Annotated in this window: 100 protein-coding genes and 10 pseudogenes; 51 read left to right on the top strand and 59 right to left on the bottom strand. The window is 61.5% G+C overall.

Annotation, left to right across the window (positions count from 1 at the left end; genetic code table 11):
- Window positions 1-47 precede the first annotated feature (47 nt).
- Window positions 48-908: a cytochrome c biogenesis CcdA family protein gene (locus AC3WQS_RS27350; RefSeq protein ID WP_153212121.1), complete on the bottom strand. Its 861-nt coding sequence runs from the start codon at window positions 906-908 to the stop codon at window positions 48-50.
- Window positions 909-914: 6 nt separating this feature from the next.
- Window positions 915-1,619, bottom strand: coding sequence for a DsbA family protein (locus AC3WQS_RS27345; protein WP_070797354.1), 705 nt, complete (start codon window positions 1,617-1,619; stop codon window positions 915-917).
- 118 nt (window positions 1,620-1,737) lie between these two features.
- Between AC3WQS_RS27345 and AC3WQS_RS27340 the strand changes: the two genes are divergently transcribed.
- Entirely contained in the window at window positions 1,738-2,226 is a 489-nt protein-coding gene (locus AC3WQS_RS27340; RefSeq protein WP_228118038.1) for a hypothetical protein, read from the top strand.
- Here AC3WQS_RS27340 and AC3WQS_RS27335 read toward each other — a convergent pair.
- From AC3WQS_RS27335 to AC3WQS_RS27280, 12 genes and pseudogenes are all read right to left on the bottom strand, one after another.
- Entirely contained in the window at window positions 2,210-3,175 is a 966-nt protein-coding gene (locus AC3WQS_RS27335) for a M56 family metallopeptidase (protein ID WP_153212122.1), read from the bottom strand. The genes AC3WQS_RS27340 and AC3WQS_RS27335 overlap by 17 nt on opposite strands.
- A complete protein-coding gene (locus AC3WQS_RS27330) occupies window positions 3,172-3,579 on the bottom strand; it encodes a BlaI/MecI/CopY family transcriptional regulator (RefSeq protein ID WP_153212123.1) in 408 nt (135 codons plus the stop codon). The genes AC3WQS_RS27335 and AC3WQS_RS27330 overlap by 4 nt, the downstream gene beginning before the upstream one ends.
- 101 nt (window positions 3,580-3,680) lie before the next feature.
- Window positions 3,681-4,289, bottom strand: coding sequence for a histidine phosphatase family protein (locus AC3WQS_RS27325; RefSeq protein ID WP_194273601.1), 609 nt, complete (start codon window positions 4,287-4,289; stop codon window positions 3,681-3,683).
- Window positions 4,286-5,395: an ABC transporter ATP-binding protein gene (locus tag AC3WQS_RS27320; protein ID WP_492712925.1), complete on the bottom strand. Its 1,110-nt coding sequence runs from the start codon at window positions 5,393-5,395 to the stop codon at window positions 4,286-4,288. The genes AC3WQS_RS27325 and AC3WQS_RS27320 overlap by 4 nt, the downstream gene beginning before the upstream one ends.
- A gap of 41 nt (window positions 5,396-5,436) precedes the next feature.
- Window positions 5,437-7,101, bottom strand: a complete 1,665-nt coding sequence (locus AC3WQS_RS27315; protein WP_153212126.1) for an ABC transporter permease — start codon at window positions 7,099-7,101, stop codon at window positions 5,437-5,439.
- On the bottom strand, window positions 7,085-8,128 hold the full coding sequence (locus AC3WQS_RS27310) for an ABC transporter substrate-binding protein (RefSeq protein ID WP_214500107.1): 1,044 nt from the start codon (window positions 8,126-8,128) through the stop codon (window positions 7,085-7,087). Before AC3WQS_RS27310 ends, AC3WQS_RS27315 begins: the two co-directional genes overlap by 17 nt.
- A 39-nt stretch (window positions 8,129-8,167) precedes the next feature.
- A complete protein-coding gene (locus tag AC3WQS_RS27305) occupies window positions 8,168-9,649 on the bottom strand; it encodes a tyrosine-protein phosphatase (RefSeq protein WP_492712926.1) in 1,482 nt (493 codons plus the stop codon).
- Between the two features lie 121 nt (window positions 9,650-9,770).
- A complete protein-coding gene (locus AC3WQS_RS27300) occupies window positions 9,771-10,352 on the bottom strand; it encodes a MurR/RpiR family transcriptional regulator (RefSeq protein WP_228118039.1) in 582 nt (193 codons plus the stop codon).
- Window positions 10,353-10,400: 48 nt separating this feature from the next.
- Window positions 10,401-10,625: pseudogene (locus AC3WQS_RS27295) on the bottom strand (MurR/RpiR family transcriptional regulator); the annotation flags it as partial.
- A gap of 1,142 nt (window positions 10,626-11,767) precedes the next feature.
- The gene (locus AC3WQS_RS27290; protein ID WP_492712927.1) at window positions 11,768-12,175 is read right to left on the bottom strand and encodes a hypothetical protein; all 408 of its coding nucleotides are present in this window, start codon (window positions 12,173-12,175) and stop codon (window positions 11,768-11,770) included.
- Window positions 12,176-13,326: 1,151 nt separating this feature from the next.
- A complete protein-coding gene (locus tag AC3WQS_RS27285) occupies window positions 13,327-13,494 on the bottom strand; it encodes a hypothetical protein (protein WP_492712928.1) in 168 nt (55 codons plus the stop codon).
- 594 nt (window positions 13,495-14,088) lie between these two features.
- Window positions 14,089-14,301 (bottom strand): hypothetical protein, encoded by a 213-nt coding sequence (locus AC3WQS_RS27280; RefSeq protein ID WP_492712929.1) that lies wholly within the window; start codon window positions 14,299-14,301, stop codon window positions 14,089-14,091.
- 1,170 nt (window positions 14,302-15,471) lie between these two features.
- Here AC3WQS_RS27280 and AC3WQS_RS27275 point away from each other — a divergent pair.
- On the top strand, window positions 15,472-16,617 hold the full coding sequence (locus tag AC3WQS_RS27275; protein WP_492712930.1) for a pyridoxal phosphate-dependent aminotransferase: 1,146 nt from the start codon (window positions 15,472-15,474) through the stop codon (window positions 16,615-16,617).
- Between the two features lie 10 nt (window positions 16,618-16,627).
- On the opposite strand, the gene AC3WQS_RS27270 is transcribed toward AC3WQS_RS27275, so the two are convergent.
- On the bottom strand, window positions 16,628-17,350 hold the full coding sequence (locus tag AC3WQS_RS27270) for a GntR family transcriptional regulator (RefSeq protein WP_400823333.1): 723 nt from the start codon (window positions 17,348-17,350) through the stop codon (window positions 16,628-16,630).
- Between the two features lie 232 nt (window positions 17,351-17,582).
- On the opposite strand from AC3WQS_RS27270, the gene AC3WQS_RS27265 reads away from it, so the two are divergent.
- From AC3WQS_RS27265 to AC3WQS_RS27240, 6 genes are all read left to right on the top strand, one after another.
- Window positions 17,583-19,685 carry a hydantoinase/oxoprolinase family protein gene (locus AC3WQS_RS27265; RefSeq protein ID WP_492712931.1) on the top strand — a complete coding sequence of 701 codons (2,103 nt, stop codon included), beginning with the start codon at window positions 17,583-17,585 and terminating at the stop codon, window positions 19,683-19,685.
- Window positions 19,682-21,418, top strand: a complete 1,737-nt coding sequence (locus tag AC3WQS_RS27260) for a hydantoinase B/oxoprolinase family protein (RefSeq protein WP_492712932.1) — start codon at window positions 19,682-19,684, stop codon at window positions 21,416-21,418. Before AC3WQS_RS27265 ends, AC3WQS_RS27260 begins: the two co-directional genes overlap by 4 nt.
- Before the next feature lie 38 nt (window positions 21,419-21,456).
- Window positions 21,457-22,839 (top strand): MFS transporter, encoded by a 1,383-nt coding sequence (locus tag AC3WQS_RS27255; protein WP_492712933.1) that lies wholly within the window; start codon window positions 21,457-21,459, stop codon window positions 22,837-22,839.
- A complete protein-coding gene (locus AC3WQS_RS27250; RefSeq protein ID WP_492712934.1) occupies window positions 22,836-23,381 on the top strand; it encodes a cysteine hydrolase family protein in 546 nt (181 codons plus the stop codon). The genes AC3WQS_RS27255 and AC3WQS_RS27250 overlap by 4 nt, the downstream gene beginning before the upstream one ends.
- A gap of 102 nt (window positions 23,382-23,483) precedes the next feature.
- Complete coding sequence (locus AC3WQS_RS27245; protein ID WP_492712935.1) at window positions 23,484-23,750, top strand: VOC family protein; 267 nt, start codon at window positions 23,484-23,486, stop codon at window positions 23,748-23,750.
- Window positions 23,747-24,058 carry a winged helix-turn-helix transcriptional regulator gene (locus AC3WQS_RS27240; RefSeq protein ID WP_492712936.1) on the top strand — a complete coding sequence of 104 codons (312 nt, stop codon included), beginning with the start codon at window positions 23,747-23,749 and terminating at the stop codon, window positions 24,056-24,058. The genes AC3WQS_RS27245 and AC3WQS_RS27240 overlap by 4 nt, the downstream gene beginning before the upstream one ends.
- Window positions 24,059-24,721: 663 nt before the next feature.
- Here AC3WQS_RS27240 and AC3WQS_RS27235 read toward each other — a convergent pair.
- Window positions 24,722-25,147 (bottom strand): hypothetical protein, encoded by a 426-nt coding sequence (locus tag AC3WQS_RS27235; protein WP_492712937.1) that lies wholly within the window; start codon window positions 25,145-25,147, stop codon window positions 24,722-24,724.
- Window positions 25,148-25,546: 399 nt separating this feature from the next.
- Here AC3WQS_RS27235 and AC3WQS_RS27230 point away from each other — a divergent pair, with 399 nt between their 5' ends.
- The gene (locus AC3WQS_RS27230) at window positions 25,547-25,948 is read left to right on the top strand and encodes a helix-turn-helix domain-containing protein (RefSeq protein ID WP_492712938.1); all 402 of its coding nucleotides are present in this window, start codon (window positions 25,547-25,549) and stop codon (window positions 25,946-25,948) included.
- Between the two features lie 504 nt (window positions 25,949-26,452).
- Here AC3WQS_RS27230 and AC3WQS_RS27225 read toward each other — a convergent pair.
- A complete protein-coding gene (locus AC3WQS_RS27225) occupies window positions 26,453-26,893 on the bottom strand; it encodes a hypothetical protein (RefSeq protein WP_492712939.1) in 441 nt (146 codons plus the stop codon).
- A gap of 201 nt (window positions 26,894-27,094) precedes the next feature.
- Window positions 27,095-27,692, bottom strand: a pseudogene (locus AC3WQS_RS27220) (hypothetical protein).
- Window positions 27,693-27,896: 204 nt separating this feature from the next.
- On the opposite strand from AC3WQS_RS27220, the gene AC3WQS_RS27215 reads away from it, so the two are divergent.
- From AC3WQS_RS27215 to fdxA, 11 genes and pseudogenes are all read left to right on the top strand, one after another.
- Window positions 27,897-28,145 carry a hypothetical protein gene (locus AC3WQS_RS27215; protein ID WP_492712940.1) on the top strand — a complete coding sequence of 83 codons (249 nt, stop codon included), beginning with the start codon at window positions 27,897-27,899 and terminating at the stop codon, window positions 28,143-28,145.
- Window positions 28,146-28,732: 587 nt separating this feature from the next.
- Window positions 28,733-28,942: pseudogene (locus AC3WQS_RS27210) on the top strand (helix-turn-helix domain-containing protein); the annotation flags it as partial.
- Between the two features lie 51 nt (window positions 28,943-28,993).
- Complete coding sequence (locus AC3WQS_RS27205) at window positions 28,994-29,332, top strand: cupin domain-containing protein (protein WP_256670335.1); 339 nt, start codon at window positions 28,994-28,996, stop codon at window positions 29,330-29,332.
- A 124-nt stretch (window positions 29,333-29,456) separates the two neighbouring features.
- Entirely contained in the window at window positions 29,457-30,758 is a 1,302-nt protein-coding gene (locus tag AC3WQS_RS27200) for an MFS transporter (RefSeq protein ID WP_492712941.1), read from the top strand.
- A gap of 9 nt (window positions 30,759-30,767) precedes the next feature.
- The gene (locus AC3WQS_RS27195) at window positions 30,768-32,132 is read left to right on the top strand and encodes an FAD-dependent oxidoreductase (protein ID WP_492712942.1); all 1,365 of its coding nucleotides are present in this window, start codon (window positions 30,768-30,770) and stop codon (window positions 32,130-32,132) included.
- Window positions 32,129-33,364, top strand: coding sequence for a CaiB/BaiF CoA transferase family protein (locus AC3WQS_RS27190; RefSeq protein WP_256520814.1), 1,236 nt, complete (start codon window positions 32,129-32,131; stop codon window positions 33,362-33,364). The genes AC3WQS_RS27195 and AC3WQS_RS27190 overlap by 4 nt, the downstream gene beginning before the upstream one ends.
- Complete coding sequence (locus tag AC3WQS_RS27185) at window positions 33,361-34,164, top strand: enoyl-CoA hydratase-related protein (RefSeq protein WP_492712943.1); 804 nt, start codon at window positions 33,361-33,363, stop codon at window positions 34,162-34,164. Before AC3WQS_RS27190 ends, AC3WQS_RS27185 begins: the two co-directional genes overlap by 4 nt.
- 83 nt (window positions 34,165-34,247) lie before the next feature.
- The gene (locus tag AC3WQS_RS27180) at window positions 34,248-35,180 is read left to right on the top strand and encodes a dihydrodipicolinate synthase family protein (protein ID WP_492712944.1); all 933 of its coding nucleotides are present in this window, start codon (window positions 34,248-34,250) and stop codon (window positions 35,178-35,180) included.
- Window positions 35,180-35,953 carry an SDR family oxidoreductase gene (locus AC3WQS_RS27175; protein ID WP_492712945.1) on the top strand — a complete coding sequence of 258 codons (774 nt, stop codon included), beginning with the start codon at window positions 35,180-35,182 and terminating at the stop codon, window positions 35,951-35,953. Before AC3WQS_RS27180 ends, AC3WQS_RS27175 begins: the two co-directional genes overlap by 1 nt.
- 24 nt (window positions 35,954-35,977) lie before the next feature.
- Complete coding sequence (locus AC3WQS_RS27170; RefSeq protein WP_492712946.1) at window positions 35,978-37,420, top strand: aldehyde dehydrogenase family protein; 1,443 nt, start codon at window positions 35,978-35,980, stop codon at window positions 37,418-37,420.
- Window positions 37,421-37,432: 12 nt separating this feature from the next.
- Window positions 37,433-37,768 carry a ferredoxin gene (gene fdxA / locus AC3WQS_RS27165; protein WP_492712947.1) on the top strand — a complete coding sequence of 112 codons (336 nt, stop codon included), beginning with the start codon at window positions 37,433-37,435 and terminating at the stop codon, window positions 37,766-37,768.
- 22 nt (window positions 37,769-37,790) lie between these two features.
- Here the strand turns inward: fdxA and AC3WQS_RS27160 are convergent, their stop codons facing one another.
- The 8 genes and pseudogenes from AC3WQS_RS27160 to AC3WQS_RS27125 all read right to left on the bottom strand — a co-directional run bounded on the left by AC3WQS_RS27160 (window position 37,791) and on the right by AC3WQS_RS27125 (window position 44,440).
- The gene (locus AC3WQS_RS27160) at window positions 37,791-37,952 is read right to left on the bottom strand and encodes a hypothetical protein (RefSeq protein WP_492712948.1); all 162 of its coding nucleotides are present in this window, start codon (window positions 37,950-37,952) and stop codon (window positions 37,791-37,793) included.
- Window positions 37,953-38,024: 72 nt separating this feature from the next.
- Window positions 38,025-38,737 (bottom strand): annotated as a pseudogene (locus tag AC3WQS_RS27155) (IS6 family transposase).
- Window positions 38,738-38,930: 193 nt separating this feature from the next.
- Window positions 38,931-39,920: an SMI1/KNR4 family protein gene (locus AC3WQS_RS27150; protein WP_492712949.1), complete on the bottom strand. Its 990-nt coding sequence runs from the start codon at window positions 39,918-39,920 to the stop codon at window positions 38,931-38,933.
- Window positions 39,921-40,629: 709 nt separating this feature from the next.
- Window positions 40,630-40,866 (bottom strand): toxin, encoded by a 237-nt coding sequence (locus tag AC3WQS_RS27145; RefSeq protein ID WP_492712950.1) that lies wholly within the window; start codon window positions 40,864-40,866, stop codon window positions 40,630-40,632.
- The gene (locus AC3WQS_RS27140) at window positions 40,863-41,123 is read right to left on the bottom strand and encodes a ribbon-helix-helix domain-containing protein (protein WP_492712951.1); all 261 of its coding nucleotides are present in this window, start codon (window positions 41,121-41,123) and stop codon (window positions 40,863-40,865) included. The genes AC3WQS_RS27145 and AC3WQS_RS27140 overlap by 4 nt, the downstream gene beginning before the upstream one ends.
- Window positions 41,124-41,335: 212 nt before the next feature.
- Entirely contained in the window at window positions 41,336-41,980 is a 645-nt protein-coding gene (locus tag AC3WQS_RS27135) for a response regulator (RefSeq protein WP_492712952.1), read from the bottom strand.
- On the bottom strand, window positions 41,977-42,960 hold the full coding sequence (locus tag AC3WQS_RS27130; RefSeq protein WP_492712953.1) for a sensor histidine kinase: 984 nt from the start codon (window positions 42,958-42,960) through the stop codon (window positions 41,977-41,979). The genes AC3WQS_RS27135 and AC3WQS_RS27130 overlap by 4 nt, the downstream gene beginning before the upstream one ends.
- A gap of 10 nt (window positions 42,961-42,970) precedes the next feature.
- Complete coding sequence (locus AC3WQS_RS27125) at window positions 42,971-44,440, bottom strand: serine hydrolase domain-containing protein (RefSeq protein ID WP_492712954.1); 1,470 nt, start codon at window positions 44,438-44,440, stop codon at window positions 42,971-42,973.
- Between the two features lie 308 nt (window positions 44,441-44,748).
- On the opposite strand from AC3WQS_RS27125, the gene AC3WQS_RS27120 reads away from it, so the two are divergent.
- Window positions 44,749-45,009 carry a hypothetical protein gene (locus AC3WQS_RS27120; protein WP_492712955.1) on the top strand — a complete coding sequence of 87 codons (261 nt, stop codon included), beginning with the start codon at window positions 44,749-44,751 and terminating at the stop codon, window positions 45,007-45,009.
- A gap of 601 nt (window positions 45,010-45,610) precedes the next feature.
- Here AC3WQS_RS27120 and AC3WQS_RS27115 read toward each other — a convergent pair.
- The 3 genes and pseudogenes from AC3WQS_RS27115 to dnaE form a co-directional block, all read right to left on the bottom strand.
- A pseudogene (locus tag AC3WQS_RS27115) lies at window positions 45,611-46,775 on the bottom strand (IS3 family transposase).
- A 78-nt stretch (window positions 46,776-46,853) separates the two neighbouring features.
- Window positions 46,854-47,006 (bottom strand): annotated as a pseudogene (locus tag AC3WQS_RS27110) (IS1380 family transposase); the annotation flags it as partial.
- Window positions 46,999-50,499 carry a DNA polymerase III subunit alpha gene (gene dnaE / locus AC3WQS_RS27105; protein ID WP_492712964.1) on the bottom strand — a complete coding sequence of 1,167 codons (3,501 nt, stop codon included), beginning with the start codon at window positions 50,497-50,499 and terminating at the stop codon, window positions 46,999-47,001. The gene dnaE and the pseudogene AC3WQS_RS27110, both read right to left, overlap by 8 nt.
- Window positions 50,500-50,683: 184 nt before the next feature.
- Here dnaE and AC3WQS_RS27100 point away from each other — a divergent pair, with 184 nt between their 5' ends.
- The 3 genes and pseudogenes from AC3WQS_RS27100 to AC3WQS_RS27090 form a co-directional block, all read left to right on the top strand.
- Window positions 50,684-51,652, top strand: coding sequence for a LysR family transcriptional regulator (locus AC3WQS_RS27100; RefSeq protein ID WP_492712956.1), 969 nt, complete (start codon window positions 50,684-50,686; stop codon window positions 51,650-51,652).
- A gap of 177 nt (window positions 51,653-51,829) precedes the next feature.
- Window positions 51,830-51,970: pseudogene (locus AC3WQS_RS27095) on the top strand (IS256 family transposase); the annotation flags it as partial.
- 3 nt (window positions 51,971-51,973) lie between these two features.
- A pseudogene (locus AC3WQS_RS27090) lies at window positions 51,974-52,069 on the top strand (transposase); the annotation flags it as partial.
- A 218-nt stretch (window positions 52,070-52,287) separates the two neighbouring features.
- On the opposite strand, the gene AC3WQS_RS27085 reads toward AC3WQS_RS27090, so the two are convergent.
- The 4 genes from AC3WQS_RS27085 to mdlC all read right to left on the bottom strand — a co-directional run bounded on the left by AC3WQS_RS27085 (window position 52,288) and on the right by mdlC (window position 58,729).
- A complete protein-coding gene (locus AC3WQS_RS27085; protein WP_492712957.1) occupies window positions 52,288-53,532 on the bottom strand; it encodes an MFS transporter in 1,245 nt (414 codons plus the stop codon).
- A gap of 717 nt (window positions 53,533-54,249) precedes the next feature.
- The gene (locus AC3WQS_RS27080; protein ID WP_492712958.1) at window positions 54,250-55,707 is read right to left on the bottom strand and encodes an aldehyde dehydrogenase family protein; all 1,458 of its coding nucleotides are present in this window, start codon (window positions 55,705-55,707) and stop codon (window positions 54,250-54,252) included.
- A 27-nt stretch (window positions 55,708-55,734) separates the two neighbouring features.
- On the bottom strand, window positions 55,735-57,105 hold the full coding sequence (locus tag AC3WQS_RS27075; protein ID WP_492712965.1) for an MFS transporter: 1,371 nt from the start codon (window positions 57,103-57,105) through the stop codon (window positions 55,735-55,737).
- Between the two features lie 37 nt (window positions 57,106-57,142).
- Complete coding sequence (gene mdlC / locus AC3WQS_RS27070) at window positions 57,143-58,729, bottom strand: benzoylformate decarboxylase (protein ID WP_492712966.1); 1,587 nt, start codon at window positions 58,727-58,729, stop codon at window positions 57,143-57,145.
- A gap of 123 nt (window positions 58,730-58,852) precedes the next feature.
- Here mdlC and AC3WQS_RS27065 point away from each other — a divergent pair, with 123 nt between their 5' ends.
- Window positions 58,853-59,767: a LysR family transcriptional regulator gene (locus AC3WQS_RS27065; RefSeq protein ID WP_492712959.1), complete on the top strand. Its 915-nt coding sequence runs from the start codon at window positions 58,853-58,855 to the stop codon at window positions 59,765-59,767.
- A gap of 615 nt (window positions 59,768-60,382) precedes the next feature.
- Here AC3WQS_RS27065 and AC3WQS_RS27060 read toward each other — a convergent pair.
- Window positions 60,383-60,520, bottom strand: a complete 138-nt coding sequence (locus AC3WQS_RS27060) for a TerD family protein (RefSeq protein ID WP_492712960.1) — start codon at window positions 60,518-60,520, stop codon at window positions 60,383-60,385.
- 623 nt (window positions 60,521-61,143) lie between these two features.
- Between AC3WQS_RS27060 and AC3WQS_RS27055 the strand changes: the two genes are divergently transcribed.
- Window positions 61,144-61,740: an HNH endonuclease gene (locus tag AC3WQS_RS27055; protein WP_492712961.1), complete on the top strand. Its 597-nt coding sequence runs from the start codon at window positions 61,144-61,146 to the stop codon at window positions 61,738-61,740.
- Between the two features lie 204 nt (window positions 61,741-61,944).
- Here the strand turns inward: AC3WQS_RS27055 and AC3WQS_RS27050 are convergent, their stop codons facing one another.
- From AC3WQS_RS27050 to AC3WQS_RS27030, 5 genes are all read right to left on the bottom strand, one after another.
- Window positions 61,945-62,244 carry a hypothetical protein gene (locus AC3WQS_RS27050; RefSeq protein ID WP_492713558.1) on the bottom strand — a complete coding sequence of 100 codons (300 nt, stop codon included), beginning with the start codon at window positions 62,242-62,244 and terminating at the stop codon, window positions 61,945-61,947.
- Between the two features lie 175 nt (window positions 62,245-62,419).
- The gene (locus tag AC3WQS_RS27045) at window positions 62,420-62,866 is read right to left on the bottom strand and encodes a hypothetical protein (RefSeq protein ID WP_492713557.1); all 447 of its coding nucleotides are present in this window, start codon (window positions 62,864-62,866) and stop codon (window positions 62,420-62,422) included.
- A 181-nt stretch (window positions 62,867-63,047) separates the two neighbouring features.
- Window positions 63,048-63,893, bottom strand: a complete 846-nt coding sequence (locus AC3WQS_RS27040) for a hypothetical protein (protein WP_492713556.1) — start codon at window positions 63,891-63,893, stop codon at window positions 63,048-63,050.
- Between the two features lie 230 nt (window positions 63,894-64,123).
- A complete protein-coding gene (locus AC3WQS_RS27035; RefSeq protein ID WP_492713555.1) occupies window positions 64,124-64,663 on the bottom strand; it encodes an SRPBCC family protein in 540 nt (179 codons plus the stop codon).
- 73 nt (window positions 64,664-64,736) lie between these two features.
- A complete protein-coding gene (locus tag AC3WQS_RS27030; RefSeq protein ID WP_492713559.1) occupies window positions 64,737-65,885 on the bottom strand; it encodes an IS30 family transposase in 1,149 nt (382 codons plus the stop codon).
- A gap of 417 nt (window positions 65,886-66,302) precedes the next feature.
- Between AC3WQS_RS27030 and AC3WQS_RS27025 the strand changes: the two genes are divergently transcribed.
- A complete protein-coding gene (locus tag AC3WQS_RS27025; RefSeq protein ID WP_492713554.1) occupies window positions 66,303-66,938 on the top strand; it encodes a restriction endonuclease in 636 nt (211 codons plus the stop codon).
- Window positions 66,939-67,119: 181 nt separating this feature from the next.
- Here the strand turns inward: AC3WQS_RS27025 and AC3WQS_RS27020 are convergent, their stop codons facing one another.
- The 5 genes from AC3WQS_RS27020 to AC3WQS_RS27000 all read right to left on the bottom strand — a co-directional run bounded on the left by AC3WQS_RS27020 (window position 67,120) and on the right by AC3WQS_RS27000 (window position 70,794).
- Window positions 67,120-68,430, bottom strand: coding sequence for a hypothetical protein (locus tag AC3WQS_RS27020; RefSeq protein ID WP_492713553.1), 1,311 nt, complete (start codon window positions 68,428-68,430; stop codon window positions 67,120-67,122).
- A 406-nt stretch (window positions 68,431-68,836) separates the two neighbouring features.
- The gene (locus AC3WQS_RS27015) at window positions 68,837-69,166 is read right to left on the bottom strand and encodes a hypothetical protein (protein WP_492713552.1); all 330 of its coding nucleotides are present in this window, start codon (window positions 69,164-69,166) and stop codon (window positions 68,837-68,839) included.
- A complete protein-coding gene (locus AC3WQS_RS27010; RefSeq protein ID WP_492741589.1) occupies window positions 69,163-69,726 on the bottom strand; it encodes a hypothetical protein in 564 nt (187 codons plus the stop codon). Before AC3WQS_RS27010 ends, AC3WQS_RS27015 begins: the two co-directional genes overlap by 4 nt.
- Window positions 69,723-70,181, bottom strand: coding sequence for a hypothetical protein (locus tag AC3WQS_RS27005; protein WP_492713399.1), 459 nt, complete (start codon window positions 70,179-70,181; stop codon window positions 69,723-69,725). Before AC3WQS_RS27005 ends, AC3WQS_RS27010 begins: the two co-directional genes overlap by 4 nt.
- A gap of 301 nt (window positions 70,182-70,482) precedes the next feature.
- On the bottom strand, window positions 70,483-70,794 hold the full coding sequence (locus tag AC3WQS_RS27000) for a hypothetical protein (RefSeq protein ID WP_492713400.1): 312 nt from the start codon (window positions 70,792-70,794) through the stop codon (window positions 70,483-70,485).
- Window positions 70,795-71,423: 629 nt separating this feature from the next.
- On the opposite strand from AC3WQS_RS27000, the gene AC3WQS_RS26995 reads away from it, so the two are divergent.
- Window positions 71,424-71,870 (top strand): helix-turn-helix domain-containing protein, encoded by a 447-nt coding sequence (locus AC3WQS_RS26995; RefSeq protein ID WP_275232928.1) that lies wholly within the window; start codon window positions 71,424-71,426, stop codon window positions 71,868-71,870.
- A 414-nt stretch (window positions 71,871-72,284) separates the two neighbouring features.
- Here the strand turns inward: AC3WQS_RS26995 and AC3WQS_RS26990 are convergent, their stop codons facing one another.
- The 10 genes from AC3WQS_RS26990 to AC3WQS_RS26945 all read right to left on the bottom strand — a co-directional run bounded on the left by AC3WQS_RS26990 (window position 72,285) and on the right by AC3WQS_RS26945 (window position 83,814).
- Window positions 72,285-73,295 carry a GAF domain-containing protein gene (locus AC3WQS_RS26990; protein WP_168798927.1) on the bottom strand — a complete coding sequence of 337 codons (1,011 nt, stop codon included), beginning with the start codon at window positions 73,293-73,295 and terminating at the stop codon, window positions 72,285-72,287.
- Between the two features lie 136 nt (window positions 73,296-73,431).
- A complete protein-coding gene (locus AC3WQS_RS26985; protein ID WP_269615147.1) occupies window positions 73,432-74,253 on the bottom strand; it encodes an SDR family NAD(P)-dependent oxidoreductase in 822 nt (273 codons plus the stop codon).
- Window positions 74,254-74,366: 113 nt separating this feature from the next.
- Window positions 74,367-74,948 (bottom strand): hypothetical protein, encoded by a 582-nt coding sequence (locus AC3WQS_RS26980; RefSeq protein ID WP_492713401.1) that lies wholly within the window; start codon window positions 74,946-74,948, stop codon window positions 74,367-74,369.
- A gap of 155 nt (window positions 74,949-75,103) precedes the next feature.
- A complete protein-coding gene (locus tag AC3WQS_RS26975; RefSeq protein ID WP_492713402.1) occupies window positions 75,104-75,691 on the bottom strand; it encodes a hypothetical protein in 588 nt (195 codons plus the stop codon).
- The gene (locus tag AC3WQS_RS26970; RefSeq protein ID WP_474338967.1) at window positions 75,688-77,259 is read right to left on the bottom strand and encodes a peptidoglycan DD-metalloendopeptidase family protein; all 1,572 of its coding nucleotides are present in this window, start codon (window positions 77,257-77,259) and stop codon (window positions 75,688-75,690) included. The genes AC3WQS_RS26975 and AC3WQS_RS26970 overlap by 4 nt, the downstream gene beginning before the upstream one ends.
- Window positions 77,256-78,089, bottom strand: coding sequence for a hypothetical protein (locus tag AC3WQS_RS26965; protein ID WP_492713403.1), 834 nt, complete (start codon window positions 78,087-78,089; stop codon window positions 77,256-77,258). The genes AC3WQS_RS26970 and AC3WQS_RS26965 overlap by 4 nt, the downstream gene beginning before the upstream one ends.
- Entirely contained in the window at window positions 78,089-79,900 is a 1,812-nt protein-coding gene (locus AC3WQS_RS26960) for a hypothetical protein (RefSeq protein WP_492713404.1), read from the bottom strand. The genes AC3WQS_RS26965 and AC3WQS_RS26960 overlap by 1 nt, the downstream gene beginning before the upstream one ends.
- A gap of 103 nt (window positions 79,901-80,003) precedes the next feature.
- Entirely contained in the window at window positions 80,004-83,051 is a 3,048-nt protein-coding gene (locus tag AC3WQS_RS26955; protein WP_492713405.1) for an ATP-binding protein, read from the bottom strand.
- The gene (locus tag AC3WQS_RS26950; RefSeq protein WP_492713406.1) at window positions 83,048-83,446 is read right to left on the bottom strand and encodes a hypothetical protein; all 399 of its coding nucleotides are present in this window, start codon (window positions 83,444-83,446) and stop codon (window positions 83,048-83,050) included. The genes AC3WQS_RS26955 and AC3WQS_RS26950 overlap by 4 nt, the downstream gene beginning before the upstream one ends.
- Before the next feature lie 41 nt (window positions 83,447-83,487).
- Window positions 83,488-83,814 (bottom strand): hypothetical protein, encoded by a 327-nt coding sequence (locus AC3WQS_RS26945; protein WP_073513654.1) that lies wholly within the window; start codon window positions 83,812-83,814, stop codon window positions 83,488-83,490.
- 1,262 nt (window positions 83,815-85,076) lie between these two features.
- On the opposite strand from AC3WQS_RS26945, the gene AC3WQS_RS26940 reads away from it, so the two are divergent.
- The 9 genes from AC3WQS_RS26940 (at window position 85,077) to AC3WQS_RS26900 (ending at window position 93,925) form a co-directional block, all read left to right on the top strand.
- Complete coding sequence (locus AC3WQS_RS26940; protein WP_492713407.1) at window positions 85,077-87,179, top strand: FtsK/SpoIIIE domain-containing protein; 2,103 nt, start codon at window positions 85,077-85,079, stop codon at window positions 87,177-87,179.
- A gap of 56 nt (window positions 87,180-87,235) precedes the next feature.
- Window positions 87,236-87,592: a hypothetical protein gene (locus AC3WQS_RS26935; protein WP_058228481.1), complete on the top strand. Its 357-nt coding sequence runs from the start codon at window positions 87,236-87,238 to the stop codon at window positions 87,590-87,592.
- Window positions 87,592-88,926: a CpaE/TadZ family protein gene (locus AC3WQS_RS26930; protein WP_492713427.1), complete on the top strand. Its 1,335-nt coding sequence runs from the start codon at window positions 87,592-87,594 to the stop codon at window positions 88,924-88,926. The genes AC3WQS_RS26935 and AC3WQS_RS26930 overlap by 1 nt, the downstream gene beginning before the upstream one ends.
- Window positions 88,927-89,000: 74 nt before the next feature.
- Complete coding sequence (locus AC3WQS_RS26925) at window positions 89,001-90,227, top strand: insoluble domain protein (protein WP_492713408.1); 1,227 nt, start codon at window positions 89,001-89,003, stop codon at window positions 90,225-90,227.
- Window positions 90,228-90,335: 108 nt separating this feature from the next.
- Window positions 90,336-90,995, top strand: a complete 660-nt coding sequence (locus AC3WQS_RS26920; protein WP_492713409.1) for a DUF8176 domain-containing protein — start codon at window positions 90,336-90,338, stop codon at window positions 90,993-90,995.
- Between the two features lie 36 nt (window positions 90,996-91,031).
- Window positions 91,032-91,829 carry an N-formylglutamate amidohydrolase gene (locus AC3WQS_RS26915; RefSeq protein ID WP_492713410.1) on the top strand — a complete coding sequence of 266 codons (798 nt, stop codon included), beginning with the start codon at window positions 91,032-91,034 and terminating at the stop codon, window positions 91,827-91,829.
- A 346-nt stretch (window positions 91,830-92,175) separates the two neighbouring features.
- Window positions 92,176-92,334 (top strand): hypothetical protein, encoded by a 159-nt coding sequence (locus AC3WQS_RS26910; protein ID WP_168798926.1) that lies wholly within the window; start codon window positions 92,176-92,178, stop codon window positions 92,332-92,334.
- A gap of 101 nt (window positions 92,335-92,435) precedes the next feature.
- A complete protein-coding gene (locus AC3WQS_RS26905; protein WP_492741600.1) occupies window positions 92,436-92,954 on the top strand; it encodes a hypothetical protein in 519 nt (172 codons plus the stop codon).
- A 359-nt stretch (window positions 92,955-93,313) separates the two neighbouring features.
- Complete coding sequence (locus AC3WQS_RS26900) at window positions 93,314-93,925, top strand: hypothetical protein (protein ID WP_492713412.1); 612 nt, start codon at window positions 93,314-93,316, stop codon at window positions 93,923-93,925.
- A gap of 292 nt (window positions 93,926-94,217) precedes the next feature.
- On the opposite strand, the gene AC3WQS_RS26895 is transcribed toward AC3WQS_RS26900, so the two are convergent.
- Window positions 94,218-94,898, bottom strand: a complete 681-nt coding sequence (locus AC3WQS_RS26895; protein WP_492713413.1) for a hypothetical protein — start codon at window positions 94,896-94,898, stop codon at window positions 94,218-94,220.
- Window positions 94,899-95,176: 278 nt separating this feature from the next.
- On the opposite strand from AC3WQS_RS26895, the gene AC3WQS_RS26890 reads away from it, so the two are divergent.
- From AC3WQS_RS26890 to AC3WQS_RS26850, 9 genes are all read left to right on the top strand, one after another.
- Window positions 95,177-95,299, top strand: a complete 123-nt coding sequence (locus AC3WQS_RS26890; protein ID WP_492713430.1) for a hypothetical protein — start codon at window positions 95,177-95,179, stop codon at window positions 95,297-95,299.
- A gap of 293 nt (window positions 95,300-95,592) precedes the next feature.
- Window positions 95,593-96,216 (top strand): hypothetical protein, encoded by a 624-nt coding sequence (locus AC3WQS_RS26885; RefSeq protein WP_492713414.1) that lies wholly within the window; start codon window positions 95,593-95,595, stop codon window positions 96,214-96,216.
- Window positions 96,216-97,052 carry a class I SAM-dependent methyltransferase gene (locus AC3WQS_RS26880; protein ID WP_492713415.1) on the top strand — a complete coding sequence of 279 codons (837 nt, stop codon included), beginning with the start codon at window positions 96,216-96,218 and terminating at the stop codon, window positions 97,050-97,052. Before AC3WQS_RS26885 ends, AC3WQS_RS26880 begins: the two co-directional genes overlap by 1 nt.
- Window positions 97,053-97,939: 887 nt before the next feature.
- Window positions 97,940-98,497 (top strand): GNAT family N-acetyltransferase, encoded by a 558-nt coding sequence (locus AC3WQS_RS26875; RefSeq protein ID WP_492713416.1) that lies wholly within the window; start codon window positions 97,940-97,942, stop codon window positions 98,495-98,497.
- A 640-nt stretch (window positions 98,498-99,137) separates the two neighbouring features.
- Window positions 99,138-99,455 carry a hypothetical protein gene (locus AC3WQS_RS26870; RefSeq protein ID WP_492713417.1) on the top strand — a complete coding sequence of 106 codons (318 nt, stop codon included), beginning with the start codon at window positions 99,138-99,140 and terminating at the stop codon, window positions 99,453-99,455.
- A gap of 196 nt (window positions 99,456-99,651) precedes the next feature.
- Complete coding sequence (locus AC3WQS_RS26865) at window positions 99,652-99,984, top strand: 5-methylcytosine restriction system specificity protein McrC (protein WP_492713428.1); 333 nt, start codon at window positions 99,652-99,654, stop codon at window positions 99,982-99,984.
- Window positions 99,920-100,393: a 5-methylcytosine restriction system specificity protein McrC gene (locus AC3WQS_RS26860; RefSeq protein WP_492741598.1), complete on the top strand. Its 474-nt coding sequence runs from the start codon at window positions 99,920-99,922 to the stop codon at window positions 100,391-100,393. Before AC3WQS_RS26865 ends, AC3WQS_RS26860 begins: the two co-directional genes overlap by 65 nt.
- A 37-nt stretch (window positions 100,394-100,430) precedes the next feature.
- Window positions 100,431-100,679: a 5-methylcytosine restriction system specificity protein McrC gene (locus AC3WQS_RS26855; protein ID WP_492713418.1), complete on the top strand. Its 249-nt coding sequence runs from the start codon at window positions 100,431-100,433 to the stop codon at window positions 100,677-100,679.
- Window positions 100,680-101,240: 561 nt separating this feature from the next.
- Window positions 101,241-102,629, top strand: coding sequence for an AlbA family DNA-binding domain-containing protein (locus AC3WQS_RS26850; protein ID WP_492713419.1), 1,389 nt, complete (start codon window positions 101,241-101,243; stop codon window positions 102,627-102,629).
- Between the two features lie 663 nt (window positions 102,630-103,292).
- Here the strand turns inward: AC3WQS_RS26850 and AC3WQS_RS26845 are convergent.
- The gene (locus tag AC3WQS_RS26845; RefSeq protein ID WP_492713420.1) at window positions 103,293-104,144 is read right to left on the bottom strand and encodes a hypothetical protein; all 852 of its coding nucleotides are present in this window, start codon (window positions 104,142-104,144) and stop codon (window positions 103,293-103,295) included.
- A 478-nt stretch (window positions 104,145-104,622) separates the two neighbouring features.
- Here AC3WQS_RS26845 and AC3WQS_RS26840 point away from each other — a divergent pair, with 478 nt between their 5' ends.
- Window positions 104,623-105,663 carry a DUF4062 domain-containing protein gene (locus AC3WQS_RS26840; protein WP_492713421.1) on the top strand — a complete coding sequence of 347 codons (1,041 nt, stop codon included), beginning with the start codon at window positions 104,623-104,625 and terminating at the stop codon, window positions 105,661-105,663.
- Window positions 105,611-106,305 (top strand): annotated as a pseudogene (locus AC3WQS_RS26835) (IS6 family transposase). Before AC3WQS_RS26840 ends, AC3WQS_RS26835 begins: the two are co-directional and overlap by 53 nt.
- A gap of 67 nt (window positions 106,306-106,372) precedes the next feature.
- On the opposite strand, the pseudogene AC3WQS_RS26830 reads toward AC3WQS_RS26835, so the two are convergent.
- Window positions 106,373-106,963, bottom strand: a pseudogene (locus tag AC3WQS_RS26830) (IS630 family transposase); the annotation flags it as partial.
- Between the two features lie 516 nt (window positions 106,964-107,479).
- Here AC3WQS_RS26830 and mblB point away from each other — a divergent pair.
- Genes mblB through AC3WQS_RS26815 form a run of 3 tightly spaced genes read left to right on the top strand, consistent with a single transcriptional unit; the run spans window position 107,480 to window position 112,343 of the window.
- Complete coding sequence (gene mblB, locus AC3WQS_RS26825; protein ID WP_492713422.1) at window positions 107,480-108,790, top strand: anti-phage 6A-MBL system MBL-fold protein; 1,311 nt, start codon at window positions 107,480-107,482, stop codon at window positions 108,788-108,790.
- Window positions 108,787-111,270, top strand: coding sequence for an anti-phage 6A-MBL system cap2_3 protein (gene cap2-3, locus AC3WQS_RS26820; protein WP_492713423.1), 2,484 nt, complete (start codon window positions 108,787-108,789; stop codon window positions 111,268-111,270). Before mblB ends, cap2-3 begins: the two co-directional genes overlap by 4 nt.
- Window positions 111,267-112,343: a patatin-like phospholipase family protein gene (locus tag AC3WQS_RS26815; RefSeq protein WP_492713424.1), complete on the top strand. Its 1,077-nt coding sequence runs from the start codon at window positions 111,267-111,269 to the stop codon at window positions 112,341-112,343. Before cap2-3 ends, AC3WQS_RS26815 begins: the two co-directional genes overlap by 4 nt.
- Before the next feature lie 358 nt (window positions 112,344-112,701).
- On the opposite strand, the gene AC3WQS_RS26810 is transcribed toward AC3WQS_RS26815, so the two are convergent.
- The gene (locus tag AC3WQS_RS26810) at window positions 112,702-113,427 is read right to left on the bottom strand and encodes a hypothetical protein (protein WP_492713425.1); all 726 of its coding nucleotides are present in this window, start codon (window positions 113,425-113,427) and stop codon (window positions 112,702-112,704) included.
- An 18-nt stretch (window positions 113,428-113,445) separates the two neighbouring features.
- Window positions 113,446-114,483 carry a ComEC/Rec2 family competence protein gene (locus AC3WQS_RS26805; protein ID WP_492713426.1) on the bottom strand — a complete coding sequence of 346 codons (1,038 nt, stop codon included), beginning with the start codon at window positions 114,481-114,483 and terminating at the stop codon, window positions 113,446-113,448.
- Window positions 114,484-115,343 lie beyond the last annotated feature (860 nt).

Below are 115,343 nucleotides of genomic sequence, written 5' to 3'. Positions count from 1 at the left end.
TTTTCTGCGTGCGCCGCGGTGTGCTTGTCTTGTGGTTAGAACTCCGACTAGAAGTCACGCATCCGATCTGATTCGATTTCACGGGCATCGACCCGAGCACGTCGGAAAAGACGAACAGTCAGCACTATGAGGGCCACGAGCACCAACGCCAAGAGAACGCCGATATCGGAGATCTTTTCTGCCACATTTCCCATGGTGATCTGAAGCGAGAACTGCTCGTCGACACCCATCAGTGCGCCGAGATTCGCAGTACCGTCGGTGAGCAGGAAGATCATGCCGATGGCAATGAACAAAACGCCTGAAACCAGCGAGGTTGTATGTGTGGTCAGCGGACCGAGCTTTATGGCCCGCCCTCGAAGCCAACTTCGCCGACTGAGATCAAAACGGTCCCACAAGAGGGCAAGTACGAACAGGGGCACCGCCATTCCGAAGGCGTACAGCGCCATCAGTATTGCGCCGTATCCTGCTGAGCCGCCAGAGACTGCGACAGTAAGAACACTGCCAAGTAGGGGGCCCGAACAGAATCCCGCGAACCCGTATACCCCACCGAGCGCAAAGACCGACACCGATCCCGAGAGCGTGATCGATTGCGCCGCGCGTTGAGCTGGGGCAAATGCGAAGCCCTTCCCCAAAACCGTCAGAACTCCGAGAAGGATCAAAACGATGCCACTGATCAGAGCTATGAGGATCCGGTGCTCGACCAGAATGGACCCCATCATCCCGAGTCCGGCACCGAGTGGCATGAGAACTGTAGCCAGTCCGGCATAAAAGAGGGCCGTTCTCAGCGCGAGGCGTCCGATGCCGTCGAACGCATAGGCGAAGAACGACGGTAGCAACAACGCTGAGCAGGGGCTCACTAGTGAGAGTAAGCCTCCGAAGAAGGCTCCGACCAATCCGATGTTCGTCATAGGGCGCTAGAGTCCTGCAGCCCGATCGATGACTCGCTCGAAGATCTTCAGTGGCTGCGCGCCGAGGACGGGAGTCCCGTTCACAATAAACGAGGGAGTGCTCGAAAGACCGGTCATCCGGGCTTCGTACATGTCTTGCGAAATGGATTCGTCAAACTTCGAACTTGCGGCATCGGCTTCGAATCGCTCGAGGTCAGGCACGCCGGCCTTTGCGGCGATGTCGTTCAGCGCTGCAATCGTGAGGTCGGGGTGCCCTCGGTCAGGTGCCTGGGAATACAAGGCTGCGTTGTACTCCCAGAACTTGCCCTGGGCGGCGGCCGCGCGACCGGCACGTGCTGCCGAGGTCGATTGTTCGCCGAAGATCGGCAAATCGCGCCATTCGATTCGCAATATCCCGGAGTTGACGTACTTCTCGATCAGTGCAGGCTCCGTGTCACGGCTGAACTTTGCACAAAAAGGACATCGATAGTCGGAATACTCCACCAACACCACTGGGGCGTCCACGGAGCCGATGGCCAGTGGGTCGCCGCTGATGCGGCGTGAGTGATCGCCTGCCGGTCCCATCTCGGCGGCAGTTGGCTGTGTCGCGGCGTCTGATGTTTCATCCTTGTTGCCGATCAGGAGGGTTGCGCCGAGCACGACTGCCACCAGCGTCAAGATTCCGATCAGCCAAAGCTCTCGTCTCCCAGCCTTTTTGCGTGTTGCTTCCACTGACGACCTCTCGACCCGACTGGTTTGCGCGAATGCTCAACTACTATCATCGATAGTAGCTATGACTACTAAGCTACTTAGTAGTCGGGGGCTGCGCCAGTCAGACGGAGAGGATGCCATGCCCGACCCAGATTCCACTGAGAACGTCAGTTCCGAACGAAAGATCCGTAAGGGGCCTCATTGGCTGCGCGGCGTTGCAGGGGGAGCGGTGACGGCACTGATCGTCGGTGTGCCCACCGATATCCTCGACACAACTCTCTTCAGCAGGGAGATTCCCGTTCGGTGGTGGGAGTACCCCGTCTTCGGTGCGACGGTGCTGCTTACTGCTTTGTGGTTCGGCATCCAGTCGCCACCTCGCGGTGAGGAGCGTTCGACCAAGACGTACGCGGGGGTCATGTTGGCTGTGTTCGCTGTCGGGTGCCCGGTATGCAACAAGCTCGTTATCGCGATCCTCGGAGTCTCTGGGGCACTTGGGGTCTGGGCGCCGATTCAGCCGATACTCGCCGTAGTATCGCTTGCCCTGCTCACGATGGCAGTAGCTTATCGGTGGCGTCGACGCGATTGCTCTGCCATCAGATGTGCGGGAAACATCACTGTAGTCGGGTAAGGCAATACAGAGCGAACGAACTGAACCCCGCTCCGATGACCAGAAGTCCCGGCAAGGCTGACAGCATCGCCCCCACGGGATAGCTGGCAGCGGACGAAACGTGCCCTCGATCCGGCATGGTGTCGAGCCAATGAATGCGATCCGACAGTGCTGTCGAAGGCCGGAATGCCTTGCTCGGTGGGTCGTTCCGACTACCTCTATCCCAGTCGGCGGCTCGAACCAGTGCAGATCGAACCGCATCGGGCCCGAATTCGCGGGCGGCGCAGTGATCTGCTGTCAATTCCGTCAGAACACGAAACCATGCGGGAGCTTGGCGGCACAACGGCACGAAAGGTAGTGCTGCACCTAAGATCTCGGCAAACAAGACCAATTGATGATGCTTGCCCCGCAAATGTGCACGCTCATGAGCGAGTACCGCCCGCTGTTGTTGCGGCGTGAGGGCAGACAACCCCTCCGTCGCAACAACGACACCGCGACCGGCGGTGATACTGTATGCCGCCGGGTGCGGGCTCTCGAGCCATATCGTCTGAGGCACTTCCTCGCTGGACTGCCTGTTACACAACATTTTCAGCATCGCCAGGTGTTGTGCGGTCTGCTGCCGATGACGTGACACCAACACTGATCCGACGAATCCGATCCGGAGTGCGAGCGCGATTGTCGCTGAGACAAGCGTCAATTCAGCGAAGGATGTCCACGGCAGTTCATCATTGTGGAGTGATTCGGCGCAGGTCAGCACGAGCGAATTCAGGCGCGGTATGTACTGTCCCGGCCGGGTGATCAGCGCGATCGGAGCCGCCGCCAGCGTGAGAACAAACAGGATCAGTGAAATCGTCCACGCTGAAAGCGCGAGGCTCGGGTTGAGTTTGGGAGACAACAAGGGGCGGAGATAACGGGGTGCGGCAACGCCGATGACCAGAGCCGCCACGCACAGGCTGGCAGCGAAAATCACGACGCCGGGTCTATCGGCTTGTTTGGCGCCGTTCTGCGCGCCGCACGCCGAAGAATCTTGGATTCTTCGGCACTGGCCGACGTTGCGAAGTGCAGCATGACCTGTTCGGCATTTCCGCTGGAGCGGAGTACTTCGCGGAGTAATTCTACGGCCTGCTCCTCCCGGGACCGCGTGGCGCGGTACCGGTATGCACGCCCGTCCAGTTCGCGGGTAACCATCTGCTTGGAATGCAGGTTGTCCAGAACCGTCATCACAGTGGTGTAGGCGAGTGGACGAGTATGCGTGAGTAGGTCCATCACGTCTCGGACTCGCAGTGCCGAGTCCGTTTCCCACATCACTTGCATGACCGCTGTCTCGAGTTCACCCAATCCGATCACAGCTTGGCACCATTTTCCGTCTCGCATTCCTTATCGAATCCATGTTATCCGGGATAGATCGGCCGCGAGTTGCTGACTCCTCTGAGTGTGAGCTTTGCAGTCGACGCGTCGCCGGGGTATTCGAAGATCTATTCAGTACTGCTCGCGGACAACGCCACCGGTCCGCCTCCTGCGCGGTGAGCGACATTGACGCTGTGTACACGCCAGGCCCCCGCTGTCAGTTCCACTGTGCTGACAGCACCGTTGGCGATGCGCGGTACAGGTTCGGAATGTAGGCCCGTCAGAACTGCGCGGATCAGGGCCCCGTGTGTCACGACAACAATGGCGGTTCCAGGGTGGTGGTGCGCAACGGCGTCGAGTGCCGCGATGCCGCGCTTCCCTAGATCGGTCAGATCTTCCTGTCCTGGATAGTCTCCTGCGGTCCATCGTCGGGCCGCGTCCTCTCGGGTGAGTCCCTCTGCCTCTCCGTACGTGCGCTCACGCAAACCTGCGAATACAGCCGGCGTTCCCATCGACAGTTCGCCAGCGATGATCGCCGCACTTTGCCGTGCCCGGATCAGCGGCGAGGTGACCACAGCCGACCAGTCTTGCGTCGCGAGGGCCCGTGCGCTCGCGCGGACTTGGCGACGGCCGATGTCGTTGAGCGGTACGTCAGAGGACCCCTGAAGCCGTCCCTGGCGATTCCATTCCGTCTGCCCATGCCGGATCAGTGCGAGAATCGTCCCTGACAGGCTCACCGGTGGGCCGAAACTGCTGACAGGACGGAGGCGGTCGCCTCGTCGTCGGTGTCGGCATCCGGGTAGAAAAGGGCTCGACGGATTCTCAGCCCGACACGATCGCCGACGGAGGGGCGCGGACCACGCACCGAACATCTGAAGTCCATCCCCTGAGAGGTCACGACGACGTCGCTGGAATCGCGCCCGAAGAGCGAGGACATCACGATGCCGTGCTCGTCGGTGTGCGCGCCGTCAACGGGTGAAATCAGTTCGATGTCGGTCGGCAACACGGCGATGGTTCCGAAACCGTTACGCGCGCCGTGTACTCGATCGGTACCGACGCAAAGCTGGTGGCCGATCGAACGGAATCGCCCGTCCTCGACGATGCCCTCAATCAGATTCGCATCCGAAAGAAAGTGCGCCACGAAGGCAGACGCGGGTTGGGTCACCACCTCTTCCGGGCTGCCGATCTGCTTGATACGGCCTCCATCGAGGATCACGACACGATCGGCGAGGGCAAGAGCTTCGGCCCGGTCGTGCGTCACATGCACCACGGTCAAGTTAGCGGCCCGAGTCAGTGTGCGCAGTTCGAGCCTCAGCCGGTCCCGTAGCGGCTCGTCCAGCGCCGACAGCGCCTCGTCGAGCAGCAGGGCCCGGGGCGACGAGGCGAGGGCGCGAGCCAGTGCAACCCGTTGGCGCTGACCGCCGGACAATGTCGCGGGATTGCGTCTTTCGAACCCGGCAAGCCCCACCATCGTCAGGACCTCGGATACTCGTGCGGCTCGCTGAGCCCGTGAAATCCCGGCCATCTCCAGCGGATAGGAGACGTTGCGTCCGACCGTGCGGTGCGGCCAGATGGCGTGCTGCTGGAACACCATGCCGAGCTCCCGGTCTTCCGGCGGAGCGCTTCGACGGCCGCCGGCCACCACGTCGGCGCCGAGGCTGACCGTTCCGGCGGTCGGATTCAGGAAGCCCGCAATGGTACGTAACAGGGTGGTCTTGCCGGATCCCGAAGGGCCCACTAAGGCAACGAATTCGCCGTCCTCGATGTCGAGGCAGATCTGCGCGAGGCCCAGTGTGCCGTCGGGATAACGTAGGTCGACTCCGGACAACGAAATTGCGGACATAGTGTGGATTCTCCGGTCGGGTTGAAGGCTGTTGTGGTGATTCAGGAGCGAGCGCGGCGGGAGGCGACGAGACCTAGTCCGGCCATTCCCACCAGAGCCACGATGAGGGAAAGCGCAGCTGCGGCGTTGTAGTCGCCGGCCTGTTGCAGGCTGAAGATCGACACTCCGAGTGTCTGGGTACCCGGGGCCACCAGCAGTACCGAGATCGTCAGTTCTCGGACGGCGGTCAGGGCTACCAGGACGCCGCCTGTCAGAGCGGCAGGGGCGGTCATCTTCCACGACACGTCGTACAGCGAGCGCCATCGGGAAGCGCCCGAGGAGCGTGCTGCCTCCTCGAGTGCGGTCGGTGTCGACGACAGTGGTGCGCGCACCGCCTGTACCACTATCGCGAGAAATGCCATGACATACGCGCAGAGGATCAGCCATCGGGTATTGAACAGGCCGGTGTATCTTCCAACGATCAACCAGCCGACGGCGATCACCAGTCCGGGGACCGCCTGCGGCAACATGGCGATCAGGTCGAGAGCGGCGTTGCTTCGCGAGCGGGTGCGCGTGGTCAGGACACCGATCGCCAATCCCACCACGGTGCAGATCACACCCGCACCGACCGCGAGCGCGAGCGAGTTCTGCACGCCCACCAGGGTTCCCGGTGCGCTGACGGCGGCAATGACACTGTCGAGCGTCAGATTGTTCCAGGTCAGTGGTACACCAGGGGCAGGGAGCAACGCTGATGCGGCGAGTGCCAGGACGGGCAGCATGGTCAGCGCGAGACCCACGGTCCAGGCGAGAATTGCGGCGGGAAACCTGTTTCGGCCCAACGGCAGTGGCTGCGAGGCGGTCACCGGCCCGTCCAGTTGCCAGCTGCTCCGCGAGAGTATGCGGTCGACGAATACGGCCAGCGCCGCAAGCACCAGCAATCCGATTCCGATGGTGGACACGAGTTCGAGAGGTGCGGCCACGGTGCCGGATTGGATGAAGCGGTAGACCATGGTCGACAAGGTGACGTAGCGCTCGGGCAATCCGACGATGGCCGGGATTCCGAAGTCGGCGAGGTTGGAGACCGCGGTCAGGGTGAACGAGGCCAGTAGCGCCGGCCGGAGTAGGGGGAGGGTGACGCTGCGCAGCGCACGCCACGGTGATGCGCCGGACGCGCGAGCGGCTTGCTCCAGATCGCCCGGGACCTTGCGCAACGCGGCCCCGATGATGAGGTAGGCCATCGGGTACGAATGCACGGTGAGCAGGAAGACAACTCCGTCGCCGCCATAGATGTTCCACAGCGGACCACCGAAATGGTCTGCCCAGTACTTGTTGATCATCCCGCTCGGGCCGAGCAGTCCGGTCCACGCGATGGCCCCAACAAACGGGGGAACCAGCAAGGGGCTGAGCAGGATCAGTCTCAGCACGCTGCGGCCGGGCAGGTCGGTACGGTCGACGAGCAATGCCATTCCGGTGGCGATCAGGACCGCGAACGCCGCGGACAGGCCCGCGGAGATGATGCTGTTGCGGGTGGCCACGACGATACCGCCGTCGATCATCTCCTGAATGTGATTGCCACCGAAGCCGAGTGAGACCACCGCTACCAGCGGGGTGGCGATCAGTGCGAGGACGAGCAGCCACACGGCAACTCGTATTGCAGTGACCGAGTCGAGCCGTCGCCCGGGCAGAGTCCGAGCGACGGAGGAGGAGAGGCTACTTGACGAGCTCATTGAACTTCTGCACGGCCTCGGCCTGGATTGCGGTGATTTGCTTCAGATCCGGTGTGAGCAGATCCAGTTCGCTGAGCGCCGGTGCACCTTCGGGGGTGCCGACGTCGGCGCGCACGGGGAGGTACTGCTGGGCCACGGCGAGTTCCTGCCCCTTCTTGCTGACCAGGAAGTCGACGAACTTCTTCGCCGCCTCGGTCTGAGCTGAGTCCTTGAAGATCCCGGCCGGTTCCGAGACGTACGGCACACCGTCGGTGGGGTACGTCAGCGCGATGGGTGAGCCCTTCTCTGCAAGCTCGCGGACGAGGTAGTCGACGACGATACCGATCGGCTGTGTTCCCGAAGCCACCGACTGACTAACCGGACCGTTGCTCTCGGCGACGATAGGCGCATTTGCTGCCAGGTCTTCGAGCCAAGATTCGCCGAGGCCGTCGGTGCTCATCCAGACCGCGGTATTGAAGGCAGCGGCACCGGAGACATCGGGATTCGGCAAGGTGATCTGTCCCGAGAACTTCGGATCTGCAAGCTCTTTCCACGACGTGGGCGGTGCCGACACCGAGGTCGTATTGTAGGCGATGACGGTCGGGATGATGCGAGTGCCGACGTAGTACCCGTCGGGATCAACGACGTTCGGATCGAGGGCGGAGACGTCGGTGGGTGTGTATTTCAATAGGAGGTCATCGGCTTTGTAGCCTTCGAAGGTCGGGGCATCGGCGGCGAGCAGCACGTCCGCGCCAACTTTGCCAGTAGCGCGTTCGGATGCGATGCGGGCATTGAGGTCACCGGTACCGGCTCGGTACACCTTGACGTCGATTCCGGGATTGTCGGCGGTGAACGATGCAACGAGTGCGTCGATCTTTGCCTGAGGCTCCGAGGTGTACACCGTCAACGTCTGATCTGCGGAGGATGATTCGGTACCGGAGCCGGTTTCGGCGGCGGGCTCGGAGCAGGCGGCGGTGCCGATCACAGCAACACCGACAGCGACGCAGGCGAGCAGTCGGCGGGATGGGGCGATACGGTGTGTGTTCATGCGGGTTTCGCTCCTGGGAATGAAATGAGTGGGGGAAGATCAGTTCATCGCGCCGACGGTGACCGTCGACGCGGTGTGGAACAGCACTTCAGGGGTGAACAACGAAATCGGAATGCAGGTGACGCCGCTGCGTCCCACCCGTACGATCGAGACGGACGGCGCATCGAGCCCGATCACGCTGGCCGAATCTGCCCCCGCGTCTTGGAGGTAGGCGAGCGATCCGCCCACCCAGACCGGAACCCCGGCAAGAGCCCCGCTCATCGGATGATGAAAATGGCCCGCGAGGATGACCGACACGCCGCTACCGGCAATCACGGCAGCCAGATCCTGGGGATTGGCGAGTTCGCGGCCGCGCAAGGTTTCGGCGACCGAAGGTACCGGCGGATGGTGCAGTGCCACGATCGTGGGAAACGGGGCGGATTCGGTCAGAACGGTTTCGAGCCAGGATAATTCGTGATCGGTCAAGCTGCCGGAACTCGAATCCAAACCGACGAGTCGGTGGCCACCCACATGGATCACGTGGCGCTCACGGAAGTGCTCGGCGAAATGTCGCAGATCATCATGATTGCCAGGAACCGTGAGAACTTGGCAGTTCAAGCGATCCTGCATGTCCGAAATAGCCTCGGCCAGAACCGGATAGGTACTCGCTTCACCGTGCTGCGCCAAGTCGCCGGTGACCACGACGGCGTCGACAGCCAGCGTGGAGTTCTCAAGATAGTCGACGACTCTGTGGAGCCGCTCGACCCCGTCGATCCTGCCGTACAGCGCATGATCGGCGGTGGCGTGTACGTCACTGATGTGCAGCACCGTGAGCTCGTCGAAGTGGGACAGTTTCCGGCGTAAGGCGGCGAGGTCAGCCTCGGTGAATCCGTGCCGGTGCAGGTAGTCCCGAACGGATCCGTGGCGGTTCCTGATGTGGGACAGCGTCTGTGCCAACGCCTCTCGGGGTGAATCCAGGTGCAGTTCGATGGACGTGGCGCGCTCGGCATCGGTAAGTGTCACGCCATCGAGAGTTCGGAGTGCGATGTGTTCGCGCTGTGGGCGCACCGACGTGCCGGAAACCTCGTAGTCGCGAAGGATCTCGACATCGGGAGCGTCTACAGCGGCCAGCGCGAGCGCGATGACGAGTCCGGTTCGGTCCTTGCCTGCCGAACAATGGACAAGAACCGGGCCCGGCGCGTACGTGATTGCGTGGAGCGCTCCGACCAATTGCACTGCGCGATCGTCGATCACGGTTCGATAGAGCTCCGTGATTTCGCCGTGCTGCGGCGGTCCAACTGCGGGATCGAAGATTGGCTCCCACCTGGTATTCCAGGGAAACGACGTAGTATCGACCCCAAGGGGGCGTTCGGAGGGATCACGCAGGTCTACAACCGTGCCGATTCCGCGGTTGCGTAGGGTCTCGACGCCTGCAGCCTCGAGACCCTCCAGTGTGGCTGCTCGATAGACGACGCCCGGCGCCGACGCTGCAGCCCCTGCATCACGCACGTTGTACGCGCCCGGAACATGAATGGAGTTCACAATCTACCCTTCGGCATTCAGCGTTCCATCTGTCATGGAACGAAGTTTCACGCAGAGGGAAGCCTGCTTCGGGAGGCTGAATGAACGGGTGAACCGGAGGAAACGGATTGCGACTACTTGGCTAACAGTCGGATTCGGTGGCGGGCCGGTCTTCGCTGAGTGCGTCGGCAACCACCTCGAGTGCCCCCCAGTCGGCGTCGCGGTGTTCTGGATGGCCGAGAATCGCCCGGTGAAGGGCGTAGAGGATTGCCGTCTGACTCACTCTGCTGGCAAACGAGTCCGCGTCGTTCTCGAGTAACCCGGCACCGGCCCACAGGACGTGGTCACTGAGTCGGGTGAGGGGCGAATGAACGAAACTCGTGACTGCGATGATCGCCGCGCCGCGATCACGCGATGCCGAACACGCCCGCAAGGTATGGATGTTGGCACCCGAGTAGCTCACGGCCAGGCAGACATCGTCCGGCGAAAGAAGGCGCGACGAGAACTGCTGCGCCAGGATGTCGAATGGGGCTTCCACACTGCGGCCCGCCGTGGTGAAGCGAAGAGCCGCATCTTGGATCGGGGGTGAGGAGAAACCATTGCCGACCAACAGCACTTTCCGCGCTCGAACGAGGAGGTCCACGGCGGTGTCAAACGCTCCTTCGTCGATGTTCGCGCGGGTCGCAGACAGTGCTTCTGCTGCTGCGGTGAATGATTCGTCCAAAGGATTTCCCGGAGTGTGCTCCGGACGTGTCGCCAACCGGGCGAGTTCGAGTCGTAAATGCTGAAACCCGCGGAAGCCTAGTCGTTGGCAAGCCCGCACCACGGTGGCTTGGGACGTTCCCGAGGCCGTGGCAAGCTCAGCTGTCGATAGTTGGGGCACTGCATGTGGTTGTGCAAGTACCGCTCTCGCAACCCGTTGTTCGCTCGGTCCGAGAGTGGCGAGTCCGGCCCTGAGCCGGGCTATGGTCGGATCGCGGTCGTGCACAGAGGGCATGGTGTTCCTGGCCTGTCTTGTCCCGGTGGGCCCTCGGGTGGTCCGAGGGAGAGTCAGATTAACCGGAATGACAATGCCGCAGCGAGTGAGGAAGCTGTTGTTCACCTGGCGGTAAAGTGGCGTACCTGTGGAATGCTCGTCCGAACCCTGTTATCTGAAAGCGTCGGCGTACAAGTATCGGGAGGATGCCTTGTCGTGGCGCGAATCCAAAGTCGGCGCGACGGTTGGCCATCGAACACGGAGACAATGTCGCACCACCGACGGATTGAGCGTGGCCCACGAGTTGATGCGCTCCTAAGGTCGCCAGAACTGTGAAGTCGCCGCGGCCAGGAGCGTCTTGATTTTCGTCGTACTCGATCACTTAACTCGCAAGGATGGGACTTGAAGATTCTCATTGACCGGTCGACTGAAATGCCTTCTTGCGCAAACTACGTCGAAAGCCTCCTCTACTTCATTGAAGGGGCCAGTCGGTAAAACTGGCCTACTTGGGGAGCTTCCCGGCGGATCAGTGTTGTGGCCGGAATGATCTGCCGGTCCTGCTATCGACACGGTCCATCCAGGTGGCGAAGGTGGGAGCTCGCGTTCCCTCACTGCCGGATTCAGCGTCGCCACCGCAGTTGGAGATTCTTCTTGCAGCATCATGGCGGCCCCTCGCCCAAATTGAACACCGCACAGTTGATGACTCACAATTGTTGGTTGCAGCCATGGCAGGGTTTGAAGCGTGCCTGCAAAGGGGGCCGACCCACGGGTCCAGACCAAGGGAATATACGAACCTCTCGTCCGGGATAAAGGTTGACGCGATTGCGGCGGGGTCGAAGTTCGCTGATACTTCGATCTTGTGCTCGTTCGCCGTGCAAACGAGATATGTCAGAGCGCGAGGGACACATCATTGCCGCACTGAAGATTCACATCAGGGACACTAAGGCGACGGTCTCAGGTATCGCGATCGCGCCTGGCGTGCAGCGAGCCGATTCGTAGCGAGGTTTACCGAGTTCGAGCGTGTCGTGAGGTTCCTCCGCGCTCCCGACCCCTCCCATTGCCATGCGATCCGGACGCTGAGAGGGGTCTTGGACCGTCGCCGAGTGGCGAGGACGAGGGCGACGTCGGTCACCAGATCCTTGTGCCAGCGACTACAGCGTGCCCTAGCAGATTCGAGTCACGGCGCCAGCGAAGCCACCCTCAACGAAGCTGCCGTCCGCGATCATCCGCTGCGACTCTTCGTCAGTCACCACTCGCGTATGGGTGCGACCCGTTTCGTCGACCGGCGGAGCCGACACGACCGGAGCGGTAGGCAGGGCGGTGGCGTCGGCAATCATCTCCTGTAGCTTCTCCGGACTGAGATCGCTGATCACCGGCTCGCAGTTTGTCGCGTCCAGGGGTTCGCCAGCTACGGCGGGTCCAAGCTCCTGAGCAGCGATGACCGGACTGTGGGGAGCAGAGTCGCTGGCCCAGGCGATTCCGGGGGCCGCGATCGCGGCTGTGGCAGCCAGTCCGGCTGCCGCGATCGCGGCGCGTTTGCGGAAGGTGTGAGTGTTGAGGGACTGACGCATGGCGATCTCCTTCGGTTGTGTCAGAGCCCTTGCGGCTTTGACATAATTTCAAACTAGAGGCGAAAAACTACGGGACCATTAGCGATTCCTTGGGGGATCATTAGGAAATAGGGATTGATAGATGCCGCAATGAAAGCGGCAGAATCCGTCCGAGTTCCATCCAATGCTGGACAATCAAGCTCAGGATCCAGCCAGCAACCCCGACAAGAATTAGATAGACAGCAATGGTCAGCGCTGCCGTTGCTACGCAACGATCCTTGACTTCATTCTCGCATTCCCCCCACTTCCACCCTGGACAGACAGTCGGCACCGACCGCACCGGCATGCCACCCGATTTCAGATGCGGGATATGTTGGTGAGCGTGGTCCGACAGCTGTTCCGTTTATGGATTGCGATCGAAACTTCACTCGCGGCATTAACTACGTCATCCAGGGCGTCGGACGAGACCCCTCGCTACGCGGCACCTCCGGCGGCGATCGTCGAAGGACTCTGCCACTGCAAGAATCCAAAAGGCCAGGGAAGTAGCACCGTTGGCCGACGATGGGGCGCAACAAAGCGCATGGTCCGGAAACCACATCATCTGCTGAGGTGTGACGGTGCGCTATCGCTAGGTCTCGAATGACGTCGATAGTAAGAATGCACCTCGACGTCGAACTGCGCTGTTTCGAAATGCTCTGCACACGGACATATCACCACTTCCAAGCTTCGCGGATCACGGTTCACGGTATTGCTATGATTCCTCCCCAGAAATGAGGAACCACAGCGCAGAGTTCGAACAACGCGATCCAACTGTTCACGCACTTTGTATGCAATGGGTGAATGGCCAATCGCCGAGACTGGCTCATCGGATGCATTGTCGCAGTGGCCGGGAGACGAGTTCGCGCCAACTGGGAACGAATCGTCCGTGTGTCGTCAGGGATTGCGGAGATCTGGACCGGCCACGGGACGCGTGGGAACGTCGAAAGGCTTGGCGATGGAGCGTTAACCATCGCGTATACCGAAGAGATGGATCGACTCGATCAATAACGACACTTGTTCTCTTCTGCAGAGGTAACAAGTGACGCGTGGCGGAGCCGTCCGATTTGAGCAACACGGGAAAGGCGCTGTGCCAGAGCAAAGGCGCTGTGCCAGAGCCGGACTGACACTGACAGTCATTTCCTCGGGGTAATCGTACGGAGGACGACCTGAAACACAATTGCAGTTCCGGATCCGATGACCAAACCGGCAACGGCATCGGTGACAAGAATTCCAACCGTCACACCGAGAACCGTGGCAGCTGAGATCGCCAACGCGAGATCAGTCGCCTGCTGACGGGTCATGATCGCGACCCCCCTTTTTTCTAGAGAGTCACGTGTCCGCACTGGACGCGACTCGGACCCAGTGTGAGAACGGAATGGATCGGTGTCGTAGGTGAGCGGGGAACGCCGAAACGAGTACTGTTTGGCGGCGAGGATAAGTTCTCGGCGGGTGCGCAGATGCAGAAACTATATCTGCGCACCCGTTCGAGAACGCCCTTTCGGCCTGTGCTCAGAATTTCAAGGTAAAGCGCAGGCCCTATTTGCTAACTTCCGAAGGAAGGAATGCCTGGACCGGACGGAATTCCGGGGTTTGGCGTTACTGGCCCATCCACGACAACTGTGTGAGCAAAATTCCCTACCTGCCGTGTGAGTTGTTCGAGTTGCAAACCTGGGATCATGTTTGTTCCTTTCCTTGTCTGATTTTTTTCTTACACTTCGAATGTTATGAACCAAAACTTCGAGCGGTGTTGCTGGATTATTAAGAAATGACCAGAGTATGGGACGAACAAAATCAGACGGTTCTGAACGCGCGGAACTCATTTCGCGCCTACGAACTTGCACGATAAGCCTAGGGGACGGCGTCTTCGTCGAAGGCATCGCCAAAGTCTTGAGTGGTCAGTGGATGAGCCAGCAGAAAGTCCGGATGCGTTCACCAGCGTCCTTCGGTTCGATCGCTCCACTGGAGTTGCTGATCTCGTTGACCATTTCGTTGCCCGGCCCCTGAAGTGAACGACCGAGGTTTTCGGTGACGCCGATGTAGAAGTCGGCACTACCGGTCGCCGTTCCGTGCTCGTAGATGACGCCGACGCCGACGCCGATCCGTTTCACCGTTCGAGTCGATGATGCGGTACCGACCGCTGAACGGCCCATCCTGGGTGTGGATCGCGTCCAATGTCTGAGACACCTAGGTGCGGTCGTCGGAATGTTTGTGTGAGAGCAGTGGTTTCGTGGTGGGAACTACCGCTCCGGCCCGCGGGCGTGTACCGGAATGTTCCGACCCGGTGTGGTGCAATGTGGTCACCGGATTGCGCTCGCGCCATTCGGTCCGTCGTGATGCCTATGCTCCTCGTCCTTTCTCCCGCGACGAGTGCGACAAGGAGGATTATTTGTATCCGAGGAGTCGCGACTGGGCCGAAGTTGATCGATACCTGACCCGTGACCGCCCTATGCCGGTCTGACGATCTCGCGCCCTGGATATTCGTGGGGGCGAGGAAAGATCCGTTCCTCCCGCCCCGCCTCATCGGTGATGCCGGGCTTCAGCGAGTTGGTCTTCGAGGATGATGATCCACGCGGCGTCGAGGGATGCTCTGCTACACACGTAGCGAAAAACCATCGGCCCCGGAACATTCCGGCCCCGCGGCTGCCGTAGCGGCTGTGTTCATCGCAAACTGGGCAAAGAACGTAAATCCCAGTGTTACTCCAGGTTCGGGAACGGTGAGTGTTCCGAGGGCGGTAGTCGACGGGGCGCACCAAGGGGTGGAACGAACCATGCCCAGCATTCCGATCCCGTTTCGGGGGTACAGGTTTGGAGGATCACGAGGGGGGTTGGGGTTCTCGTGCTGCGGTCAACGGTTCTCGTCCTGATGGTCCACCATCAGCGCCGTCAGCAAGGCGGCCGCCCTCATGGAACTGCGGTGGGATGCAGGCGCCCAGTGTTGTTGCGCCCGCTTCATAGGGGTAGATGTTGGCGCTGACGCTGATTCCCGAGACACGTGCGCTCTCGATCCTGTCGATCGCCTTCCTCATCGCCGGCCAGTTCTGTCGTCCAGATGCTTTGAGATGATAGACCTCTGCACGAGCTGCCGTCACTCCCGCGATATCGATGAGTTCGTCGATAGCATCGATCAGCCGGTCTGCTTCGTTGCGAACATGCGAGATATAGAGGGCGTCATGCTTGCCGAGGCTCTGTTTTGCACCTCTCGGTACGTTTCGTTGTTTTCAACGTGCACCTTTGAGATACTAAACCAATCTAATTGAGATCATAAAAGGAGTTTCCTGATGTTCGATCGCTTGCCTGCCCTTGCTTTCACCGAGCGCGTTGCGCTGTCTGCCTTGTCGGGGTCCGACGTCATCCCTGTTCGAGGAGTACCTGTGGTGCCCATGCCGCCCCATGTGGTGGAAGCGGCGTCCGAAGCTGCAGGCCAGGTCTTTGCACGTCGTACCCGTGGCGCCGTGGATCTACGTCAAGCCATCTCGGAGATCCTGACGCGAGAGCACGATGTCGCCGTGGATGCCGAGACGGAGCTTTTGATCACTCACGGCGCACAGCACGGGATGAGCATTGCTCTCCGGGCCCTGCTCTCAGCAGGGGATGAGGTTGTCGTCCCTTCTCCCACATATTTTTTCGACGGGATGATTCGGATGGCCGGCGCGATCCCACGGTATGTGTGTTCGACAGCGCAGATGGGCTGGTCGCTCGATCTCGACCAGATCGCAGCGGCTGTTACGGAACGAACCACGGCCATCGTGCTGTGCAATCCCAACAATCCGACGGGAAATGTTCCGACGGCAGAGGAACTCCGCGCCGTCCTTTCCCTGGCGGATAAGCACGGACTGATTGTGTTTGCCGACGAATCGTACGAGCGATATGTCCATGACGGACCCGGCTACACCCCTATACAGGCGCTGGGTGGCGACCGTGATCGCTTGGTGACCGTCACCAGCCTGAGCAAGAACTACGCGTTTTCGAGCTGGCGGATCGGTTACGTGCACTCCTCCCCAGCCACGATCGACAAGATTCACGCGGCCCTCGAGTGGGACGTGATCAACGTCGGCGACGTCCCGCAAGCCGCAGCCACCGCTGTACTTACCGGACCTCAGCAGTGGTTGGATCGAGAGTTCGCGACGATGAAAGCCCGCCGCGACGTACTGCACGGCGCGCTCGCCGCGGCCGAGATTCCTGCGGTCCTTCCTCAGGCCGGGATCTTCCTGTTCGCAGATCTGAGTGCGACGGGCCACCGGGGCGAGGATCTGGAGGGTTTCCTGTTAGATGCGGGAGTGGTCGCCTTGTCCGGTGGGGGGTTCTTCGGCCCTGATACGCACGTCAGGCTTCTGTACGGCGCGGAGGAATCCGATGTTCGGGCTTTGGGTGACCGCGTGGCCGAAACAGTTGCCACTGCCAGGTCTGCAGGATCGCGGGCCTAGTCCACTGCGGTTAGCCGGGCAGCAAGATCGGCGTGGATGTCACTGCATGACTGCTGGTCAGCGCGTCGATGATCTCGCGGCGCGCTGACCTCGTGCGGTGCTGCATCGCTGACCGCGCAGCCTCGGGATCCTGGGCGATGACTGCGTCGACGATCGCTGCCCGCTCACCGATACGCGCCTCGGGCATCGACGGGGCCAGCGTCACGGCCAATCGAACGACTCGCTCTATCTCGTCCAGGACCTCTACGACGCTACGGGTCAAACGTGCGTTACCGGACCCGTTGGCGATGATGGATTCGAACTCGTAGTTTTCGCGTAACCGTGCATCCAGGTGGGGTCCCCCGAGTTGGCCGTAGTTGTCATCTGCACACAACTCCACAAGGCGATCGGACTGAGCCGCACCGAGCCCCAGGGTCGCGGTGAGAGCCGCGGCTTCGCCCTGTAGAAGCGTACGCATGTCGCACAAGTTCGCCACATCACCCAACGTCACCGAGGACACCACGTAGCCGGCGCGAGGCAGTGGCTGAACGAGACCATCCCGGTGCAGTCGCGCGAGCGCTTCACGGACCGGAGTTTTACTCAAGCCCATCGAAGCGGCCACCTCGGGTTCGGTGAAGTGCTGCCCCGGTGGCCTCCTCAGCTCGATGATGTCCCGCTTGAGCGTGAAGTACGCACGATCCATCATCGACCCGCTGACATCGTGCTCGAGCAGTAGAGCCGGTCTGTACCTCATTGTTCCCACCAGTCTTTCGATTGCGAACACTTTAACCCACCCAAGAAATATGTGTCGTAGATGTACAAGATCCTAGGTGGCACTTGTTAATATCTTTCACTGCGGCTAGCTTGAAGTGACGCGGACCACAAGTCGTGCACGTAATCGCAGCGGGGCACGCCCAACGATGCCCACTCGATCGTGGTGCCGGTGTTGATCTTCGTCGAAATTTTGTCTTCAGAAAGGCCTCTCAATGACCCCGTCCCACTCCGCTGATCCGACAGTCGATGCGCCGTGGCGCGTGGCGGCTGACATCGGTGGCACCTTCACCGACGTCATCGCCCTCGGCCCCGACGCCCGCATCGTCCCGATGAAAGTACTGTCGACACCGCCCGACTTCGGGACAGGCGTCATCGACGGCGTGACGGCCTCGATGACGGATGCGAACATTTCGGCCAGTGACATCTCTGCAGTCCTGCACGCCACCACTGTGGCAACGAACGCCATTCTCGAGATGGAGGGCGCGCGAACGGCTTTGGTTACGACGAAGGGGTTCCGCGATGTCCTCGAGCTCGGCCGACTGCGGCGCCCGCTCCTCTACGACTTGTCGTGGAAGAAGCCCACACCCTTGGCGCGGCGCCGCCACCGCTACGAGATCGATCAGCGGATCCACGCAGACGGACGCATCGAAACCGCTGTGGACCTCGACGAACTCGATGCCCTCGCCCGTCAGCTCGAGGCGGACGGAATCGAAGCGCTGGCTGTGTGTTTGATTAACTCGCATGTCAGACCTGAAGAGGAGCGGGCGGTCGCGCAGCGACTCAAGGAGTTGCTGCCCGACGTGTACGTGACTTCGTCGGTCGACATCTCGCCCGAGCCGGGCGAGTTCGAGAGAAGCAGTACAGCGGTGGTCAATTCCTACGTCGGAACCGTGGTGCACAGTTACGTCACTGAACTCGGCCGCAACCTCCGCGAGCGTGGGATCGACGCACCGTTCTCGATCATGCAGTCATCCGGAGGACTCTTGGATGCGCCATCAGTGGTGGAGCGTCCCGTACAAATCATCGAGTCCGGCCCGGCCGCAGGTGTGATCGCAGTTCAGAAGCTCGCCCAATTGCTCGACCTCGACAACGTCGTCGCCTTCGACATGGGCGGAACGACCGCTAAAGCATCTCTCATCGAAAACGGGCAGCCGTTCTTGGCCAACGACTACGAGGTTGGCGGCGGCATGAATATCACGCGAAGTATGGGTAAGGGAGCGGGATACACCGTCCGCGTGCCCTCGATCGACATCGCCGAAGTAGGTGCAGGCGGTGGAAGCATCATCGGAGTGGACTCGGCGGGAGCACTCCACGTCGGTCCCGGCAGCGCAGGATCCCGGCCCGGACCGGCCTGTTACGGACAGGGCGGAGAACGGCCAACCCTGACGGACGCGAACGTCGTCCTCGGCTACCTCAACCCCGACGCCATCGCAGGCGGCCGAGTGACGATCCAACCGGAATTGGCAGCGAAAGTCCTTGGCGCCGTGAGCGACCGCATCGACACCGACCCGGGTGCGGTCGCGCGAGGCGCCTATGAAGTAGCCATCTCCAACATGACCAAAGCCGTCAAGGCAGTCACCAGTGAACGTGGACGCGACCCCCGAGAAGCAACGATGGTTGCCTTCGGCGGTGCCGGACCGCTCTACGGCGCCGCGCTGGCGCGTGAACTCGGAATCAAAACGGTCATCGTCCCGGTGCACACCGGTCTGTTCAGCAGTCTCGGGCTCCTCGTCGCCGACAGTGAATACCAGACCGTCACCCCGTTCCGCGCCGAACACCTCTCGCTCGAACGCTTCGCGAACGAGTTCGACGAACTGGCGACTACCGTCACCGAGCACCTCGGATCCGAGGACGTTCGTATCGATCGAATCTTGGACATGCGCTACCACGGCCAGCGGTTCGATCTTCGAATTCCGTTGCCGGAAGGAAAGATCGACGACGCACTTATGCACGAGGTGAAACAACGTTTCCATGCAGAGCACGACAAGACTTACGGGCGATCCGGTGCCGACGATCTGGTGGAAATCGTCAACATCCGCGTCCGCGGATTCGTCCCGAACAAGGTCACAATCGATCAGGCGTTGACGCTAACCGACACCGATCCCGGTGACCGCCGGGCCCGCGATTGCCGCTTCGAGACCACAATCAGCACCCCCGTCATCGCGCGAGCGCACCTTACAGGCACCCCGGAAGCAGGGCCTCTCGTGATCGAAGACATGGACTCCACCACGCTCGTCCCCCCGGGCGCGACAGCCCATCTCGACGAATACAACAACATCATCATCAGCTGGACGGATATCGAGGTCACCGCATGAGCACCACCATCATCCGAGACGCAGCCACCTTCGAGGTGTTCCGGAACGCAGTATCCGGACTCGCCGACGAGATGGCCATCACCATCCTGCGCACCGCGCACTCCCAAATCGTCGCATCGAGCATGGACTTCTCGACCGCACTGTGCGATCGAGAAGGCCGAATCATCGCGCAAGCAAACACCTGCCCGGTACACCTCGGGTCGATGCCTGCCGCCATCGACGCCATCCTCGACGAGTTCGGGGACTCCATCGCCGACGGCGATGTCTACATCCTCAACGATCCGGATAAGGGTGGCATGCATCTGCCTGACATCTTTTCTGTCGCACCGAGTTTCGCCGGCGAGCAGCTGATTGGGTTCACGGTCACCGTCGTCAACCACACCGATGTCGGCGGCTGGGCGGCAGGTTCGATGGCAGTGCAGTCGACCTCGATCTTCGGTGAAGGTATCCAGATCCCACCCTCGCGTCTCGTAGCGGGCGGGGAACTCAACTCCACGTTCCTCGATGTGATCCTGAGAAACGTACGCGAGCCGGATCTGTTGCGCGGAGACCTCGAATCCCAGCTGGCGGCCAGCCATGCAGGCGGTCTCGGGCTTCGGGCCCTCGTCGAAAAGTACGGTATCGACGAATACACGCGGTTGATCGACGAACTACTCGACTACTCCGAGATACTCGTTCGAACCGAATTGAGCAACGCCCCCGACGGTCGCTACCTGTTCGAGGATCAGATCGACGACGACGGGCTCGGCTCGGGTGCGATCCCGTTCAAAGTCGCCGTGACCATCACCGACAATGACATCACCTTCGACTTCACCGGCTCCTCGCCCCAGGTCGCATCCGCGCTCAACGCAACCGCCTCGTTCACTCAGTCCGCCTGCTACGCGGCCCTCCAAGGCGCGCTCGGCTCGGACATTCCCGCCAACAGCGGCTTCTACCGCCCGTTCACCTTCGTCATTCCCGAAGGCTCCATTCTCGACGGAAAGCGCCCATCCGCTCGCGGAGCACGCGGTTTGGTGGCATATCGAATCATCGACACTGTTCTCGGAGCTCTGGCGCCGGCGTTCCCGGGCCGGGTACCGGCCGCCGGTGACGGTGGACCGAACTCGGTGGCGGTGGGCCTCGTCGAATCCGACGGCAGCTCGGTGATCCTGTGGGACATCCTCTGTGGATCATGGGGTGCGACGCCGACCGGTGACGGTAACGACGGCATAAGCCCCTTGGGTGCGAACCTCGCCAACACCCCGATCGAGGAACTCGAAAAATCCGGACACATCCGCATCGACGGATACGGCTACCTCCCGGACACCGGAGGCGCAGGCACCTTCCGCGGAGGAGTGTCCACCTTCCGCGATATGACAGTTCTGCACGAGACCGCCAGCGTCCAAATTCGGTCCGACCGCAGAACATCATTCCCCTACGGACTCCACGGCGGTGGCGCCGGCGCCCCATCGGCGAACATCCTCGACCACGGCACAGATGCCGAACAGCTCATCGCCTCGAAACCACATCTGACGGTGCAGGCAGGTAGCCGCCACCGTCAGGTCACCGCAGGAGGCGGTGGCCACGGTGATCCCTTCAACCGTGATCCGCAGCACGTCCTCGACGATGTCCTCGACGAGAAGGTCACCATCGAAGGTGCCCTCCGTGACTACGGAGTAGTCATCGACCTCGGCGCCGGACAGGTTCTCCTCGGCGAGACCGAATCTGTCCGAGCAGTGTCGGCCGCTCGCTAGCGGTATCCGTCCACCACCCACTTTGGAAGGTCCGTGCCATGAACGAAGGCCGCACGATTGTGCTCGATGAGGACGCTGAACGCCGACTCTGGCGCAAGATCGCGTTCCGAATCATTCCCCTCGTCGGAATTGCATATGTCATCAGCTACATCGACCGAGCTAATCTCGGTTACATCGCCAAACCCATGTCGGCCGATCTGGGCATGACCACGGCGCAGCTCGGCTTCGCGGCAGGACTGTTCTTTCTCGGATACGTCCTGGTCGAGGTCCCCAGCAATATGATGTTGCGACGGTTCGGTGCCCGCATCTGGATCAGTCGCATCATCATCTCCTGGGGCATGGTCACAGCGGTCACAGGGGCGGTCCAATCAGCTACCCAGCTGTACATCGCGCGCGTGATCCTCGGTTTCGCGGAAGCCGGACTCGCCGCCGGCATCCTGCTCTTCCTCACGTTCTGGTTTCCGAAAAAGCAACGAGCATGGGCGATGTCGGCGTTCTTCCTGTGCATCCCGCTTTCCAGCATCATCGGAGCACCCATCGCCGCAGCGCTGCTCCAGTGGGGTCAGGCTCTACTGGGCATCGCCGGATGGCGTTCGTTGTTCGTCGTCGAGGGTGTTCTCACGATTATCGTCGGCGTGATCATCTTGATGTTCCTGCCCGAAAAGCCATCGAAAGCGAAATGGCTCACGGCTGACGAAAAGGTATATGTCAACGAGATTCTGAGCGAAGAGGCCGCCCTACAAGTCAGCCACGGCGCAATGACAGGTATGCGCCAGGCTTTGACGAACGGCCGAACGTGGGCGCTCGCGGTCGCTTTCTTCGCAATCGTTTTCGGCCTGTATCCGATAGCCTTCTTCCTGCCGACCATGATCGAAAACCTGTCGTCCTCCATCGGGTCGGCAGCAAATGTCTCCAGCGTTCTACTTGCTGCCATACCCTCCGTCGCCGCCATTGTCGTGATGGTGCTGTGGTCACGCGTTGCGGTACGACGTTCGGCTGTGTTCTCCACGACCGTACCGATGGCATTCGGGGCGCTCGGTCTCGTTGGTGCCACATTCACCCAGAACGGGGCACTGTTCATTATTGCTGTGTGCGTCAGCATTTCGGGTATCTACACCGCGATGCCGCAATTCTGGCGTATTCCGGCCCTCTCGATGACGGGCGCTGCTGCTGCTGCCGGCATCGCATTGATCAACTCGGTCAGCAACCTCAGCGGATTCATCGGCCCCTACGTCACCGGAGCCATCGAAACCGCGACCGGAAGCTACACCTACGCCCTGCTCACCATCGCCGCAGTAATTGTGGTCGGCCTGATCATTCTCTTGACGGTAGGGCGACGCGCCGAAGCACTCGGTGTTCGAGGCGACGGCATCGCAGTCAACAGCGGCGACGTGGCGACCGACAGCGTGGACAAGCTGTGACGAACTCGAGCACTCAGAAGCGGACGGCGTTGATCGTCGGAGATGTCCAGACCGGAATCGTTCGGGAGTTCCCGTTCGCCCGGTCGGTGGTCCCCGTGCTCGCAGAAACTATTCCGTTGGCTCGGCGCGCAGGTACTCACATCGTGTACTTGCGTGCCGGGCTTCGGCCCAACGGAACCGATGTCCATCCCAACAACTCTGTGATGCAGCACTTCTACTCGATGGGTGAGGTCTTTCACGACACATCCGAGGGCACTTCGATCGTCCACGCTCTCACTGTCGATCCGGCAGATTCGGTGGTTCTCAAACGCCGCGCCAGCGGATTTGCCGGCACGGATCTGGACATGGTGCTGCGTAGCAAACGAATCGACCGAGTCGTTGTCTGTGGCGTAGCGAGCTCTGCCATGGTGGCGGCTACGGTGTACGCCGCAGCTGATCTCGACTACCAAGTGTCGGTACTCTCCGACGGATGCGCCGATCCCGATCCGGAGGTGAGGTACACAGGTTCCTCATGGAAATGTTGTTTCCTGCACGTGGAGTAGCGGTCTCGACCGCTTCCGAATGGCTCACGTCGTGAATTGGAGCCGTCACACCTCGGAGTCCAGTGATGGGCCCTGACAGGAGATCTCCGTCGGCCGTACGTCATGCTCGGCGGCCGCGACATGTACGCGAGTGTCGGCGGCGCCGAGGAGTTGGTCGGCGGACCTGATACCCCGTCGGAGGTCACGGTCTCATTCGACCTCGGCAGTCGCGAGGCAGTCGACGAACTCGTCGAGCGTGCCGGCGACGCAGGCGGGCGGATCGGTGCCACTGACGACTATCCCTTCATGTACCAGCGCCAGTTCGACGACCCTGACGGTTACCACTACTCGCCGTTCTGGATGAAGCCGGAACCCACCCCGGCAGCGTGAGTGACCTTGCTGCGGTCCTCGACATCGTCGGAGCGCGGTGGGCCCTGCTCATCGTGGAGCGGTTACTCGACGGGCCGCAGCGCTATGGCGATTTGCAGCGCGACCTCGGAGTACCAACCAACATGCTCGCGATCCGCCTGCGTGAATTGGAATCGGCCGGCGTTCTGACCCGTCTGCCATTGCGGCACAACTCTCACGCCTACGCGCTCACCGATCGCGGGCGTGCCTTGCGAGAGACGATCGTCGCGCTCCAGCACTGGGCCCGCGAAGCAAAACCACATGCGTCACAGGATCGTGATGCGCTCTGACAAACTTCTCCGTGACGGGCTAGGCTGCAGGAAGCTGCGGGAGCCGTTGACCGTCAAGACATATCGTTGGATCCGCATGGTCCGATGCGTCGAAGAGAAAGCCCGGCGGCAGTGACGGATCCGGCGAACGTCCGTAAAGATCGACGCCTACCGAATTATGTGCGCAAAATAATTGTGCATCAACGTATTCTAGTGATTAGTACATTAAATATGTTGCGCTGCCACGAAATATGTTCACAGTGAATCTGCAACGCCAGTGTGTCGACTGACAGCTTAGTTACCGGAGTGAGAGTGGAGGTCCTGCAGCCTCGGCCGCAACGATACGCTCTTCGATGACGCCCCTTCCTGCGTTCTGTTCTTGAATTCGATGCCATCGTGGCCATCGGCTGTCTACACTCCGGATTGCCTCGCCCGCGGCGTCCCGCGCACACAACATGTGGGCCAGTGGAGCGTGCGGCGGTGTTGGTAGCGCACATGTCTGCCAGTCGTCCGTGGAGATCGCTGCTGAAGTCCGGCGCCGGCCGAGCTGGCGCCGTTCGACTCACAAACTCGTCCGCGCAGAGGGATGGTGACCGTAAAGCCACAGCATGTGTTGGTGCGCAGTAGATTTAGACATCGAGAATGTTGCTAATAGCCCTGCAGTGACTGTGTTGCTTCTTCGGTTCACGGCGAAGGTAGTCGGTTGTTCCGGGAGGCGTTGATGCCAGCTGCGAGCACGATGGTGAGTAGTGCCAGCGCGCATGCGGTCCACGCTGCGGTCGAGTAGCCCGAGTTGGTGGGGGAGAAGGTCCGGGTCATGGTGTACGCGGCCAGGATCACACCACTGGCGGCACTACCGATGGAGAAGCCGACCGAACGCACAACCCGGTTGACGCCCATCGCGGCAGCGGTCTCTTCGGAGGGTGTGACTGCCAGGATCACTTGGGGCATCACGGCGGAGAAGCCGCCGACATCGAACCCCAACAAGCCCATGATCGCGATCGGCCACGCCACGCCCATGTCGCGGATGGTGCCGCTGCCAGCTCGGGACTGGGCAATGCGGCTGACCGTGTTACCGCGTCGAACTGCCGCGGCAGCTGTATACCGCATGAGGGGAAGGTCAGACCTCAATCTCGTCGGGCATTTTCAAGATCCAGGGGTTACCAAGAAGGGTCACCAGCGAGTGTGTGATCAGCACCCTGGCGGCCCGGGGTGCGCCGAGAACCGAGGCGGAAGCGGCGTACCGTTTATGGTGCCCTGCCGACTATCTGGGGGGGATCGCGTCGGTAGGGCATACGCCATACCCGAAGTTGAGGGTTCGAGCGATGCCGCCGATGAAAATCTACGGATCCGAGGGTTCCGATACCAGTCTTCGCGGAGTCACAGATACTTGAGTGCTGAACTATCTCCAATTCGCGGACAGCGCATGGGGATAACTGATCCGAGCGCGAAACTCTCGAACTGTTTCGCTGCGCGAATGTTCAGAGATTCCGTGGGAAAATAGCGCCCATGGCTTCAGGATTCGCAGCTTGGGTTCGAGACCAGATCGTGGCCCGCGGCTATGAAAGTCCAGAGGAAGCAGCTCGGGCGCTCGGTGTGTATCCATCCCAGATGCGTCAGTGGACAAGGATCTCGCGGTCCCCGACCCCGCAGGTGCTGCGGCGCGTCGCAGCGTTGTTCGATGCGCCTGTGCAGGAAGTGTTGATCGCCGCCGGGTTCATGACGGAAGAGGAGAACCGGCCGTTGTCGCCCACACGGAAGTCGCTGCAGCAATTGTCGAACAAGCAGATTCTCGACGAGATTCGGCGCCGGACTGTCGGAGACTTGGGAGGGCCGCCGATTCCTGTCCGGGTGGACGGAGTTCTCCATTCGCCGGATGGCCCGCCCACAGTGTTCGTCAGTTACACCTAGGCGGGCCGCGCACGCCGAGCCGGCAAAGGCGAACGTGCACGAGGGATACTACTTCTCGAGTATGGGGCCGAACCGCGCTTGGCGGTTGCACACGGTACTTAAGTATCAGGCAGGCGCGTCGCCAGCGCGTCCATAGTGCCTACGGTTCAACGTGGCGGCGTGAGCGTTTGGAGAGACCCACCCCCGGCGAGTGCACCGCCGGAGGGCAGGCCTTGCGCGGCCGAACTGACCACTCAGAATCGCCGCAGCAATGAAATGATATCCAATTTCCGCGTTCAAAATGCCAGATAGTACTTCGAGTGTGCGATCCAAGTGCGAAAATTCATTGCCGATAACTTATATTTTTCCATGCTAACTTCTGCATATATTGTGCCGCAGCGTCTTTCGCTTGCGGTGGCAGTCCAGCTGCCACCGCGAAACTGCACCGCGGTTTATGCAGTATTCGAAAGCCAGCCGTCGAACGAATTCGGGCGCAGTGCTAGCTGGAGTCGAGGTTTGGGCTGGTCAGACGATGCCGCCCAGGCCTCCCATGCGTGTCGTACAACCGTTCCTGTCCTTCCACACAGCGACACCCTCCACGAGTCGCGCGCTCATGAATCCGCCGCCGTCACCCCACGGCCATGCGGTACCAAGGTCGGCCACAACGTCCTGGACCGAATCAGCCATCGCCCACAGCGCGAATTCTTCGTCCGAGTCGACGTGGGTCCCGATCCAGCTACCATCGAATTCGCCCGGATCGACGCCGGCAACCGTCACCGCGCTCAGCAGGAACACACCGTCGATCTCGGGGTCGTAGTCGATCTCCCAATCGACGTGTTCAATATCGTTGCCGTACTGGCGCACCCACAGGTCGCGGCCCAATCGAGACAAAGCCAACGTCCACGGCTCAGGCAAGTCCGAGTGCACCACCCGAACCCCCAGCAAGGGAGACCACGTGGCACTCAAAGACAAATCGTGGTGACGCACCGAGCCAGTCTCTCAGCCCAGTGGTCCACACCCGACGTCGCGGGCGCGCCCCCAGCCTGGCTCATTCCCCACGAACTCGGAACAATACGACCAATCTTGATATGCAGCGTTGTCAACAATGAGCGAAATGTGCAGTGCGGCAACGAAATACATTCGCATTGAACGTGCATCGCGGTGTCGCTACCAGAGTGGGAGCGGACGTCCTGCAGCCTCGGCCGCGGCGATTCGCTCGTCGATGACGTCGCTTCCTAGGTTCTGTTCGATCCCGGTCCGGATCGCGGCGGCGATGGCACGAGTGCGACCCGCGGGCCCGCGAACGTCGGCGAGTGGGCTGGCGATGTTGCGTCGCCGGAGCTTGTATTCGCCACGGGTTGCTGCGATTGGTTCCCAACTGCATGTGTGCCGGGTTGGTGCAGCCGGCGAAGTCGACGATGCGGTGCTGTGCCATCAATGCGACGCCGTATTCAGGCTGGTAGGCGAACAGATGCGCCGGCACGGTCCCGTGTCGTGACAGCCCGGGCAGGCTCGCCGCACGGAAAGATCCGTGCCTGGTCGAGGACACTCCGCCGATCCACGGCCAGCACTGCTCTCGCCGTCGGTAGCGTTTGGATTCGAAGCGGGACACGACGGCAGGATCGTCGAGCCAGGAACGCCACAGACGTTCGGGGATGCGTACAAGCTGGGGCTGCCCGATCAACATCATCTGGAACGCCGGCAGCGCGGGAGTGTTGTCGGGCATGCCAGGCAAGGGCGATGGAGCATCGTTGACGAACGTCATCAGCTGCTCCTGGCACTCGATCCGGACTGTTACCCGAACCGACTGTAGGAGCGTGCACCGACAGGGCCGTGCTCACGGTGGTCTCGGACGGACACGGGTAACAGCTCCAGCGAACGACAGCGGCATCCAGCACACTCGGCTCCGCGCGTTTCCTGAGCATGCGACGCTGGGCCCGAACGAAGTTGCTCTGTCAGAATCAGGCAGATGACCGACAAAAACGGCAAAAGCAAAGACGTGGCCGCAGTAGGTGCCCGAGTTCGAATCACGGTGTCAGGCTCCGATGCTGATGGCGCCGTGACATGCACGGGTGTGGTGATCGAGGACTACGCGGACATGGTCATCGACTCCGGGTCGGTAGGGCGGGACTGGGCTCCGGTACATCGCTGGGCGATCGCACTGGATGACGGACGACTGATCTTCGCCAACGACGAAGACCTTGCCCATGCAGACTAGAAGCACCCCGCGGCGCGTCTCGCTCTTCGAAAGCGGACTCGGCACAGAACTCCTGGATCGGGTAACAGCGCCAGAGCCGGACTGCGCCGTGGGAAGGTAGTCATCCGCGACGCAGAGCGGGAGTCGTTTCTCGGCTATGCGGTGGGCTGCTGTTCCTCGACGGTGTCGTCTGTTCGGATACGGTTGCCGGTGAACCGGTCTCGGTACTGGACGAGGTGCGGGGCGCCGATTTGTTGCGGCCAGAGTTGCACGTGGGGTCGTATCTGCCTCTCGATTGCGTATGCCGCGGGCCCCGGAGAATGTAGACCGCCAGGATCTCAGCGAATAGGCAAGCGCGTTGTGGGGTCCCCGTTGCGGGTAGTCAGGTCAAAGGCTGGATGACCGTCTCAGCGGAACTGCTTGGCGTGGGATTGCTTCATTGAGCCAGGTTCCGCGCGTAAGTTCGATGCGTTTTACGTGTTTACTGCCCTGCGGATATCCGCAACCGAGGGGATTCGGCCTGTGGCTCTGCGAGTTTCACAAAATCGTTGACTTAGTAAATTTTTTCAGTATATTGAACGTAGCGCACATCACAGGAAGGACTTCTAATGACGCTTGATGCTACATCGCCAGCTGTCATGAAGTCCCTCCTCGTTAGCGTCGGAATCCAGGTCAAGGCATTGCGCAAGGAGCGGGGTCTCACGCTCTCGCAACTTTCTGAACTCACGGGGCTGAGCCCCGCGATTGTGAGCCAGATTGAACGCGGACTAGCGAACCCGTCATTTACTACACTCGCTCAGCTCGCCCACGGACTGGGGATCCCCGTTGGACGGTTCTTCCCTACCCAAGAAGAATCCACGTCCCCGGTCGTGCGGAAGGATGAACGGCGCAACCTCAAAGGAACTGCGCGAGAATCCGACGGGGGAGAGGTCTACGAACTTTTGACCCCCAATCTCAACGGATCCTTGGAGGTGCACTGGATTGTCAGCCCTCCAGGGTCCGACACCAGCGCCACCCCCTTCCGCCACGGCGGAGAAGAATTCGGTGTTGTGCTCTCCGGGAAGAAGGACGTCTACCTCGACGGAGAGTTGTACGTTCTCGAGGCCGGCGACTCGATCACCTATGCCTCCGATGTCCCCCATTGGTACATGAATCCATACGACGAAGCCTGCGTCTCCATCTGGGTGAATACTCCACCCACCTGGTAATAGTTCGCTACACCTAGCAGGCGTTTCCCCTCACTGATTGGCTCTAAACCGTTGTGCATTGTGCCCACCGGTTCCTCAGTCGATCCTTCATGCGCTCTGACGGCGCAAGTGAAAGAAGGAAATCATGGTAGAAACCGTTGTCTCCCCAGCGGCAAAACGCAACACATCACGCTTCTCTTCCGAGGTTCGCCGAGGCTTGTTCGGGCTCGGACTCGGCAACGCTCTCGAATGGTACGACTGGATGATCTTCGGTCTCTTGTCGGCGTTCATTGGGCCAAGTTTCTTCCCCTCGCACGATCCTGTTACCGCAACCCTCGGTGCCCTGGCCGTGTTTGCGGTGGGGTTCGCGTTCCGCCCTCTTGGCGGCATCCTGCTTGGCACCCTTGCCGACCAGATCGGCCGCCGGCGCGTGATGCTCCTGTCGATCATGATGATGGCAGCTACAACATTGGTCATCGCAGTCACTCCCACCTACGCACAGATCGGTCCATGGGCAGGAGTCATCCTGCTGCTGTGCCGCGTTGTTCAGGGCATTTCGGCCGGTATCGAGGCTCCATTGTCCACTGCACACGCTCTGGAACTGGCGCCGGAAGGCCGCGAAGGTGCCGTCGCCGGCATCATGACGTTCTACGTCAACATCGGTGTCTTGCTCGCCTCGATGGTCAGCTTCTTGTGCAGCCTGGCTCTGAGCGGTGATGAGATGACCGCGTGGGGTTGGCGCATCCCGTTCATCATCGGGGCAGTCTTCGGGTTCGTGGTTCTCTATCTGCGCCGCACGCTCCCGGAAACGATGAAGCCGGAAGAGCTGGCGGAAACGACGACGAAGTCTGTTTGGGCCGGTGTACGCAAGAACTGGCTGAGCGTTCTCGCGATCGTCTTTGTTGTCGGTGCGGTCCAGGCCTACAGCTACGCTTGGACCACCGGCCTGCCCAGCGCCGCACGCAGCGGCTTCAAGGAAAATCCGACTTCGGTCTTTGCCGTGACCACGATTCTTGGCGTGATCATGGTGGCCGGTAGCTGGATCATTGGAAAGCTCGTTGACGGCCGATCCATGTCGCGTTGGTTCATCGTGACGCGGATACTCGCGGTCCCTTCCGTTTTCCTCATGCTGGCATACACCGAGCCCGGCATCGGAGGATTTGCCGTGGTGCTTCTGGGCGGTTCGGTGGTGCTCGTACTGAACCTGACCCTCTACAACGTGGTCTCCAGCTCCCTGATGCCCAAGGCTTCACGTGGTGCCGGCGTATCACTGGGCTACGGCGTCGGCGTCGCTCTCTTCGGAGGCACCGCTTCCTATCTGTTGGTGTGGCTGCAATCTGTCGGTGCTTCATGGCTCTTCCCGGTCTATGTAGCAGTTCTCCTCATTCTCAGCATCGTCTTCTACATTCTTGCCCGCCGTGCCAACGGCCTCTACATCGGAAAGTGAAGAACCACAATGACTGCACTGGACCTTCGAGTCACCCCCGCTACCTTGAAAGCACCCGTAGTTTCGCGCTCCGACGTCATCGTCGTGGGCGGTGGACCCGCCGGTGTGTCCGCCGCGGTCACCGCCGCGCGTTCCGGCGCCAAAGTCACTCTGCTGGAGAGGTACTCATATCTCGGCGGGCTCGCCTCCGGCGGCATGGTTCTGGTACTCGATGACATGGTCAACGGGTCGGAAATCTCCGTCACGGGCATCGTCTCCGAGTACATCGAACGCATGGACCGGCTTGGCCTCGTGGTGGTTGCACCGGAGGAAGACCGCTACGCATCGCGCGAAACCTGGAACAAGTGGGGCCGGTACGGTCTTTTCGACTTCCATTCGCATGTGCAGCCAAAGCCGATCTGCTATGCAGCGGCGTTTGACCCCGATGGTTGGAAGCGGGTCTCGAACGACCTGGTGCGGGAAGCCGGCGTCGACTTGCGTCTCCACGCCTGGTTCAGCCAGCCCGTCGTTGAGAACGGCGTGATGAAGGGCGTGATCTGCGAATCCAAGGCCGGCCCGCAGGCGTACCTCGCCGACATCGTCATCGACACTACTGGCGACATCGACGTTGCCTCCCGCGCGGGCGCCAGCCACATACAGGACAGCTACCTGACCACCCTGGTGTTCCGGCTCGGTGGCGTGGACACGGATGCCGCGGAGCACTTCGAACAGGAAAACCCCAAGGAAGCGCGCGCCATCAACCGCATCATCAAGCGCCTGCTCGGCGGAGCCTGGGAACTGTGGTGGCTGAAGACCCCGCTGCCCGGCGTGGTCTGGTGCAACGCTCCGCACATGACTGGCTACAACGGCGTTGACCCCGTCGATCTCACCCGCGCCGAGTTGGCGGCCCGCGACCGGATCGCCGAGGCTGCGGCCTATGTGCGGGAGAACTTGCCGGGCTTCGAGAACAGCTACATCGTCGATGCCGCACCACAGATCGGTGTGCGCCAAACGCGCCTGCTGCAGGGCGAATACGTGATGACCAAGGACGATGTCACCACCCGCCGCCACTTCGCGGACTCGGTAGCACGCGGTCGCGACTACTACTACCCGTACCGCTCGTTACTTCCCAAGGAAGTCGACCAGCTGCTCGTCGCGGGCCGCCACTACTCGGCGACTCCCGACGCCCAGAAGTCCTCGCGGGAAATCCCCCCGTGCATGGCCATGGGACAGGCCGTCGGCGTGGCCGCAGCCATCGCGCTGGACAAGAACCTCCTGGTTCGGGATGTTTCCGCAACCGACATTCAGGCAGGCATGAAATTGCACGGAGCCGACCCCGGCGACGTTCCTGCCACGAACGCAACCATCGACGCCCCCGAGGAGGCACTGGTATGAGTATCACCGACACCCGTCCGAATGACCTGAGCGAACCAGGGGCAACGGCCCTACCGCTCCCGCTGGCCGGGATCACCGTTGTTGACTTCACCCAGGTCTTCATGGGGCCAAGTGCCACCCAGATGCTCGGGGACTTCGGCGCCGACATCATCAAGATCGAGCGCCCGGGCCTCGGCGACATCGCCCGCAACTCCTTCCCGGACAAGGACGGGCAGGACAACCCGATCTTCCTCTCGATCAACCGGAACAAGCGCAGCCTCTCGATCGACACCCGGGAGGAGGAAGGCCGCGCGGTACTGCGACGCATCATCGCCGAGGCCGACGTAGTGGTCAGCAATTTCCGCCACGGTGTCATTGAGCGCATGGGCTTCGGCTACGAGGAACTCTCGCGTGAAAACCGCGGCCTGATCTGGGCTTCCGGCACAGGATTCGGCAACGAAGGGCCGTACGCACACAAGGGCGGGCAGGATGCGATTGCGCAGGCCTACTCCGGAGTGATGTGGCGCCGCGAATCGCCCGAGATCCCCCTGTCCATGTACCCCACGACCCTCTGCGACTACACCACCGGAATGCACCTGGCCCAGGGGATCCTGCTCGCCCTGCGCACCCGCGACCTCACGGGTCAGGGCCAGAAAGTGGAGGTCACGATGTACGACTCGATGCTGCACATGCAGATGCAGGAGGCCTGCATGCAGCTTAACCGCGGCTACGAGGTCAACTGGGCCGAAATGCCGTTGAGCGGGGTCTTCGAAACCACCGACGGCGCCCTGTGCCTGGTCGGCGGATTCACCCAAAACCCGTTGCACCATCTGTCCCGGGCACTGGACCTCGAGGACGACCTCAGCGAGCGCCCCGAGTACGCAACGCTTGAACAGCAGTTTGCCCAAAAGCCGTCGCTGCAAAAGATCTTCGCCGCGAAGTTTGCGACCAACACCACCGCGTACTGGTGCCAACGGCTGGAGGACGAAGGGCTGCTCAACGCCCCGGTCAATTCTCTTGAACAGACGCTCGCGGATCCACAGACCGCCGCCAACAACATGATCGTCGAGGCCGAGCACCCGGTGGTCGGCACCGTGAAGATGTTGAACGCGCCGATCAGGCTTTCGGCCAACCCGCCCGAGGTGCGCCGGGCCGCACCCCGACTCGGCGAACACAACGTCGAGATCCTGCGTGAGTACGGCGTGGACGACGCGACCATCGAAAAGCTGCTCGCGGACGGGGTGCTGCGATGAGCACGCCATTCGAGACGCGCGACGGCGTGAGCTTCGAAGTCGCCAACCACATCGCCCGGGTGACGATCGACCGGCCCCAGGTGCTCAACGCGGTGGACGGACCCGCCTTCGGCCGACTCAACGAGATCTGGGATCGCATCGAGGCGGACAGCGATGTCCGCGTGGTCGTGGTGACCGGCGCGGGGGACCGCGCATTCAGCGTGGGGGCAGACATGACCCCCTCCGCGGTCGCCAAGACCGGCCTGGAGTACTGGGCAGACATGGATCCCAACGGGTTCGGCGGCCTCAGCCTGCGCAACACCCTCGACGTGCCGGTCATCGCCCGGGTCAACGGCTACGCGCTTGGCGGCGGCATGGAAATTGTGCTCGGTGCGGACATCGTTGTTGCCGCCGAGCACGCTCGTCTGGGGCTGACGGAACCCAACGTCGGGCGGCTCGCACTTGACGGTGGGATCGCGCTTCTGGTTCGCAAGATTCCGCACAACGTGGCCATGGGCATGCTGCTCACCGGCCGCAAGGCCAGCGCGCAGGAGTTGCACAGTCACGGGCTTGTCAACGAGGTTGTCCCGTACGCCGAACTCGACGAAGCCGTCGAACGCTGGGTCCAGCAGATCCTGCGCTGCGCACCCACTTCGGTTCGTGCCGTCAAGCAGATGGTGACCCGCACCGAGCACCTGTCGGCACGCGACGCCCGTGCGCTTCTGGTGCCGGCACTCACCGACGCACTCATGAGCAAGGAGCAGGAAGAGGGAGTCCTGGCCTTCCAGGAGAGGCGGGAACCGGTTTGGAGCGGCCGCTAGGCCGGACACCGCGCGTCGAAGCAACCAAACGAAGCAAGCAAGTGAAGCAACCACCGGAACGTGGCACACCAAGGAGTTTGAACATGACCACGAAGCGCACGGAAGGGCTCGTCCCCGGGGTCTGGGGAATCGTTGCCACCCCGTTCCAGGGAAGTACCTTCGACATCGACGAGGAAAGCCTTGCCACTCTCGTCGAACACTACGAACGAATCGGGGCGACAGGCCTCGCCGTGCTCGGCGTCTTTGGAGAGGCGGCAAGCCTGACCGCCATCGAGCGCGAGACCGTGATGGAAGTCGTGGTCGAGAGCACGACGCTGCCGCTGGTCGTCGGGGTGGCGAGCCTGCACACACGACCTGCGCTCGAGGAATCCCGGCTGGCGTTGGAAACCGTGGGGGACCGGCTTGCTGCCGTGATGGTGCAGATCAACTCGGCGCGTCCGAACCTCGTGGTGGACCACCTGATGGCAATCCACGAGACCCTCGGCGTCAAGATCGTGTTGCAGGACTACCCGGCGGTGAGCGGGGTATCGGTGTCCAGTGCATCCGTCGCCGCCATCGTGCGGGCCTGCCCGTTCGTCATTGCGGTCAAGTCGGAGGCCCCGCCCACCAACCTTGCGATCGCGGAGCTCCGCGAATCCGTTGACGTTCCGGTCTTTGGCGGGTTGGGCGGACAGAATTTGCTTGACGAGCTGCTCTCGGGCGCCGCGGGCGCGATGACCGGTTTCTCTTACCCGGAGGGACTGATCGCGTGCGTTGACGCCTGGCAGAGCGGCGGTTTCGAAGCCGCCCACGAGGCGCTGGCCCCGTACCTGCCGCTCATCAATTTTGAGCAGCAGCCCCGCATTGCCCTCGCCGTGCGCAAGGAGCTGCTGCGCCAGCGGGGCTTCATCAAGGAGTCCGGAGCTCGCCTTCCCGCTGCGGCGTTCCCGGAGATCCTGCACGGTTCGCTTGTCACGCACCGGGAAGCCCTCGAGCGCGATCTGCTGCAGACTTCTTCAGTTCCCGTGGAGGCATAGTGGATCTCGGAGTTGAGGGACGCGTCGCCCTCGTTGCGGCATCGACCGGCGGCCTCGGGCTTGCGGTGGCCACGTCCCTGGCAGCCGAGGGTGCACGCGTGGTGGTTACCGGGCGCGATCTTGAACGTGCCCGGTCCGTGGCCGCGACACTGCCCGGCGCCACCGCCTTCCACCTGGACCTCGGCGTCCCGGGTGCGCCTGCGGAAACCGTTGACCGGGTCACCGTGGAGCTGGGTTCTGTCGAGATACTCGTGACGAACGGGCCTGGCCCGAAGCCAAAGCTCGCAAGCGACACGAGCGCCGAAGACCTTTCCGAAGCAATCGACGGACTGTTGCTGCCCCAACAGCGGCTGATTGCCTCGGTGCTGCCCGGCATGGTCAAGCGCGGCTGGGGTCGTATCCTCGCCATCGGATCGAGCGGGATCACTGCGCCCCTGCCAAACCTCGTGCTGTCCAACGTCGGGCGCTCGGCGCTCGCCGCGTACATCAAGACTCTTGCCTCCGAACAAGCCCATCAGGGAGTCACGGCAAACCTGCTGCTGCCCGGCCGCATCAACACCGATCGCGTCGATGCACTTGACGCGGCGGCCGCGGCACGGCGGGACACCGACGTACTAACGGTGCGCGCCGAATCGTTCGCGGCAATACCTGCGGGCCGCTACGGCCGCCCGGAAGAATTCGGCGCCGCGGCTGCCTTCCTCTGCAGCGACTCCGCCTCCTACATCACGGGGGTTGCGCTGCGGTGCGACGGCGGACTTGTCCGCTCCCTTTAACCTGACACGGCATTGGAGAACACCATGACCAGCACCCTCGAAGCCTCAGCCATCGCCCAAAACCTCATCGGTGGTGAATGGGCCGGAACCTCGGATTTTGAACGCATGAATCCGGCCCGCCCCGGCCAGATCGCCTCCGTCTCACCGAGTTCCACGGTCGAAACCCTGAGTAATGCCATCGGCGCCGCAAGCGCCGCGCAAGGCAAATGGGCGGCGTTCCCCATGCCGGCCCGCGGCGCAATCCTCATGGCCGCCGGAGAGATCCTCCGAGGCCGGATTGGCATCGTTGCCGCCGACCTTGTCCGCGAAGAAGGGAAGACCCTCGCCGAGGCCACGGGCGAGGTGAATCGTGCCATCGATGTGTTGCGCTTCTTCGGTTCACTCGGGTGGGCCGCAAGCGGCGATGTGTTGCCCAGCGGGTTGCCGGGAACGAGCATCCACACGCGCCGCGAGCCGCTCGGGGTGGTGGGGCTTATTACGCCGTGGAACTTCCCGATTGCCATCCCGGCATGGAAGATGGCCCCCGCGCTCCTGGCCGGCAACTCCGTGGTGCTCAAGCCGGCAGAGCTCACGCCGATGTCGGCAACACACCTGGCCATGGCCCTCATGGATGCCGGTCTGCCCGAAGGCGTACTCAACGTCGTCCACGGCAAGGGGCGGGTCGTAGGGGAGGCGTTGGCCAAGGACAAGCGCATTGCCGCACTCTCGTTCACGGGATCAACAAACGTGGGTCTCGGTCTGCACCGCGCGCTGAGCGAACGCCGCGCCCGCGTGCAGCTTGAGATGGGTGGGAAGAACGGTGTGCTTGTCCTTGACGATGCGTCCCTGTGTGACGCGGCACAAGTGATCGCGGCCGGCGGTTTCGGCCTTACCGGCCAGGCCTGCACCGCCACTTCGCGCGTCTACGCGACCCCCGGCATTTTCCCTGCGTTGCTCGACGAGCTCGCGGTCCTGGCACGCAACTATGTCCCGGGTGATGGCCTTGATCCGGCGACCGCCATGGGCGTGGTGGTGAGCGAACAGCAGCTGGCAACGGACATCGCTGCCGTTGAAGGTGCGACCCGGCGTGGTGCGCGCGTGGTGCAGGGTGGCCGCTCAAACGGCCAGGCCTTTGAAGCGACGGTGATTACCAATGTTTCCAACGACGACCCCGTCGTTACCGACGAGATCTTCGGCCCCGTGGTCGCGGTTCTTGAAGTCCCCGACTACGAGGAGGGGCTTGCCCAGATCAACAACTCGTCCTATGGCCTCACCGCAGGCATTTGCACCGACAGCCTCGCTCGATCAACCGACTTCACCCAGCGCGCCCAAGCCGGGGTCGTCAAGGTCAACCGACCCACTGCGGGGTTGGATCTGAACGTACCGTTCGGCGGGATCGGGGATTCATCGACAAACACCTTCCGGGAACAGGGCCACACTGCGCTGGAGTTCTTCTCCTGGGGCAAGACCATCTATACGGGTGTCTAGGAGCTGTGAAAAATGGCCTACGTCATTGCACTTCCCTGCGTGGATGTCCTGGACCGGTCGTGTGTCGAGGCCTGTCCCGTTGACTGCATTTATGAAGGTGAGCGATCAATGTACATCCACCCGGGGGAGTGCATCGACTGTGGGGCCTGCGAATCGGTTTGTCCTGTCGAAGCAATCTATTTTGACGAGGATCTGCCTGACATCTGGGCTGGCTATGTCAGCGCAAACGCCGAGTTCTTCACTGACATAGGCTCTCCCAAGGGGGCGGCAGCTCTGGGACCAATGTCCTTTGATGCAGCTCTCGTTGCAGCACTTCCCCGGCAAGAAGTAGCTGCCCATCAGGCATAGGAGTATCCCTATCTCCAAGTGTCTACCAGGCACGGATGACCTCGAGGTCGACGACAGCGCCGTAGCCTTCGACAACGTCGTCGAGATGTTCCGGGTGGCCAAGGACCAATGTTGCCAGTTCGGACAAGGGATCGCCCTGCGCGGCTTCGGACCAGTCGATGACACCCGCGCCGGACACTGTCACGTTAATCGAAAAGTGAAGCAGCGAAGCATGTTTAGTGCAGTCGGCTACAGGATGCCACTGGCCCGTTCACTTTCACGCAACAACACCGGTCGCGGTGACTTCCCGCCAGACCGCGACCCGGTGGGTCATCTCGGTATGCCATTCGGGCGCCGGGAGTCTGTGTCGGTGGGATCGGAAAAGCGGTGAAATACCCGAGAAGGTGGACAGGAAGCGTTTCGCGTGCCGGGCCGATGTGCACCGTTTCATGGCCCGTTCTCGCTGCCTGGCGGGTTGATGCGAGTTCTCGGCTTGATTGTCCAAGTAGTTGGATCGGCGATGCTCGACCGAGGCCAGCAGCTCGCGATGCGCCACTTGGTGGCTGCCGAGCTTTTCGGTGACGATTGCTCGCGGCACATCGTGCAAGCCGCTCGAGTAGCTTACGGAAGAATCGCTTGGCGGCGTTGCCGTTTCGTCGGGGCTGGACCAGGACATCGAGTAGGTTGCCGTGCTGGTCGACCTCCCGCCGCAGGTAATGTTCCCGGCCGTTGATTCGGATGTAAACCTCGTCGAGGTGCCACTTGTCGCCGGGTCGCGCCCGCCGTCGCCGCAATTGGTTTGCGTATGTCTGCCCGAACTTGGCGTACCACCGCCGGATCGTCTCATCGCTGACCACGACACCGCGTTCGAGCATGAGTTCCTCGACTTCACGGAAGCTGAGCGGGAAACCGAAAGTACAGCCACACGCAGCGGTTGATGATCTCGATCGGGTAGCAGCGACCTTTATCCGACGGCATTGGGGTGGCCATTCATTCTCCCAGTTGCCGTGCGCAACAACGTGACAGTGCCCTCAAGGGTATATCCCTCGCGTGGCCGTCAGTTGTTCGATTCTGTCACCAAGCGCGTGATCTTCGGAAGCACCCGGATGGAGCGGACGAAGAAACCTACGGATGGGATGCAGTCGCGCAGCCGCTCTCGAAGTGGGCCTCTTTCAGAGTTGCCCTAGTTGGGACCCTCGTGTGTGGGCCGCGAAAGATGTTTTTTAACAAGCTGTCTGAGCCGCCACGTGCGGTCAGGTTCCCATTCGAGGGCTCCATTGACGCTCGTCCAGTACCACCCGTCGTCGAATGCTTGCGAGGTCGTCAGACTGTCGGCGAGGTCAGTCAGCATGGCGCTGATTGAGACCCAACGGGGTCCGGGTTCGTCTGCCCCGGTTTTGTCGAATTCGGTTACGCAACCGTGCATGGGGCCAGGGCGGGTGTCGACGCACAAGAAATTGCCGTCCATCCCTGCGAAAGGCACGAAATCCGGGAGGAAGGTGTCGGCTTGAAATCCCGCCTCGGTAGGGGCTTCAACGGGGCCATCGCCGAACAAGCGCGCACTCTCGTCCCAAATCTGAATAGACGATTCCCAATACCAGAGGACATCGTCCAACGTGAGAAGCGCGAAACGGTGGAGCAACCCCAGCAACCTTTCGTCGGAAACTCCGTCGACCAAGGTGTATAGCTCGATCAACTCGGCCGGCCAGCTTTGTCCCGTTCTCTCGATCGCGGCGTCCACACGGTCACGCTCGGCTCCAGTGATCGTCATGCCGGGAAAGTGGACTCGCAGCCACTCGGTGATCCGGTTCCACTGATCACGAACTGAACCCGTCGGCGTTGAATGCGCGGCTCTTCGCGCGTGCGAAGAACCGTCGATCATCGCCTCGACAGCGGCGCGGCGCTGTGCGTTCTGTTCCTCGGTGACACACCGGCGGATCTCGGCTTCGAGTTCAGTACGGTCAAGACTCTGGTCACCAAAGCCCGATACCCGAGCGTTCGTGCTTCCCAACGACACCCAGATCATCGGCCGCGAACCGTCCTCCGCCTTAGCAAACTGCATACCTACGTCTGCGATCTGCGCGATCGCGGCATCGTCACCGACGACGTAACCATTGCGTACGAGAACCTCACCGGAACCCGAGTCTGGCCGAGCAACCGCCCAATAGGTCACGAAGTGCTCCCTTTCGTCCGACAATGGAAACCGACTGTCTGTCTCCGGGATTGTCTCAGCCGAGCGGGGCGGCACGGGCAGTGACGTTGTCCGTATTCGTAGCGTTCGCGTTCGGAGCAATTGGTCCCGCGTCGCGGCCCTGTCGGGAGGTGGGAACGGCCTTCGTGTGGTGCTTGACAGGATTTTTTAGAATTTCTTTGTGGGACGACATCTTTGAAGCAGTCTTACGGTCGCTTGTCGGTTCGTCATCCGCGAAACCCAACTCATCTAAGCACATCGTGGCAATAAGGAAATCCAGCAACAACAGACGTGGCATCTGAGCTCGGGTGCTCGTGCGCCAGGAGGGTTCGTTGGCGAGACTGAGTCGTGGATCGGGTTCAGTGCCGTCGCCATAGAGTTGACGGGGTCAGCGCCGAACGCGGCTGTCGTCGAGCGCTACCTCTCTGGCATCGGGGTAATTCATTTGTCATGTGACTGAACACCTTCCGGGTGGGGTGGATATTCAATGTCGCGGGGGATGTCGTGCGAGTTTGTATGTGCACCCCACTGGTGGCGAGGATGGTCGGTGGCGCCAGTTCTCGGCACGGGCGGTGGAGGTGAACGCACCTGCGTCGGTGGAGGCTGCGATCATCGAGCGTTGATGGCGATGTCCTCGTCGTTCCGGCGACCAGGTCGACTTCCCCTGCGTCGCGCTCGCGAATGAGATCGATTACAGGAGATCAACGTACTGAGGTCGGGCCTTCATGGCGTGTATGAGTAGCTCGTTTCCGCTGTCGAAGCGCAGCACGACTAATTCCCGGAGGCGTCCGTTCGGGTCGAAGCCCAGCCGGAATTGGCGGGCGGGGTTGTCGTCGTCCAAGTCGGCGACGTACACGTGGTGCTCTGCCGCGTAGATGCCGGCGTCTTCGTTGATTCCGTGTTTGAGTGCGGATTTATGGGCTTTCACGCGACCTGGGTCCAGGCACGCACTGCTTCTCGGATCGCTTCGGATCGGGAGACGTGTTCTTGTTCTGCGCGGGCGTTCAACGCTTCGAGCAATGCGGCGTCCATACGTACGGGCACTACTGCGCCGGGGCCGACTCCGAGGGTGGGCCGGCCGCGTTTGCGCAATTTTTGGACGTCGTAGCCGGTCTCGGCTTCGACTGCCCATTCTTCGATCATGTTGTCGGTGACGGGCTGATCGTTGATCGTTTCGTCAGTCATAGATATTAGTGTAATACGAAATCGTGTTGACGCAGTCACCGAGTTCCGGATCCGGGTTTCGGCATGTCATCACAGGCGTCTATAGCCAATGACCCGTCACTACCACCTGGAGTGCATCGGTACGCGTCGGTTAGGCGCAGCAGGGCGGCACCCTGATGGCCGGCATGGTTCGGGACATCGGTCCAAGTGTCGGTCGTCCCACCGGTTTCCCGTCAGGCCAGACCTGCCTGGTGGGCGACAATCGCCGCCTGGACCCGGTTATCGGCATGGAGCTTGACCAAGATCGCGCTTACATGGGCCTTGACGGTGCCCTCCACCAGGTGCAGCCGTCGCGCGATCTGACCATTGGACAGGCCTTCCCCCAGCAGTGTGAGGACGTCCCGCTCACGGCTCGTCAGTCGCTCGACTCTCGACTTGATCTGGTTGAGGCCAGCCAGGTCGTTACGCAGGTGGCCGATGACCCACTGGGCGACAGCGGGGGAGAGGTAGGCGCCACCCGCCGCCAGTGCGTGCACCCCGGTTAGCAGTTCACGGGGGTCGCCCGACTTCAGCATGAATCCCTGGATTCCCTCGCCGATCGCCCGTGCGACGTATTGGTCCTCACCGAACGTGGTGAGGATGCATGCTGCAGTTTGCGGGACGGTTCGCCCGATCTCTGCGGCAGCCGAAATTCCGTCGAGTAGCGGCATGCGGATGTCGAGAAGGGCCACGTCCGGCCGATGGGCCTGAGCCAGGGCAATTGCCTCCCGGCCGTCCCGAGCCTGCGCCACTACCGTTACGGCGGGATCAGTCGAGAGCACGGCATGCACGCCAGCCAGAATCATTGGCTCGTCGTCTGCTAGCAGGACGCGGATCATCCTGCGCCTCCATGGGGGACGTGCGCTATGAGCCGGAACCCGCCGTGGTGGGGCCCGGCGGACAGGGTGCCGCCGCACGCCTGTAGGCGTTCATGCAGCGCCACGAATCCCGTCTGTGACCCGGGACTGCGACGGAGCGACGTGTTGGGCGGAGTGTTGATGACCGTCACCTGAGTTTCCTCGGCACTGCTATCGATCTTCACGGTGACGGCGGATCCGGGGGCATGGCGTGCAGCGTTGGTGATGCCTTCCTGGATCACGCGGTGGATGCAGCTGACCACTGGGATTGCCGCGTCCTCTGGGCCGTTGCGCTCAAGGGTCACGTCCATGCCTGCTCGGGCCGCTCGCCGGATCAAGTCGGCGATGTCGGGCCTAGTCGGTCCCCAAGCCACCGGACCATCGCCGCGCAGCATTCCGATGACCGCGGCGAGCTGGGTGATCGCCGATGAGGCACCGGACCGAAGTTCCGATGCCGCAGCTTGATGTGTTGTCGTCAGGGTGGTGTCCAATTCCATTGCACCGGCACGCAGGGCGAGCAGGTTGAGTTCGTGGCCCAGCGAGTCGTGCATGTCCTGGGCGATGCGACTGCGTTCCTGCAGGCGTGCTCGCTGGGCCGCCTGATCGGCCAGCTCGTCCTGCTGGTGCAGGTACCGACCACCGAGCCACGGGGCGCCGCAGGCCAGGCCGATGAGGAGGAGGGTCACGCTCCAGGACGACCCGGTGACCACGCTGAACGCGACCGCGCCGATGGCCCCCGCCCCGAGGATCGCCGCCGCTGCGCCGACGTTCCCGGCCCGTCGACCAGCGACGCCGGCAGCCGTCGCTGCGACGACGCACAGCGCGACTGCCCATGGCGGGACCACGTCCCTCATGCCCTGCCCAGCGCCGAGGCTGAGCATCACGCCTGCCGCCAGCCACGCATGCGGGTGATCCCCGGCCGCGAGCACCCACTCCGGCCGACTGCCGCGCCAGCTCTTCATGGCGAGGATCCTAGACCTCAAGACGGCGGGTCACCTGCAGCGAACGGAGTCTCGCCGCCACCACGACTACACCGATCGTGGTCGCGACCCCGAACCAGATCAGCAGGGCCGGCGAGTACAAGAACAGCTGCTCGTGGGTGAGGTCACGACCCCCACCGACCCACGACCCCAGCAGCCGGGGCAGCGCGATCAACAGCACCAGCGGTACGAACCACGCGGCGAGCTGCAGCGCGATCGACCACCACCGGCGACGGACGGCTCGGGCAGCCCACGCCCCGGCTCGTCGTACCGTGCGCACCCCCAGTCCGAAGCTGAGCAGCGTCACGGCGGCCAGCACCAGGTCGATGTAAAGCCGGGTCGCAGCGATCTGTTGCGGCTCCTCTCCTTCCAGGATCGCTGCCATCCCGTCCGCCAGAAGGTACGGACTCTCGTTGCCCAGGCCCAGGCCACTGTTGCTCATAATCGCGATGCCGTAACCCGATGGCAGCAGCATCTGGTACGCCGTGTGCGTGAACCAGACGCCGCTGTGGCCCCATCGACCTTTCTGATCCCGATCCCACCCCAGGCCGTACGGCTGATCATTCGGCGTCGAGCGCATGAGTTCGATGGTCTCCGGTGTGGCGAGACGTTCACCATTGGTCGCTATTCCCTCGTTGGTTTGCATAATGAGCCACTTCGCCATGTCGTCGGCGGTCGTGATCAGTCCGTCGGAGCCACTGACGAATCGCTCGGGCTCGGTCGCAGCGACGGATATGCCGTACAGATAGGTGTGTCCCTTTGACACCCCTTGTGGCAGGTCATCGGGCGTCATGTCGATGGAGGTGGTGTCGTCCATGTCGAGCGGATCGAGCACTCGTTCGTGCAGGTAATCGGCGAAGGGCTGCTGGCTTACCACTTCGACCAGACGGGCGGCCAGGTGGTAGTTCGTGTTCGTGTAGTGGTGACGGGTCCCAGGTTCCTCTGCCAGGGTCGCGTCGCGGGCCCGCTGCTCGGCAGCCTGGAGGCTGTGTGGTTGCGGCAAGCTCTTCTCGCGCAAGGTCTCGTCGCTGATGCCTGACGTCTGGTTCAGCAGCTCGCGGACCGTGATCTTCGAGCTGCGGGGGTCGTCCACCTCGAAGTCGGGTAGGTAAGACTGCACCGATTCGTCCAGGGCAACGGCACCTGACTCGACCAGTTGCATGACGGCAAGTGCTGTGAAGGATTTGCTCACCGACGCCACCGGCATCGGGGTGTCCGCCGTCATGTCCGCGCCGGTGGAGTCGTGCCCGTAACCCGCGGTCATGAGAACGTCGTGGCCGTGGGTGATAGCGATCGAGACCCCCGGGTACCCGGACCGATCCATGTAATCGGTTACGTACTTCTCGATCCCGGACCGATCGAGCTCGTCGATAGGCGCTGCCTGCGCCGATTGCGTCGGCAGCAGGGCCATGGCCACCAACAGGGTTGTTCCGAGTAGGCCTCGGGCAGGTCGAAGTCGCATACTCGTACGCTACGAATTCGCTACCTCCCGCACCTGACCCGAAAGTCGGTCGGCACCCCCGACCTTCGTCAGGGGGGCGGACCCTATACGCCGCCTTCAGCAGCATCCTGAACGGGCGCACTTCAACTCAGCGCGACAACCTCAAGATTGGGGGGGGGGCTGGTGAGAAGCGCCATCTCAGCTGCCGAACAACTCGTCTCAATCTAGTACGCCGCGCTACCGGCAATCTTCACGCCGATATCAGGCTCTGCAGCCGTGATCGGAACGACGGGTGTGACTGGTGCAGAAAAGAAGCCGTCCACGCGCTCATGCACGCCAGCGGAGACATCGCGCCCGCCGAGCTGCACCGAGGCCACGCCGAAGTGGAAGCCGAATCCGTCGCCTACGTCCTGGCCGGACTGCTCGGACTCGACACCACCGAATACAGCATCGGCTACATCGCCGGATGGGGAAACGGAGACCTCGAGGTCATTACCGACACTGCACGCGCAGTCCTCGCGACCGTCCGCACTCTTGCCGAGGCACTCGAACCCGCCTCCGACGAAGCCGAGAACACCTCAGCCGCCTAGATGACGGCAGCACCCGCAAACGCAGTGCGACACCGGGCGGTAGGAGCCCGCCCGGTGTCGCACCCGAACGTCTACAAAAGGGTCGTCCTTGGGTACGAACCTGTCGGAGGCCTCCGACAGGTTCGCCGTCGAGGCGGAGTAACCGGTCAGGGTGTGGCGCCGTCAGCCAGACCGAGCGCGAGGTAGCGAGATGAATCGCGAACATAGCCGCTCAGTTCGTTTGCCCACCATCGGGATCGAGCGCTTGGTTGTTGTGCCGACTCGACGGAAAAGGGGTCTGAGCTGCTCGGAGGGTTCGAACGATTTCGATTCGCGATCTTTCCGTCGCTCTGCTCGCATCGCGCTTTCGGAGTTCTGCGCGTCGTTTGGATTGTTCCGAGCGCCGAAAGCGATCGTGTTCGAGTCTCCGTTCCGTCGGGGAGATGACGGTCCAATCTAGTTGGGTCATTCGCCAGCGTAGGAATGCGCTTGGTCGTGGGATGTGGTTGGGCCAGGTCCAGCCTCGTTGTTGGGTGTCTGTGGTGAGTTGGCGGGCGATGTCGCGGCCGGTCCATCGGGTGGTTGGAGTGTGTCAAGGTTCTTGGACAGCGACTCGGCGGTTTCAGGCAGCTGATGCTGCGTTTCGATACTCGGCGAGGGTTTCCGCGGGGGTGCGATAGCCCAGCGTCGAATGCAGCCGTTGTCGGTTGTAGAACACCTCGATGTACTCGGCGACCGCGAACCGTGCCCGGCTCCGGGTGCCGAACGTTCGTCGGTAGTACATCTCGTTCTTCAGGGTCGCGAAGAACGACTCGGCCGCCGCGTTGTCCCAACACACCCCTGTCCGTCCGACACTGGTTCGCACGTACCTCGACTCGGCGAACTCTGCGAATTCCGTTGATGTGTACTGACTTCCGCGATCTGAATGGAACACTGCGTCCGTCCTGACGTGCCCACCGGTGACGGCCATCTGCAACGCGTCGACGATCAGCGACGTGCGCATGTGCGACGCGGTCTGCCATCCGACGACCATCCGCGTCGCGAGATCGATCACCGTCGCCAGATACAACCATCCCTCACTGGTGCGTAGGTAGGTGATGTCACCGACCAGACGCGCGCCCGGAACCTGTGCGGTGAAGTCCCGGTCGATCGGTCCGGGATCGCCGCCACCTCGCCGGCAATCGTGGTCCGCTTGTATGCACGTGGTTGCACCGCGCACAATCTCAGCTCGCGCATGATGCCGGCGACTGTGCCGACGCTGACCTCGATACCGTCCCGATTCAACTGGGCGGCCACGCGCCGGCACCCGTACGTCTGCCGCGACGTGTCGAACACCCGCCTGACCTGCTCGCGCAACCCTCGCCTGCGCGAGGCGGTCGGTGTCTCGACCCGGACACGCCAGACATAGAACGTCGACCGCGGCACATCCAACAGTGTGCACATCCAGTCGATCGGGTAGTTGACCTTCTCCGCTTCGATCAACGCGCAGCGCTCGGCTACGGGTGTGTCCTGGCGAAGAAGGCCGCGGCTTTTTTCAGAAACTCGTTTTCCATCCGCAGCCTGCGGATTTCTGACTCCATCTCCGCCACACGTGCCGCCTCCACCGGGTTCGTCGCGGTCGCGGGGTCGGGATTCTCCTCGCGCCACGCCTTGACCCAGTTACCGAGCGTGCCCGGATTGATCTCCAGGTCCCGGGCGACAGCGGCGAGTGAACGTCCCAGTCCGACAACCATTTGCACCGCTTCCGCCTTGAACTGCGGGCTGAACTGACGACGCTTCTCGGTCATGTACAGATCCTCTCTCATCCCGAGATTCACTGTCCAAGATCATTGGTACACCCCACCCTCGCTCCAGCATCTAACGTCTTTGGCGGTGGGGATGGAGATGTGGCTGTCGGCGAGTTCGACTAGGCCGACCTTCTGAGCTGATGCCATTGTCGGCACGAGGCCTGCTGGGCTGATCAGATTGGGGTCGTCGAAGACGATGCGGCCGATAGCCCGCTGCCCCGATCTACGCATTCCCTGCAGTGGCAACTGCTGTCAGGCAGTTGACTCCGAACAAGGCTTTGAGATCTCCGAACAGGGCGGGACTTTTGTGGACCCGGAACCGAGGATCCGTTTCCCACAGTGTCGTCGAACTGCCGGCCAGCGCGATGTGCACATCGGTGTCCCCGGGGTGAGACCGCAAAACGTCGCGAAGAGCTTCGATGTTGGAGCGTGTGCACACGTGCACCGGGAGCGTGAGGGTCATCGGGGCGGAAGATGGTCCGCCATTTCCCAGGTCGGGCGAGGAGATGTCGACTGCGACGATCGAAGTCCTGCCCACGCGGATGTTGACGTTTGCGGCAACGAGCAGAATGGAGTCCTCGGTGAGGACGTGCTGGAAGTTGGTGTAGGTGGCGGAGAAAACGAGCATCTCGGTTGCAGCATCGAGATCTGCGATTTCGACGATCGCCCACGGTTCGCCCTTCTTGTTCACGCGGCGGTCGACCGCCGCGACGATGCCGCCGATCACGATCTTCTGGCCGTTGCGGACCTTCCCGGCGTGGACTGCCGCGATCGAGGTGTCGGTGAGTGATGTGAGCGCTGCGGCGATGCCGTCGAGAGGGTGCCCGGAGACGTACAGTCCCAACATCTCTCGTTCGAGCGCCAGGCGATGCTTGGAATCCCACTCTTCCTCGGGAATCTTGACGTCGAACACCGACGTGATCGACTCGTCAGCCTCAGCCCCGCCAAAGAGGTCGAACTGTCCGACCGCCTCAGCTTTCTTGGTGCTCATCACGGAATCGATGGCGTCGGCATGAACCAACATCAGACCCTTCCGTGGGTGTTCGAGGGAGTCGAAAGCACCGGCCTTGATGAGAGATTCGGTGACCTTCTTGTTGCAGGCCATCGCGTCGATCTTGCCGAGGTAGTCGGAGAAATCGGTGAACTTCGACTTCTCGGTACGCGCCTTGATGATCGAAGCCACGACGTTGGCGCCGACGTTGCGGACCGCACCCATACCGAAACGGATGTCGTCGCCGACGGACGCAAAGTTCACAACCGACTCGTTGACGTCGGGAGGCAGTACAGTGATGCCCCTCGCCCGGCAGTCTGACAGATAGATTGCGGTCTTGTCCTTGTCGTCTCCGACGGAGGTGAGTAGACCGGCCGGGTAGTTCGCCTTGAGGTAGGCGGTCCAGTACATGACCAGGCTGTACCCGGCGGCGTGTGACTTGTTGTAGGCGTAGCCGGCGAACGGCAGCACAGCCTCCCACAGCGCCTTGACGGCGGCCTCGCTGAAGTTGTTGTCCAACATGCCCTGCCGGAAACCGGCGTACGCCTTTTCCAGCTCGGACAGCTTCTTTTTACCCATGGCGCGGCGGAGAAGGTCCGCTTGCCCCAGGGTGTAGCCGGCCACCTTCTGGGCGATCTGCATGATCTGCTCCTGGTAGACAATCAGTGCGTACGTCTCGCCCAAAATTTCGCGGAGCGGTTCGTCAAGTTCCGGATGGATCGGTGTCACCGACTCACGACTGTTTTTGCGGTCCGCGTACGCCCAGTGCGCGCCGACACCCATCGGACCGGGTCGGTAGAGGGCGTTCGATGCGATGAGATCGTTGAACTCGGTCGGGGCCATGCGGAGCAGCAACTCGCGCATGCCTGCCGAATCGAGTTGAAAGACACCAAGATTGTCTCCACGAGCGAGCATCGTATAAGTAGCTTCGTCCTCCAGGGCGAGCGTGTCGAGGTCGAGGTCGATGCCGCGGTTGGCTTTGATGTTCTCGAGTGTGTCGCCGATGACCGTGAGGTTTCGCAGGCCGAGGAAGTCCATCTTGAGCAGACCGATGGCTTCACACGAGGGGTAGTCCCAACCGGTGATGATGGCGCCGTCCTGGGCGCGCTTCCACACCGGGATAGCGTCGGTGAGCGGTTCGGACGACATGATGACCGCGCAGGCGTGCACACCGGCGTTACGGATCAGCCCTTCCAGACCCACCGCGGTCTTGTAGATCTTCGCGACGTCCGGGCTGGAGTCGATGAGCGCCCGTACCTCGACGGCCTCCTTGTACCGCTCGTGCTTCGGATCGGTGATACCGGAAACCGAGATGTCCTTGGCCATGATGGGCGGCGGGAGTGCCTTGGTGATCTGGTCGGCGATGGCAAAGCCCGGCTTGCCGAACTGGACGCGAGCCGAGTCCTTGATGGCTGCCTTGGTCTTGATGGTGCCGAAGGTGATGACCTGGGCGACCTTGTCGTTGCCCCACTTGTCCGTCGCGTAGCGAACCATCTCGCCGCGACGGCGATCATCGAAGTCGATATCGATATCGGGCATGGACACGCGCTCGGGATTGAGGAATCGCTCGAACAGCAACCCGTACGGGATGGGGTCGATGTTGGTGATGCCCATCGCGTAGGCCACCAACGAACCGGCGGCCGATCCACGGCCGGGCCCGACGCGGATCCCGACGTCCTTGGCATGGTTGATCAGGTCGCCGACCACGAGGAAGTAGGCCGGGAAGCCCATTTCGTTGATGACGCCGATCTCGTAGTCGGCGCGAGCGAGGTACTCCTGCGGAGGTCCGCTCGGGAAGCGGCGGTCCAGCCCGCGCATCACCTCGGTGCGCAGGAAGGTTTGCTGCGTGTGGCCCTCCGGGACCGGGAAGATCGGCATGCGGTCGTGGAACGCCCACACGTCCTCGTACGACTGCACACGCTCACCGATGGCAACAGTGTTGTCGCACGCACCCGGCACCTCGGCGTCCCAGATGGCGCGCATCTCGGCAGCGGACTTGAGGTAGTAGCCGTCGCCGTCGAATTTGAAGCGCGTGGGATCGGACAGCGTCTTGCCCGTCTGAATGCAGAGCAGCGCCTCGTGGTTCTCGGCGGCGTCCTTGGTGACGTAGTGGCAGTCGTTGGTCGCGAGCGGCGGTATACCGAGCTGCTGACCGATATTGAGCAGCCCCTCGCGCACACGGCGCTCGATCGAAAGACCGTGGTCCATCAGTTCGAGGAAGAAGTTGTCCGGTCCCCAGATCTCCTGCCACTTCGCGGCAGCTTCGAGAGCCTCGCGATCGTGACCGAGACGAAGACGCGTCTGGATCTCACCCGACGGGCACCCGGTGGTGGCGATGATGCCCTCGGCGTGCGCTGCGATGAGCTCCTCGTCCATCCGGGGCCACTTGCCGAGCTGGCCTTCGATGGACGCGAGCGACGACAGCTTGAAGAGGTTCCGGAGCCCGGTCGCGTTCTCGGCGACCATCGTCATGTGGGTGTACGCGCCGCTACCGGAGACGTCGTCGGACTTCTGGCTGCGATCGCCCCACAGAACTCGCTTGGTGTTGAAGCGGGATTCCGGCGCGATGTAGGCCTCGATGCCGATGATCGGCTTGATGCCGGCACTCTTGGCTTCGTTGTAGAACTGGCTGGCGCCGTACATGTTTCCGTGGTCGGTCATGCCGACGGCGGTCATTTCGAGACGAGCGGCCTCCTCGAACATGGCGCCGACCTTGGCCGCACCGTCGAGCATCGAGTACTCGGTGTGATTGTGAAGATGAACGAACGAAGACCGACTCACGATTGCCGTCCGCTCAATGGAGGGAACACGATTTGGTTGTCATGCTTCAGTCCAGATCCCGGCAACATGGTAGGTATATGACCAGTTCGAGTGCATGTGCGTCGAACAAACAACACGCACTGACGACAACTAGTGGATGTGGAAGCAGGTGGCGGTCTTGGATCTGGATCTGTCTGCGGTACGGGCGGTGGTGGCGGTCAGCGACGAAGGTCAATTCGGTCTGGCCGCGTCGGTGTTGGGGATAAGCCAGCAGGCGGTGTCCAAGCGGATTGCCAAACTCGAAACTCAGCTGGGAACGCGTTTGTTCGAGCGCCGTCACGGTGCTGTCACGGCGACCGCAGTCGGTAGCCGGTTCCTTCCCCACGCGCGGTTGATTTTGGCGTCTGCCGACGCGGCGATTACGGCAGTTCGGGACTCGCCGGTTCTCCGAGTTGCGGTGCACGGCAATCAAATCGCTGACGCGAACTTGATGCGGTTCTATCTTGAACAGCGGTCTGACGCAGAAATCGAACTGATCATGGCCGGCCCGTCACTGACATCGCGGGATGCGGTCATCGACGGCCGCGTGGACGCAGCGTTCGCGCGTGCACATTGGCACATTCGCCCGCTCCCATCTCACATCGCCGCTGCACCTGCCTGCTTGGATGCGTTACATCTCCTGGTTGGTAAAGGCCACCCGCTCGCTGACCACGACCAGGTGGAACTTCATGACCTCGCTGGCTATACAGCCTGGGTGCCCGGCGCCGGATTCGGATCTGAAGTGGCCGACTTCTATCGCCAACTGAGCGAATATTGTGGAATCGTCATCGATACGGAACGTCACCCCGACGGCATCGGCTTCGCGAGCATCGTCGACCGCATCTCCGTCTCGACCACACTGGTCACTTTCGGGGGAGAAGGAACCACTACACCTTGGCATCCCGGCATTCGGCGAATCCCGATCACCAATCCCACTCCCGCCTATCCCATGTCGCTGTTGTGGCAGAATTCGGCAACTGGTCATCCGCAGCTAGCGCCCCTACGCGACTTCATCACCAGCAATTACGGTGGCAACGCAGTCAATGTTGCGTGGATACCGGAGCCAGATCGTTCACTCTTCGTCTGATAATTGCCGCACACTTTGCAGGTGCATCCGCCAGTCGGCGTCTACAGCAGAAAAGTCCTGCACTGCAGGGCATCTGGGACTGTCTCTAAATCGGTGTTCTGGCCCGACTAGCTAAGTGAACGCTCGGCTAGGAGGCGCCGAGATGACAACTCTGGACGATGCAGGCGACGAAGAGGGCTGAACCGCCGTCGGCGGAAGCTGCGGTGGGCCGCGGAGATGGCGCGACTCGCCAAGGAGCAGGGCTTGTCGCTGATCGGGTCGGACGGGCTGCTCAAACAGTTCAGCAAAACTGTTTTGGAAACGGCGTTGAACGAGGAAACCGGTCAGGTCGCGAACCGGCCAACTTGTGCCGCGATCGGCGTCAGCGTCGACGGCAGCCGTGACGTGCTCGGATTGTGGGCTGGAACCGGTGGTGAGGCGCAATTCATCTGCAAACGGACACACTGGATCGTTGATAACAGCCCCTGGGATGACTGTTTCGTGACCTCGCCGATCGAACGAGGCAGCGAAGTGCGCACCGCCGCGGCATGATGGCTGTATCGGAAGAGCACTGTTGAGCTCCCGCTAGAAAGGATTTGAACCGCTCGCTGGAGGCTTAAACGCAGGAACAGTCCAACAACGGTTCCAACCCCTCGCTAACGCTCGTTTCGAGGTCCGAGATCGCGCGCCGAGCGTCGCAGCGGAGAGAACGCCAGTGCGCCTGCCGCGATGGCGAACACGAGGGTGACGCCGATCAGGGTGGGGCGTTCGCCGATCACGCCGACCAACAGGCCTGCTGTCACGGCACCAAGGGCGGCCATGGTGCGGTTGACGGAACGCCGGGCGGCATTCACGCGCCCGAGAAGCTCATCGGGGGTGAGTGCTTGCCAATAGCCCATCTCGTTCGCGTTCTCCGCGCCTGCCGCCAACCCTTGCAGGCCCAGTGCCGCGAAGAGCAGCACATGGCCGGCACCCGTGTCCGTCGCGAAGGCCACGAGAAGCCAGGTGACGGGGTATACCGTGCGGGCGAGGATGACTGCTCGCCCTGATCCGATACGCGTGCCGAGCGCGTGTGCACTGGACGCTCCGAGGAGGCTGGCGACACCGAACGTCGTCAGCAGCAAACCGTAGGTGTAGGCGCTGAACCCGAGCGAGCGGAGAGCGAACAGAGACAGCACAGTCAACGCAGCTCCGTTGGCGAAGAACCACACGTGTGTCGATATCGCGAGCGGGTTGAGAGTGCGGTGGCGATACGTGAATCTCAGACCCTCACGCACTTCGTTCATCAGGTTGCGGGAGCGAGAAGCGGGTCGACGCTCGTCGACGTCGAGACCGGAATTGAGTGCGGCCTCAGCGAGGTAGCTGATTGCGTCGACGGCGATCACGACGGGAGCGCCGAGCAGGCCTACGAGTGCGCCTCCGACTGTTGGCCCCAATGTCGTTGCTGCTGCGTCGGCTTGGTCGAGTCGAGCGTTGGCTTGCACCAGTTGACTGCGTGGAACCAGCCGGGGCAACAAGGACTGCATCGCAGCGAAGCCGAAGACCGAGCAGGAGCCGAACAAGAGCAACACGATGACCAGAACCCAGATGTGCAGAAGGCCGGCGAGCCACAGGAGGGGGACGGCACCGAGCACCACCACTCGACCGACGCTGGCCCACACGAGAATTGGCTTGCGCCGCCAACGATCGACATAGACCCCCGCGAACAACCCGAGCACCGCATAAGGGATGAACTGAGCCGCATTCACCACACCCACTTCGAAGGGCGTCGCGTCTAGAAGCTGCACTACCAAAATGGGCATCGCCACCGCTGTCACCGACGAGCCGGCCGAACTGATCACCGCGGCCGTGAGGAAGCGGCGAAACGATGAACGATTGACTGTCGGAGAAAGCTCACTCATTGCTTCTACTCACGATGCCGCCACATGTCCGACTCCACAGGTCCGTCCCGTCCCATGACGGGGACTGTAGTCGAGCACTCCCGATATGGTACTGAGCCCGGGACGGTTGTTAGGCATTGCGAATTTGACAGAAGTAGTCGATATGGTGACAGGGGAGCGACTCTACCGACAGCGTCGGCGCAGGCCCGCACTTCGGCTCCCGATTGACCATCGACACCGCCGCCGAACAGTACGAATTCAAGGCAGCGCACCAGTGGGTTCCGCGCGCGGTCAACCGATTACGAGCCTCCGATAGCGGGGAGGGGCAGGCGGCCCTCCCCATTGCACAACCGAGCAGGGGATCGACACTGCCACCGCGGAGGGCCGCGCGATGTTCGGCATGCACTCGGTACTGGCCGAATTCCAGCGTGTGTTGAACGTAGCCAACACCCCGACAGGCTGGCTGCCGCTCCGATCGGGCCCCTGCTCCTATCTCCCGAAAAATGGAGGGACGTGTCGTTTCCACAGTTCAATACCTCTAGATGCTGAGGCCGGGCGGCCTGCCGATCCCGAATTCCGGTCCGCTCATGGCCTACGTCGAATGGGGGACCAGGTTGGCTCTGCAGAATTCGAGTCCGGGTGCCGAGGTGGTCGACCGCGCACCCCGTACCGTACTGGGACTGGGGAGTTGCCCCGCCCTACCGGGGCTGACCGCGGTAGGGCGTCGGGCCTGTCGGTTCAGAAGGGGTACTGCTGAATCGGCCCCTGGATGGTGGCCCACTGCAGTTCGGTGAACGCTTCGAGATTCGCGGTTGCACCTCCGACGCGTCCGCCGTTTCCGGACGAGCCCATTCCGCCGAACGGGATGTGCGCGTGGTCGCCGACGGTCTGGTCGTTGATGTGCACCAGTCCGGTCGGAATCTGCTGCGCGACTTCCCACGCTGCCATCGCATCTGCGCCGAGAATGCTCAGTGATAATCCGTACTCCGTGTCGCGGGCGATCTCCACGGCTTCGTCGATCGTCGTGTACCGCAGCACGGGGGCGACCGGACCGAACACTTCCTGGCAGAACGCGGGGGTGCCGCGCTTCACGTGATCGAGGACGGTCGGACGGTAGAGCAGTCCGTCGTGGGTGCCGCCCTCGACGAGCGTCGCTCCGGCCGCGACACTCTCGGACACGAGTCGATGGACATTGTCGCGTTGCACCGCATCGATGATCGGGCCGAGTGCCACCTCGTCGGTGTACGGGTTGCCGACGGGGAGTGCTCGTGCCTTCTCGGCGAGCACCGCCACGTACTCGTCGGCCACCGACTCGTGAACCAGATGCCGGCCGGCAGCCATGCAGATCTGCCCCTGGTGAAGGTAGGCACCCCAGGCGCCGGCCGAGGCGGCCCTGGTGACGTCGGCGTCGGGAAGGACGATGAGGGCGTTGTTTCCGCCGAGCTCGAGGTGCGCCCGCGTGAGGTGCGCGGCCGCGGACTCGCCGACCTTCCGTCCCGCCGATGTGGAACCGGTGAACGCGATCACGCGGGTGTGCCGGTCGGCGACGAGAGCGGCACCGGCATCGGCACCGCCGGGCAGCATCTGGAAGACGCCGTCCGGTACCCCCGCGGCCGCGAACACCGCGGCCAGTGCGACGCCGCCGCACACGGCGGTTCGGGTGTCGGGTTTCAGGATGACCGAGTTGCCCAGCGCCAGTGCGGGTGCCACAGCCCGAATCGAGAGGATCAGCGGGAAGTTGAACGGGGCAATGACTCCGACGACGCCCGCCGCGATCCGGCGGCTGAAGCTCAGCCGCCCGTCGGCGGACGGCAGCACCTCACCTTTCGGGTGTGACGGCAACGCCGAGGCCTCGTAGCATTCCTGGGCCGCGGTGTGCGTCTCGAGGCTGGCCTTCGTGCGAATCGATCCGGCCTCCCGGACGATCCATGTCTCGATCTCGTTGGCGTGCTCTTCGAAGAGCTGACCTGCGCGGCGCAGGATCGCAGCCCGCTCCTCGAATGGAGTCTTCTCCCAATCCTGCTGGACAGCAGCAGCCTTGGTGCAGGCGGCGGTGATGTCGGCGGGGGTCGCGGTGCCGACGTGGCCGAGGATGTGGCCGGTCGCGGGCTCCACCACCTCCGCGGACGCGCCGTCGGCGGTGATCCAGCTGCCGGTGAAGACCTTCTTCTCCCAGTCGATGTCGAGGAGGCTCATCGTCGATCCTTCTTTCGGTGAGGTCGGTCAGGACGCGAATACGGGCGACGGAGTCGTGGATTCGGTTGGGGGGGAGCGAAACTTGCGTTTCGCGACGATTGCCACCGCGATCGCGCCGATGATTCCTGGAACGGCGACGACGAGGAAGTTCTGCTGGAACGGCAGGTGAAGGGAGAGGAGTGCGCCACCGAGGGTGGGGCCACCGATCGCGCCGATTCGTCCCATGCCCGCTGCCCATCCGACGCCGGTCGACCGTACCTCGGTCGGATAGAACTCGACGGCGAAGGCGTGGATGATGGCCAGCGCGCCGATGGTCGCCCCGCCGGCAACGAACAACAGCACGTTGAGCAGTGCGGAGGGCGGATTGAACGACAGTCCCACCAGCGACAGAGATGCCAGGGAGAAGTACGTGATCAGGGTGTTCCGGTAGGTCCAGCGGTCGGCCAGCCAGCCACCGAAGATCGCGCCGGCGATGCCGCCGAGGTTCAGCACGACCAGGGTCCACAGCGCGGAGTTCAATGCGTACCCGGCTGTCTGCATCAGTTTGGGTAGCCATGTGTTGAGTCCGTAACTCAACAGCATGCACATCGCGAAGAAGATCCAGATCAGGAAGCTGTTCATCGTATTTCCGTTGGTGAAGAGCTGTGCAACAGGCGCCTTCCGAACGGCGGGACGTGGAGTGGCCATCACATCACTCAGGTCGCGGTCGGGATCGACCTTGGACAGCACCTCCTCGAGCTTGTCCTGCCGACCGTTGATTGCTAGGAACTCCGGCGATTCCGGCAGATACTTCAGCAGCAGGGGCCGCAACAGGAGCGGCAGGCCCGCCACATAAAACACCCCACGCCACGTCCACAGCGGCTCCACGTTGATCGCGAACACCGCGGCGGCGATGCCACCGACGGAGTAGAAAGACGACACGAAGGTGACGAGCAGAGCCTTCGATGTTCGGGGGGCGAGTTCGGCGATCAGAGCCGTGAAGTTGGGCACGAGCGCGCCGAGCGACACACCGACGACGAGACGAAGTATGCCGAGTTGTGCAGGCGCACCGGCGAAGGCGCAGCTGAACGATGCCAGGCTCGCCACCGTCACGCAGATGAGCATCAGCGGCCGTCGGCCGTAGCGGTCGGCGAGCGGCGCGACGAACAGACCGCCGATCAACATGCCGATGAGCGCCATGGATCCGAGGGTGCCCGCGGTGACCGGGTCCATGTTCCACTCGTCCATCAAATGGACGATCACGGTGCCGTAGGAGACCATGTCGTAACCGTCGATGATCATCAGCAGTGAGCACAGGGCCACGACACCGTAATGGAACGGACGTAGGCGGGCGTTGGAGACGATCGAGGTAACTGTGTTCTGGGACAGCGGGTTCTGGGACAAAGGCTTACTCCCGATGTGGGGCAGCGTCGCTGCCGAGGGAACGAGTGGGCGATCAGGGTTCGGTGAGGTCAGTCTCGACCTCGATGACGGCAGGCTTTCCGCTGCCGAGGGCGGTCTTGAACGCGCGGACGAAGTCGTCGCCGGTCCGCACCGCGGTGGCTGCCACCCCGTAACCTGCGGCGAGGGCGGTGAAGTCGATCCCGGGGACGTCCATGCCGGGCGTCTCGCCGGAGCCCAGCACTGTCGAGAACCAGCGCAGCGCGCCATAGGTTCCGTTCTTGAGGATCACTATGATCACCGGGATGTCGTACTGCGCCGCAGTCCACAGAGCGGTGATGCCGTAGTTGGCCGACCCGTCTCCGATCAGGCCGATCACCTGCCGGTCCGGATGGGCCAGTTGCGCCCCGATCGCGGCGGGCAGTCCGAAGCCGAGCCCACCCGACGCGGGGAAGAAGTAGCTGCCCTGGTGGGAAAGGTCCACCTGTGCCCAGAACGCTCCGGTGGTGGACGTCGACTCCTTGACGTACACGGCGTCGTCCGGCGCGGTGCCGCGCAGCAGTTCGAACAGTTCCTCGGGATGTACCCGCTCGGTCGACGTCCGCGCCGCCGGGAAGTCGGGTAGTGCAGCGAGGGCAGGACGGCGACCGGGCGTGACCCCGTCCGCGAGTCGCGACAGTGCGTCGCGGACACCGCCCACCAGCGCATCGCCCATCGGGGCCCGGGCGGCCTCGCCGGGGTCGCTGGTGAGGTGGATGAGCCGGGCGCTGTCGGGCAGGTATTCGCCGGGGACGAATTGGTGGTACCGGAACACGGGGGCGCCGGCGACGAGGATCAAGTCGTGCCCGGCGAGGGCGTCGGTGAGGCCCTGCACGGCGGCGGGGAGTACCCCGCGGAAGCTGCGGTGCCGGGTGGGAAACGGGCAACGTGACGGGGATGGCGCGAGCCAGACGGGGGCTCCGAGTGCGTCCGCGAGTCGCACTGCGTCTTCGTTGGCTGATTCGGCATCGACTTCGGGTCCTAGTACGAGGGCGGGGTTCTCGGCGCTGTCCAGGGCTTCCACGAGGGCGGCGAGTTGTTCTGCGCTGAGGCAACCCGCCGCGGCCGTGGTGCGGGTGAGGAGGTGCTTCGTCTCGGCCGGTGCTTCCTGCGCCCAGTCGTCGTACGGCACTGATACGTAGACCGGACCCTTCGCGGGCAGGTTTGCGATGTGGATGGCCTGACTGATCGCTCGCGGCACATCCTGCGCGCACGCCGGTTCGCACGACCACTTCACCAGCGGCTGCGGCAGTGACTGTGCGTCCACGTTCGCGAGCATCACCTCCTGGCCGATAGTCGAGCGCACCTGCTGCCCGGCGGTGATGACCAAAGGACTGTGCGAATACACCGAGTTGGTGAGCGACCCCATCGCGTTGCCGGTGCCCGCAGCGGCGTGCAGATTGACGAAGGCCGCGCTGCCGCGTGCCTGGGCGTACCCGTCGGCCATCGCCAGGACGGCGCCTTCGTGAAGTCCGAGGATGTAGCGGAAGTCCTCGGGCATGCCGGCGAGGAAGGGAAGCTCGTTGGATCCGGGGTTCCCGAAGATGGTGGTCAGGCCGTGCGCCCTCAGCAGGTCGTAGGTCGCTTCGCTCACGTCGGCCATCAGATGTTCTCCCATTCTTCATATGCTTCTCGCGGTGTGACCTGAACCACGGTAGGGAGGCTGTCGTCATTGGTCCAATGAATGTTGTCGATCAATGCATAGATCGGATCTATAGTGTGAGATATGGCCGACCTGGACCTCAATCTCATTAGGACATTCGTGCTGCTCTACGAGACGCGCAGCGTGACCCGGACCGCGGAAGTCCTGTTCATCACGCAGCCGTCGGTCAGTCATTCCCTCCGCCGACTGCGCCGCGAGTTCAACGACGACCTGTTCACTCGGTCGCCGGACGGTCTGGCACCCACCGCCCTCGCGTTGAGCATGTATCCGCAATTGCATCAGGCGCTGGAGGTCATCGACGAGACCGTCTCCGGTGTCGGGCAATTCGACGCCCGGACGTCGGATCGGACCTTCCGGATCTGTGCCACCGACCTCGGTGAGATCTCGCTGCTTCCCGCGGTACTCGCAGCACTGGAAACCCGCGCGCCACGCTGCACCGTGCAGATCACGCCACTCGATTTCGCCAGTGCCGCAGAGGAACTGCGCCAAGGTCGGGTCGATGCCGTCATCTGCACACCGCGCATCGACGCACCCGATCTGCGCCGCGACCCCCTGTTCCGCGAGGGCTACCTCGGACTGTGCGCCCTCGGGCATCCGCGGATCGGACCCGAACCCGATTTGGGGGAGTTTCTCGCCGAACGGCACATCGTCGTCGACGCCGCGGCCGGCCACGTGGACGCAGATCAGGCTCTCGCGAGAATGGGGCGTCACCGGGACATCGCCGTACGGGTACCCCACTTCGCGGTGCTGCCGGAACTGGTGGCGCAGACTCGGCACCTCGCGGTTGTGCCCCGCCGGGTGGCGGAGCTGTTCACCCGGTCGTCGCCGGTCCGCACGTTCGTGCTGCCCGTCGAGATCCCGAACGTCGAGGTCGCGCTCTATACGGTGCGGCGGGCACTGCCTTCGCCGGGCGTCGATTGGTTACGGGAGCTGATCGCCGACGTCCTACACATTCCCGCCGGAGATCGGACACCCTGACGCCCCCGCGGGGCCGGGAAAAAGTTGGGTCGGAGGTCCACGCAGCAGTGACGATCATCGCCACGACCACCGCAGTCGACGTTGCGAATGCGAGCCGCCACGTCTTCGGCGCCGCGACGCGGATGTTTTGCTTGCCGACCGCGAGGACGCCCCTACCTGTCGGGATTGCTGCCATTCCCAACGGCGCGCCGGCAGGAAGTGAGCACAACGACCCGAGACCGATCGCGGTGAGAACACGACTCCACAGTGAATCCCAATGCCTTGCTGCCCATCAGTACCGGACCGATTTCGAATCCGTTGCACAGCAACTACTTCAAGAACCTGACGATCCCTATTCCGATGGGTATCATTGTGATCTGCGGATCGGCAGATTCGACATCTCCTACGCCAACGTCAGCAGTCAAGGCCACGTCTACTTCTATGACGCACGAGATGGTTTGGACATCATGAGCAATCCCGGCTGGATGTATGCACCCGATGGTGTGTCCGACAAGATCTTCAATCAGCTCCGATTGGAAGACATCGGGGGGCGGATGGTACCGATTCCCTCATCTTGTCGTCGACGACTATTGATCCCTCAAACCACCGGGCACTCCGTTCGAAGTCGTGCGTCCATCAATCGGTCGTTGCCGAGACAACGTCTCTGGATTCGGCCTGGTTGTAGAACACGAAATCGAAGTCACCGCGCACCTTCCCGTCGGGGGTGAGCAGGAGCGCTGATATGTCGGCTTCGATCTCGGTCGTTGGTGCCATGTGCAGTGCACAGTGATCTCGGCCTGATCGAGTGGAGCATTCTGTCCCTTGCTCAATTGCACGTGATGCGCTCCCTGGTCGTACCGGTTTCAGCTACATCAAATCAGGACATTTCGACGGTCGGTTTCACCGCCGGCATTCAGACGGTACAGGCGGACGATCGCGGTGTGCCCTTTCAGCGTGACCAGCTCCATCACCACCAGGTTAAGTTTGTTCCACGCTCTGTCGTAGGGGACACGTAAGTTCGCGTCATCGGCAGGTTGGTTGTCGACTTCTTGGATGGGGTAGCAGTGCGGGCATGGGTATTTTTGTCGATATCAGGTGAACGTCGTTGGCAGAGCAACGATGGTTACCGCGACGTCCTCGGGTCGCATTACGTATACGACAGCGGGGTAGCCTATCGACTGCAGATTAAGGTAGACGATTTGGTAGTCGTTCGCGATGAGGAGGTTGTCCTCGGAATCTCGCGAATCGCCGATATCCATACGAGGCGGACGACGAAAGAACGTTCTCGGTGCCCAAGTTGTGACCGGACAGGAGTCGAGTACCGCAAAGGTAGAGGCGTCCACGTGTGTCGACATTGCAAGAGCGAGTTCGACAGCCCGATCAAACGCAGTGAACCGGTGACCGAGTACACCGCGATGTACGGGTCGAGTTGGCAGGCGCTGGACGGTGCGATCACGTTCGGAGAGTTGGAGCCACTGTTGGATGGAGTGGCACAGAACGCGATTCGGCCCTGCCGCGTCGATGGCCTGATGAAGCTACTTGACCGGATTTCCGTCTCGGCCCCAGAGGATTTGGCAGTACTTGCCGTGGGGAAGTCGACAAGGTCTTCGCTGATCTCGGGAGGCCATGGCGAGGCAATTGTCCGAATTCGCAAGGGGCAAAGCAAGTTCCGCCGTGCGCTTTTGCAGAGATACGGATTGGTATGCGCGGTGACGGGACCTTGCCCGGCCGAGATACTCGAGGCTGCCCACATTCGACCCTTCGCCGAGCATGGGACTCACGAACTGAAGGACGGCATCTTGCTGCGCGCCGATATCCACCAGTTGTTCGACGCAGGTCGAGTCACGATTGATCCGGAAAACCTAGTTCTTGTGATGCATCCGGGGCTGGACCGATACCCGCATTACCGAGAACTGCGAGGGACCCCGGTCGTTCCCGGACCTGATCCAATTGTGTTGCGCGAGCATTATGATGCCGCTGTTCGATCATGGTGATCGATCGCCGGCCCACCCGTGGAGTCAGCACTAACCTATTTCACGGACGGGCATCGGGCGAGGGCGGGTACTTGTCTGGGCGGGCGGCAAGTTGCTGTCTGCACGGTGAGCGGCCAGCACGGACGCGTAACTATCGAGGCGGTGGCCAAACCACTCGTACTCCACGGTCCGTTGCCCATGCCGCGAGCGCCACGAAGCAACGAATCACCATTGGTTAGGTAGTTGTCTACGCTGGCGGCGTTCGAATGGATTGTGTTTCAAATAGCGCATTTCGGCCTCTGCGGTAGCGCGTGATACGCGCCGCTGTTGCTCTGCCGCGGCCAGTTCTTGCTGAAGGCGCTGAGCATGGGAAAGGCGACGAGCGCGCACGAAGACAATTGCTGCCGTCACCACGGCCAGCCCAATCTGAAGGTACGGAAACCAGACAGTGATGGCGGCCATCATGGCGGTACCTAGGATCATGTAGGTGAGAAATTGTCCCAACGTGGTACGGCCGTGGTTCATGAGTGTGCCCTTATTGTGTCGCCTTGCTGGTGATCTACAGATACCAGACAAAGCAGCGCTCTGAGGCGGTGCGATGTTGGGCCGCAACGAGCAAATATTTCATCCGGGTGCGCGGAAGCGATGTCGTTGAGGGGACCTTCGAGCACTGACTCGGAGACCAACGATTATGGATCGGTCAGGTTGTCGGCGGGATGACAGTGAATGTGATGGCGAGGATGTCCGTCGTGTTGAGTTCTTCCAGGATTGAACGGAGTGCTGTTGCCGCGTCGGTCGCCAGTGTTCTTGCAACGCTGGGTGTTCGGCCGCGGGCGGTCACAGCGAGTCCGGGTGCGTCGGATGCAGTGATTGTCAGATCTGACTCGTAGTCGGACGCATTGCCGCCCAAGGTTTGTGTGAGGCGTTCTCCGATTGATGGCAGTTCTTCAGGAAAATTCGCGGCGGCAATGAAGGTTTGGCTCCTCGAATCGTCTGGAGCTTCAAATGGATCGATACTGAACTGCACGGCTGTGGTCGAGGTGAAGGCAATGGTCTTCGTCCACCACAGACTTCCCGCCACGACCAAAACGACGGCGGCAACGGCAACCATTACTCGACCGCGGTGGTGGGAGAGCGTTGTTCGCATCGATCAGTTGTACCGCATCGATCAGTTGTACCGCATCGATCAGTTGTACCGCTTCAATCAGACGATTCCATCATCTGCTGGTGATGATCGTCTGAAGTACGAACCGAAATCACACAGCAGCGCCCCCTCCGGCCGTCATAACTGATGTGCATTTGCCAAGATAGGACACTCGATCGGACTATCAGTCGAGGAACTTCTCGCTCTTAGCGGGCAAAGTTGCCTCATCAAATTGCACTCCGGGGAATTCGTCGACCAGTGCCGTCGGTTTGTTCGTCCAGCAGCGGACTGTGTATGTGTCGTCTGCAAGCGGATGAACGTCGACAGGGCTCAGCCATCCTGAGATACAAGCATCTTGGACTGCAGAATTGGTGACTTTGATGTCAAACATCTGGCCGGGCAGTCGAGAATTCTCGACCACGCGGCAATCGAGGAATCCTTCTCCGAGTAAGCGACGTAAGGCGTCGCCGTTTATGACCTCAGGCTCGTCATATCTCGAAAGATCTTCGCCCGCCTTCTCTCTGTCGATTTCGATCAGCTCGAGGTGCGTTGTGTCGACCCGGCGGGACTTGCGAAGTAGTTGCAGATCAAGCCAATGCCTGAAGATGTCGGTGTGGCGCGCAGCTTGCATGACGTAGTCGTAGTTCCGCTTCGCGGGTCCGCCTGTCCGCGTAAATCGGGGCACATTATCAGTGACCGCATCTTTGAAGCGCTGTGCCTGCAACTCTAATGCGAGTTCACGAAATATGTTGCATAGAGCAGTTTCTGGTGCACCTGTGACTACTGCGTCTCGGTAGAGAGTCAGTAGATGGTGTTCGAGCATTTCGGTGTCGTGGCAGCTCGTCCAACCGGTCTCGTCGTTCATTTGTAAGTATTGGATCAAGGCGTTATGGAGTTCAGGTACTGAATTCTTGAACATTCGAGCGCGTCCTTCCCTCCGCTCGTCGCGCTGTTTGAGCTGTATGTTGAGGAGGAAATTGAAACCGAATGTCATTACAGTTGCGGTAATGGCCGAGATGAGTGCAATCATGTTGAGGAATCGTAGGTACGCAGTCTGACACGGGTTTCTGCGTTCGCGCAGGAGACGACACTATGGCGGCGTCGTCGTCCCCACCGTTGCGATGTGCCGATCTTTCCGGAATACCAACTTGGTCTCAACAGGTCAACGCATCACCGAGGATAGTTGAGGCACGTTCAGCAGATGTTCATGCGCGCCAGCTGCAGCACTGAATCGCGATGGAAGTACCGGAAAGAGGGACCTCAGTTGTGGGACCTTGCGGAGAGCCCGTCAAAGTACGTCTTCGTCTCGTTCACAGTCCGGCGCAAGGCATTCGTGATGATCGCGGAACCGAACCTAAGCGGCGCACGAAACCCTGGCTTCGGCTCGATCGCAAATGTCCACGTGAGTCTGCTCCCTGCCACAAGTTGCTCGATCAGCACGTCCTCAGCGAATCGGTGTAACCCCGGTGCCGTGAATTCGGAGACATAGAAAGTGTTGCGATAGTGGGCATTCGGCGTTTCGTCCCATAGAAAGTAGTGTTCCTTCGCTTTGATCGAGGACGGCATCATTGACAACTCGCGCACGGTACCGACGCCAAGCGGTTGCGGTGTGAGGTAGCGCGATCCCGTGATGAACGTGCACCATGACAGCGCCCCAGCCTGGGTCATCTCCAGCCACGCAGTTTCCGAGGAAACCGGAAGTTCGACCGAAAATCGATTGATCATCGGCGCGGCGGTCAGGAAAGACTCGTCACACGGCTGCAACTCGAACCATTTCGGCATGGTGGTGAGAGTAGCCACGTAATCGCACCGTGTCCGAAGATTGAGGGCGGTGCCATAGCGTCGCAAACGTCAAGGACTAACCCGCTGCGGGCTATCCGGGCAAGAGCGCTTCTCGTTGACGCGGACTGTCCCAATCGAGCACACGCCGAGGCCGATCGTTGAGTCTCGCCGCGATCGCATTCAAGTCATCTTGGGTGAAACTGCGCAGGTCAGCGTTCTTGCGCAGGTGCTGACGCAGCAACCCGTTCGCGTTTTCGTTCGTCCCGCGTTGCCACGGATGATGCGGCGCGCAAAAGTAGACGGGCATGTCGAGAGCAGCGGAGATCCGCTCGTGTTCGGCCATTTCCCGTCCCCGATCCCAGGTCAGCGACCTCCGCAGATGCGCAGGCAGTTGCGATAGATAAGCGATCACCGCATCGGCGACCGTCTCGGCTCGGTGGCCGTCCGGCAGGGCCACCACACGGGTGGCGCGTGATTGCCGATCTACCAGCGTCGCGACTGCTGACGGCCTGGTGCCGAACACGAGGTCACCCTCCAGGTGCCCGGGCTCGCTACGATCGTTGGCCGCAGCTCCTCGAAGATCGATGGAGACCATATTTCGTATCCGCCCACGGCCGTGGGAGCGTTTCTTTCCCCTCGGTCGACGAATCGGCCGGTCGGTGCGCAGTTCGTGAAAAAGCTTGCTGTCGAGAGCTTTTCGCGACGGAATGTAGAGGCATCGGTAGATCGTCTCGTGCGAGACCCACATCTGCGGATCGTCCGGGTGCTCGCGCCGGAGCCAGACGGAGATCTGCTGCGGCGACCACTGCTCGTGGAGTTTCGCGGTGACGGTTTCCCGCAGAATTGGCCGCATAGACAGCGTTGGCATTTTGGGTCGGCGGGCGCGGACATAAGCGGCGGTATCGGCCTCGACCGCCCGGTAGTTCTCGCGCCCGCCGTTGCGGGCGATCTCGCGTGCAATCGTGGACGGGGATCTTCCGAGTTTCTCGGCGATCGTTCGAGCACTGTCGCCGGCGGCGATTCCTCGCGAAACTTCTTCTCTTTCGACCGCGGTGATGTGGCCGGCCCGCCGTGCTCGTGGGACCGGTCGGATACCTCCGGACTCACGTAGGAAACGAAAAATTCGGGGCATCGTCACTCCGAGGATCCGCTCGATTTCTCCTAGCGATTCTCCACGGCGATGCAGATCCCAGATCAGGTTCTCCTGTTCCACTGTGAATCCCAATGCCTTGCTGCCCATCCACGCCTCCACGGTCACGCATCATCCCACCAGTAGTGATGCATTGACCTGTTGAGACCAAGAACGTCAGCCAAATGCAAGCGAGTGTCGTCGTTCTTGGCGTCGCACATAGCCGGGCACCGCTTCATTCGTGTTCGCAAGGCAGTTGGCACATGGGACGCCTAACGGTCGTGGGAACTCGGTGGTGTCCGGCGCTTCGGCGGGAATCGGCCGAGATCGTTGCGGTCAGACTGGGTGCTTCTTGAGCCCGAGTTGAGCCAGCAACGACCGGAACCCGCGACGGTAATTCCTGGCGGGGGCTGCGCCAACTCATACATCCCGAGCGCCGGCAACACCGGGAGGGGCATCGACAGCGCTTTGTAATGGATCGATGGAGTCAGCGATATTTCAAGTACCTACGCCCCGCTGGAGACAGACGTGCCACACATCCATACACCGCAAGAGGCGGAAGTGAATGCTGCTGTCCGGATGCGCGAACTGGGGTTCGCTGACGCCCGAGTAACTGCTGCAGGACCCGATGGCGGAATCGACGTCTCGTCATCGCGAGCGCTGGCTCAGGTGAAATGGCGAGGAGGGATGGTCGGGCGTCAGGACTTACAAGCGCTGTATGGAGCACGCGGACAAGATATCTCGAAGAAACTGCTTTTCTTTGCCGCATCGGATTATTCGAAGCCGGCGATCGACTACGCCGATCGAAATCAGATCGCGCTGTTCATTTACGAACCTATGGGGACGTTGGTCGCCAGAAACAAGTGCGCCGCCACGCTTGTACTCGATGGACCACATCGCAAGCAGAGTTTCTGGTCGCGAGTTCTGTGGCCTACGTTGACCGCGATATGGTCCCTTGCAGTTTGGCCGCTCTTGCGTGCCTTGTGGACAAGGTGGTTGTGGCCGTTCTTCGACGATCGATGGCGCCTGATTTCCGTGATCGCCTTCACGGCAGGTGCGTGCGCGGGCATAACTGTCGTCGTCTTTGCTTCCTCGGGTCCCCTTCGGGTCTTCGGAACGGTGTTGTTGCTTGTCAGTGTCCTCAACATGCCGGTTGCGTGGTGAATTTATCTCGCAGATCGCAGTCGAGCTTCATAGCACTTACTACGGGTCAAGCGCAGCTATTTCCATCGGAGAGGCCACGCCGAGAGGGTGCTTGAGACCGGATAGTGCGAAGACCCCGGTCAGCGGAAGACTTGAGGAGGATGGGATATGTGGCTCGGGGCGTTCAGGATCGTCGAACAAGCTAGCCGGCAGGTCTCACTTGAAAGCGTGGTGAATGGTTCTGTTGCCGCGGCGCGGGCAGAAGGGGCGTGCGCATCGAGAGGGTTTGAAGGATGCGGGCCCGGGTTGCTCGCGTAGCGGCGTGTTTGTCTCGGGCGTGGATTTCTGCGCGTCTCGCTGCTTGTTCCGCAAGTCGAAAGTGATCATGCTGGCTAGCCTTCTCGGTCGGGGTGGCCGCTGCCCAGCTGATCTGGGCCAGTCTCCAGCGTAGAAATGCGGCCGGCTGGGCGATGTCGCTGGGCCAGATCCAGCCTCGTCGTTGGGTGTCTGCTGTGAGTTGGCGTGCGATGTCGCGGCCGGTCCATCGGGTGGTGTCGATTCCGGTTTGTTGGAGGGTGTCGCAGATTGTTCCGATGTGGCCGGCTGGTTTCAGTGTTGGTGCGTGGGCAATGAGTTCGGCGGCTGCGCGTTGGAGGTGGATGGGGCGGGGTGTGGTTGTTGGTTGGTGTGTTGTCTTGCCCGCGTGCGTTTGTGTGCGCGTTGGTGAGATTTTGAAAGCAAGAGCTTTAAGTGCAAATCCCCCGGAGGGGGATAGGGGGTCACGGTGGCCGGATTGTGGATGGTTCCGTGTGGTGGTTTTGGACCGGTATGCGTTGGTGCGCAGTGTGGCTCGGGAGGGTTTTCTGGGCTTCATGAAGGGAGGGGTGACGCTTGTCGCTACCGTGCGGGGCGTGGTGAGCGCCCACGTCGATGCTGCACGGAATTGGCGGCGGCTGTGGTGCGATTCCGCGGCCATGGCTTCCAGGCGGCTGAGGTAGCGACCGCGGACGAGTTCTACCGCGACTCCGAGGGCCGTGAGGACTCGTCGGGCGCGTTTGACTGTGGAGGTGCTCACTCCTGCCCGGTGGGCGATGGTCTCGCGTGAGGCGGTCACTGATCGTCCGGTTGCGCTTTCGGCGAGGGAGGCATGGGTGACGGCGACGGCGAAGACGGCTTCGGTGCTGATCGCATGGGTTGCGCAGAGTGTTGCGCCGGTGGGGCAATTGAGGAGGGTGCGGACTTGGTGTTGCCAATGTGTGCGGCTGGTCCAGGTGGGGGTACGGCTGTAGGCGCCGTCGGGGATGGGGAGGGACCAGGAGTTTCCGCGTTGGTTGCTTGTTCGGTTGAGTGTTTCGATGCGGGTGACGTTTTCGGTGGCTTGTTGTACGGCGTGGGCCCATTCGTCGTCGGAGATCGGGGCGTGGCGCGTTGAGGGTGAGCGGTGGGGGATTGTGTTGTGTGGAAGTGTTGAAGCTGGTTCAGGGTGTGCGTTACCCTGAGATGTACCTGTCACAGGTAAATCCCTTCATGTGAGTGAAGAAGTAGTGCAGTACAGAAGGTGGAGCGGTTACTTCGGCTTCATCAGTGACAGCGAGCCGGGCCTGGCTTGCTGTTGATTTGGCTCAGTGTGTGGCGAACCCCCGTAAGGGGGTTTCGTCGTTTCTGGACTGCGTCTATGGAGTTGTGTGTCAGGGGTTTTCGGATGTCACGCTGGGTGGTGGCGGGGCCTCTCTTTTCGGCGGTGTTCGGGTCAGGCCGGGTGTTTATCGAGGTCAGTTGCCGCTGGCGGTCTGTGACGGACGCCGGCCCGCGATGTGCGGATCTGTCGCGTGTCTAATGTCAGGAACGTGTGGGGCGAAGCGAAAACACTGCTCCCACAACACCTGCACACCCCAACGTGACAGCGAGAACGAGCGCTATCACGAAGGATTCGCTCGAACGGGGATGTGCAGATCCAGAAGCCCGCGCAGCGCAACCGCGACCTCGTGAATCTGATCGACCGACGCAGTTTCCGGATCGGAGGCAACGAGATCTGCAACGTCGATGAGGTTGTCGCGCATCCCGACCGACAAATCGCGCGGGCCTGCGAGCGCGTCGACGGTGTCCCGGACGATCGTTTCGGCGAGTTGGCGTACCTCGGCCATCTCGGCGTCGGTGGGGAAGGTGATTCCTACTTCTTTCAGGAGCGCTGTGGAGGCGGTGCTGATCATGGATTCGATCAGCGGCGATCGATGCGATGTTGTTGTCATGATGCTGCCCCCAACTGTGTGGAAACAGATGATGCGCCGGTGGTGCATGTGGGATGAATCCAGTGTTCGACGGCCGCAGTGATAGTCGTGCGGGCGGTGGCAGGGTCCTGGGCGGTGATGACTGCGGTGAATGCTGAGGTGACTGCTTCGATCCCGGAGGTCTCGAGTCCGTTGCAGTGGTCGAGTCCGTCGGTGATCAGCTCCAGTGCAGTGTTGAGGACTTCCCAGTGACCGTCCTCGTGCGGGGAATGCGCTGCGATGAGTTCGGTGGTGGGGAGTTGTTCTGCGGCCCACAGTTCTCGCACGTTGAGGGGGTGGATGGGGTGGGCGGTGAGTTGGCACAGTCGGGCGACGGGGGCGCAGACGTGGTCGAGTCCGTCGACGATCGCGGTCATTCCCCAGAGCGGGTGGGTGAGGAGGTCCGCGAGCCATTGCCATCGTTCGGCGGGAAGGCCGGTCGAGGCGGGGGATGGGAGGGCCCCGGTACTGATCCCGTAGATGATGTCGGGGAGGGGGCGGTGGGGGTTGTTCAGTTCGTCGAGCAAGCGGTGTGTTGTCATGTGGGGCAGTCCAATCGGGTGACGTCGAACGAGGATTGTGACGTGCAGGTGGGATGGTGCGCGGAATCCGTCGCACCGGTACGGATAGGGGTGAGGACCGCGGCATGGGAGGGGTCGACCCTCAACGGGCCGTGGGCTTCGATCAGATCGCGGGCATGAAGAATGGCGCGGGAGTCCACGTCGATCAACCCGTACACATCCGGTGAGTCGCCGATGTGCGGATGATCGTGAATGAAGGTGCGGCGACTACGCAGGCGGCCGGCGACTTCGACGAGGATCCACAACCGGTCGTAGCGGTCCCGTACCGGCACATGGCCGTGTGTGTCGGCGAGGATTCCGTACACCGACCACGCTGATTCGAACGACGTCAAGATCAGCGCCGCAGACTCCTCCGGTGCCACTGTGTCGCGCGGCGGTGTGAAGACCGGATCGAAAGACCCCACTATCGAGCTCACGCAGCGCTCCCACGAGAAGCGGCGCGATGCCCGTCGACCCGCCGATAGTACGAACGCAACACCGCATCCGAGGTAATCGGCCGGCCACGATGACTGAACGGCACACCCGCCCAAATCATCGACCGAGGCGGAGTACCCGCCGCCACCATCGACGACAACTCCTTCCGGCAATCCGCCAAACGCGGGCACCGGAAACACTCCGCCTGCGCATCCACACCCGCGCGATACGAACCCTCATCCAAATCCCACGATTGAGGATCGACCGCGCACGCCAACACAATCGGCGGCGGCACCGCGGCCCTCACGCGGCCACCTCCGAATCCCGGCGACGGCGCGTTGCTGTCGTCAACGACTCGTACAGGCCCAAACGTTCAGCGTCGACGATATTGCCGTGACTGTCATACGCATTGCCCGCCATGATCATTCGCTGCGGACCATCCCCACGTTCCACCGCCGCGGCCGCATCTATACGGCACTGCGCCAACACCGGGCACGCCTCACACGAGGAGATCGCGCGGCGCCACTCCACCACCGTGCGTCCATCCATCTCCCACGAACGTGACTTCCCCGCGCACAAACCCTTACCCGGCTCGGCACCAACAATCGGCACCACGCCCCGAACCTCCAACTCCACACGAACAGCTCGCACAGTCGGGCACACATCGCACTCCGACGAGAAAACGAACCCGCACCGCGCGCACCGACCAACCCGATCAGGATGATGCGAAGCAGCAACCCGAAGAAGATCGTCAGTACTGAACTGCGGCAACACGACCTCAGATGTTCCCCGGCACTCACGGTGCGTCAACTCACGCAACGCGGCCGCAGCCTCCGGGCACAACGGAACAAGCTCCGAAACACTGAAACCGCAACCATCGCAACGCCCGCCGATCGACGAATGCCGCGCAACAAGCCGACGAAGGGCAAGTGTGGAGAGAGCTGCATACCGATCGTGGAACACGTCATCCGGACCTGATGGGTCCACTAAGATAGACATCGCAGAATCCTTTCTGCAACTGAAGAAAACTCTGGACGGGCGCCAACCCGTTTGGACATCGTTCCCCTGGTCGTTGGTAGCGACCGGGGGAACTTCTTTCGATGTGTCAGATCACCCCATTGCCTGTGAGATGTGGACTTGCTGCCGTGTGCCTATTACAACAATTGCATCGATTAAAGTCATGCACGTTTAGACCCTAGAGGAGGTGCGGCATGGTGTCTAGCAATGACGAACGGAATGCCCACATGAGTCGCCGTGTTATGCGCGGGTTCGAACCCGCGCGACTTAGTCGTGCGCGTGAGAGCAAAGGCTTCAGTCGAGCAGATCTTGCTCGTCGCGCTGGGGTGGGCGGCGCGACAGTGCAGCAATGGGAGTCCGGCAACCGGAGTCCTCAGGTTGATACGTTGGCCTTGGTTGCCCGCACGCTTGATGTCCCTATGAGTGAACTGGTAATAGTTCCGGAGGATGAACGGTTCCCCGGTGATTGGCGCATCCTCCTCGGGCTTACGCAACCTCAGCTCGGAAAGCTCACGGGCATCAGCACCTCGATGATCGCGCGAATAGAGCGAGGCGAAGTGCTCCTGACGCCTGCGAGTGCTCAAAAGTTGGCGGATGCCCTGGGAATCAGTGCAATTGAATTGCATGCAAGCTACGAGCGTGCCAGGACTCGACCTGCTGGTGTACCTGCATAGGTACGCAAGGGCATCGACATGGCAACTGAGGTAGTCGACGTGTGTGCGGCACAAACGGGCCTCCGGTTGAGTCTCAGGTGCGGGATCGAGCGGCAACTAGTACCGTCCGCGCTACCTGGCGGAGTCACCTGTAACCACTCACTGCCGGAGCCCCTGAAGGGCGCGCAGTTGCACGTTACTGATGCCTAGTGTTCTACCGCAATAGGCCGCAAGCATCTTGGGTACTAGGTCCCAAAACGCTTGAACATTCGGTGATCATTGCGCGCGACGCCGCCGAAGTCGATGTTCATCGACATCACGCGCTGGTGGCCGGGACTGGTCCAAGTCTTCGAATCAATTGCGGCAGAGGTGAAATCGTAAATGATCTTTAGGCCAGTGAAGGTGAAGGCGCTATGTCAGATGCGTGGGCCTCTCCTATTCCGGAGAACTTGCTTCGCGAATCATGACCAGGCCTGCCGTCGTATGTTGGTCCAGCATCATCAGAGTTGCGTCCACAGCATAGGTTTTCCAGGCTCCGCTCAACTGGCGGAAACGAATGACTCCGCGGGTCTTACCCCGTGCGAGACCTTCTGACATCGCAAGTGCAATGTGGAAGTCGTCCGGATGAATGCTGGGTTCGACCTGATCGTCAACTGATTCCCATGCAAGTCCCGGCATGGCGTCGCCAACCCATCGAATCAACTGCAGGGTCTTGAGATTGACGATGGCTCGATACTCTCCGTCATTGGTTGCCGCCTCTAGCACCCTGTATTCGAGAACCACCGGAGGAGGTGCGGAGGTTACTTCTACTGCTGGTCCGATATCTTGAGTAATCCCGCGCAGGATCACTTGGGGTTGACCTGTTTCCGGATCGTTCTCTTTGAGCATTCGGCAGGAGAAGTGAGCTGCGCGCAGTTCTCCATCATCCCTCTCCACCGTCCAGACGGCTTGGTGAACCGTTCCGGGTTGCGACTGGACTATCTTTGACAGTGCGTCGCTCTCGTCATGATTTGTCCGTAATCGTGTGAACGCGCCCGCCATTGCCTTCTCTGTGTGACGTTCGTCCTCGGGGACGCCATACAAATCCAGTAGGGCGACGCTTCCACTTGCCTTGCCTGCAGTAAGATTGAATAGCCATGCGCCAGCCGGATCATGTTCGGGTACTGTCTCGTTCGATCTTCCGAACCACAGATGTATTCCATGCAAGCGACCGCTGAACGTGATCAGGGGCTCAACGATGAGGCGACGTTGCCCGTCTGCTGATCTCCGATCAATTTGTCCAGGTGAAGCACTGACTTCATCAATGATCCGCTTCACAAGTTCGAGTGAGTCCCTACTTTTCAGTACTCTCTCGATTGGCACGAATCGCCTTGGTGCGCTACCCAACCCAACAATGGATGGTGCAGCGTCGCCGAATGTTTCGATCATCAACCATTTTGTTGTCACAGTGGTCGTTCCTCTCCCCGCGGATTGTGAACAGACGAACACTACGCAAATTCTTCTGTACATGTAACCGCTGATAACGGAAAAAGGTCCCAGGCTGGCGGGCGCAATGTCCTCATACGGACTTCGTTGGGTCAGGCTAGGAGCGATTTGCCCTATTCGTGGCCGGTATCAGGCGTTGGTATCCAGATCCGGAGATTCTGGTCAGTGCGTCGATGATACGAGCGTCTGCGCCGACAAGTATCCGGGGACGTCCTTGTTTTGCGCCACGTAAGATAACCTGCGCGGCCTTCTCCGGTTCGGTTCTCGCGATGCTGTGTTCGAAGGACTCGATGACTGCTTGTCTGTCTATCGGCGCAGCCATACGGGCAGTCCGTGCAATCGAGGTCTTGATTCCACCGGGGAAGACGCAAGACACCTTGACTTGCGGATGCAGAATCAACATCTCCTGCCGTAGCGATTCGGTGAACCCTCGGACGGCAAATTTGGCTGCGTTGTATGCCGAGTATCCGGGCGCCGACATCAAACCGAATGCAGAGGAAACATTGACGATGTTTCCCTCATTTGATCGAAATATGAAGGGCAAAAACGCTTTTGATCCATTGACTACACCCCAGAAGTTCACTCGCATTACATGTGTGAAGTCATCGAACTCAGCATCGAGCACGTCCCCGGTGTAGAGGACGCCAGCGTTGTTGAATACTGCGTCGATGCTCCCAAAAGCGTCGAATGTCTCAGCGGCGCAGGCATGCATAGCGTCACGGTCGGAAACATCTACAACCGACATGCGGATTACACCTGATTGCGTGCCTATCAAGCTGATCGTTTGATTGAGTGCATGTTGGTCGCGGTCGATCAGAGAAAGTGACGCGCCTTGTCTTGCCAACTGAATGGCCAGCTGGCGGCCCACCCCCGCACCTGCACCTGTCACTGCGACAATCCGACCATCAAAATAGCTCACCTGCACACACTATCCGGCAACGAAACGGGACACAGATGCTGGCGTATCAGTGTGAATCGGCTATTGCCGGTTATATGGCCCTTGGCGGTATCGTTCCTGGCTTAAGCGTGCGGCTACGTCCCTTCGCATCGTACGTGCATGTCGATGGTGACTCTCTCCCTTGCTCGGATTTGCCAGTGGGGCGGTGTCTTCTGGCTTAACTGAATCTCGACGTCGCCGAGCTGTGGGAGATCCCACGTCACGCCAGGCGGGAAGAGGTCGGTCGTTCCGAACTTGTTGTTCGATTCGCTCTCGCTGTCGAGTGCGCTTTGCGGAGTGGTGAACTCCTGCAAGGGGTAGTCGAGTTCCTTGTTTTCGATGGCGATGGTTTGGGATCCATGCGTAAGTAGGGCGTTCCAGCCGTTAGGTGCGGTGATGCCGATTGTGAGATTGTCTCCTGCTCCGATGCACCTAGCTTGGACCTGGTCGGGGGCCGGTGTGGTAATGAATTGATCGCTTTGGATGTCTCCCACGCCGATCGCTAAGTTTCCTGGCCAGAGGGAGGATTCGGCCGGCGTGACGACTCCGATTCGGTCGCCGTCTGTGCTGGCGGATTGGTTTGGGGTGGCAACCCTCTGTGTCGCTGGTGTCGAGCATGCAGGCAGGAGCGGCAGTAACGTAAGGAGCGCCGTGACTATAGTAATACGTCTTTTCATGAGTCTCCTCGTCGATACAAGTCTATCGTGATGGGTGTAGCGCAGGACGTGAAAAGTATTGTGTACAAGTAATATTCGACTACATTCTTGAAGTCGTCTATCGACTGGATTTCGAAGGACGATCCTCCACTTCTTTGTGTCGGTGGATGGGCTATTCAGTACTGAATGGTGTCGATGCGCCACTGATCAACCTGCTTGGAGAGCGTGACCCACACGGTCGTTTCCGGTACGACAAGATTGGTCGCATCTCCGGTAATTACGGTCTGGCGGATGGTGGCGACTCGGCGGACGAGTGCATCGGTATCTGGTGGGCAGCCGGAGCAACCCACAGTCACATCGGCGACCACTTTGGCGTTGTCGGAGGCCCATTGGTTCCACTGTGCTCCTGGTCCTCGTTCGGTGTGCGTGTCGACGAGCAGGGTCTGTGCCAGGGTGTCGGTGAACCATTCCCGGGCGCGTGCGTATCCATTGGTGGGGCTACGGTCCGTTGCTGGGTACCAGGTGAACGCCACGGAAAGTGCCTGGCGAGCGATGTTTTCGGCTCGCTCCGTATCCGGATCTTCGGTGATGCCGATTGTTGTCGGAGCCGGCGAAGTCGAAATGGTCAGCGGCGCCGGTGCTGGGGCGATCTGTTCAGCTGTCTCGGTTTCCGTCTCGTTGCCCCAACCGAAGAGGAAGTACACCAGTCCACCGACGAGGAGGACAGCGACGGCAAGCAGAACCAGCTGGCGTGCGTTGCTCACAGAACCCTCCTGGCTTTCATATCGCTCTGCAGTGGAGCTTGTTTGACGACGTCCCCCGTAGTGGGAGCATGGATCATCTGGCCTCCGCCGATCGCGACGCCGACGTGCCCCGGACCTGTTCCGGCCCACGAACCGAAGACCAGATCCCCGGCTTGTGCTTGGTCGATAGGGATCTCGACTCCGACGTTCCACTGCTGTTCGGATGTCCTGGGCAGGGTGATCTTGTTTCCACTTCCCTGGTAGATGGCGTAACTGGTCAGTCCGGAGCAGTCGAATCCACCGCCGGTGGTGCCGTTGATGTTGCCGCCGCCCCAGACGTACGGGGTGCCGAGGAATTGGCGGGCAGCGTCGACGACCTGCGATCCGGACGCCGAACCGGGCGAGACGATCAGTTCCCCGCTACCTCCGGGGGACGCGAACTCTGCTTCGTATGCAAGGACTTTCGCGACGTAGGGCTGTGTCTGGGTGGTGTAGTCACCGCCGCTGGGCATTCCGCCGGCATTCTTCACCGCGCCTTCGCCCGCGTTGTAGGAAGCGATGTAGAGCGATTTCGGATCGCCCTTGACCGATCCGTCGGCAATCCATCCGTCGACCTGCGCCGCGATGGAGCAGAAGTATCGGCCCTGAGCCATGATCGCGTCCCCATCGTCCCAGATCGAGATCTTGCCGTTTCTGTCGTCGTCCTGGCCGTAAGAAGCAAATGTTCGCGGCATGAACTGCGTGACACCCTGCGCTCCACTGCCGGAGGTCAGGCCGCGGGTCAAGCCGGATTCGGCCTTTGCATCTGCGGCCAACAGGGAGGGCTTGATCTGGGGGCACAGCGATCCGGCCTTGCGGAACCACGGTTCCATCTCCGGAGGAACGGAACCGGCTTTGAGATCGCCGCCACCTGCCACGCCGAAGCCGGCGCAGTCGATCGACGATGATGACGCGGCCAGCTCGATGGCAGGAGAATCACTACCCGCTTCGCCCGCGGGGAAGGGGGCTCCGCCGAGCTTGGTCATCGGATCGACAGCGGTTCCACCCTGCAGCCGTCCCCCGTCCCAGTATTCGAAATGCAGGTGTGCGCCAGTGGATTGGCCGTTGTTTCCGATGTTCGCAATATGGTCGCCGGCCTTGATCTGCTGGCCTTCCGTGACAAGGACACCGTCGTCGAACATGTGGCCGTAGACGGTGCTCACGGGTTTTCCGCCGACTAGCGAGTCGAGCACGATCCAGTTCCCGAACCCGGATGCGGGTCCGGCCTTGACCGCAACACCGTCGAGCGCCGCGTAGATCGGTGTCCCGACGGGGCCGGCGAAGTCGACGCCTTTGTGTTCGGTTCCCCAGCGAGGCCCGAACGGGGACGTGAACGTCGTCGTTCCGTCCTTGGTCGGCTGGGTGATCGGCCCCGATGCTTTCAGTTCGGTGTTCCCAGTAGAGGATCCCTTGTCGTCTCCCTCACTCCACGAGGTTCCGCCGCAACGGTTGTGGGGGAACACCGGCTGCTGCGTGCATCCGGACAGCCCCAGGATCGCGGCGGTGGCGGCGGTGACGATCAGGGCTACCGCTCCACGGCGGCGACTCACAGCGTTCCCGGGAGCGGTGTGTCGAGGTCGGGAATCGGGATTGGGCCGGGAACAGGAACCGGTGCCGGTTCGAGGTCCGCCGACGGAACAGTGGTCGAGCTGGTCGATGTCGGCGTCGTGGGTGAGGTAGTGCTCGGTGAGGTCGTCGACTTCGGAGTCGTGGTGGTTGTGGGAGCTTCCGAGGTCGGTGTGCTCGAGAGGGAAGGTACGCCGAGCTTGTCGATCTCGCTGCGGTCCAGGGTGGGCAGCGGCATCTGGACCTGCCATGTCGAACCCATGGCAGTGTCCGAGGCTTTCAGGGTGACCCGCAGATTCCCCGCCTGCGTCGGGACAATGACCTGCACTGCGCTCTCACCGCCGGTGCCGGCCACGATCTCACTGCGCGTCGGACCGGTGATCGCGACCGGCACAATCGGACGAGCATTGACCACCGTCACGCCGGGCGCTTCGGCGGTGTGCACGCCCAGCTTGGACTTCCATTCACTGGTCGAGAGCGACTGATCGACGTAGACGTGCGCGTAGGCCATCGCTGTCGCCGGTGCACTCTCGGCTACCGACGCGATCGACTTGCCGGCAATCGAGGATTCGGTCACCTCGGCCAACGCGTAGCTCAGACCCGGCGCCGCCGATTCTGCGTCCGTCGTAGTCGTCGCGGCGTAGGCCGGGATCTTCGAGGCAGTGTTCGACGGAGCGGGGGACTGGCCGAACACTGCTCCCGCCACGAACAGCACACCGAACGCAGAGACGATCGTGATCGTCAGATTGGTGCGCGAGTAAAGCACCCACCGCCGGATCGGTGCTAGGACGGGATTGGCTGTGCTGGAAGGCATCAGCTGACCCTGTCGGTCGAATCGGACGAAGTACCCGCTGAGGTCAACGACGGCGTCCACAGTCGTGCCGTCGACCGCGGAGTAGTCGACGAGTTCGAGCGCGCCGCACCCGATCGAGGCATCGGAGTTCCGGTGGGGGCATCCCGCGAGGACGGAGTGAACACCTTCATCGGCGCGATACTCGACCGCGGGCCTCCGTCCCATGTCTCACTCACCGACGAAGTGCTGCGCGGTGAACCGGCTTCGGTTCCGATCAGCTGTCGGGCGAGGGTGCGGCTAGGTTTGACAGCGGGACCGGCGGTTTGTGGTCGATCCGACATGGGCCGCTTGGTGCCCGCGGAATTCTTGGCGGTATCGGCGAGGCTTCGGCGCCGCACGTCCTGGGCGTCCTTCCGTGAATCCGTCAGACGCTGTTGGCGATCCATCGTCTTGCGTGCATCGACACGCGATTTGTCGACCTCGTGCCGGCGTCGCTGATTCAACTCGCGTCCTTCCGGACGCACTGGTGTCACCGAATCCTTGTCGAGGTCACCACCGCGTTTGGTGGCCTTCCGAAGCGCGCCGACACCTTCCTCGACCATCGACGCCGCGGGACCGCCCACGACGGCGCTGCCGGCCTTGAAGAACTTTTGCTTCATCGACGTCTGAGCGTGACGCGCTTTGCGATTGAGTGCGCCGGCTTGGTTCTGGGTGAAGGTCTGAGTCATCCGTTTGAACGGCCGCATGATGAACCAGCACACCGCCGTCAAGATGACCATGAACCACAGCCGCCACGTGCCGTCGACGAGGCCGTTGTCGGTGTCGTACAGCTTGACCAGCGCCATCAGATACAGCGCGATGATGACTGCGCCGGCCACGCCCCACATGTAGGCGGTGGCGATCATGCGGCACACGCGCGAGAGGGTGCCGCCGTGTGCGGCGGCGATCGGAACCCAGATCGGTGCGAAGAGAATTGCGAGTCGAATAGCCAGTAGCGCAGTGAGTTTGAGGATGGATGCGCCGATCCAAAGGATGGAGGGCATGGCGAGTTTGATCATCGCCATGAACCCTGTGCCGGTGCGTCCGGAGTCTTTGCCCTGGAACTGATTGTAGGAAAGGTTCAAATCTTTCAGCTTCTCAACCAGATTATTCTCGAAATCCTCTCCTTTTTTGCTTGCAAGCTCACTTGCAGCCTCGTTGTCGCCGGACACGTTCTGCTGCTCCGCGTACGAAAATGCCAGAGTGTCGCGGAGCTTCGGTCCAAGTTGCAGTTCCTGGTCGTTGAAATTCGCGCCGAACCATCCCTTGCGCCAGTCGTCGAGGAAGATCTTGTCGATCAGCACATTGCGGGGGTCTCCGGTGTTTCCGGACACAGACAGCATCTGACCTTGTGTGTCGGTGATGACCGATCCGAAGGTGTCGTCGGCGACCTGGATGGCTTTTTGCGGTGCGCCGACGAACAGTGCTCCGATGGCCATTGCAGCGCCGGCGATCGCGACGGTGCGGGTCACGGCCGCGGCGTTTGATTTGAGGGCGTTCCAGATGATGATCGTGGCGACCACCATCAATGCCACACCCAGCCACGTTCCGTAGACGCCGAGCATTCCGTTGGAGATCGAGGCGACGATCTGGTCGAACTGCACCATCGCTGGGGCGATCCCGGCCTCTTCGGCAGCTGCTCCGGTCTTCGTCTGGTCGTCGAGCCAGAACGCTGCAGCAGCGAATCCCTTGCCGATTGCGAGGAACGTGTTGCCCAGGGTGGTGTCCGCGACTGCGTCAGGTGCGCGGACCAGGTCGTTGCCGCAGCCGAGGTCGTAGGTGTACCAGCGCAATCCGGCCCACCCGTAGGTTTGACGGTCAGCGCCCGAGGGCGCGATCGATGGGGGATTACTTCATTCAGCTCTGTAAAGGGTGGATTGAGCCGCCTGATGGTGTTCATGCGGCGCCGCCGAGCGCGTTCTTCGCCGACGAGGAATTCAGCGCCGCGAACACATGCGCGAGATGCACGTAGTGAATCCAGCTCGAACGCACCAGCTCCACGTCGTCGGCCATCCGGATCATCCAGCGCCGCGCTTCGTCCTGATAGGAGGTGTCGGTGTCTTCGTCGAGAGTGTCCTCGCCGCCGCTGCCCAGTTCAGCGAGGAACTGCTCGAACCCTTGCCCAGCGGGAAGTTTGAGCAGTTTCAGGGCACCTTCGATTGCATGCGGGTCACCGCCAACGTCACCGACGAACACCTCGTAGGTCAGGGCGGTCTTGTCGTCGCTGCCGTCCAATCCGAGGAAATCATCCGGGAGCTGCGAGCAGACCAGGGCACGGACCTTGAATTTGCGTGAGTCGCGCGCGATTCGGAGGTTGAGGGTGCGACCGGCGCCAGTGGATTCGAGGTATTTGTTCTCGTCGAGGAAGAGCACCTTGCGCACGTGGCGAGGCTTTTCGTAGACGAGCCTGTTCGCCAGCCACGCGGCCATGTGCATCAACGGCGCCGTCATCCGTTGCTGCGGCGTCCACTGCGAGGACGGCGTGCCTTCGGGCGGTAGCTGCAGGCCCGGCATCGTCAAGATCATCAGTCGGATGTCAGCATCGAACGCATCCGCTCCACTGCCGATCGTGCCCTCCTCCGGGAACAACACACGTGCCTCGGTCAGCTCCGACATCAAACTGAGCTGCTGGTACAACCCGTTCGCGCACGTTTTGACGGCTTGGTCCGGATCGCTCACTCCGATCGATTGGATTGCGGCCAACACTTCTCGGAGGTTGTGGTTGCTGTCCCCGCCGACCATGTTCGCGGCCATGTGCAGCACGGGTTCTGTGTGCTCGAGATGCAGATGCCGTTCGGTGAGCATCATCTTGAGCACCGAGACGGCGACCTCGACACGCTCGGCAGCAGCTGCACGCATATCCGCATCGAACTTCGACTGCGCCGCCGCGAACGGATCTGCATCCCGGGCGAACTCGATGTTGTGGGCGTCGTACTCGGGATCATCGCGACGCGGATCGGTGATCACGCGGTACGGATTCAAGGCCCCAGCGCGTGAATCGCGACCGGTGAGGGCGTAGACGCGAGCGATGTCACGAAACTCCGGTAGACCGGCCAACGCAGCGAGCGGACCGGAGGGGTCGAGGACAACGCCATACGCGCCGGCTCTCACGGCTTGGTAGACGATCATGCCGGCCAGGAACGTCTTACCCGAACCAGGTACGGCGACGATCGGTGTCAGCCCGGACTTGTGCTTGATCTCGTGCGCAGAGAACAGATCCCAGATCACCGGGCGCGGCGAGATGGAACCGGTCTCACCCAGCACGACACCGCGGCGGTCACCGATCCGGTCACTGACGGTCGCCATCCCGGCGGCGACTGCTTCGACATCCATGTGCCGTTTGTTGGCGATGTTGGCTTGAGGCTCACCGGGTACGAACTCGCGCAGCAACTGGTACTGGCCGTGCTCTTGTTCGAGCGCGATGTGCGGGGAGTACATCTCCTGCAGATCGGAGACTTTCTGCCGCGCATCGTCGGGGTCGGTGCCGACCACCGCAAGGCGGTACCATCCGGTGGTTCGAGTCGAGAGTCCGGAATGGTCTTCCTCGACGTCGGAAATCACGTCCTGCGCGCGGGCGTGCTGCTCCGCCAACTCTTTCGGCGGGACCTGATCGTGTTCGACGGTGTAGTGGTCGAACTGCGATTCGATCTTGCCGGTCAGGGAACGCATGGTGCGGATCGTTTTCGCTTTGTCGTGCAGCTCGATGCGATCGGACCATTCGAGAGGTTCACCGGACGGATCGCCGATGATCTGCCACGGCAACATCCGTTCCGGAATCGGTAGGGGAGCCATGCGGCCGATCGTCAGCACGATCACCACGCCGGTGTACTTGCGGCCGTCGACGACGCCGGAGACGGTGGTGTACCCGTCGCCAGGGGTGAGGGAGAGGTCTGTGAGGTCTTCGAGGGCGGCGACGTCGGTTTCTTCCCAATCTCCGGCGCCGGCGATCGCACCGCCAGCCTCCAGCGGCAGACCGATGGTCGCTGATCGGCGCAGCAAGTAGTCGATCGCCGCCGGTGTGGCCGGTGTTGCTTTCACACCGCGGCCGGACATAATTCGTTCGAGTGTGGCGAGGTGATCGGCAAGGGCCTTCTGCTCGCGTTCGAATGCATCGTCGGCCCAGCTGTTCACCCCGGTGCACACTCTGCCCAGCAGCGGCCAGTGAGCGAGGTGGCGCAGCATCCGGGCGATCCAGTCCAACCCCTGGCCGAGTGAGGAACGTTGCGGCAGTTCGATACCCCAGTAGCGGCCTTTGATCGTCGCGTTGGACCACAACATCGCATGCTGCTGCCCGCGCAGGTAATCCGCCCATGACAATGCGCCGGGAACATCGGGAATCGGGGCTGCCCATTTGTCGTGATCGACCGCCCACTGCGCGACGGGGAACGGGGTGCGCACCAGGCGACGATGCACCTTGTTGACGCCGGCCTTCTGTAGGTTGGTCAGGATGATCGCTTCGTCCTGGATGAAGCGGCGCTGCTTTCCGGTGGTGCGGAAATTCCACGGCCCCTGGCGTTGGACGAACCATGCGGTGGAGGTGGTCGCGGTACGGGTGATGTTCGCTGATGTGCCGGTCAGTTTCAGGCGTACCGCTTTTCGTTCGCGATCGGCACGTTTCTTCGCTGCGACCTTGTCCCGATCTGTTGCCGACTTTGCCCGTTTCTTGCCTGCGCGGCGACGCTGACGACCGAGTACTTTCTCCGCGACGTGGTCCGGATCAGTTGCAGGGGGAGTGTGGCCGTCGGTGTCGTCCTCGCCGTGGTCGTGTGCAGAACTATCCGGAGTGTGTGCGGGTTCGGCTTCGGACCACGCACGGGCCGGTTGCGGAGCATGTGACTGCACTGCTGCCCACGACGGCGGGAGCGCACCGGGAGGAATGACCGGAACCGGGTCGTCGAGCTTCGGATCGAACAGAGCCGCAATGTCGTTCTCGGGAACGGTCATCGGTGATCCTCACCATCGAGCCGAACAGGTACGACGGCACGTTCTCCTGTAGTCAACCGCTCGGGTAGCGAGATGAACACGGGTGCACCGCGCTTCGGTGGGCGCGGCGCAACGAGATCGTTGAGGGCGGCCTTGAGAACTGACCGCAGTGGGCGGTCCGGGGTGACGAACTTCGCGATCCGGGTCGTGAGCCACACCGTGATCACGACCATCACCATCAGCGATTTGAACCCGAGCGGTACGTGCAGAATTCCGCGACCGATCACGAACACCACCACGAAGGCAACCACGCCGACGATGCCGGCCGTGTAGCGGATCCGCACGGGCAGTGGATAACCGGTCGGACCGAGGTAGTGCCGGTCCACGCGGTACATCAGGTCGTCGTTGTCGATCACCGAGCATCCCCTTCGAATGTTCTCTGCGCAGGCATCAGCGGTCAGGTCGAGATACCGACGAGCCCGAGAAGCCAATTGCCGATCCCCGTGGCCGCCGATTCCGATGTCGCGATACCGAGGTAGGCAAGCCCGAACAACCCGAGTCCGCCGACGGTGAAGACCCGCGACAAATTGCCCTTGAGCCCGCCGACGAGAACCACACACGCGAGGGCGATGAGGATGGTGAAAACGATGTTGTCCTTGATCCACGCGCGCAGACCACCGGTATTGACGTCCGTCGACTGCGCGAGGGTCACCGCATCTGCGGCGAGCGGTGGATGCGTCGCCGGGATCGACACGTCGATCACGGTGGAAGCAAGAGAAAACATGAGCACTCTCCAACACAGCGGTGAAACCAGACCCCACGAATGTGGTTGCGCGGAAACATAGAAGAGTGGTGGCAGGAATTTCAATGCAACCTGTGGATAACTTTCGGCCCCGCGGTTGGCGCGCCGGCCGATCAGCGCGAGCGAATGTCGTCGTGTCGGGTGCATTCAGGTGTCGCAATTCACCCGTTGGGGAACTCTCGGCGATCGCGGGAACGACCTCGAATGCAGGGGAGCGCGGCCACGGAACGGTCTTCGCTGCGGGTGTCCGCGGGGACTTCCCAGACCTCGACGGGAGCGTTCCTTCAGCGGAGTGGCAGACAACTGTGAACGGGCATGGTCGACGAACCCGCCGCAGACCGTGGCGATCGACACATGTCTCCCTCGTTGTGCTTCGTGACCTTCGTCCGCCTGAAGAACCTGGCACAGAACCATTTTCGGAACGTGTCCGCCAGCTGTGCAGGTGACCCCTGCTGAAGCTTGCTCAAGGCACCCGCGCCGTGGCCATGATCTGAAGTTCGAAGAACAGTTCGTCTCCACCGCCTGCGTGATGTGCATGCTCTGCATGCACAGCGTGTTCAGCACGCACACGCAGCAGGCCGCGCACCCCATGCTCGAACAGTCCCGCATCGAGGGTGCGTACAGGGTCGTGGACGGAGGTGGAATTCAGGGGCCTGATTCACGCTTCCCCTCCGGGGTCACTCCCCCGGCCCTTCGGGCCTAGGGGGAGTGTACTGCTCAAAATTGCGTCGCGCCAACACATTTCAAGTAGCTGCTGGTCAGGGTTCTGTGCGGAGTATCCCCGGATCATCCTCGCGCGGCGCCTGTCGCGGTGTCGTCGAGGCCGTTGTCGGCTGTTCGCGCACCGTGTTCCGTACCTCACGAAGCGAGACGTTCGAGAGCCTGAAAGGGGTCGGCACACAGTGGCGCAGGAAGACGCAAACCACCCGAGATGTACATCGTCATCGGGTCAGTGACGTAGGTAGTCGAACAAGTCCCCAAACGGTGTATCAGCCATGCCATCGCGGGTACTTCGATCGGTAATGCGCAGCGCCACAACCAGAACCAGCTGTAGGTAGAGGCGGTGGATGTTTATCGCGCCCCGGTATCACCCTTCGGGCATGTGACGCACGCTCCAGCCACGCACCCGCGAAAAAGGTTATCCACAGGCGGGTTGAGATTGCTTCCCACGCTCTGTGACAGTGCACCCCACACATCCCGGCGACGACCGCCTCGGGATCGGAATCGAGTGAGAGGAGCGGACGGTGAGCAGAAGCCAGCAGGACCCACTCAAAGACTTTCTCGTCGACCTCTTCGGCTCCGACAAACCCCACGCGCGAACAAGCGGTGCGGGGGAGTCCGCCATCCGCCCGTACAGGGCGTGGGCGCCTTTCGCCGTCATCGCAACAACACTCGCGTTTCTCGCGCCGCAGATCCTCGAACTCGCCGCACAATTCTCGAACCCTCAGCTCGACAGCGCAGTCTCCGCAGTCCACGAGTATCGGTGGCCGCTCGTCGCCCTGACCGTCGGCCTGCTCGCCTGCGATATCGTACGGTTCCTCACCCACCGTCACCGCGCCGGACTCGACGCCCAAATCCGGCAAAGCACCCGCCACACACCGGTCAAAATCACCATCGGATACCCGCCCGGCATCACCACCCTGCGCAGCGCCACCATCACACTTGCGCGCGGCGCCATCATCCGTCCGAAAGAACTGGACGAATTCACCAACGCAGTCCGGGGTTCCGCGAGCAGGCACACCAGCAAGTGGACCTACACCGTGGTCCATGACGCCCACCGCGACCGAATCCGCATCACCCGCAAGCTGATTCAACCCGACGTCCGATCACCGCGGCACAAGGCGCTGGCGAACTCCCTCAAAGACGGACCGCTGAAAGAGCCAGCCGTGAGCGTCGCCTCGCTCGACGGCGACGTCGAAACCGCCTTCAAGATCACCTTCACACCCACCCTCTCCAGCGGAGCACGCGGATTCCAGAAGAAGGTCGACGAAGCCCTCGCCGCCCTCGCCGGCGAGCACGAGTCCGGCCGGACCTGGGCCACCGACTGGTTTCCCTCCGAGGGCTACCTGCTGATGAGCCTGCGCGCCCCACTACCGACCCGCGTCGATCACCCTCTCGAATTGGTCGATGAGAACCTGCGCCACCTGCCCTACGCGACGGCCGCATCGGAGGTGAACATGTTCTGGGACATCTCCACCAAGTCGAACAAACCTCACTGCCTGATCGTCGGGCCCACGGGCGGCGGCAAGACATCGGTGATCCGCACCCTGCTCACCGAAGCGGCACGACGAGGAATCCCGTTCCTGGGCGTCGACCCGAAAATGATCGAACTCGACGGACTCGAGGGCTACCCCGGGTGCGCCGCGATCGTCTACGACGCCGTCCGCTCCGCGATGCTCGTGCGTGCCCTGCACAGCGAAATGATGGCCCGCAACCACTACGTCCATGTGAAGAAGATCGAGCCGTCCCAACTTCCGCTGCTGATCGCCGTCCTCGACGAGTTCTTCATTCTTTCCGGCAAATGGCAGCGCCTCGCCAAAACCGGCGACGACGAAACCCGCTATCTCCTCAAAGAACTCGACCCACTGGGCGCGTGGGCCGATCTCGCCGTCCTGGCACGCTCGGCCGGTATCCGGCTCCTGCTCGGTGTGCAACGACCCGACGCGTCCCTCTTTGGCGGCGCCTCGGGCAACGCGCGCGACAACTTCGGCACCCGCATCTCCCTCGGCAACCTGTCGCAGGACGGCGCGATGATGCTGTGGGGCGACTCGCAGATCGGCCGCGAGATCGACACCTCCGTCCCCGGCCGCGGAGTCGCCCTCGGCAACGACGGCGTGCCCGTCGATGCACAGATGTGGTGGACACCAAACGTCGACCCGCACCCCAACAAATGGAACCAGCTCTCGACCTCGGAGAAGAAGATCATCGACGGGCTACGGCCCCAGCAGGAACCGAACATCGCATTCTACTCGACCGAACTGCGCCACTTCATCGAATCCGAACGCTCCGTCGCCGTCGCGGCCCGCGCCTACGGCCGAGCTCCCGAGCCCACCGTCCTCGGCCACCACGACGACACGCCCACCGCCGATGCCGGCGACGACTTCGCCGACGCGATACCCGCCTCCGCAGTCACCGAAGGAATGACCGTCCTCGTCGACGACGGACACGGAAACGAACACCCGGCCACCGTCGCCGCGGTCACCGTCATCCGAGACAAAGACAGCGGCGCCGTCACCGAAACCACCCTGACCTTCCACGGCACCGAACGGGTCAAGAACCACATCACCTACGGACCACACGAAGTCGTCCTGCTCCCCGAACCCGACACCACAGCACCCACGACCTGACACGGCGACCCGACTTCGCTGACACACCTGCACAACCCTCACCCGAAAGGCCACCCATGAGCCGCCGCATCTCCCAATCGATCACCCCCACCGCCGACGACATCACCGTGCTGCGCAACCCCTTCGCAGCCCCCAAAGGCGGCGGCGACCCCGTCATCACCGAACTACGCCGCGTCCTCAAAAACGCCATCCCCAGCTGGTTACCGAAACTCAGCGAAGACCAGGAACTGACCGCTCCGCGACTCGACGAAATCAAAAAAGCCGTCGCCACCCGCCGCCAGATCATCGAAGTACTCCCCGACGGCAAAGCCCGCGACGACGCCCTGGCCGCCCTCGACAAGGCCGACACCATCGTCCTCGAAATGGACACCGAACTCTCCGGCGTCGGAGCCTTCACCGGAACCACCGCGTGATGTCGACCCTTGCCATCGAAATCACCTCCGAGCGAACCGCACTCGTGAGCGGGGCAGGGGACGAGAAAGTGGAACTGTCCGCCGAAAACGGGCAGTCGATCCACGCGGTGATCGCACAGTTCAGCCGACAACACTCCGCCGACGCAGGCTCACCCGTCGAAGTCACCGTGCAGGAAGCGGGCCGCTCCCGCCAACTCACCGTCGCACCGGACGGAAAGGTGGCGCAATCGCTGCCCACCGGACCCATCCCCGCACCCGCCGACACACCACAGACGCAGCCGGATCATCATGTTGACGAACCGGTCACAATGGCGGTGACACCCCTCGACGACTCACCGCCACCCGGGGGAGCCGACACCCATGCCCGGCCAGTCCCCGCGGCGCGCACACCGACCTCGACATCCGTGCTCGCAGCACCCGAGATCGCGGCAGGCTCGCACGAACCCGCCCGCACCGGACTACGCGGCCGACTCAACACCATCCTCAACCTCCGAATCGCCCCGAAACCCGAGTCCGCCGAAATGCGCCACCGCGCCGCCATCGCATCCATCACCGGCCCCCTCCCCGGGTTTTCGATCGTGACCATCGCCAACCCGAAAGGAGGCGTCGGCAAAACCCCACTCGCGGTAGGGCTGAACGCGATCATCGCCGAACACCGCGGCGCCGCAACCACGGTCTGCGTCGACGTCGCCGACGTCGGAGGCAGCCTCGCCGACCGCGTCAGCACCCCACCCCGCGACGGACACGACGTTCTCGCACTGATCGCCGCCGAGACAGCCGAGCCCGGCAGCATCCGACCCTCGGCGCTCTCGCAGTACCTCACCCGCCAACCAAGCGGGGACGACATCCTCGCCGGAAACAACGGCGCCCACGGATCCAGTCTCGGCTACGACGACGCCCACGCCGCGGCGCAGATCTTGTCCCAGCACCGCGAGATCCTCATCGCCGACACCGGCAACAACCGCCTCGCCGGCAGCTGGCACTGGGCAACCAGCCACGCGGACGTCCTCCTCGTACCGGTACCGCTCCGCCGCGACGCCGCCGCAGCCGCGCACCGCATGCTCCTCGACCTCACCGCCACCGCCGATCCGGCGATGATGGCTCGCACCATCGTCGTCATCACCGACGGACCGGGAGACGCACCGATGGTCGAAATCGACGCTGTCGACGCCTTTCTCGACGCCGGCGTCCATTCGGTCGCCCGGATGCCGTTCGAACCACTCTTCGCCTCCGGCGAGCGCATCTCGCCCTCGAAGCTCCGGCGCAGCACCACCGAAGCACTGACCATCGTCGCCTCGACCGTCATCGATCTCATCACCCACCCCGCTGACTGACCCATCATCTGCCGTCGCCGCACACCAGACCCCCGCCGGCACCCATCCGCACCCTCCTGAACGAAAGGCACCACATGAGCATCGACACCACCGCCGCCAACCGATTCGCCCGCCGGGCACACCGACACGGCCGACACCGCCGCCGCACCCTCGCCCGCCAAAGCGCCATCGCTGTCGTCGCGGCCGCAGCAGTGGCCGCCGGAATCACCCTCGCACCACCGGCACTCGCAGCACCCGGGCAAGCCGGCATCACCGACGGAGGAGGACAAGCAGGCATCACCGACGGCGGAGGACAGTCCGGAGTGACCACCGAACCCACCCCACCGCCGGCCACAGAAACGCCGGCCCCGACCGAGCCCATCTACTGGATCGACCCACCCGCGCAATACCAGAACATCGACTACCAGCCGCTACCGAACTGGGACTACGACACCAACACCTACACACCACCCACCTACACCGACACCACACCGACCGACTACACCCAGCTCCATCTCCCCGGCCCCGTCGACGTCGTCGCACCGATCATCGCCCCCCGCGACACCCTCCGCATCGGAACCTTCCACATCGCACAACCGAACTGGGTCTCCGACGCCGACCTCGAACGAACCAACAACACCACCGCCATCATCGAATCCGGAGTCGCCACCGGCTGGAACTCCTTCGGCGTCCCCGTCGACAAAGCCAGCCGCGACGCCGCCACCCAAGTCGGCGGTGCCGCAGCCGGAGCACTCGCCGGAGGAATCGGCCTCGCGACCCCGTTCGCCATCGGAGGAGCCCTGATCGGCGGCACCGTCGGCGGAAACATCGGCCTCGGACTGGGCAACGTCTTCGTTCCCGGAATCGGCTGGGTAGCAGGAGGGCTCGCCGGAACCGCTGTCGGCGCCGGTACGGGCGCACTCCTCGCCGGCACCCCCGCATTCGTTCTCGGCGGACTGGGCGGAGGAATAGCAGGATTCACCGCGGCCGTCGCGTACGGCGCAGGTGAACTCGGCGAACCCGTCGAAATCGCGGTTCCCGACATCGACCAACCCGCCGTCACCAGCCAGACCCAGGACACGCTCACCGACTGGGAGAACTCCGGCCCCATCGGTGAGGCCGCGGCCACCACTGTCCGCGACACCGTTGCCGCTGCCCCTGCGATCGACCAACAGGCCCGCAACTTCGTCGCCGGACAGCCCGGAGGCGAGCAGATCATCGAACACGTCGACACAGCCCTCACAGAATTCCTCACCAACGCGACTCCTGGCCTGGCGTCCTCGCTGATCAGCGACGCAGTCGGAGCGGGGATTCCGGCGTAAGACTCGCATGATCAGAGCGGTTCAGGGCGGGCGGCAATGCGACGCCCGTCCTGAACTTGTCCATGCTCCACTGCAGAACCAAGAGCGAGCACCGAAAGGACAGCAGCGATGAAGAACACGAGCAGGCACCCCGCAGTGATCGACCTACTCGGTGGCACACCCCACGGCGCAGGCGCGGACACGGCCACAACAGTCACCGCACCCACGCCTACGCCAGCGCCGAAGCGTCCACGCAAGAGGGATTCCCGATCGCCCCGTTTGCGTTACGTGGCTGCCCTGGTTGTCGTGGTCGCGCTGCTCGGTTGGTTCACCCTGCGTCTCCTGTCCGGCAACGACGAGCGCGCACAGGAAAGAATCGCCGACGAGACAGACACCTCGGAAACGGCATCTACCCTCGACGCCACCCCGCCCGCTCCCGCCGCTGCTGAAACCGATCCGACCGCATGCCGCACCGACCCCGGTGACCAGAAAAGCGGCGCCGGAGTCATCGCAGCATTTGAGCACGCCTACTACGTCACCCGCTCCGGAACAGCCGTCCGTGCACTCGCCACCCCCGACACCTCCCTGCCCACGAAGGAGAAGATCCAAGCCGGAATCGACACCGTCCCAACAGGAACCACCCACTGCGTGCGCATCACACGGATCTCGGCCGGTATCTTCTCCGTCGCTCTCACCGAAATGCGTCCCGGCCAGCCGCCCGCACAGTTCCCACAGACCATCACCGCCAAAGAACTCGACGGTCGCTGGTTCGTCGACGTCATCAACTGAAGTCGGCACCAGTTCCGCACTTGCCAAGGAGATTTCGTGAACACGAGAACACTGATCGCGGGCGATACATCCTCGCCCGTCATCTTGCACGTCCCGCACGCCTCGCGTGTTATTCCACCCGAGATCCGCTCGTCTTTGACCGTCACCGACGATCAACTCGCCGCCGAACTCGACGAGATCACCGACGCGCACACCGACGTGATCGCACAGCACGCTGCGCAATCAGTGGCACTCCGACCGTGGACACTGCGCAACGACCTCTCGCGGCTGGTGATCGATCCCGAACGATTCCCCGACGAGCGCGAAGAACTCAACGCCGTCGGCCGCGGCGCGGTCTACTCCCGAACCTGCAACGGAGACGTCCTGCGCAACGCCGACAACACCGCACGAGACGCACTGCTCGATAACTACTTCCACCCCTACGCCGCCGCGATGTCCGACCTGGTGACGGACCGCATCGCCGCCACTGGCCGCGCCGTGATCATCGACGTCCACTCCTACCCGACATCGCCGTCGGCGTACGAGCTGCACCCAGATGGCCAGCGTCCCGCGCTATGTATCGGCACCGACCCACACCACACGCCGCCTTGGCTTATAGAGGCTGCCTACGCCGCGTTCTCCCCGCTCGAGGACATCGGCACGGATACCCCATTTTCCGGCACGTACGTACCACTCGATCACTACAACACCGATCCCCACGTGCACTCGGTGATGATCGAACTACGCCGCGACCAATACCTCACCGAGACCGGCGAACTCGTCGACATCGCCGCCGAAAACCTCGGCGCCATGCTCGGCCGACTCGTCGACGCGGCAGATCGGGGGAGCCGATAGATGTGCCAGAAGTACCCCGGCCCCCGCTGCACCCCGCACGTGCGAGCACGACTCGACAGAGCCCGCCGCAGGCTCGACGACGCCCAAAGATTGTTCGACGCGAACCCCGCGGATACCCGTAACCGGCAACGATTGGACACTGCGACAACAAACCTCGACGCCAGATCCGCCGAATACGACGCGACCCCCGGTGGACAAACCGAGTTGCGCACTCAGCTCGGCGCGGAGGACGATCCAGGTAAGCGAGAAAAGCTGCAGCAACGCCTCGAGACAGGCAAAGCGCGACGTCAACAGCAGATTAGAGCAGTCTCCGGATTCGCCCATGACGACTCGAAGGACAATAGCCATGACCGAGAACGAGACACCGACCCTGACACAGGAGCAACGCGAAGCGTTCTGGCGTCGCAGGGGATGGGCACCGGAACTGCCGGACAGCGCGCGGGCGACGATCGAACAGGAATGGGACGACTTGGCGATCGAGGAAGCCGAAGCCCACGGCTTCTGATCGGTGACCGCGAGGTTGTTGCCACACAGGTCCACACGCTCGATACCGTTCGGGCCAGTCAGCTTCGACGCAGAGGAGACAGCACTCCGGACCTGTACGAGTTGGCGCCTTCCGATGCCGATCTCTATCGGCAGCAAATGGAACAGCTCAAAGTCAGTAACCGCTTCGCCTCATCCGTACACGTCTACAACACAGGCGAATACGCAAATATGCGGCTGTTCGTGACCGACGACGGCCGTTCCGGCATCGCACTCAACGACGACGAAATCGTCTCTGCTTTCTCACATCGAGACAGCAAATATCCAAGCGCCGCGAAATCCATGCTCGCCGTTGCCGTCCAGCAAGGCGGACGACGACTGGACTGTTTCGACACGGCACTACCGAGGATCTATTCCGAGGCTGGATTCGTCCCTGTGGCCCGCCTGAAGTGGAACGATGATTACGCACCCGACGGCTGGAATTACACCGTCTACAGCCGGTATAACGGGGGACGTCCCGATGTTGTGTTCATGGCCCACGATCACGCCGCCTTGGACTCACGATACGTGCCGGGTTCGGGACTCTATGTGGATTCGTACGGCGACGGTATCAATGCAGTCCGTGCCCGACTCAGACGGTGAGAGATCGGCGGGCCTCAAAACCGCCAGTCGATTCGACGGCCGGCAAACCATCACGAAACCTGAACGAACCGAGCTTGCCGTTGTACTTCGCGCAAGGAACAGCGTCGACGCCTTTAGGTGCCCATCAACTACTCGTGTACGCAGGATGGCTGCTCAACAGATCGAATTCCTGCGGCCTTTGGTCGTTCAACTCGTAGATTTTGTTGCAGTCCAGCGAGCCTGTCCCGCTGCCGGTGTCTCGGCCGCGCACGTTTTTCGGTGCGTAGTCGGGCACCGAGCCTTCGTTATAAATTCGGAGTCGTTGCCCGACTGTTGAGGCTTGCTGGTTGGGCGCGGTGTTTTGTGAAATCCTTCGTTTCATGGATGCCGCTAGATCGGTGCGTAGTTTCGCACGTCTCACGGTCGATCATATGGATCGGCTGGCGGAACTTGCCCGTCACGACGACCTCAAGTTCCGCCAGCGTTTTCCTGACTGGTCGACACTTCTAGCGGTCTGTCTAGTGCAGGGTGGCGCTCGGCACTATGTGCACGAGGATCGTGGTGTGAAGGATCTCGATGTTTACCTGTTCTACGCAATTCCGGAAGGAAAGAACGGCGGCGCTTTCCCCTGGAATCGTGGGGGAGCAACCCGGAACGAAGATTTCGGGCCGAGCGAGCTGGGCCGTCAGCTCTACACAGATGCCGATCGGGAAGACCCACAGCTAGCTCGGAAGATTCGTCACTGGGACAATTTTTCAGGCAGACGCGTGGATATCATGAGCCGAGCCATCGCGCCGCACTGTGACGGGTCAAGGGCTGCGGTCACGAGCTGGCTTGTCGAAGGGGTCAGAAACTCGGCCGCGAAGCCTACCGCCTGGCACCTCAGCCGGACTCCAGTTATCAGCCTCACAACCGATCCTGGCGAGGTGTGGTGGCGTGGTCCGGATATTGACGAGGCTGGAATAGAGAAGGGCCTCTACCGACTACCGTGAGCGGCTATGCCAATACATCTTGTACCTCCTGCGTGCAGTGCGTATCAGATACCCTGTGCTGTAATCGATCTGGCAACTGTTGAGGTAATGTCCCGGTGAGCGGCAGCGGGCTATCCGGTTGTGCATGGAGCATGGGGGATTGACTTCGCGGTAATGGTTACCGGCGGATCGAACCTGGAGGATGTAATGGTCTGGGTATCCGTAACGCCGCGCACGGTATGCCATGACGGTGTTGGTATGCCTGGAATGTGGGGGCGATTTCGAGGCGAAGACAATTCGCGCGAAACGATGCTCAGGTGAATGCAAGAAGATCGCGGCGCGCAAACGTGCCACCGATCATTACAGTGCAAATGGTCGCGTGAGTGACTACGGCAGCGCAGACTGTTGCATTTTCAAGCAGCATTTCACCAGGACACGCTGGAAACAGAAGATCTGCTCGGACGTGTGCCGCGCTATTAACCGGAAGCGGTTGGCCCGCAAGTGGTACGAAGAGAATGCGGAACTCGCAAATCAGCGATCGAGCGTCTGGTCGCTGGAAAACTATGACTACGAACCCGCCAAGGTGCGACGTGAAGAGCGCGAGCGAACTGCGCAGGCGAGAAAGGCTCGGCGGAAGGAATACGATCGGCCAAGGAGCAAGGAATGGCGAGAACGGAACAAGGAACGCGCCGCGGAACTGAAAATAATCGCGAAGCAGCGGAACCCTGAGAAGTATCGTGAGACGCACCGGCAGTGGCGTGAGGCAACCAAGGAGCGCAGGGCCGAACTCAATCGCCGGTGGGCAGAGGCGAACCCGGATAAAGTCGCTGTCGGAAAACGGAAAGCCCGCATGCAACGCCGAAATGCAAGGCAGGGAACCGCATACCTGGATACCGAAGTATTCGCCGCTGACAACTGGACCTGCTACTTGTGCGACAAACCCGTCGACGCGGGCGCTGCGCGGAAAGCCCCTTGGGGTGCCCAGATCGAACACCTAATTCCGATTTCGCGCGGCTTGGTGATTGCCCGAAGCAGATCTACGCCATCAATCATCATCGCCGCTATTAGTTGTTACCTGGTTGGGGCGGCACTTCCGCGAGTCGTCGGCCGATCTCCCCTTCCTGCCGCGGTTGATCAGGCTGGTTCTCGTGCCCACCGAACACCGATTGATCGCAGGCGACATATGCGGCGCGCCCGATGCATGAATCGGGCTTCCGTCCAGGCAAGATTGTCTGTTGAGAACGGGTTGTCGTCGCGGAGGGTTGGGTTGTCATGGGTTCAGTGCACGAGGTCATCGAGGCGTTTCGGCAGGCTCCGTCGAATTCGGAGCGGGGCACGAAGTTCGAGCAGTTGATGGTCCGGTACTTCGAGCTCGACCCGATGCTTTCACAGTAGTACGAGACGGTGTGACGGTTGATCGACTGGCCAGGCCGCAAGGGAGAACCCGACAGCGGTGATCAACAGCCGGGAGCGTTGCCGCGAGGTTTCTACGACTTCGAGAGCAGTTACCCGTTGTCAACGTCACCTACTTGGATGAGACGTTGTATTGATACCTCGGTTGCGACTGTGCTCGGGGGGTGAGTCCGGCACCCAGGGGAGCCGAACGGTGACGGTCGGGAATAATATCCATGCCAAGGGGATTCGCCAGAATCCTGCCGAGTACGATTCTGTCGATCTGCTAGTGATCGATGGCTTACCCTGAGCGGACGTCTATGCGCAGTTTACTTTTCAAGATCGCCTCGGTTGCCGCAGCTCTGGGGTCAAGCATCAAAGTTATTTGGTCTCTGAAAGAAGAAGATCAAGCCCTCTCTGCATCGCAGGTCGTATTCTTGACAATCGCAGTGGGCCTCGGGGTGTTGGCAGTGGTGCTGGAAGTTCAAGATTACCTGAAATCTCGACCCAAGCGATACGCAAGCGACAAGAAGGTTCGCGATCACATGTACAAGTTAATTAAAGATGGCGGAAATGTGTCGGTGTTCACTCGCGATCTATCTTGGGTGAATGACGGGCAGATGATCGATATGCTGAAAGAAAAAGCCAAACAAGACAGCCTCACTTTGGTGTTACCTAAACCTATTTCAATCAGTAATGAATTGAAAAACGCCGGCGCCACAGTGATAAATTACGGTAGCCATTACACTATTAAGTCGCGTTTCACGATATGTAACATGAATCGAATAGATAGCACGGTGTCGATCGGTAGGCAAATTGGTGGGAAGCACGTAATAGAGAAGTATGAGGACAAGGATGGACATCTTGCTTTTTCCTTGGCCCAGGACCTCGCAGGAGTATTACGATCGGATAGTGAGTGATGGTCAAGCCTGAAGGTTCCCAGCCTGATAGTTCACCACACATTGTGGCCGCGAAAACCACGGCGCAGATTGCACGCGAGTGGGATCAGGTTGCAGTCCGAAGAGCAGGTGACATCGAATCAGGAATCGATGTCAGCTACATCTCTGTCCTCACCCCGACGGTTCTTGATATGCTGCCAAGCGGTATTGAATCAGCTAAGGTCCTCGATGTCGGATGTGGAACGGGCGCTTTAGGTCGAACTGTTGCGCCATTGGTCAACTCATTAGTTGGTGTGGATCCGAGCGCTCGGTCAATAGAAATTGCCAGAACGCAAGCGCAAGAACGCGGAGTCTTGAATGTCGACTGGGTGGTCGCAGACATAGAAGGATACGCCACAGACAATTGGCTAGAATATCCACTTTTTGACGTGGCAATCGCCAATATGACGTTGATGGACACTGTCGATCTCAAGGCAACGCTTGCCGCTACCGCTTCCCTCTGTCGGGCGGGAGCAAAGCTGGTATGGACTATTACCCACCCCTGCTTTTGGCCATTGTATTGGGGATACTACAAGGAAGAATGGTTCAACTATAAAGAAGAACTTTGGATCGAGGCGGAGTTTAAGACCGCGATGAGCAGGTCTGGTTCGAACACGACCCATATACACCGGCCGCTAGAAATGTATATGGATACATTCGCTTGTGCAGGGTTTGAGCTCGTAGAATTGCGAGAGCCTATGCCGTTCCCGGATGGCGCTGCGCAAAATTGGCGTTATCCGCGATTTCTCGCGGGGAGCTGCATTCTGCGGGAAGTCTCTCTCGGCCGTGATTTGACGACCCGGACTGTCATTCGTTGAGCGACGAACTGACGGACGTTATGAACCGGGCCGGGTTTCTGCCGCTCCCACGCTGGCGACATCTCCGGTTGGAGACTCGATAGTTGAGAGTAATAGATGGCCTCGAACTTGTCAGGAGTGACGCAGTCCAAGGTGTTATTCAGGCGACAGGTTTTGAATCAATCGACCTACTCCATCGTCCAAGAATTTTATGTCGTCGATCGTCTCGATCGGATCTTGCAGAAACGGACTGCTCTCGGCGTTGGCTTCCGTCTTGAACAGTTGCGCCGTGGGCATCGACCCCGATGACGGTCTTGTAGTGGTCTTCAGGCGATAGGCATTTCTGACGGATGTCCTTTCCGATGGGCGGTGTCGTTTGTCGCCCATCGTCCCGGAAAGAGCATTTCGTGGCAGGACGGTTGTGGGCCACGAGCTCGCGGCAACGGGGTCGGGCAGGCTTGAAGATTGAGCCACCGAAGCAGGACCGGGCCGCACGTTGCCGCCACAACAGAGTGGACAAACCCGGCAAGGGCATCCGGAAAGGAGTGAAGCGATTCATGGGGCACACGCGCGTTGTAGCGACGACACCTATCCTGTCAGCCAGCTTCGGGCCGGCCACTACAAACACTTACATGCGATTCACTCTGGCCGCGCAGCGACGATGGGGCGAAGCGGACCAAAGGCAGTACCGGACGGCGTTGCAACTGCCGCGATACCCAGTGCTCGAAGGTCTTCGGAGAGTGCGGAAACGGAGTGTGTCCGTCGTTGATACGCTCGTGTAGGTGCGTGGAGAACTCATCCAATAAGGTGGGCTGGCCACCACGCGGCGCCCACCTCGTCGGCGCTGCTCGCGAAGTCGCTAGCAGGTGATGTAGCAGCTCAGCGATAATGCACAGGTGCCACTAGTGATGAAGTACGCGACCATTGACGATGTGACTGCAATACGTGACCTGTGTGTCGGGCAGTTGCCGGATCTTGTAGATATGCATGATGACGATTGGGGTGGGCGGCTCGGTAAGGGACGCTATTGGCGTGAGCAGTTGCTACTCGTGGCTTGCACAGAGGACGGAATCCCTAAGGGATTCTGTTGGGTCGAACCGGTGATGCTGCACGATCATGGCATTGAGGAGCCGTGGTGGTCTATAAATGCGATCGCGGTGCACCCGAATTATCGGACTATAGGGGTCGGGCGAGATTTACTGGAGAGGGTCGAGAAGGTCGCACGACAGGCGCAGATTACGACACTCCATGGAATCTGCCACCGCAGCCTCACCGACTGGTACCGCAAGCGGGGCTACGCCGTTCTGTCACCTGGACGAGCTGCCGGCAGTGATATTGACGTTCAATGGCGGGATCGGAGGGACACCTTCACCACTCGAGATGGGGAAGGTGAGTGTATTTTCTTCAAGAACTTGCCGGAGCATGCGCGGTTTATTGCGATTGAGTCCGACGTAGAGAACGTCTGAGTTTGAAAAGTGAGCGATCCTGCCAATGGAGCGTGAACATCAAAGGTAGGTGCCGCTGCGGGGGATTTCCACTCAATCTCGATGTGCTGGAGCGATTCGTCAGGGTTCTTGATTCGCGGGTCGGCTGAGAATTGGATGCGCCAGCGGCCACGGCCGCTGGCGTCGACTTGGCATGTGATGGGCTGTGAGCTGTGACGGCTCGACATGCAGACTTACGCGGCTCCGTCTGCCTCGGATGAGCCGGCAAGCTTGAACAGTTCAGCATCGCGGTCGAAGCGCAGTGTCGTAGCCTCCATGTTGATGCGATCCGCTACCGTGCCGGCATGTGGCGCAATGTGCCCTTGATTCCCGAACTGGGCTTCGATCTGATCGGCTAGTCCGTTGCTGATTTTTGATCTTGTGGCGCGGACCTGACCGAGAATGGTTTCGTCGAATCCGTGCCCTGACAGTTCCTCAATGTGAACGACAGTCGAAACCTGGTTCTGGCCCACTTTCCGTGATCGATTTTGAAAGTGTCAGCCGCCGAGGAGTATTCGTTCTCCTCGGACAACGCCGAGCCGTTCACTCTGCCACGCAATGTGGTGATCATCTTCCGCGATCGAGCACCGCGGACCGCTCGATCGCTCTCGTGGACACGGCGATGCGCCGCCGCTTCGGATTCGTTCCGCTGCACCGGGCGCAGGAGCCCACGAAATCGGTCTTGAGACGCTGGCTCACCGCCCGCAAGTACCCGCAGCGTGTCGCGGACCTGCATCTTGCGCGTAGCGCTGCGATCGACGATCTGGACTTCCAGATCGGACCCTCGTATTTCATGCGTCCGGCGGTCCACAGTGATGGGGGATTGGCGCAGGTGTTTCGGCATCGCGGTCATCCCCTTGCTCGAGGAATTTTCGCTTCGGTGACCGCACCGTGGATCTCGATGCCCGATACGGCCTTGCTGCTCTGGAGAAGAGCCTGACGACCGGTGAATGACCCGATTACGGTGCCCCTCTTCGAGCGGCCGCGATGCGGTTACGGCTGCGCCGACTGCCTGGTGTGCCGCCCGCAGGTGGCGTTGACGCCGGAGGGGGCTGCAGCGTTCGCGGCCTCTGGGCTGGTCACGGTTACACCAACGATGACTCCCGGCGTGTTCGCGCTGGCCGCCACCGAAGAAGATCGGGGCCGTTACCGTCGATGCTCTCACGGTGAGGGTGGAACCGAAAACACCGATCAGCCGCGTGATGTGGATGATGGGATACGTCCGTGGCCCCGCGTGGTGGTCGCAGCACACCGCACTCGCCGACACGGATACCGACCTGGTTGCCGCATTGGCCGAAGCGTTCGTGGTCGCCGCCGAGCGCGCGACTGCCCGCGGGTTGCTCTCCGGTTACCGCGAAGTCGAAGACTCGGGCCCGGTCTTGCGCGGGCGGCTACGCGCGGGCGATCAGATCACCCGACGATTCGGGCTCGCACTGCCTGTGGAGATCCGCTACGACGAATACGGGTGAAGACATCACCGAAAACCAGCTGCTGCTCGCCGCCACCTTGATTCTGCTCGATTCCGCGGTAGTCCAGCCTCGTCTGCAGACGAGGCTGGCCAGGCTCCGCCGCGCCCTCACAGACGTCACACCGCCCACGCCTGGTGCCGAACCGTCCCCGGCGCGAACGAGATTGAACGAGCGCTACCACTGGGCATTGCAGTTGGCGGAGCTGATCACCGAGCATCGGTCCATCGAGCACCGCATCGGGACTGTCGTCGTGCGAGGCTTCGTCCTCGACATGTGGAAAGTGTTCGAGGATCTCCTGATGACCACCACCGCTGCTGCGATCGCCCGCCGCGGCGGAACCGGAGTGCGCCCCGGATCCGGCCCGACGCGCTACCTCGATCACGGCCGCACCGCCCGCGATCGAACCTGACCTGACCTGGTACCACAGCCGCGATAAGCCTGTGGCGGTGATCGACGCCAAGTACAAAACGATCACTTCCGGCAAGAGGGGGCCGAACGCGGACATGTACCAACTGACCGCCTATTGCACCGCACTCGGACTCCGCGAAGGTCACTTGATCTACGCGAAAGGCGACACCGCTTCCCATGCGGTCGAGGTTGTCGGCGCCGACATCACCATCTACTGCCACGCCCTCGACCTGGCCACGCCCCAGCGGAGTTGCTGGCCTCGATCGACGTGCTCGTCGAGGCTATGAGGGCTCGGAACGGCGACGAATTCTCGATGGTCGGAAACGGCTCGTAGTCCTCGGATGATCCACGGTCGCAAACCTTGTCGGCTCGTGGCGCTACCGTCGATGAAACAGAGGACCAGCAGGGGAATCGATGACAAGCTCCGAAAACGACTTCAACCAAGCACTTCACTGTGGGCGCGTTTATGACAGTGCTGCCTGGCTGTACAGACCACACCGAGACCTGAACGCATAACCGCATGCGAGGGCAATTTTCAGATGCCGGTGACAGTTTTCTCCTTTGCCTGCGTGCGCAATTCATGCGCCGTGCCGAGATTGTGCGGTGTTCTACACTTCGGCCCGCAATGTCCCCGAGCATCGATTTGCGGGAGATTCCGACCATCACCGGAGAGTCGAGCTCGACGGCTCCGTTTGAGCTGTGCGCATCCGACTCGATTGTGGAGTTGGGGCGTGTACCGCGAGTGTGGTTGCCGGTGGTCGGTAGTCGACGGGGATGTGGGGCTCGTCGAAGTATCATTCGAAGATCGTTGCATGACACAGAGACTCATTCATGGTAAGTCTCTTGGCATGATGAGTTTTCCGCGCTTGAGCGCATTGTTCGGTGTCCCGGTTACGTCCTTGTCCGCCAGCGTAATTGATGATGCAGTAGCCAACGGTATCCCTGAAGGGGCTGATCTTGATTGGAAGAAAGAACACTATCGGAAGGACAAGAACGAGGAATTCGCCAAGGACGTCGCGGCGTTCGCAAATTCCGGCGGTGGTGTGATTGTGCTCGGCGTCGAGGAAGAATCAAGTCGGGCAAGCCGGGTTTCACCTGTCAGTATCGGTGATGCCGATACTCGGCGTATGAAACAAGTCCTTGGGGAACGCCTGCGCCCATATCTTCCTGGAATCGATTTCAGGGTGATCGAGCGTCCTGACATCACGGGGTTGGGCCACTACGCGATCGTTGTGCCGCGAAGCCCCAATGCCCCTCATGCCGTAACCAGTGGGAATGGAGGAACAATCCTCCGTTATCCTGTTCGCGACGAGACCATCACCCGGTGGCTGACGGAGGCGGAGGTCGCGGTTCGATATCGCGATCGATATGCCTCTCGGGACGAGTTGGCATCTGATTTGGATCGAGTTCATCGCGAAGGCCGTTCACACACGAGGGTCGAGTCCTACCCTGCCTTGGCGGTAGCCATAGTGCCGACCTTTTCGGGTCACCGAGAAGTAGGTGCAACAAGCGTCACGCGGACTCTGGGATTCTTTAACAGTTGGCAGCGACAATTTGCGCCACCGCTATCTTGCCTCGGACGATCAAACATGTATCCGCGAGCCGGAGCTCGTCGAACTGATCTAATCACACAAAACGGCCGCCACGGAGGGAAATTTGATCCACCGGCTATTGAACTACTTTACAGGGGGGCGGGTTTCGGAACATCCAAAGTGGAGGTGGTGCGTGACCCTTACTTGGTGGACGAAAATGTATCGGGTGCGAAGCAGGCGCTTGCCCAGGATCGCTTCGAAATTGAGCTCCTCGGGCTCGTCTCGATGTTGTGCCATCATGCCGTAGACACCGGGGCCTCGGGGGAAGGGGAGATTCGAGCCCAGTTGTTGATCAATTCGGGTAGGAATCCAACAGAACGTATCTACGCCACGGAGTTTCACGAACCACGGACATGGGATGGTGAATCATCTGACAAGTACATCTGCGTGCTGAACTCCGACTTCGTGCGTGACCGCACAGCGGCTGTCGAATGCACGATCAGCTTGGACGAAGCAACAACTGATTACCGGGCAGTCGCACGTGCAGCCTACTCGCTTGCGGCCGACATCTATGGAGACTTCGCTATCGCCGAACCATGCATCCTGCGACCGAATGGCACTCTCGCAGTGGAACGATCGACCCTGGGCGGACACCTGCGTGCCAGCTTGTCTAGCTGGGCGGAGACGATGAATTTAGTTGACTAGCTCGTGGCGGATAAGAAAACAGTTGGGGGCGTGTTGCTCCCAGCTCACGGCCTGAGAATCACTCTTGCTTCTCGGACGAGCAGCTTCACGACATGACGATCCTTTGAACGCCCGCTGTACAAGTCGTCACTGCTGCGCGTGCGTGTGGTTGCCAAGGTGGACGATCGAGAACATCACCGCCGGCTATTCGCGCTTGTCGCGGAGAAGCAGTGTGCGAAGGCCTGCGAGTGCGTTACCGCGGCGTTGTTGACCGTTGCGATGAAGGCCAGGATCTTCCTTGGACGCGCCGTTCACATCGTCGGGTAGATCAAACCCGATGGATGGTTTTGCGGTCTAGTAGCGGGGTTGAACAATGTGCCCGGCGTGGAAAGTGAGTCCCCGGGTTGTGTGTTTAACGCTGGGACGTCTTACCTATTGGAGTCCCTGGCCGTGGTGCGGACTGGGGGTACGTGCCGTTGGCGAATCGGGCAAATCCCTTGGTTCTCCTTAGTCGCTTGTGCGGGATGCGCAGGCTGTTGCGGGTTGGTGTTCGCCGGGAAGGGCGTGCATGTCGTGGGGTATCGGTTAGGTAAGGGGGCTGTGTCCGTTGCTGATTCCTGATGCTGCGTATCGGCTTCCGTGCGGCTTCGACACTGCCGTTTCGCTTGAGTGCGAGGGAATGGATCAGTGAAGCGGTCGTTCGGAACGGGGTATTTTCATGGGTTCGTAGTTGTCAGCGATGTTCCAATAGCGGCCGTTTGCGTCCAGCACCGAGTACCAGATCGCGGTGTATTGGTGACTCGGGGCGGTTGTGTCGGTGTTGCTGGCTTCCCATAGTGTGCGCCAACATTCGCCTGTGGCCAGTTCTGGACAAGATGTGGTGTCAGAAACTTTCAGCGGGTGACCTCGCCCCTCGCCGTCTCCAAGGAAGATTGTGGTGATCGGCCGCATCCGAACACTAGTTGAGTTTTCCTCGACTGATGCTCTGAACCCATGAATCCTGATGTTGTACAAGGGTTTGTCGCTTCTGTTCTTGAATTCGGTTCGCCACTGCTGTTTTCCATTTTCTGTACCGCTTGGGAGCCACGAGACGCGCAGTAACCGGACTTGGTTCGCTTGATCCTCCAGATCGGCGCGCAGTGTCGACCTATAGGACTGCAAGGCGACGAGAACTCCGCCGGCGGTAAATAGTGCCCCGCCGGCGGACACCCATGCCGGGAGTGAGCCGAGATCGACGTCGGCGTGAGTGGAGATGAGTGCGAGTGTGACCGTCACCCCGAGCACGGCAGCGAGAAAGGACGTGAGATCAGTCTTTCGAGGATGCTCACGCCGGTAGCTGACGATGCTACATCCGAGCGCGATACATCCCAGGATGATGCCGCCGAGCGCTGTGAGAGTCCACCAGTCGTGCGTAGCTTGCTCTAGAGTCCATTCGGCGCGGACGAGCGACGCTGTTGAACACGCGATGGCAAGCACCCCACTCGCTACGCATCCGATGCGTCTCGCTTCCAGGTAGGTGCCGGGCTCAGCTTTCATTCGTACACCCTAGAAGGAGGCATTGTGAACGAAACCGAAGCGTTCGTCGGCTCCCGATAAATTCGCGATGTGAAACCATTTACAGATCTGTGTCGCAGACCATTTCGATCCTTCCCCAGCTTATGAGAAGCCGATTCGTTTGACAGCGTCTTCCCTCCCAGGGCGTCACGACCTCGGTGGATGGGGACACGTCCACACCATCCACCGAGATCCGACCCACGACCACACCGCAAGTGAAACCCAGCAAGCCGCCATTAAGGGTATGGGTGGAACAGGCGGGGCCCGGCAGCGGCGAGTTGCCCTCGCGCACTCCGCCCACCGGCAACTGACCCATAGATGGGTGGTCGATTCGTCGTCCAACGGTATCCGGTCAGTTTCAGATCGACGCGCAGCTGGGCATGAAGGTGTCCCGTCGCCGGGATCGTGGCTGGAGACCGGAGTCCAGGACTCCGCGATGGGGTCGGTTAGCATGCAGGCTATGGACCGGCGCTATCAGGTATTTATCAGTTCGACCTTCATGGACCTTGTAGACGAGCGACGCGAGGTCATGCAGGCGCTGCTCGAGATGGACTGTCTGCCCGCCGGTATGGAGATGTTCCCTGCAGGTAACACCGACCAGTGGACTCTCATCAAAGGCGTTATCGCGCAGAGCGATTACTATCTGGTGGTCCTTGGTGGCCGGTACGGATCGGTCAGTGCGGAAGGAATCAGCTATACCGAAAAGGAGTACGACTACGCGGTCGAACTTGGTATCCCGGTTATGGGGTTTGTCCCTTCCCAACCTGACGAGATTCCTGTTGGCAAGACTGATCGGAGCGATGCGGCAGCGAAGAAGCTCGCTGCGTTCCGCGAGAAGATCCAGTCGAGGATGACCAAGGACTGGAAGAACGCCGAAGATCTTGGTTCCAAGGTCACACGCGGCCTCATTCATCTCATCAAGAACAACCCTCGACCGGGGTGGGTCCGTGGAGACCAGGCGATGACACCCGAGACCCGTGCAGAGATCGCCGAACTCAACGCAAAGATCGCCCAATTTGAGAAGAAGGAAGTCGAGGGCTCTGCTTCGACTTCGGCGCAGATGGACGATGCCTTCGCTCATGGCCAGGAGAAAGTCGAACTCTTCCTGAAACATAAGGGCTACCACTATGCCCGCCAAGAAGAGGACGGCGATCTCACATATACGTGGGACGAGATCGTTGAGGTTCTCGGCCCCACGATGATCGACGAGGCGCCGGAGCCAGCTCTACGGGAGACGTTCAATAAGCACATGCTTAGCGATATCCAGAGCGACGCCGAGGAGAGCTGGACGAGCGGGTGGGGGAGTGAATCCGCAGAGATTTCGGACAGGTCGTGGGGTGCGATAATCGTCCAATTGCGTGCGCTCCGTTTGATCACCACGGGCACGAAGAAGCGCACTGTGAGCGACAAGGCCGTCTACTGGAAGCTCACACAGGCCGGGGACGAGTATCTGGTGTCACTGCGCGCAGTACTCAGCTCGAAAAACCTTGAACGGCCGTAATAGTGGGCATGTGCCGGGAGGTCGGGATAACAGCGGATCCGCCCGTCGCGGGCAAAGCGACGAGGATCTTCGGATCGTACGCTCGGGTACCTGGTGCGGAAGGTTCGGGCCCGAATATGCCCGCAGGCTGCGCCGACGCCAACCACAGACTGGCGACAAGTGGCATCTCGACGAGGTGTTCGTCAAGATCGGCGGAGTCCGAAAATATCCCTGGCGGGCAGTGGACCAAGACGGCAACGTGCTTGACATCCTCATCCAAGGTAAGCGGGACGGCAGTGCCGCGACCAGGTTCTTCAGGACACTACTGAAGAAACAAGGCCGTCGCCGCGGGTACTGGTCACCGATAAACTCGCCTCCTACCAGGTCGCGCACCGGGAGACGATGTCGACAAGTGAGCACCGGCAAAACAAGTATTTGAACAATCGGTGCGAGAACTCCCATCAACCGACCCGGCAACGCGAACGGGCGATGAAAGGGTTCCGCACTGTCGGTGCAGCCCAACGATTCCTGGCCTCGTACAGTCGTATCTCTCCGCATTTCCGGCCGCCCCGCCACCAGATGACCGCCACCGACTATCGCACCGAAATGCACACCCGATTCCAGGTGTGGGATCAGGTCGCCGAACAGAACCTCACTGCTTGACCGACCACTCCACTGATACCCAGCTGCACCCGAAAACTGCTGCATCCCAAACAACTTGACAGAACCCGAACCACACCTCGACCAGATTCATCCACGACGCCGACATCGGCGTGAATGGACGTGGATCCGCGGGTTCGCCGCCAACCACTCCCGGACCTCGAGTTTCCTGCGGGTCGTGTAATTGCCGGTCACCAGATGCAATTCCAGCTTCGGATACGCCCGTGCCACATGTTTGAGAATCACCAGAATCACCAGAATCTCCTGGTGACGGTGCCGCGGTCGGCAGATCCCGGTCACCTTCTCGGTCTCGATCTCCAACGCCGCGAACAAGGTGGTGGTGCCTTTGCGGACGTAGTCGTGGGTTTGCTTCTCGGGCATGCCGATCTGCATCGGCAACATCGGAGCCGTCCGATCCAATGCCTGAATCCGCGATTTCTCGTCCACGCAGGGCATGATCGCGTTCTCCGGCGGATCGAGATACAACCCGACGATGTCGGTGACCTCCACCGGCCAGTTCCGGATCGGTGGAGAACCTGAATGTCTCACTGCGCCACGGCTGCACGCCGTACTCGCGCCAGATGCGCGCGACCGTGCCGTACCCGATCCCCAAGTGTTTCCCGAGTAGGCGTGAACTCCATTGCATGACAACGTATTTGTCCAACCTGGCGAAGCAACGCGCATGCCGGATGAACTATGGCCTGATGCAGGAACGCCTACGAATGGGCGAGCGTGAATCGCGGCCAAGCTCGCACCGCTGCGTGTTGCAGTGGCTGGGAATCCCAGTATCCCTGCACACTGGCACCGGCGGTCGCGATCTGAGTAGAAGTCCCGCTCGCTGCCGAGGCTGCACGATCGCTGATCCGGTGTAAGGCTGAACTCAACCGTAGTACTAGGAACTTCTGGCCAGCGTGCGGATCAACCTGGAGGCCCCTCAATTGGTCCGCGGGAAGTCGCACAAGCGGTTGCGCTTCTGCGGTTAATCGTTCATGTATGACGATGGTCTGCATGGATTCACCGGTAACGGTAGGGCGTTATGGCGGTCGGGGGTCTCGCGCGGATGGTCGCGCGGATGGTTCAGACAGGCCCGGGCTTTCATGTCGGACATACCGGATAGTCTTATTTATATCGGGCGCCGGTCCGGCAAATTCGTGTTTGGTCAGTTCAGGAGGAAGTCGTGGATTATAGTGAGCTCCCTACGCGTGGTGCGGTGTTCTGGCCGGTCGGTACTGGGGATAGCAGCACGATTGTTCTCGATGACGACATTGTGATCCAGATCGACCTGCATGATCTCGCGATGGCGCAGGACGAGGAGACTCCGCATGTTCCGGTTGTCGACCGTCTCATCGAGGCGCTCCCCACGGTGAATGGGTTGCCGTACCTCGCCGTATTCGCCTTGACCCACGCAGACAAGGACCACTGCCTCGGATTTGCTGATCTTCTCGACCGTGTACGTATCGGTGAACTGTGGGCGACCCCGCGGATGTGGCGAGAAGCAGCAGATGATGATGCTCCGAATCCGTGTTCAGACGCGGAAGCGTTCCAAGCGGAATCCGAGCGCCGGGTTGTTGCGACGAAGAAGGCTGTCGATGCCGGAGTCGAGCCCGCAAGTGGTGATCGCATCCTTGTCATCGGGTACGACTCCGACCATGACGACCATGCCTACTCCGAGCTTCCCGACAAGTATTTGTCCGGGCCGGGGAAGTCGGTAAGCACACTCGACGAGCATGACTGCTCCGACCGGTTCGAAGTATTTTTCCACGCCCCGTTCGTCGATGACTGTGCCGCGGAGCGCAACGAGACGTCACTGGCTATGCAAATCACCCTCACCGATGAGAGCGGTGTCGACGGCAAGATGCTGCTGTTCGGCGACTTGGCACACGACACCATCATGAAGATCTTCAACTACAGCGTCGACCACGATCGCCGAGAGAAGTTGGAGTGGGACTTGCTTCTCGCACCGCATCATTGCTCGAAGAAGGTCATGTACATCCCAGTCGATGGGGAAGACGTCCTGTGCCAGGACGTGCTGGACGCTTTCTCCGTCAACGCCCGTCACGACGAAGTCGTTATTGTCAGCAGCAGCGACTCGTTCCGCCCCAAGGACGAACCGGGGATGAATCCGCCCCATAGGAAGGCTCGTGCTCGGTATCAGGAGATCGCCGAGCTCATCTGCACCATGTCCTGGGGTGACGAGAATGCGCCCTCTCCCGTTGTTTTCGGTGTGGATGCCTCCGGCCCGCGAATTATCCGTGAGTCGGTATCCGCTCTCTCTGCTAGTGCAGGTTTCGCGAAGTCCGCGACGATCCCGAGCCGACGCCGTCTGGCGGCGGTGACCGCTGCGGCTGTCACCGTCGCCCAGGCGCTGCCCGCTGCTGCCGCTGCGGTGGAATCGCGGCGGAGTGGAGCTGAACGCATCCAGGATGCGATCGCTATCGACCGCGGTGGTGCGAGCGCGCCTGATGCGCCGGTCGGGTTCGGCCGTTGAGCGATCTGGCGGCGGCGCAACTTGCCGAGCTCGCGGAGGTCAGTGACGGCGCGATCGAAGTTCTGGGAACTGTGGAAGGCCAGAGTTCGACGACATTTATCGTCTCGTTCGACACCCATGGGATCACTACCGGCAACGGGGGGATCAGGGTGCGGGAGCGGGAGCGGTTCGAGTTCATCGTTTCTGGCACGTTTCCGTATACGCATCCCGCCGTGAGGGTGCCCCATAAACGGTGGGCGGGCACCCCTCACGTTCAGTGGGGATCTCAGCTCTGCATTTATGCGGCACCATCGGTGGAGTGGAATCCGTCGGACGGGATGCGTGGCCTCATCGCGCGGCTGATGCTGTGGCTTCAACGAGCCGCTGAAGGAACGCTCGACCCGGAAGGGCAACCACTCCATCCGCCTGTGGCGTACTCGAGCTACGACAACGGTTGGATCGTGATTCGTCCGGACTTAGACGACCGGGCGCCGTGGGCAGCCGAATGCGTAGAGCGAACCACCACGCTCTATGCCTGGTGCCGACGCCACGGCAAACGTGTTGATGTTCTGGAGTGGCTCACTCTGGGGGAGGTGTGTGCGCGAGTCCTCGCGGAGGACCTCGACGCGGTCGACGTGTCAGGCCGGCCGTACTTTGTGACGCCGACGTTCTTGATCAGCGACGAGCTGGGTTTCGAGTATCCGGACTCGGCTGCGGCGCTGGCCGATCACCTCGACAGGTCAGGAGTCTCCCGCGAGGAGATGCTCCGCGCGATCACCAACTCGGCCCTCCTCACGGCCCAGATCGCCGAACGGGCGGGATCGGAGGAGAAAGCACCTGCTGCGCTGATTCTCGGCACGCCTTCTCGGCGCATCGAAGGAACAGCGCGATTGGCGCACCTCGTGGCGTGGAAGTTCGACGAACTCGGAACCGATATCGCCGATCTACTCGGCGAGGTGGAGATCGGATCCTCAGAACCTTTGAAAGGCAAAGTCGCCGACCTTGCAGGCCGCTGGTTGAGCTTCGCGACGGCAACATGGATGGTCATTTTCGAAGATCGGCCCGAAGTCACCCAGCGGCGCGATGCAAACACGGCCGCGACGTGGTTGAACGGGAAACGGGTCCTCATCTTCGGATGTGGTGCACTGGGGGCTCCGATCGCCGAACACTGTGTGCGAGCGGGAGTATCGGCTCTCTCTGTCATTGACAAAAGCGCCGTGTCCCCAGGCATCTTGGTCCGGCAGCCATATACCGATTCGGACATCGGCTACTCGAAGGCTTACACGCTGGCCAACAGACTCAGTGAGATTCGACGCGACTTGTCAGTCCAGCACACGATTGGCGACGTCATGACTAACTACCTCAGTGAGGACGCAGATCCGCCTGCATTCGATCTCGTCATCGACGCTACCGCTGATGGGGGAGTTCGGGCAGCACTCGAACATGCTCGTGCTCGGCGTCGGGACGAGTGGCCACCTGTGGTCACCGCATTGTTCGGGCACAGCGCGGAACGCGGACTGGTCACTGTCTCGATGGCCGGGGCAACCGGCGCTGGGCATGACATTTTGCGGCGCACTGCGATCGAGTCCCGAAGTGCTGCCCGCGCGACCTGGGAGGACGTCGCGGAAGATTTTTTCCCCGACCCCCCTCGCACCGACATGTTCTTCCCGGAACCGGGATGCTCGGCACCGACGTTTGTCGGTTCCTCGATACAGGTCTGCGCTCTTGCTGCCACCATGTTCTGGGAGGCTCTGAACATCCTGGCCGACAACTCAATTGCAGCAAAGAAGCCGATGGCATGCACTGTGGTCCGGCTGCCCGGAGCGGAGCCCGCCCGCGCCGCCACAGACCGGCTCACTTGGTCGAACGACGTCACCATGCCCGATGTAGGCGGCGTGTACGAGGTGCGAGTGTCCCAACGCGCGATCACCGAGATGCGCGCTGAGGTCCGCCGGGGCGCACGCAAACGCGGCGACCGCATCGAAACCGGAGGCATGCTGCTGGGGTCTCTCGACGATGCCACTCGTACCGTCTATGTCGACGTGGCGACCGGGCCACCGCCTGACAGCGCCCTCTCCGAGATCTACTTTGGGCACGGCATCGAAGGAAGCAAGGAAACGCTCGAGCATCACCGCAGCAGCTCCGCCAACAGGATCGGATTCGCCGGCATGTGGCACACCCACCCCTTCGGTCGCGCTCTACCGAGCGACATCGACAAGGCCGGAATGGCTTCCCTCGTCAGCCCGGACGGAACTGGCCGACGCGCACTCATGCTGATCCTCGGCGGTTACGGGCAGACGTGGCACGCGTGGCGTGACCACGGAACGAAACCGGACATCTACGCCCACGTAGTATCCCGACAGCCATCTTCAAACGGAGACACATCCGCGGTACAGCCGGACCGGCCGACAAGCCAGTATTTCCCGGGCGGATATGGGTATACACCCGCGCCCGCCCGGGCGTCGAGTTACTGGGGACGGTTGTTCGGGAGGCAGACATGAACGAACCCCGGATCGGTCTTGCACTGTCCGGCGGCGGATTCCGCGCCACAGCATTCGGCCTCGGATGTCTGCGAGCCCTCCATGACCGCGATCTCCTCCGCCATGTCCGCGTGGTATCCGGGATCAGCGGCGGCAGCCTACTGGCCGCGATGTGGGCATACGGCCCAGAGGCGTTCGACGAGTTTGACGACACGGTGACCAGTCTTCTCCGCCAAGGTTTGCACGTCGAACTCATCAAGCGCACTGTAGCGCCCATCAGCATCATGCGGAGCGCTGGTAGCACCACACGTTCCCTTTTGTGCCGTGAGCCTCGAAGCTATTCGCGGACAAACAGTTTGATTGAAGCCCTGGCGGCACGAGACTTCGGCCGGAAACCTATCGCGTCGGTGACACACCCAGATCTCGCGACCGTCATCACCGCGACTGACCTCGACACGATGAGCACGATGCGTTTCGGAAGTGAGGTTAGCTCGTGTTGGTTCCACGGGGACGTGACCGACCCCATTTCCGTCGCTGACGCGGTAGCGGCATCCGCGGCGTTCCCGCTCCTCCTTCCTCCGGTGACACGAACATTCACCTTTAACCGTCGTGACGGAACGACCCACAAACAGCAAGTAGTACTCACGGATGGGGGTGTGTACGACAATCTCGGCTTGTCTGCACTGCTACCAGATCGGAACCCACGATTCACCCGCCACGCGTATGAACTCGACTACCTGGTTGTCTCCGACGCCGGCCGCGGGAAGAAGCTCACGTCTTCGTCGAATTACATGTACAAACGGCTGCCGAGGGTCTTCGACATTACGTATGGCAAGACGCAGGACGCAGGCAGATCCAGCCTCAACGAACTCGGTAGGAGCGGCCAGGTCCGCGGTATCGTTCATAGCTACCTTGCACAGCGGGACGGCAAACTCCCTGTGCACCTTGCCGATCTAGTCCCACGCTCTGCGGTTGTGAACTATCCGACGGACTTCGCGAAGATGAACGCCGACGATCTCGCCGCGATCACGATCCGCGGCGAGCAGCTCACACGCGTGCTGCTCGCTCATCACTGCCCGGAACTGGGGATCTAACGCGGACGTCGCCATTGCAGATTGCTCAGCAGCCATCAACAGAAGACCTCGCGCGTCGGGGCCGGACCGGTCGCGGGCGAACGGAAAGTTCGCCCGCGACCTCACTGCATTAACAAAAGTGGGCTTCAATATTGGAGAAACAGTCGGGCGCGCAAATCTTTTCGTGGAAGTTCCGAATAGCGTGCACGCGGCATAAGCACCTGCCGCCGCCATCTCGCGCGGAGGGGCGAACGACCGCTCGCGGGTGACTTCGCGTCGCCGCCTATGAGCAGTTCGCACGGCTGGAATGCGACGGCGCGGCTGTGGCGATGCGCGTTCCATCCGCAGCGTGGGGCGCCGGCTGGTGCGTTGCTACCCGTTAAGGGTTGGCTGCAGGAGCGTGTTTCAGGAGTTCGTCGGCGTAGGCTTCGGCTCCGCGACGCACCCATTCCGTGGTGAACCACAAGGTGTAGAGAACGATCCACACCAGCGAGCCAATCAGTGCCACGATCGGGACAGTGAGATCGAAATCGATCGGAACGCGGACGATCACGACCATGGCGACGATTGATCCCAAAGAGATGAGCGAGGCAACGGTACAAGCGAGCGTGCGCAGGCCATAGACATTGCGCCGGAAGCAATATCCCACCAAATCGTTCTTCAGCTTCGCGTACGTGTCCTTGTGTCCAGTACGTGTGATCAGCACTCGGGTGGCCGCTTCATAGATTTGGTCGGCCCCCACCGGATCAGCGTTTTCCTGCGCCGGCGTGGGAAGCGTGATGTTCGGTCCAACGATCGCTTGCAGCGATTGATGAAGGTCGCGGTGGATGATCAGGTTGTCGGCCGTGGCCCAGCGGAGCTTTTGGGTTGTCGGAGGACCACCCCACTCTGCCCAGAGTGCCTTCTCGATGCGTTTACCGGCATCCCTCCCCAGGTGTTTTGCGAGCACCGAAAGAGCGAGAACCACCGGTATCGGGAGGAGATTCCACCAGCTCTTCGCCGCGGGAATTTCTGCGACAAGGAGCGCGGCACACAGATATGCAGGGACGAGTGCGACGACCACCGGCAGCGTGCGGGCTTGGAAGTCGAAGGTGTCGTAGGACATAAGTTGAGTGGGGGCTTTCTAGTCGTCTTCGACGAGCGGTGGGAGGGGATCGATTTTCGACCACCCTGGCCGAGTGGTGCCGTGGCTGAGGCATACGGTTCGCCCTTCGGTAGCGACGGTATATCCGCCTCTCCGGGAGAGGGCGTTGACTACTTTCGGTGACGGGTGCTTCGGGGCGGCCTTGGCAGAACTGATGGGGGCCTGGAAGTTTCCGAATGGTTTTCCGGGCGCTCCGACGATTCGATCGAGGAGGGAGGGAGCGAGATTCCGGCGGCTTCCGTGATGAGGGGCCTGGAAAACGGTCAGTGGGTAAAGTCCGAATGAACCAACAGCGCGCTCGTATTCGTCTGCGGCGGCGGTCATTGCAGGGATGCCAGCGTCCCCGGTGAAAAGGATGCGGCGATCGTCGACAGTGATCAGCGCAATCACGGAGGAGTTGTTCCGAGGGCTGGTCTCGCCGTCCTCCCCTAACGTCTCAAGCGGCAGTGACGGGAGCACCGCCGCTAGCAGATCCCGACCTTTGGCTAACAAGGACGCTGCCAGCGATCGCCTAGGCGCGGCGACACCCAGCTTCATCTCCAGCAGATGCTCGGACAAAAGACTCTCGTAGTAATCCTCGGTGGGGCCGAGGACCAGAAGTTGCCCTCCCCAGCGGGAAAGCTTAGTGAACGGCTCCGAGATCGTGACCCGTCGTTCTTCGGCTGTGGCGATGAGATTGTCGACAGCTTCCAAGTTACTGAAGTCCGCGACGTTGCGGTTGTGCTGGCGGGGACGATGGATGAGAAGTTCCCCCACCTCCATCGTCTCGACGATGTGTTTGAGTCCGTTGAGGTGATCGGCGTCAGGGTGAGTAGAGATCATGATGTCGACGCGCTCGGTGCGGTAGTGCGTCCGGATGTGCTCGACCATCTGTTCGCCGGTTGCGCCAAATCCGCTATCGATGACGAGGACGACCGTTCGCCCATCGTTCAACGTGAGCTGAGTGCTAATCGCGTCGCCACTCTTCGACCCTGCGCCGGATTCGCTCTCTACGGGAAGGAAATCAATTTCGTACACTACTGCGGCACCCTCTCGAGGTTCGTCGCCGAACCGCACCGCGCGTTTGGTAGCGCAGCACGGCAGGTGGGATGGCGGCGATGAGTCCTCTCGTGCCATCGACGATCCCTACGCCAGTCCGGCTCCCGGACCGAACCCGGGATATCGACAAGTAGACGTTACACCTTTTGTATCTGAAAGTTGTGGGTTTGACCTGGGGTGATGACATGTCCCGGGGTGGTTGTTGGGGGTGTGTGGGGCGCCGGCGGTTTTGGGTGCTGGCGGTGGGGCCGGCGGGTGTTCGTGCTCGGTGGTGTGGGGGAGTGTTGCCGCGTCGTGTGGGGGTGTTGTGGGGTTCGTTTTGGTGTTTTGAATGTTGTTGTGTGTCAGTAGGTTTCGACATTCGTTTGGTAGGGAGTGGGTTTCGCGGATTATGCACGGTGATATTTTGAGAAATTTCGAATATTGTTGGGGCGGTGAGAATTTCGGTGTTTTGTATTTCGGATTGTTTTGCGGTTGGTTGGGTGGTGGTGTATGATTGGGAGCATGATGATGACGAGGCAGTGGGCGCGAGACAGGGCGCTTTCCGTGACCCCTCCCCTCCTCCCCAGCCTCGTTCGGGTGTCGGGTACCGGTTCAAACGTTGCGACGAATTCGATTGGTGAGAAACAAGATTCGGAATTCAGAGGAGCGAAGCGACTCGATCAACGGCAACGGCACTCGACCCACAGCGAGCCGCGCAGCGGCTCCCTGGCGGGGAGCGAAGCGACTCGCTTCCGTCTCTCGACGCGAAGCGTCGAGAGGTGTCTCTTCTCCACATCTCCGAGCCCACGAGACCCTGACCACTATCTGGGGGGGGGGGGTGTGGGGGGGGGGGGGGT

This window comes from Rhodococcus sp. FW305-130, assembly GCF_058788335.1.
This window is presented reverse-complemented; position numbering and strand designations above follow the sequence as displayed.

Bases quoted from the DNA above. Each gene is read 5' to 3' on its own strand.
- AC3WQS_RS27350 (WP_153212121.1), bottom strand. From the start codon at position 908: ATGACGAACATCGGATTGGTCGGAGCCTTCTTCGGAGGCTTACTCTCA.
- AC3WQS_RS27340 (WP_228118038.1), top strand. From the start codon at position 1,738: ATGCCCGACCCAGATTCCACTGAGAACGTCAGTTCCGAACGAAAGATC.
- AC3WQS_RS27330 (WP_153212123.1), bottom strand. From the start codon at position 3,579: ATGCGAGACGGAAAATGGTGCCAAGCTGTGATCGGATTGGGTGAACTC.
- AC3WQS_RS27320 (WP_492712925.1), bottom strand. From the start codon at position 5,395: ATGTCCGCAATTTCGTTGTCCGGAGTCGACCTACGTTATCCCGACGGC.
- AC3WQS_RS27315 (WP_153212126.1), bottom strand. From the start codon at position 7,101: ATGAGCTCGTCAAGTAGCCTCTCCTCCTCCGTCGCTCGGACTCTGCCC.
- AC3WQS_RS27310 (WP_214500107.1), bottom strand. From the start codon at position 8,128: ATGAACACACACCGTATCGCCCCATCCCGCCGACTGCTCGCCTGCGTC.
- AC3WQS_RS27290 (WP_492712927.1), bottom strand. From the start codon at position 12,175: ATGCGTCAGTCCCTCAACACTCACACCTTCCGCAAACGCGCCGCGATC.
- AC3WQS_RS27285 (WP_492712928.1), bottom strand. From the start codon at position 13,494: ATGACCCGTCAGCAGGCGACTGATCTCGCGTTGGCGATCTCAGCTGCC.
- AC3WQS_RS27275 (WP_492712930.1), top strand. From the start codon at position 15,472: ATGTTCGATCGCTTGCCTGCCCTTGCTTTCACCGAGCGCGTTGCGCTG.
- AC3WQS_RS27270 (WP_400823333.1), bottom strand. From the start codon at position 17,350: ATGAGGTACAGACCGGCTCTACTGCTCGAGCACGATGTCAGCGGGTCG.
- AC3WQS_RS27265 (WP_492712931.1), top strand. From the start codon at position 17,583: ATGACCCCGTCCCACTCCGCTGATCCGACAGTCGATGCGCCGTGGCGC.
- AC3WQS_RS27260 (WP_492712932.1), top strand. From the start codon at position 19,682: ATGAGCACCACCATCATCCGAGACGCAGCCACCTTCGAGGTGTTCCGG.
- AC3WQS_RS27255 (WP_492712933.1), top strand. From the start codon at position 21,457: ATGAACGAAGGCCGCACGATTGTGCTCGATGAGGACGCTGAACGCCGA.
- AC3WQS_RS27245 (WP_492712935.1), top strand. From the start codon at position 23,484: ATGCTCGGCGGCCGCGACATGTACGCGAGTGTCGGCGGCGCCGAGGAG.
- AC3WQS_RS27235 (WP_492712937.1), bottom strand. From the start codon at position 25,147: ATGCGGTATACAGCTGCCGCGGCAGTTCGACGCGGTAACACGGTCAGC.
- AC3WQS_RS27230 (WP_492712938.1), top strand. From the start codon at position 25,547: ATGGCTTCAGGATTCGCAGCTTGGGTTCGAGACCAGATCGTGGCCCGC.
- AC3WQS_RS27215 (WP_492712940.1), top strand. From the start codon at position 27,897: ATGACCGACAAAAACGGCAAAAGCAAAGACGTGGCCGCAGTAGGTGCC.
- AC3WQS_RS27200 (WP_492712941.1), top strand. From the start codon at position 29,457: ATGGTAGAAACCGTTGTCTCCCCAGCGGCAAAACGCAACACATCACGC.
- AC3WQS_RS27195 (WP_492712942.1), top strand. From the start codon at position 30,768: ATGACTGCACTGGACCTTCGAGTCACCCCCGCTACCTTGAAAGCACCC.
- AC3WQS_RS27190 (WP_256520814.1), top strand. From the start codon at position 32,129: ATGAGTATCACCGACACCCGTCCGAATGACCTGAGCGAACCAGGGGCA.
- AC3WQS_RS27185 (WP_492712943.1), top strand. From the start codon at position 33,361: ATGAGCACGCCATTCGAGACGCGCGACGGCGTGAGCTTCGAAGTCGCC.
- AC3WQS_RS27180 (WP_492712944.1), top strand. From the start codon at position 34,248: ATGACCACGAAGCGCACGGAAGGGCTCGTCCCCGGGGTCTGGGGAATC.
- AC3WQS_RS27170 (WP_492712946.1), top strand. From the start codon at position 35,978: ATGACCAGCACCCTCGAAGCCTCAGCCATCGCCCAAAACCTCATCGGT.
- fdxA (WP_492712947.1), top strand. From the start codon at position 37,433: ATGGCCTACGTCATTGCACTTCCCTGCGTGGATGTCCTGGACCGGTCG.
- AC3WQS_RS27140 (WP_492712951.1), bottom strand. From the start codon at position 41,123: ATGACTGACGAAACGATCAACGATCAGCCCGTCACCGACAACATGATC.
- AC3WQS_RS27135 (WP_492712952.1), bottom strand. From the start codon at position 41,980: ATGATCCGCGTCCTGCTAGCAGACGACGAGCCAATGATTCTGGCTGGC.
- AC3WQS_RS27130 (WP_492712953.1), bottom strand. From the start codon at position 42,960: ATGAAGAGCTGGCGCGGCAGTCGGCCGGAGTGGGTGCTCGCGGCCGGG.
- AC3WQS_RS27125 (WP_492712954.1), bottom strand. From the start codon at position 44,440: ATGCGACTTCGACCTGCCCGAGGCCTACTCGGAACAACCCTGTTGGTG.
- AC3WQS_RS27120 (WP_492712955.1), top strand. From the start codon at position 44,749: ATGCACGCCAGCGGAGACATCGCGCCCGCCGAGCTGCACCGAGGCCAC.
- dnaE (WP_492712964.1), bottom strand. From the start codon at position 50,499: ATGCTCGACGGTGCGGCCAAGGTCGGCGCCATGTTCGAGGAGGCCGCT.
- AC3WQS_RS27100 (WP_492712956.1), top strand. From the start codon at position 50,684: ATGTGGAAGCAGGTGGCGGTCTTGGATCTGGATCTGTCTGCGGTACGG.
- AC3WQS_RS27085 (WP_492712957.1), bottom strand. From the start codon at position 53,532: ATGAGTGAGCTTTCTCCGACAGTCAATCGTTCATCGTTTCGCCGCTTC.
- AC3WQS_RS27080 (WP_492712958.1), bottom strand. From the start codon at position 55,707: ATGAGCCTCCTCGACATCGACTGGGAGAAGAAGGTCTTCACCGGCAGC.
- mdlC (WP_492712966.1), bottom strand. From the start codon at position 58,729: ATGGCCGACGTGAGCGAAGCGACCTACGACCTGCTGAGGGCGCACGGC.
- AC3WQS_RS27065 (WP_492712959.1), top strand. From the start codon at position 58,853: ATGGCCGACCTGGACCTCAATCTCATTAGGACATTCGTGCTGCTCTAC.
- AC3WQS_RS27060 (WP_492712960.1), bottom strand. From the start codon at position 60,520: ATGGCACCAACGACCGAGATCGAAGCCGACATATCAGCGCTCCTGCTC.
- AC3WQS_RS27050 (WP_492713558.1), bottom strand. From the start codon at position 62,244: ATGAACCACGGCCGTACCACGTTGGGACAATTTCTCACCTACATGATC.
- AC3WQS_RS27045 (WP_492713557.1), bottom strand. From the start codon at position 62,866: ATGCGAACAACGCTCTCCCACCACCGCGGTCGAGTAATGGTTGCCGTT.
- AC3WQS_RS27040 (WP_492713556.1), bottom strand. From the start codon at position 63,893: ATGATTGCACTCATCTCGGCCATTACCGCAACTGTAATGACATTCGGT.
- AC3WQS_RS27030 (WP_492713559.1), bottom strand. From the start codon at position 65,885: ATGGGCAGCAAGGCATTGGGATTCACAGTGGAACAGGAGAACCTGATC.
- AC3WQS_RS27015 (WP_492713552.1), bottom strand. From the start codon at position 69,166: ATGACAACAACATCGCATCGATCGCCGCTGATCGAATCCATGATCAGC.
- AC3WQS_RS27010 (WP_492741589.1), bottom strand. From the start codon at position 69,726: ATGACAACACACCGCTTGCTCGACGAACTGAACAACCCCCACCGCCCC.
- AC3WQS_RS26995 (WP_275232928.1), top strand. From the start codon at position 71,424: ATGAGTCGCCGTGTTATGCGCGGGTTCGAACCCGCGCGACTTAGTCGT.
- AC3WQS_RS26980 (WP_492713401.1), bottom strand. From the start codon at position 74,948: ATGAAAAGACGTATTACTATAGTCACGGCGCTCCTTACGTTACTGCCG.
- AC3WQS_RS26965 (WP_492713403.1), bottom strand. From the start codon at position 78,089: ATGCCTTCCAGCACAGCCAATCCCGTCCTAGCACCGATCCGGCGGTGG.
- AC3WQS_RS26955 (WP_492713405.1), bottom strand. From the start codon at position 83,051: ATGACCGTTCCCGAGAACGACATTGCGGCTCTGTTCGATCCGAAGCTC.
- AC3WQS_RS26945 (WP_073513654.1), bottom strand. From the start codon at position 83,814: ATGTTTTCTCTTGCTTCCACCGTGATCGACGTGTCGATCCCGGCGACG.
- AC3WQS_RS26935 (WP_058228481.1), top strand. From the start codon at position 87,236: ATGAGCCGCCGCATCTCCCAATCGATCACCCCCACCGCCGACGACATC.
- AC3WQS_RS26930 (WP_492713427.1), top strand. From the start codon at position 87,592: ATGTCGACCCTTGCCATCGAAATCACCTCCGAGCGAACCGCACTCGTG.
- AC3WQS_RS26925 (WP_492713408.1), top strand. From the start codon at position 89,001: ATGAGCATCGACACCACCGCCGCCAACCGATTCGCCCGCCGGGCACAC.
- AC3WQS_RS26920 (WP_492713409.1), top strand. From the start codon at position 90,336: ATGAAGAACACGAGCAGGCACCCCGCAGTGATCGACCTACTCGGTGGC.
- AC3WQS_RS26910 (WP_168798926.1), top strand. From the start codon at position 92,176: ATGACCGAGAACGAGACACCGACCCTGACACAGGAGCAACGCGAAGCG.
- AC3WQS_RS26900 (WP_492713412.1), top strand. From the start codon at position 93,314: ATGGATGCCGCTAGATCGGTGCGTAGTTTCGCACGTCTCACGGTCGAT.
- AC3WQS_RS26890 (WP_492713430.1), top strand. From the start codon at position 95,177: ATGGGTTCAGTGCACGAGGTCATCGAGGCGTTTCGGCAGGCTCCGTCG.
- AC3WQS_RS26885 (WP_492713414.1), top strand. From the start codon at position 95,593: ATGGCTTACCCTGAGCGGACGTCTATGCGCAGTTTACTTTTCAAGATC.
- AC3WQS_RS26880 (WP_492713415.1), top strand. From the start codon at position 96,216: ATGGTCAAGCCTGAAGGTTCCCAGCCTGATAGTTCACCACACATTGTG.
- AC3WQS_RS26875 (WP_492713416.1), top strand. From the start codon at position 97,940: ATGAAGTACGCGACCATTGACGATGTGACTGCAATACGTGACCTGTGT.
- AC3WQS_RS26870 (WP_492713417.1), top strand. From the start codon at position 99,138: ATGCGCCGCCGCTTCGGATTCGTTCCGCTGCACCGGGCGCAGGAGCCC.
- AC3WQS_RS26850 (WP_492713419.1), top strand. From the start codon at position 101,241: ATGATGAGTTTTCCGCGCTTGAGCGCATTGTTCGGTGTCCCGGTTACG.
- AC3WQS_RS26845 (WP_492713420.1), bottom strand. From the start codon at position 104,144: ATGAAAGCTGAGCCCGGCACCTACCTGGAAGCGAGACGCATCGGATGC.
- AC3WQS_RS26840 (WP_492713421.1), top strand. From the start codon at position 104,623: ATGGACCGGCGCTATCAGGTATTTATCAGTTCGACCTTCATGGACCTT.
- AC3WQS_RS26815 (WP_492713424.1), top strand. From the start codon at position 111,267: ATGAACGAACCCCGGATCGGTCTTGCACTGTCCGGCGGCGGATTCCGC.
- AC3WQS_RS26810 (WP_492713425.1), bottom strand. From the start codon at position 113,427: ATGTCCTACGACACCTTCGACTTCCAAGCCCGCACGCTGCCGGTGGTC.